Source organism: Sphaerotilus hippei (assembly GCF_003201595.1).
Taxonomy (GTDB): Bacteria; Pseudomonadota; Gammaproteobacteria; order Burkholderiales; family Burkholderiaceae_C; genus Sphaerotilus; species Sphaerotilus hippei.
Genome location: NZ_QJJS01000004.1, coordinates 204,505 through 300,208 on the forward strand (window position 1 = coordinate 204,505; position 95,704 = coordinate 300,208).

Here is a 95,704-nt window from a genome sequence, read left to right on the forward strand (position 1 = left end):
TCGACCACGTAGAGCTTCTTCTCGTCGGGAGAGAAGGCCAGGCCGTTGGGATTGACGATGTCGGTGATCACGGCGCTCAGCTGGCCGTCCGGCGCGATGCGGTAGACGTTGGTCGTGGCCTGTTCCGGTCGCGCCTTGAATCCCTCCCACTCGCCGTTGATGCCGAACAGCGGGTCGGTGAACCAGATGCTGTCGTCGGATTTCACGACGATGTCGTTGGGCGCATTGAGCTTCTTGCCCTGATAGCTGTCGGCCAGCACGGTGATGCGACCGTTCGCCTCGGTGCGGGTGACGCGGCGGGTGACCGAGTGCTCGCAGGTCAGCAGGCGACCCTGGCGGTCCCGGGTGTTGCCGTTGGCCCAGTTCGACGGCTGGCGGAAGACGGAGACGCTGCCATCCTTCTCGCTGTACTTCATGATCCGGTTGTTCGGGATGTCGCTGAACAGCAGGTGGCCGGGGCCGCCCGCCTCGCCGGGGAAATAGGCCGGCCCTTCCGCCCAGCGCATGCCGGTGGCGACCTGCTCGATGCTGCTGCTGTAGATGCGGTATTTCGCGAAGCTCGGGTCGAGGATCTGCACCGCCGGGTCGGGGTAGCGGGCGTTGGGCGTGAAGCCGATGGACTGTGCCAGGGCGCTGCCCCCCAGCGCGCTCAGGCCGGTGGCTGCGGCGGCCTTGAGGAAGTCGCGGCGGGCGGGGATCTTGTCGTCGTGCATGCGGGTTCTCCTGTCTCCATGAGCGGGAAGGTGCGGGTGCGTCACCGGCCGGGTCTGATGCGCCCGTTGCCGGCAGCTGCCCTGGCGGGGCTCAGTCGAGCTTGATGTCGGCCTTCTTGACCACGGCGGCCCACTTGAGGCGCTCGCGCTCGAAGAACTGCGCGAACTCGGGCGGGGGCATGGTGTAGACCTCGGCGCCCTGGGCGGTCAGGCGGGCACGCACCTCGGGCGAGCGGATGATGCGCGTCAGCTCGGCCGACAGGCGGGCCACCACCGCCGGCGGGGTGCCGTTGGGCACCAGCACGCCTTGCCAGGTGCCCGACTCGAACCCCTTGATGCCCTGCTCGGCGATCGTCGGCACGTGGGCCAGCAGTGGCACCCGGGTGGCTCGCGAGACGCCCAGCACCTTCAGCTTGCCCGACTGCACATGGGCCAGCGTGGCCAGCATGCCGTTCATCAGCACCTGGGTCTGGCCGCCGATGGTGTCCTGGATGGCCTGCGAGCCGCCCTTGTAGGGGATGTAGTTCCAGGTCGCGCCGCTGCCGGCCTCCACGGCCACGCCGGCCAGGTGCGGGGCGCTGCCGATGGCGGTGACGGCGAAGTTCAGCGGCGTGGTCTTCGACAGCGCTGCCAGTTCCTTGAGGTTGTTGGCGGGCACCGAGGGGTGCACCACCAGCAGGTGGGGCGAGTAGGCCAGCATGCCCACGCCCCGCAGGTCCTTGCCCGGGTCGAAGCTGAGCTTGGTGTAGACCGACGAGGTGATGGCCAGCGCGCCGACGTCGCACAGCAGCAGGGTGTAGCCGTCGGCCGGCGACTTGGCCACCAGCTCGGTGCCGGTGTTGCCGTTGGCCCCCGGCTTGTTCTCGACCACCACCGGCTGCTGCAGCGCCTCCGACAGCGGCTGGCTGATGACCCGGGCGATGATGTCCGACGAGCCGCCCGGCGTGTAGGGCACGACGATGCGGATCGGCTTGGCCGGCCAGGCCTGGGCGATCGCGCCCTGGGTGACGCCCAGCGCCCCGAGGGCCAGGGCACTGAGGAACAAGCGGCGGGCGGATCGGTTCATGGTCGAGGTCTCCTGGTGGTGAGGGTCTGGCGGGGGGCCGCCGTGGCCGTGGGCTTCAGCGGTCCAGCGCAGGCCGCTTGGGATCGAAGCGCCAGCCCGGGATCAGGTACTGCATGGCCATCGCGTCGTCGCGCGCGCCCAGGCCGTGCTGCAGGTAGAGCTGGTGCGCCTTCTCGACCTCGACCATGTCGAGCTCGACGCCCAGGCCTGGCTTGGCCGGCACCTGCACGTGGCCGCCGACGATCTGCAGCGGGTCTTTCGTCAGGCGCTGGCCGTCCTGCCAGATCCAGTGGGTGTCGATGGCGGTGACCTTGCCCGGGGCAGCCGCGCCCACGTGGGTGAACATGGCCAGGCTCACGTCGAAGTGGTTGTTCGAGTGGCTGCCCCAGGTCAGGCCCCAGTCGCGGCAGGTCTGGGCCACGCGCACGCTGCCGGCCATGGTCCAGAAGTGCGGGTCGGCCAGCGGGATGTCCACGCTCTGCAGGCTCAGCGCATGCACGAACTGGCGCCAGTCGGTGGCGACCATGTTGGTGGCCGTGGGCAGGCCGGTGGCGCGGCGGAACTCGGCCATCACCTCGCGGCCGCTGAAGCCGCCCTCGGCGCCGCAGGGGTCCTCGGCATAGGCGACGATGCCGCGCATGCGCTGGCCCAGGCGGATCGCGTCCTTCAGCAGCCAGCCGCCGTTGGGGTCGAGCGTGACGCGCGCGTCGGGAAAACGCTCGTGGATCGCGGTGACGGCATCCACCTCGGCGTCACCGGTGAGCACGCCGCCCTTGAGCTTGAAGTCGTTGAAGCCGTAGCGCGCGCGGGCGGCCTCGGCCAGGCGCACGACGGACTCGGGCGTCATCGCGGCTTCGTGGCGCAGGCGGCACCAGTCGTCGGCGTCGTCGGCTTCGTCGGCGGGGCTGGCATACGGCAGGTCGGTCTTCGTGCGGTCACCGACGAAGAACAGGTAGCCCAGCATCTCCACGCTGTCGCGCTGGCGGCCTTCGCCGAGCAGGTCGCAGACCGGCAGGCCCACGTGCTGGCCCAGCAGGTCCAGCAGGGCCGACTCGATCGCGGCCACCGCGTGGATGGTGATGCGCAGGTCGAAGGTCTGCAGGCCGCGGCCGCCGCTGTCGCGGTCGGCGAAGGCCTGTTGCACCTGCTGCAGCACGTTCAGGCGGTTGCCCACGAGCTGACCCACCACGTGCGGTGCGGCGTCTTCCAGCGTCTGGCGGATCTTCTCGCCGCCGGGCACCTCGCCCACGCCGGTGCGCCCGGCGCTGTCGGTCAGGATCAGCAGGTTGCGGGTGAAAAACGGCGCGTGCGCGCCCGAGAGGTTGAGCAGCATGCCGTCACGCCCGGCAACGGGGATGACGCGCAAGGCGGTGATGCGTGGGGTATCAGTCATGGCAATCGAAGAGTGGGAGGCAGTGGCAGAACCGAACCCGGCAGCCACCGCGGAACTGGCTCCGCCAGGCCGCTGGTGGCGCCCCCTGGAGGGGGAGCGCCGCAGGCGCTTCGGGGGTGGGCCCAATCAATCCGCGGTGATCCTGCGGGTCTCGATGAGCTGCTTCCAGCGCGCGTTCTCCCTGGCCTGGAAGGCGGCGAACTGCTCGGGCGTGTTGCCGACGATCTCCAGGCCCACCGAGGTGAACTGCTGCCTGACCTTGGGGTCGGCCAGCGCGGCCTGCAGGGCCTCGCTCATCTTGCTGCGGATGTCGGCGGGCAGGCCCTTGGGCGCGACGATGGCCTGCCACGAATACACGTCGGCGCCCTTCACGCCGGCCTCGGCCAGCGTGGGCACCTGGGGCAGCACCGGCGAGCGCTTGTCGCCGGTGACGGCCAGGGCCTTGAGCTTGCCGGCGTTGATGTGCTGCAGCACCGCGTTGACGTTCTGGAACGAGGCCTCCACCTGGCCGCCGAGCAGGTCGGAGATGGCCGGCGCGCCGCCCTTGTAGGGGATGTGCAGGCCGCTGGTGGCGGTCTGCAGCCAGAACAGCTCGACGGTGAGGTGGTCGGACGAGCCGTTGCCCGACGAGGCGAAGCTCATCTTGTCGGGCACGGCCTTCATCTGGGCGATCACGTCGGCCACGCTCCTGTGCGGCGAGGTGGCCGGCACCACCAACACGTTGGGCGCCTGCACCAGCACGCTCAGCGCATCGAAGTCCTTGCCTGCGTCATAGGGCACGTTCTTCATCAGGTGGGGCGCAACCACCAGCGGGCCCAGCGAGGTCACCAGGAAGGTGTGGCCGTCGGGCGGCGAGCGCTTGACCTGCGCGGCGCCGATCGTGCCGGTGGCCCCGGCCTTGTTCTCCACGACGAAGGTCTGCGCCAGACGCTCCTGCAGCCGGGTGGCCAGGGTGCGGGCGACGGTGTCGGTCGATCCACCGGGCGGAAAGGGCACGACCAGGGTGACCGGCCGGGCGGGCCAGGTCTGCGCCTGCGACGCACTGGCCAGCAGGGCCAGGACACAGGCGGACATCAGCATCTTGAACTTCACGGAACACTCCAGTGCTTCGGACTTCTGGGCGGGTGCGGCCCGCGCGCCGGCCGCACCCCTGACCTGCGGGGTGCAGGCCGGCTTACTGGGCGCCCAGCGGAGCCATCAGCGCACGCAGCTGCTCGACCTCGGCCGGCTTCAGGTCGCTCAGCGGCGGACGCACCGGGCCGGCGCCGTGGCCGATGACCGTGGCGCCGGCCTTCACGATCGACACCGCGTAGCCTTCACCCTGGTTGCGCAGCGCGATGTAGGGCAGGAAGAAGTCGCGGATCAGGCGGTCGCAGGTGGCGGTGTCACCGGCGGCATGGGCGTTGTAGAACTCCATCGCCGTCTTCGGGATGAAGTTGAACACCGCCGACGAGTACACCGGGCAGCCCATCGCCTTGTAGGCGCCGGCGAACAGCTCGGCCGTGGGCAGGCCGCCCAGGTAGGCAAAACGATCGCCCAGCGTCTGGCGGATGGCGACGAACTTCTCGATGTCGCCGAAGCCGTCCTTGAAGCCGATCAGGTTGGGGTTGCGCTCGGCCAGCACCAGCAGGCTCTGCGGCGTCAGGCGGCAGGCGCCGCGGTTGTAGACGATGACACCGATCTTCACGCTCTGGCAGACCGCCGTCACGTGGTTGATCAGGCCTTCCTGGCTGGCTTCGGTCAGGTAGTGCGGCAGCAGCAGCACGCCCTGGGCACCCAGGCGTTCGGCTTCCTGCGCGTACTGGATGGCCAGCGTGGTGCCGCCACCGGCGCCGGCGATGATGGGCGTGCGGCCGCGGCAGGTGTCGAGCGCGACCTGGATGACCTCGCTGTATTCCTTCGGCTCCAGCGAGAAGAACTCGCCCGTGCCACCGGCGGCGAACAGCGCCGAGGCGCCGTAGGGCTGCAGCCACTCCAGGCGATCGGCGAAGGGCTTGGGCGCGAACTTCAGCTGGTCGTCGAAGTCGGTCAGCGGGAAGGACAGCAGGCCCGATTGCAGGACGATCTTGAGGTCTTGGGGCGACATGGCGTGAATCTCCGGAGCAGCAGATGGACAAGGGGGCGTGAGGGAGGCGGGGAGCAGGCTTGGGCCCGATCCGTTGTATGTCATCGTACAACTAGAGCTGCCACTCGGCATCAGGGTTTGTGCGGAGACCCCAGATCGGGCGCCCTGCTGTTCCCGACGGCACTCTCCATACAGGAAGCAGGATGGATTCTGGTGCCGCGGTTTTTTGCGGCGATCTGGTGTTATCCCTAGGCGGTGGGTGGGGGTGAGGCATTAAAGTGAGGCATTGTTGTACGACGACTTATGACGTGCGACCCAATATTTCCGGGCGGGACCCTGTTCACCCGACCCCCATCGGAGACTTTCCATGCAACGTCGTTCCCTGATCGCCGGCCTGGCCCTGGCCGCCCTGCTGCCCTGTGTCCAGGCGCAGGACGCCTGGCCCGCCAAGCCCGTCAAGCTCATCGTCCCGTTCGCGCCGGGTGGCACCAGCGACATCCTGGGCCGGCTGATCGGCGAGAGGCTGCAGACCGCGCTCAAGCAGCCGGTGGTGGTCGAGAACCGGGCCGGCGCCGGCGGCGTGCTGGGCGCCGACGTGGTGGCCAAGTCGCCGGCCGACGGCTACACGCTGCTGCTGGGCACCATCGCCAGCCACGCCATCAATCCGGCAATGAAGGCCAGGATGCCCTACGACGCGCTGAAGGACTTCGCGCCCGTGGCCCTGCTGGGCAGCATCTCCAACGTGCTGCTGGTGGGCACCGACCAGCCCTTCAAGACGGTCAAGGAGCTGATCGCCGCGGCCAAGGCCCGACCCGACGGCATCCCGTTCGGCTCGGCCGGGCTGGGCAGCTCGCAGCACCTGTCGGGCGAGCTGTTCAAGCTGCTGGCCGGTGCTGACCTCGCCCACGTGCCCTACAAGGGCAGCGCCCCGGCCATCCAGGACGTGATCGGCCACCAGATTCCCAGCAGCTTCGAGACCGTGACCGTCGCGCTGCCCCACATCCAGGCGGGCAAGGTGCGCGCGCTGGCCGTCACGTCGGCCCAGCGCAGCGCCGCCCTGCCCGGGGTGCCGACGATGCAGGAAGCCGGCGTGGCCGGATTCGACGTGGCGAGCTGGCAGGCCCTGTATGCGCCGGCCGGCACGCCCGCGGCCATCGTCACCCGCCTGAACGCCGAGGTGGAGAAGATCCTGGCCCAGCCCGAGGTCAAGACCCGCCTCGATGCGCTGGGTCTGGTGCACACGCCGCAGACGCCGGCCCAGTTCGCCGACTACAACCGCAGCGAAGTGGCCAAATGGCAGCGTGTCGCTCGCGACGGCAAGGTCCAGCTGGACTGAGCGCCCGCCCGAGCTGCCGCCCTGCCCGCGACCCGATCCGACCCGCCGCCATGACCACCACACCATCCCCGATCACCGCCCGCCCGCCGCTGACGCTGCGCATGCACCCCGACGACAACGTCGCCATCGTCGCCAACGACGGCGGCCTGCCGGCGGGCACCGTGCTGCCCGAGGGCGTGCCCGGTGCCGGCCTGGTGCTGATCGACCGGGTGCCGCAAGGCCACAAGGTGGCGCTGGTCGACCTCGCCGAGGGCGAGGTGGTGCGGCGCTACGACGTGCCCATCGGCTACGCGCTCAAGGCCATCCCGGCCGGCAGCTGGGTGCACGAGCGCCTGCTGCAGATGCCGGCCGCCCGGGCGCTCGAGGGCCTGCCGATGGCCACCGTGAAGGCCGCCGAGCTGCCCCCGCTCACCGGCCGCACCTTCCAGGGCTACCGCAACGCCGATGGCTCGGTGGGAACACGCAACATCCTGGCCATCACCACCACCGTGCAATGCGTGGCCGGCGTGGTGGCCCAGGCGGTGGCGCGCATCAAGGCCGAGCTGCTGCCGCACTACCCGAACGTCGACGACGTGATCGGCCTGGAGCACAGCTACGGCTGCGGCGTGGCCATCGACGCGCCCGACGCGGTGATCCCGATCCGCACGCTCAAGCACATCTCGCTGAACCCCAACTTCGGCGGCGAGGTGATGGTGGTGAGCCTGGGCTGCGAGAAGCTGCAACCCGACCGCCTGCTGCCGCCGGGCTCCTTCCCGATCCAGGATGAGCGCGACGCCACGCTCGGCCCCGAGACCGTGTGCCTGCAGGACGACGAGCACGTGGGCTTCGCGTCGATGCTCGAGCACATCCTGGCCACCGCCCGGCCGCACCTGGCGCGCCTGGACGCCCGCCGCCGCGAGACCGTGCCGGCCAGCGAGCTGGTGGTGGGCGTGCAGTGCGGGGGCAGCGATGCCTTCAGCGGCGTCACGGCCAACCCGGCCGTGGGCTTCTGTGCCGACCTGCTGGTGCGCGCCGGTGCCACCGTGATGTTCAGCGAGAACACCGAGGTGCGTGACGGCGTGGACCAGCTCACCCGCCGCGCCGCCAGCCCCGAGGTGGCCGAGGCCATCGTGCATGAACTCGGCTGGTACGACCGTTATCTCGACCGCGGGCGGGTCGACCGCAGCGCCAACACCACGCCGGGCAACAAGGCCGGCGGGCTGAGCAACATCACCGAGAAGGCGATGGGCTCGATCATCAAGAGCGGCTCGTCGGCGATCAGCCATGTGCTGTCGCCAGGCGAGAAGCTGCGGCGTGACCAGCGCGGCCTGGTGTATGCGGCCACGCCGGCCAGCGACTTCATCTGCGGCACGCTGCAGCTGGCCGCGGGCATGAACCTGCACGTCTTCACCACCGGCCGCGGCACGCCCTACGGCCTGGCCGAATGCCCGGTGATCAAGGTGGCCACGCGCAGCGACCTGGCGCGCCGCTGGCATGACCTGATGGACGTGAACGCCGGACGCATCGCCGACGGCGAGCAGACCATCGAGGAGGCCGGCTGGGCGCTGTTCGAGCTGATGCTGGACGTGGCCAGCGGCCGCAAAACCTGGGCCGAGCGGCACCAGCTGCACAACGCCCTGGTGCTGTTCAACCCGGCGCCGGTGACCTGAGCGCGGGCACGGCGGCCATCGTGGCCGCCTGGGCGATGATCTTCTCGCGCAGCCACTGGCTGCCCGGGTCCAGGTCACGGTAGCGGTGCCATTGCAGCGTCTCGACCAGGCGCGGCACCTCGAAATCGAGCTGCACCATGCGCACCGGCCACTGGGCGCAGGCCTGCTGCGCCATGCGCGTGTGCAGCGTGGCCACGCGCCGCGTGCCCAGCACCAGCGGGGGCAGCAGCGCGAAGCTGTTGACCGTCACCTCGGTGCGCGGCAGGCCGCCGTGCTCGCTGAGGAACCAGGTCTCGAACTGCGGCCGGCCGTTGTTCTCCAGCGTGACGTGGCGGGCCGCCTGGTACTGCGCCAGCGTCAGCCGATCGCCGATGTCGCCGTGCGCCCGGTCGACCACCGCGTGGTAGCTGTCCTCGAACAGCACGGTCGAGGACTGGTTGGGCGAGATGAAACGGGCTGGGTTGATGACGAAGTCGACCTCGCCGTTCTCCAGGTCGATGCCGGCGGTGTTGCTGGGCTGGCGGAACTCGATGCTCACGCCGGGCGCCTCGTGGTGCACCTGGCGCAGCACGTCGAGCAGCAGCACATGGGTCACGTAGTCCGAGGCGACGATCGAGAACTGCCGCCGGGAGGTGGCGGGATCGAAGCCCGGGCGCGTCGCCAGCGTGGCGTCCAGCCTCAGCATCAGGTCGTTGACCCGCTCGGTCAGCGTCTCGGCCAGCGGCGTCAGCTCCATGCGCCGGCCCACGGGCACGATCAGCGCATCGTCGAAGTACTCGCGCAGCCGCGCCAGCATGCCGCTCATCGCCGACTGCGACACGTGCAGCGACTCGCCCGCCCGGGTCACGTTGCGTTCGGTCAGCAGGGCGCGCAGGGCGGTCAGCAAATTGAGATCGAGCCGCTGGTAGCGCATGGAGGGGGCGTGGACGTCGTGGGCGGGAAGCAGCGGCGATTCTAGGCAGGCCGCTGCCGCCTGCGTGGCGTTCCGAGGGTAATCCCATGTATGCGAGTTCGTGATGCCGGGCATCGCCACATTCGATTTCCCCTCGGCGCCGGGGCTGCCTAGGATCGCGCCACTTCCAACAGAACCGCCTGCGCCCCGCGGGGCAGGCCCAGCACATGAGCACGAACAATCCGCTGAAGGGATGGCAGGTCGACCGGTCGCAGATCCGCACGCTGGGGGTCGGCCTGCAGCGTCCCGAGTGCATCCTGGCCGAGGCCGACGGCACGATCTGGACGGCCGACGCCCGTGGCGTGATGCGCATCGCCGCCGACGGCACGCAGACGCTGATCCGCCAGCAGCAGGCAGGGGTCGAACGCCAGCTCGACGCGCAGTCGCTGATTCTGGGCGGCAGCCTGCCCAACGGCATCGCCTTCAACCGCGACGGCGACGTGCTGATCGCCAACTTCGGCACCGACGCGATCGAGCTGATGACCCGCGACGGCCGCTCCCGCACGCTGCACGACCACATCGACGGCCAGCCGCTGGGCAAGACCAACTTCGTGCTGACCGACTCGAGGGGCCGCATCTGGTTCACCGTCACCACGCGCCAGCAGCCCTGGACCCGCTCGATCAACGAGAAGACCGCCGACGGTTATGTCGGCCTGATCGACGAGCACGGCATCCGCATCGTCGCCGACGGCTTCGTCGGCACCAACGAGATCCGGCTCGACGCGAAGGAGGAGTGGCTCTACGTGGTCGAGTCCAACGCCCGGCGCATCTCGCGCCTGCGGGTGGCCGACGACGGCGCCTGCAGCGGGCGCGAGGTGTTCGGTCCGGCCGACCTCGGGGGCATCCCCGACGGTTTTGCCTTCGATGCCTTCGGCAACCTGTGGATCACGCTGATCATGGCCGAGCGCCTGGTCGCGCTGACGCCCGAGGGGGAGCTGCTGACGCTGCTCGACGACGGCCGGCCCGAGGCGATCCGGGTGTTCGACGAGCACTTCCACGCCGGCACGATGACCCCCGAGATCATGGCCACCTGCAAGGGCGAGCTGGCGCCCTGGATGGCCAGCCTGACCTTCGGCGGCCCGGACCTGCGCACCGTCTACCTCGGCAGCCTGATGGGCACGACCCTGCCCTGCTTCCGCTCGCCGGTGGCCGGCCTGCCGATGTCGCACTGGCGGCCCCGCTGATCCGCGGGGTGTCCGATGATCCTCGAAGTCGCCTCCCTGATGATCCGCCCCGGAGGCCAGGCGGCGTTCGAGGCGGCCTTCGAGAAGGCGCAGCGCCTGATCGTCGGCATCGACGGCTACCTGTCGCACGAGCTGCAGCACTCCATCGAGCATGAGCACCATTACACGCTGCTGATCGAGTGGCGCTCGCTGGAGGCCCCCACCCTGGGCTTTCGCAAGTCCCCCGGTTTCCTGCGCTGGCGCGAGCTGCTGCAGGAGCATCTCGAGGTGCCGCCGAGCATCGAGCATTTCCAGGCCGTGGCGGCGCCGGCGCGCGCCTTCCGGCCCGATTGACGGACCGGCGGCCCGCCGGCCGCCGGTCGCCACCACAAGATCCCGAGATCCCAAGAGGAGACAACGCATGTCCAGCACGTCCACCCTGCCCCCCCAGGCCTCGCAGCCACCGCTGCGCCTGACCGAGCCCCGCCTCATCCATGCCTTCATCCTGCTGGTGACCAGCGGCCTGACGGTGCTGGTCACCGCCATCCTGGGCCCGAGCCTGCCGGCCATGCAGGCGCACTTCAGGGACGTGCCCGGCGCTGACTACCTCGTGCCGCTGACGATGACCGCGCCGATGCTGATGATGGCCTGCCTGAGCGTGTTCGCCGGCGAGCTGTCGGACCGGCTGGGCCGCAAGCGCCTGCTGGTGGTCTCCACGGTGCTGTACGCCGCGGTCGGCACCGCGCCGCTCTACCTCGAGTCGCTGGGCGCCATCATCGCCAGCCGCTTCGCGCTCGGCATCCTGGAGGCGGTGCTGATGACCGTCAGCACGACGATGATCGGCGACTACTACAGCGGCACGCGGCGCGAGCGGTTCATGTCGCTGCAGACCACGGTGTCGGCCACCTCGGCCTTCCTGCTCAACACCGTGGGCGGGGTCATCGCCGAACACGGCTGGCGCGCGCCGTATGCGGTGTTTGCCTGCAGCCTGCTGCTGGCCCCGCTGATGGTGATCTACCTGTGGGAGCCCAAGGGCCGCTCGAGCATGACCCCGGAGCAGTACGCCCAGGACAGCCGCTCCTTCCGCGCCGGCATGCTGGCCTTCAACTGCGCGCTGACCGTGCCGCTGGGCATGATGTTCCTGACCGTGCCGGTGCATTTCGGCTACCTGCACGGCGCGATCGGCGTGCAGTCGCCCGCGCAGATCGGCATCGCCTACGGCATCAACAGCCTGGGCGTGATCACCGGCACGCTGCTGTTCGGCTGGGTGCTGGCCTCGCGCCTGAAAGTGCCTTTCCAGCTGACGATCGGCGCGCTGATCGCCGGGGTCGGCTTCGTGCTGATGCAGTCGGCCACCGACTACACGCTGCTGACCGTGGCCGGCCTGGTCAACGGCCTGGGCGCGGGCATCCTGCTGCCCACGATGGTGACCTGGAACATGCGTGACCTGCCGGTCTCGCGCCGTGGCCTGGGCACCGGGGCCTTCCAGTCCTGCTTCTGCCTGGGCATGTTCGTCAACCCGCTGCTGATCGTGGGCATGGAGAAGCACCTGGAGATCGCCCGGGCGCACGCCATCGGTCTGGTCGGTCAGGTGATGCTGGGCCTGGCGGTGGTGGCGCTGCTGGTGGGCCTGCTGCGGCGTGGCCGCTGAAGCGGGGCCGGCGGGCATGACCTCCGTCTTCAAGCCGGCCCTGCCGGGCCGCCGGGGCGACCGGCTGGCGGGCAAGGTGGCCGTGGTGACCGGCATCGCCGCGGGCATCGGGCGCACCCTGGCGCTGATGTTCGCCCAGCAGGGCGCACGGGTGGTCGGGGCCGACCTCGATGCGGCGGGGGCCCAGGCCACGCTCGACGAGGCCGCGGCCCAGGGCCTGCTGCTGCACAGCCTGCACCCGCTGGACCTGACCCGTCCCGACGCGGTGCAGCGCCTGGTCGAGCACGCCGTCGCGCTGCATGGCGGGCTGGACCTGCTGGTCAACGCCGCCGCCTTCGGCGCCTTCGCCTGGATCGAGTCGATGGACTACGAGCAGCAGTGGCGCCGCACGCTGACCGGCGAGGTCGACATCGTCTTCCTCGCCTGCCAGGCCGCGTGGCCGCACCTGAAGGCCCGTGGTGGTGGCGCGGTGATCAATTTCGCGTCGGCCAACGCGCACATGGCCCTGCCGCTGCTGCCCGCCGTCGCCCACTGCGCCGGCAAGGGGGCGGTGCTGGCCATGAGCCGCCAGCTGGCGATGGAAGGCGGGCCGCACGGCATCCGGGTCAACACGATCTCGCCCGCGCTCGTGGTGACGGCGGCGACCCGGCAACCGCTGGAGCAGCTGCCGGGTTTCGAGGCCCAGGTGCTGGGCAAGTTCATGGTCAGGCGCCTGGGCCAGCCCGAGGACATCGGCTGGGCGGCGATCTACCTGGCCTCGGACGAATCGAGCTGGGTGACCGGCGCCGACTTCCACATCGACGCCGGGGCCACCGCCTGGTGAGACCCGGTGCAGTGCCGCACGAAGGCGGCCAGCGGACCGGCCAGGCTGGTGTCGGTGGTGCCCAGGCTGAAGCCGCCCGAGAAGTGGTTGTGCTCGGCCAGCCGGCACAGCGCGGGCTGGTAGCCGTGGCGCGAGACCAGCCGGGCGAACAGCTCGCCGGCCTGCACCTGCATCTGCAGCAGGTCCCGCTCGGCCGTGCCGATCCACAGCGGGAACGGGGCGGCGTCGACGTGGTCGACGATGCTGGCCGCATCCCACGCGGCGGGATCGGTGCCGAAATAGGCCTCGTTGCGCGGGTCGGGCGTGGCCACGCCGAACTGCGCCCGCGCCAGGCCCTCGAGCCGCGCGTTGTAGGGACCCGACATCAGCGCAGCCCCGGCGATGTGCCAGTCGTGCGGCTGGAAGCGCCGCATCAGCGTGGCCGCGGCCACGTGGGCCGCCCCGGCGGATTCGCCCGCCAGCACGATCCGCGCCGGATCCCCGCCGAAGCGGGCCGCGTGCTCCTGCAGCCATCGCCAGACGGCCACGACGTCCTCGGGGCCGCTGGGCCAGCCGCTCTGCGGCGCGAGCCGGTAGTCGGGCAGCACGGTGACCCAGCCTTCGCGGGCGCCCCACCAGCCCACGTTGGCGCGCTGCACCCGGCTGCCGCGGATGAAGCCCCCGCCATGCAGCCAGACCAGCACCGGATGGGGGCCCGGGCGCTCGGGCGCGCAGACGTCCAGCCGGTGGCGCTCGTGCGGGCCGTAGTGCAGGTCGCCGTGCGTCACGGTGCCGTCGCGCGGCTGCTCGGCCAGCAGCGGCGCATACAGCGCCTGGACCTCGGGCAGGTTGAAGCCGCTGCCGAGCTGGCGCAGTGCCCGCGCCAGCGGGTCGGAGATCGGCGCGGGGCGGGTCGTCGCGGGGGTCGGGGCGTTCATGCGGGGCTCACCGGCTGCTTGTGGAAGCGGCCATTCTTCATGATGGCGCGCAGGACCTGCGGATCCTGCAGCATCGCGACGTCCCGGGTCGGGTCGCCGTCGACCAGCAGCAGGTCGGCGAGCCAGCCCTCCCGCACCAGGCCGAGCTCGTCGCCCTGCCCCATGATCTGGCCACCCAGCATCGTCGCCGCGCTCAGGGCCTCGGCGGCGGTGTAGCCGAAGTGGCGCACCCAGAGCTCCAGGTCCCGGGCGTTGCGGCCGTTGGGGTTGAAGGGGAAACCGTAGTCCCCGCCGGGCAGCAGCTTCACGCCGCGTCGCCTGAGTTCGGGCACCAGCCGCTGCTGCCGCTCCAGCACGAGGGCGGCGTCCTCCTTCATGTGGCGCATGTCGACGTGGGGCGGCGGGCTGGCGTCCAGCGTGGCCTGCACGATGCCGATGCTGGGCGCCACGAAGATCCGGTCCCGCGCGGCGGCCAGCATCTCGACGGCCTCGTCGTCGGCGTAGGTGCAGTGGTAGAGCACCCGGAATCCGGCCCGCACGCCCAGCTTGACCGCCTCGGCCGCATGCGCGTGGCCGGTCAGCCACAGATCGTGCTCGCGGGCCGCCTCGCCGGCGGCCATCAGCTCGGCCTCGCTGTAGAGCAGCTGCTGCGAGGCGCCCGGCTTCAGCGCGCTCTCGCCCGAGATCAGGAACTTGACCGCCTTGGCGCCGAGGTCCCGGCAGCCCTTGACGAAGGCCGCCACGCCGGCCGGGCCGCTGCCGTGCTCGTCGACATGGCCCGGGTCCAGCGTGCTGTCGTTGGGCGGTTCACGCTCGACGGACGAGGCGATCAGGCGCGGGCCGGGCAGGCCGCCGTCGTCGATGTGCGCCTTGAGCGTGACCTCCAGCGTCTTGCTGAGCGCGCCGGCCGAGTAGGCGCTGGTGAAGCCGTGGTCCAGCAGGATGCGGGCGTTGCGCGCGGCGGTCAGGGCCAGCGCCTCGGGGGGCAGGTACATGCCGGGCACGAAGCGCTCGACCGAGCTGGGCCAGGTCAGGTGGGCGTGGGCCTCGGTCATGCCCGGCATCAGCACGCCGCCGCCGCCGTCGATGACCCGGGCGCCGTCACGCGGCAGCCGGGCGCCGTCGCGGCCGATGGCGCTGATGCGCGAGCCCTCGACGCGGACCTCGCCGGCAAAGGGCGCGCTGCCCGTGCCGTCGAAGATCATCACGTCGGTGAACAGGGTGGCGGGCTTGTCGTTCTTCATGGTTTGTCTCCTCTTGATCTCGACCCGTTGCGCCGGCTTCAGCGCCGCTGCCAGGCGTCCAGCAGCCGGTCCAGGCCGGCACGATCGGCGGCGGTGCCGTAGGTGTAATGGTCCGGCCGGACCAGGGCCGCGTGCACGCCGTGCCGGTGCAGCCAGGTGGCGACCACGGCGTCGGCCTCGGGCTCGTGCACCAGGTCGATCAGCGCCAGGCCCGGCAGGGCATCGGCCGGCAGCCGGCCGTCGCTCACCAGGCGCCAGCCGCAGCCGTGGCGCCGGTCCATCAGCGTGCCGTCGGCCAGCCGCGGCTGCGGGAACAGCGTGCCGGCGCCGGGCGTCGGGTGGATCAGCCCGGTCTCCAGTGGCGGGAGCACGTCCTGGCGCGGCGTGTCCCTGACCACGCCGCCACATTCGGCCAGCAGCCGGGCGTCGCGCGCGCGGGCCCGGACCGGGTCGCGCTCGCAGATCACCGCGCCCACGGCCTTGATGCGGGTGGTCAGCTCGCGCACATGGGCCTGGCGCTCGGCGCCGTAGCTGTCGAGCAGGCGCTCGGCGGCCTTGCCCTGCACCTCGCCCCGGGCCACGCTGATGAGCTTCCAGCACAGGTTGGCCACGTCGCGCACGCCCTGGCACATGCCCTGGCCCAAAAAGGGCGGCTGCATGTGGGCCGCGTCGCCCGCGATGAAGGCCCGGCCCGCGCGCCAGCGCTCGGCCACCAGCGCATGGAAGCGGTAGCTGGACTGGCGCCACAGCGTGCCGTCCTCGGGCGTGAGCCAGCGCGACAGCAGCGCCCAGGTGCGCTCGGGCGTGGCGGCCTCCCTGGGGTCTTCACCGTCCTTGAGCGAGATCTCCCAGCGGCGGTGGTTGGCCGGGCCGATCACGTAGGTGCAGGGGCGCTCGGGCTCGCAGTACTGCACGCTGGTGGCGGGCAGCTTGGCCAGGCCTTGTTCGTTGGCCAGCACGTCGACCACCAGCCAGGGCTCGTCGAAGTCCAGGTCGACCAGGCCGATGCCCAGCTGGCCACGCAGGCCGCTGGCGCCACCGTCACAGGCCAGCGCCCAGCGGGCCCGCACCCGGGCGGGGCTGCCGTCGCTGCAGCTGATGTCCAGGGTCACGCCGTCGGCATCCTGCCGCAGCTGGCGCACCTCGGTGGACAGCGCCACGGTGACCGAGGGCAGCTCGGCCACGCGGGCCCGCAGCGCGCGCTCCACCGGCGGCTGGGTGAACACCAGCGACGGCGTGTAGCCCTGCGGATACGGCGGCGCCACCATGGTCATGCGGCGGATCAGCTGGCCGTCCACGCCGAAGTACTCGGAGTTGGTGAAGGGCTCGAAGTACGGGGCGATGGCGTCGATCACGCCGATCTGCTGGAACACCCGCATGATCTCGTGGTCCAGCGCAATCGCGCGCGGGATCTCGTGCACGTCGGGCAGGCGGTCGCCCACCCAGACCTTCAGCCCGGCCTGGCCCAGCAGGGCCGCGGCCACCGCACCCGCCGGGCCGAAGCCGGTGATCGCCACGTCGAACAGCTCAGCCCCTCGGCCGTCGGGTACGACGCCCGATCCCCCGAGGGGATGCGGGGCCGCTTGGGAGCGGCCCGGCGCCGGCCCCGCACTGGTTGGGTCCGTCGCCATCGCTCAGGCCTCCTGCACGATGGGGTTGACCAGGGTGCCGATGCGCTCGATCTCGATCTCGATGGTGTCGCCGGCTTTCATCCACACCGGCGGGGTGCGGGCCTGGCCCACGCCGGCCGGCGTGCCCATGACGATCACGTCGCCGGCCTCCAGCGTCATGCAGTCCGACAGCAGGGCGATGGTCTCGGCCACGCTCCAGATCATGTCGGTGGTGCTGGCGTCCTGCATCACCTGGCCGTTCAGGCGGCTCCGGATGCGCAGGCCGGTGGCGCCGGGGGCCAGCTCGTCGGCCGTCACCAGCACCGGGCCGAAGCCGCCGGTGGCGTCGAAGTTCTTGCCGATGGTCCACTGCGGCGTGCGCTTCTGGTAGTCGCGCACCGACATGTCGTTGAAGCAGGTGTAGCCGAACACATGGTCCAGCGCGTCGGCCTGGCGGACGTGGCGCGGCACGTCGCGGCCGATCACCAGGGCCAGCTCGGCCTCGTAGTCGAACTTCTCCGACACCCGGGGCAGCACGCCGGCCGCGCCGTGGCCGATCAGCGAGCTCTTGCCGCGGAAGAACAGCCAGGGGTAGTCGGGCTTGTCTCTGCCGCCTTCCCTGGCGTGGTCGAAGTAGTTCAGGCCCAGGCAGATGACCTTGCCGGGCTCGGGCACCAGCGGGGCCAGCGTCAGGCGGGCCAGGCTCAGGCGCGGGGCATCGCTGGTCAGCGCCGCCTGCGCGGCGGCGGCCAGGTCCGTGCCGGCGGCCAGCGCGGCGCGCAGGTCGGCCGGCACCTGGGGCTGGGCGTCGTTCAGGTCGATGACCTGGTCGCCATGGACCAGGCCCAGGCGGGTCTGGCCGGCGCGGAGGTAGGTGGTGAAGCGCATGGTGTCGGAAGGGTGGGTCGGGTGGGTGCGATGGACGCGGGAATGCGGAACGGGCTCGGGCAGGGTGGCTGCGGCGCTGCGGCCGCAGGTCCCGGGGGCTCAGGCCGGCGCGAAGAACGTGCAGCGCTGGGCGGCCTTGAGCTCGGGGCGTGGCGGGCCGATGCCCCACTGGTCGACCCGCCCGGGTGGCCAGGTCCAGTCGCCGGGGGCCCCGGCCACGTGACCGTCATCGATCTGCTCGACCTCGGTCGTGTACTCGATGACCTCGCCGAAGGGGCCGATGAAGTAGTTGAAGACGTTGTCGCCCGGGCCGTGGCGGCCGGGGCCCCATGCGATCGGATAGCCCGCGTCGCCCATGCGGCCGCCGCCGCGCATCACGTCGTCGATGGCCGGCATCAGGAAGGCGATGTGGTTCAGCGCGTCGTTGTCGGTGTCGCCCAGCGCGATCGTGTGGTGGTCGCGGTCGCAGTTCATGAATGCCATGATCCGCGTGCGGTCGGCCAGCCGGAAGCCCAGCGCCTGCTCCATGAAACGCTGCGTGGCGGCCACGTCGTGGCTGTTGAACACCGCGTGCGCCAGGCGCTGGGGCACGTCCGGCCGGTCGGTGGTGTCGGCGTGGCCGGCGTCGCCATGCACGATGTGGAAGACGCGGCCGTGCGGGTCGGCGATGCGCAGGGCCTGGCCGCCGGCCGGGTCCCTGGAGGCGCGGGTTTCGTGCAGCACCCGCCCGCCCGCCGCCCGCGTGGCCTGGGCGATGGCGGCGAGCGCCTCGGCATGGCGGGCGCGCAGCGTGGCGTGGCGGATGCCCAGCGCCGCTGCGGCGTGCAGCGACAGCAGGTGGTGGTCGGCGCCGCTGCCCCGCAGGTAGAGCGATTCGGCGTCGCGCGAGACCACGCGCAGCCGCCAGATGTCGGTGTAGAAGGCTTCGGCGCGGGCCAGGTCGGGCACGTTCAGCGCCACGCTGCGCAGCGCCTGGATCCAGGGTGAACTCATCGGAGGGTCCTTGTCGTCAAGAGGGGCCGCGGGGCGCGGCGACGGGGCCGTGCGGCTCAGCCGGGCTGCAGGCCGGCGGCCAGGACGCCGGCGATGCAGATGGCCTCGTCCTCGTCGCCGCTGCCGCCGGAGGCGCCCACCGCGCCCAGCACGTGGCCATCGCCATCGGCCGACCGGATCAGCACCGCGCCGGTCTGCGGCAGGAAGCGACCCTGGGCGGTGGCGGCCAGCGTGGTGAAGAAGTTCGGATTCACCCGGGCCCGTTCGGCCAGCACCCGGCTGCTGGCCCCCAGGCCCACCGCCGCCCAGGCCTTGCCGGTGGCGATATCGGTGCGGAACATGCTGGCGCCGTCCTCGCGCTGGGCGGCCTTGAGGTGGCCGGCTTCGTCGAGCACCACCACCGCCATCGGGCGGTGGCCCGCCTGGCGCGAAGCGTTCAGTGCGGCGGCCAGGATGGCATTGGCCTGGGCCAGGGTCAGCGGGGTCATGGGTCGGTCTCCGGTCGGTGTTCCCGTGCACCTGTCGGGGCCGGGACGCTTCATTTGCCGTCGAGTCTAGAGAGACCGATGGAATCCATCCATAGGATGAAGCGTATTCGCTGAATCCATCTGGTGGATGATCGGGGCCCCGTCATCCGAAGGACCCGATCCATGGACATCCGCACCGTCGACCTGAACCTGCTGCTGGCCTTCGACGCGATGCTGGAGCAGCGCAGCGTCACCCGGGCCGGCGAGGCCATCGGGCTGAGCCAGCCGGCCATGAGCGCCGCGGTGGCGCGGCTGCGCACCCTGTTCGACGACCCGCTGTTCGTCAAGACCGGCGCCCAGATGCAGCCCACCGCGCGGGCGCAGGCCCTGGCCGAGCCGGTGCGGCGGGTGGTGCAGACCATCCGCAGCGAGATCCTGCGCCCTGGCGGCTTCGACCCTGCCCGCAGCGAGCGCACCTTCACGCTGATCACGCCGGACATCGGCGAGATGCAGTTCGTGCCGCCGCTGCTGGCGCGCCTGGCCGCGCAGGCGCCCGGGGTGCGGCTGAACGTGGTCTCGCGCCCTCGCACCGCCGCGGCCGACGCGCTGGCCAGCGGCGCCGCCGATCTGGCGATCGGCTATTTCCCCGACCTGAAGGGCGCGGGCTTCTTCCAGCAGAAGCTGTTCGACAACCGCCATGTCTGCATCGTGCGGCGTGACCATCCCCGGGCCGGCGACGGCACGATCCACCTGGACGACTACCTGGCGCTGGGCCATGTGGTGGTGCGCCCCGACGGCCGCGAGCATGTCTACGAGCAGCACCTGGAACGCCGGGGCATCGACCGCAAGGTGGTGCTGCAGCTGTCCCACTTCATGAGCCTGCTGCCGGTGATCGAGGGCAGCGACCTGCTCGCCACCGTGCCGATGGACCTCGCGCAGATCTGCCAGCGTTATGCGCAGGTCTGCATCCTCGAGTCGCCCATCAGCGCGCCGGCCATCCCGGTGCACCAGTTCTGGCACCGCCGGGCGCACAAGGACGCGGCGGGGGTCTGGCTGCGCGCCCAGGTGGCGACGCTGTTCGGGCGAGCGTCGGCAGATTCTTAACTTGCATCTAATTGTTGATTAACTTTCCTGGTGAATATTGATTTCCTGTTCACCATAAAGTCGCCTGCGCTGCGGTGGTCACCGTGACCGCCGCGGCCCGATGAGACGCCGCCGCCATGCCAGGGCGGTGGTCGTCGCCCCGTTCATCGCGCGAACCCAGACACCATCCAGGAGTGTTGAGTGAACAGAGAAGCCGCCGTCGCCGACCTGACGCAGGTCATGTCGAAATTCACCTCGTACATCGGCAAGCGCCTGCCGACCGACGTGACCCAGAAGCTGGGCGAGTTGCGCGAGAAGGAGGTGAACTTCCTGGCCAAGGAAGTCTACGAGTCGATGCGCCAGAACCAGATCGCCGCGCATGAGCTCGACCGCCCGAGCTGTCAGGACACCGGCGTGATCCAGTACTTCCTGACCGCGGGCGCGAAGTTCCCGCTGCTGGGCGAACTGGAAGACATCCTGCGCAACGCCACCCTGGGCGCCACCCGGGACGGCCCGCTGCGCCATAACGCGGTCGAGACCTTCGTCGAGAAGAACACCGGCACCAACACCGGCAGCAAGATCCCGTGGCTGGACTGGGAGATCGTGCCCGACGACGACAGCGTGACCATCGACGTCTACATGGCCGGCGGCGGCTGCACGCTGCCGGGTGCCGCCAAGGTGCTGATGCCGGGCCAGGGCTACGAGGGCGTGGCCGAGTTCGTGTTTGACGTGATCACCTCGCGCGGGGTGAACGCCTGCCCCCCGCTGCTGGTGGGCGTGGGCGTGTCGACCTCGGCCGAGACGGCGGCGCGCCTGTCCAAGAAGGCCATCCTGCGCCCTGTCACCTCGCGCCACACGAACGACAGCGCCGCGCTGATGGAAGAGCTGCTGGCGGATGGCCTGAACGAGCTCGGCCTGGGCCCGCAGGGCCTGACCGGCAATGCCAGCGTGATGGGCGTGAACATCGAGTCGTCCGCCCGCCACCCCTCCACCATCGGCGTGGCCGTGTCCACCGGCTGTTGGGCCCACCGTCGCGGCAAGATCAAGATCAACGCCGATCTCTCCTACGAAGTCATCTCGCACGAAGGATTCACGCTGTGATCAAGATCCTCACCACCCCCATCAAGGACGAAGACCTGGAAGCGCTGAACATCGGCGACGTGGTCTACCTGACTGGCACGCTGGTGACCTGCCGCGACGTGGCGCATCGCCGCCTGATCGAGCTCGGCCGCGAGCTGCCGGTCGACCTCAAGGGCGGCGCGATCTTCCACGCCGGCCCGATCGTGCGCCAGAAGGCCGACGGCGAGTACGAGATGGTCTCGATCGGCCCGACCACCAGCATGCGCATGGAGAAGTTCGAGAAGGACTTCATCGCGCAGACCGGCGTGAAGCTGATCGTCGGCAAGGGCGGCATGGGCCCGGAGACGCAGGCCGGCTGCGTCGAGAACAAGGCCGTGCATGCGATCTTCCCTGGCGGCTGCGCGGTGCTGGCGGCCACCAAGGTCGAGAAGATCGAGGCCGCCGAGTGGACCGATCTGGGCATGCCCGAGACCCTGTGGGTCAACCGCGTCAAGGAGTTCGGCCCGCTGATCATCTCGATCGACACCAAGGGCAAGAACCTGATCGAGGAGAACAAGGCCGTGTTCAACGCGAAGAAGCAGCCCATCCTGGAGCGCATCAACGCGCAGGTGCGCTTCATCAAGTGAGCCGCTCGCTCATGCCTTGAGCGGACCCACGCCGAGCAGGCCACCCCAGCGGTGGCCTTTTTCATGGGCGCCGTCGTGGCGGCGCGCCGGCCTCAGCCCTGTGCAGAGGGCGCCCGGCTGGCCAGCGACAGCTCCACGAAGTCCACGAAAGCGCGCACGCGCGCGGCCAGCTGGTGGCGCTGCGGGTACACCGCATGGATGTCGGCGTCGGGCGTGAAGTAGCCGGGCAGCACCTGCACCAGCTTGCCGCTCTTGAGCAGGCGCTCGATGTCCCACTCGGCACGCATCAGGATGCCGTGGCCGTCGAGCGCCCAGTTCACCGCGATCTCGCCATCGTTGGTGGTGAGGTTGCCGCGTGTCTTGATGGCCTCCTGCGTGGCGTTGCGGCCCCGGCCATGGGTGAGGCGCCACAGGCCGTAAGCCTCTTCGCCTTGGCGGATGCCGATGCAGTTGTGCTGGGCCAGGTCGTTGGGCACCTTGGGCGTGCCATGGCGCGCCAGGTAGGCCGGTGAGGCACACAGCAGCCGCCGGTTGGGGGCGATGCGCCGGGCGATCACCCGCGCGTCGGGCGGCTCGCCAAAACGGATGCAGACGTCGAACGCGTCTTCGGTCAGCGGCGGCGGGTGGACCGAGAGCTGCAGCTGCACTTCCACCTTCGGATGGGTGCGCACGAAGCGCGAGATCAGCGGCGCGATGTGGCTGCGGCCGAAGCCGAGCGTCGCGTTGACGCGCAGCAGCCCGGTGGGCGTGGAGCGTGTGGTGCCCAGCAGCTGCTCCATGTCGTGGATCTCGCCGAGGATGCGCCGCGCGTGCTCGAGGTAGGTCTCGCCTTCGGGCGTGAGGCTCATGCGCCGGGTGGTCCGGTTCACCAGCGACACGCCCAGCCGCGACTCCATCAGCGCGAGGTGCTTGCTCACGGCGGGGGTGGTGATGCCCAGTTCACGCGCGGCGGCGCTGAGGCTGCCGGCGCTGGCCAGCGCCGAGAAGAAGCCCAGGTCGGCGGGTTGGATGCCAGGGGTCATGGCTGCTTGATTGTTGACTTCAGGTGAAGGATGGCTTCACTTTAGCGGTGCGCCAGCGGGCTGTCCACTTTCTACAGTGCGCTCATCGATTCACACCCTGAGGCGCCACCGTTCGCCTCGCCACGGAGACAGACCATGAAGACCTACTCGATCGCGACCATTCCCGGTGACGGCATTGGCAAGGAAGTGGTGCCGGCCGGCCGCCAGGTGCTGGAGGCCCTGGCCCGCGACAGCCGGACCTTCGCCTTCAGCTTCGAGGACTTCGACTGGGGCGGCGACTACCACCGCCAGCACGGCGTGATGATGCCCGCCGACGGCCTCGACCTGCTGCGCGGCAAGGACGCGATCCTGTTCGGCTCGGCCGGCGACCCGGACATCCCCGACCACATCACGCTGTGGGGCCTGCGCCTGAAGATCTGCCAGGGCTTCGACCAGTACGCCAACGTGCGCCCGACGCGCATCCTGCCCGGCATCGACGCGCCGCTCAAGCGCTGCAAGCCCGAGGACCTGGACTGGGTCATCGTGCGCGAGAACTCCGAAGGGGAATACTCCGGCGTCGGCGGCCGGGTGCACCAGGGCCACCCGATCGAGGCGGCCTGCGACGTCAGCATGATGACCCGCGCGGGCGTCGAGCGTGTCATCCGCTTCGCCTTCACGCTGGCCCGCTCGCGCCCCCGCAAGCAGCTGACCGTGGTCACCAAGAGCAACGCGCAGCGCCATGCGATGGTGATGTGGGACGAGATCGCGCTGCAGGTCAGCCGGGACTTCCCGGACGTGACGTGGGACAAGGAGATCGTCGACGCGGCCACCGCGCGCATGGTCAACCGGCCGGCCACGCTGGACACCATCGTCGCCACCAACCTGCATGCCGACATCCTGAGCGACCTGGCCGCCGCGCTGGCCGGCAGCCTGGGCATCGCGCCCACCGCCAACCTCGACCCGGAGCGCCGCTACCCGTCGATGTTCGAGCCCATCCACGGCTCGGCCTTCGACATCATGGGCAAGGGCCTGGCCAACCCGGTGGGCACCTTCTGGAGCTGCGTGATGCTGCTCGAGCACCTCGGTGAGCACGAGGCCGCCCGCCGGCTGATGGCCGCCATCGAGCAGGTCACGGCCGACCCGGCGCTGCACACCGGCGACCTCGGCGGCCAGGCCACCACGGCGGCCGTGACCCGGGCGGTCTGCGACCTGCTGGCCGGCTGAGCAGCCGTCTTCCGAGCGGCCGGCCGGATGCACCCGGCACCGGCCCCGCGCCCGGCCCACGCGGGGCGGCTGCCGCCGCCGCACCACGCCGGATCTGCGACGGGTGCGGCCACCACCGGCCGCGGCGTGCCTGCGCGTGTCCCACAACCACAACCAAAACGACAGACAGGAGATCTCCATGCGCCACTGGTTTGGCAAGCTCTACGTCCAGGTGCTGATCGGCGTGTTCGCCGGCGTGGCCCTGGGCTTCCTCAAGCCCGACCTGGGCAGTGAATTCAAGCCGCTGGGCGACGTCTTCATCAAGCTGATCAAGATGGTGTTCGCGCCCGTCATCTTCGCCACCGTGGTGCTGGGCATCGCGCGCATGGAGAACATGAAGGAGCTGGGCCGGGTCGGTGCCCGTGCGCTGATCTATTTCGAGGTGCTGTCGACCTTCGCGCTGGCCATCGGGCTGGTGGTGGTCAACCTGGTCGGACCCGGCGAGGGCATGAACGTCGATGCCACCCAGCTCGACACCCGCGCCATCGCCAGCTACACCGCGACGGCGGCCAAGCCCGCGACCTTCGTCGACTTCGCCCTGAACCTGGTCCCCAGCAGCGTCGTGGACGCGCTGGCGAAGAACGACATCCTGCAGATCCTGGTCTTCGCGACGCTCTTCGGGGTCGCGCTGGCCCGCATCGGCCCCCGCGCGAAGCCGGTGGTCGAGTTCCTGGAGTCCTTCACCGACGGCATCTTCGCCGTGGTGGGCATGATCATGCGGCTGGCACCGCTCGCGGCCTTCGGCGCGATGTCCTTCACCATCGGCAAGTACGGCCTGGGCTCGCTGCTGTCGCTGGGCAAGCTGATGGGCACGATGTACATCACCTGCTTCCTGTTCGTCACCATCGTGCTGGGCGGCATCGCGCGGCTGTGCGGCTTCAGCCTGTGGAAGTTCCTGAAGTACATCCGGGACGAGCTCTTCACGGTGCTGGGCACCAGCTCGTCGGAGTCGGTGGTGCCGCAGCTGATGCGCAAGCTCGAGCATGCGGGCGTGTCCCGGCCGGTGGTGGGCCTGGTCGTGCCTTCGGGCCTGACCTTCAACCCCGACGGCCAGTGCATCTACTACACGATGGCGGCCATCTTCATCGCCCAGGCCACCAACACGCCGCTGACGCTGACCGACCAGCTGGTGGTGCTCGGGGTGCTGGCCCTGACGTCCAAGGGCTCGGCGGGTGTCACCGGCTCGGGTTTCATCACGCTGGCGGCCACGCTGGCCTCGATGGGCAAGATCCCGGTGGCCGGCATGGTGCTGCTGTTGGGCGTGGACCGTTTCATGTCGGAGGCGCGTGCCATCACCAACACCATCGGCAACGCGGTGGCCACCGTGGCCATCGCCCGCTGGGTGGGCTCGGTGGACCGCGAGCGCCTGGCCCGCGTGCTCGACGGCCAGGTGGAGCCCCCGGTGGCGCCCCCGTCCCCGTCCCTCGCGTCGGAGGCCGGCGTCGCGGCCGGTGCCGCCCCGTCGCTGCGCTCCGTGCAGACGGCCTGATCATCCCGGAAGGATCACGTCATGAGCCAGTCTGCCGAGCACGCGGGCGTGCAGGACCTGCTGCGCAGGATGTTCGATGCGGCCGTCGCCGCCGCCCAGCCGGCGCTGTGCGTGCCGCGCCACCTGCCCGATCCCCCCAGGGGCCGGCTGGTGGTGATCGGTGCGGGCAAGGCCTCGGCGGCCATGGCCCGGGCGGTGGAGACCTGCTGGACCGGCCCGCTGTCGGGGCTGGTGGTGACACGCTACGGCCATGCCGTGCCCTGCGAGCGCATCGAGATCATCGAGGCGGCCCATCCGGTGCCCGATGCCGCCGGCGAGACCGCGGCCCGCCGGCTGCTGCAGCAGGTGCAGGGCCTGGGCCCCGACGACCTGGTGCTGTGCCTGATCTCCGGCGGGGGCTCCGCCCTGCTGCCGCTGGCCCTGGCCGGCCTGACGCTGGCCGACAAGCAGGCGCTGAACAAGGGCCTGCTGGCCAGCGGCGCGACCATCAGCGAGATGAACTGCGTGCGCCGCCACCTGTCGGCCATCAAGGGCGGTCGGCTGGCGGCGGCCTGTCACCCGGCGCGGGTGGTGAACCTGCTGCTCTCCGACGTGCCGGGGGACGACGCGATCGACATCGCCTCGGGCCCCACGGTGGCCGACCCCACCACCTGCGTCGATGCGCTGGCCATCCTGCGGCGCCACCGCATCGACGTGCCCGCGGCGGCCCTGGCCCTGCTGGAGAGCGGCGAGGGCGAGACCCTCAAGCCCGGCGACCCGCGCCTGCCCGACATCGAGACGCGCTTCATCGCCACGCCGCGCATGGCGCTGGAGGCGGCGGCCCGGGTGGCACGCCAGGCGGGTTACCCGGCCCACATCCTCGGTGACGCGATCGAGGGCGAGGCCCGCGACGTCGCCCGGACCCTGGCCGGCATCACGCTGCCGAGCGCCCGCCATGGCCAGCCCTTCCGGCCGCCCTGCGTGCTGCTCTCGGGGGGCGAGACCACGGTCACGCTGCGTGGCCAGGGCCGGGGCGGGCGCAACGTCGAGTTCCTGCTGGCCCTGGGCGTGGCGCTGGGCGGTGCCGCCGGCGTGCATGCGCTGGCCGGTGACACCGACGGGGTCGACGGCCAGGAGGAGATCGCCGGTGCGCTGCTGGCGCCCGACACGCTGGCGCGGGCCTGGGCGCTGGGCATGAACCCGCGCGAGCGGCTGGACGACAACGACGCGCACGGCTTCTTCGCGGCGCTGGGCGACTCGGTGATCACCGGGCCGACGCTGACCAATGTGAACGACTTCCGGGCCATCGTCATCGATGCGCCCGCTGCCCAACCCCACGGAACCTGCTGAATGCAACATCCCTGCAATGCCAAGATCGTCGCCACGCTCGGCCCGGCCAGCGCCGACCGCGCGACCATCGAGGCGCTCGTGCATGCTGGCGCGGACGTGTTCCGCCTGAACTTCAGCCACGGCACCCATGCCGACCACCGCCAGCGCCTGGACCTGATCCGGGCCATCGAGGCCGAGCTGGGCCGCCCGATCGGCGTGCTGCTCGACCTCCAGGGCCCGAAGCTGCGCGTGGGCACGTTCGCCGACGGGGCGGTGGATCTGGTCGAGGGCGCGGCTTTCCGCCTGGACCTCGACCGCGGGCGCGCCGGCGACGTGCACCGGGTCGTGATGCCGCACCCGGAGATCTTCGCCGCGCTGCAGCCGGGCGCCGACCTGCTGCTCGACGACGGCCGGCTGCGCCTGCGGGTGCTGGACTGCGGGGCCGACTTCGCCGACACGCAGGTCATCAACGGCGGCCGGCTGTCCGACCGCAAGGGCGTGAACGTGCCGGGGGTCATGCTGCCCATCTCCGCGCTGACGGCCAAGGACCACGCCGACCTCGATTTCGGCCTGACGCTGGGGGTCGACTGGATCGCGCTGTCCTTCGTGCAGCGCGCGGCCGACATCAGCGAGATCAAGGCCATCGTGCAGGGCCGTGCGGGCATCGTGGCCAAGCTGGAGAAGCCGGCGGCGATCGAGCGGCTCGACGAGATCCTGGCCGAGACCGATGCGGTCATGGTCGCGCGCGGCGACCTCGGCGTCGAGATGCCCGCCGAGCAGGTGCCGGCCATCCAGAAGCGCATCGTGCGGGCCTGTCGCCGGCTGGGCAAGCCGGTGATCGTGGCCACCCAGATGCTCGAGTCGATGGTCGGCGCGCCCGTGCCGACCCGGGCCGAAGCCTCCGACGTGGCCACCGCGATCTACGACGGCGCGGACGCGGTGATGCTGTCGGCCGAGTCGGCCTCGGGTCGTTTCCCGGTCGAGTCGGTGGCGATGATGGACCGCATCATCGCCCGCACCGAGGCCGATCCGCAGCATCGCCAGGCGCTCGACGCGTCCCACACCCCGCCGCAGGCCGACACGGCCGACGCGATCGGCTGGGCCGCCCGCTCGGTGGCCGGTCTGCTGGACGTGGCCGCGATGGTCGCCTACACCAGCTCCGGCGCATCGGCCCTGCGCATGGCGCGCGAGCGCCCCCGCGCCAGGATCCTGGGCATGACGCCGCAGGTGAGGACGGCCCGCCGCCTGGCGCTGGTCTGGGGCGTGCATCCGGTGCTCTGCGAGGACGTGGCCAGCGTGGACGAGATGACGGCGCTGGCCCTGCGCACCGCCGTGCAGCGCCGGTTCGCCCGGCCCGGCCAGACGCTGGTGATCGCCGCGGGCATGCCCTTCGGCAGCCCGGGCACGACCAACCTGCTGCGCATCGCCCAGGTCGAGGGCGAGGTCGAGCCGCCGCCCGCCCCCGAGTCGACGATGGACAGCCCCGCGAGCTGATCCCGCCACCCCGGCCGGCTCCTGGAGCCCGGCCATTACAGCGCCCCGAGCGCATCAGGAGACCCGCATGAACCCCGTCCACCCCCTCAGCCGCCGCCGTCTGGTGCGCACCCTGGCCCTGCTCGCCGCGCCGGCCCTGGCCCTGCCCTGCGGCGGCGCCCTGGCCCAGGCCTGGCCCGCCCGGCCCGTGTCGCTGATCGTGCCCTTCGCCGCCGGCGGCACGACCGACGTGCTCGCCCGGGCGCTGGGCGAGAAGCTCTCGCAGAGCCTGGGCCAGGCCGTGATCGTGGAGAACAAGCCGGGTGCCGGCGCCACGCTGGGTGCGGACTACGTCGCCAAGTCCCGGCCTGACGGCTACACCCTGCTGATGGGCGCGGTGCACCACACCATCGCCCCGGCGGTGTACCGCAAGCTGGCCTACGACCTGCAGAAGGATTTCGTGCCGCTGACCACGGTCGCGCTGGTGCCCAATGTGCTGGTGGTCAACGCCGCGGCCACGCCGGCGAAGTCGGTGACCGAGCTGGTCGCGCTGGCCAAGGCGCAAGGTGGCTACACCTACGGCTCCAACGGCAACGGCACAGCCCAGCACCTGATCGGCACCCAGTTCGAGAACATGACCGGCACCGAGCTGACCCACGTGCCCTACAAGGGCAGCGGCCCGCTGACCACCGACCTGCTGGGCGGCCAGATCAACCTGTCCTTCGACACCGTGACGCCGGTGCTGCAGCACATCCGCAGCGGCAAGTTGCGCGCCCTGGCGGTGAGCACCAGCAGGCGCTCCTCCGCGCTTCCCGACGTGCCGACGATGGAAGAGGCTGGCCTGAAGGGCTTCAACATCGGCACCTGGTTCGGCGTGCTGGCTCCGGCGGCCACGCCCCGCGACATCACCCAGCGCCTGAGCGCGGAGATGATCCGCATCATCCAGTCGCCGGACTTCCGCAAGCGCATGGCCGAGATCGGTGCCGAGCCGGTGGGCAACACGCCCGAGCAGATGGCCGCGCAGATCAAGGCCGAGACCGAGAAGTTCGCCCACCTGGTGAAGGCTGCCAAGGTCACGATCGAGTGAAGGGCCGGGCTTCAGACCCCGCAACCCGCCCGCACCGCCGCACCCGCCGACGGGTGCTCGAGTTGCTGCTTGCCCGCGGCGATCGGCGTCGGGGTGAGCGCCGCCACGCCGTTCTTCACCGCCACCACCTCGGCCATGATCGACAGCGCGATCTCGGCCGGGGTCTTGCTGCCGATGTAGAGGCCCGCGGGGCCGTGCAGCGTGTCCAGCGTGGCCTCGGACAGGTCGAAGTGCTCGTGCAGGCGCGCCCGGCGCAGCGCGCTGTTGCGGCGCGAGCCGATGGCCCCGACGTAGAAGGCGTCGGACTGCAGCGCGTCGATCAGGGCCAGGTCGTCGAGCTTGGGGTCGTGCGTCAGCGCGACCACAGCGGTGCGTGCATCGGGCTGCAGGCGCAGGATCAGGTCGTCGGGCATCTCGTGGCTGAGCGTGACGCCGTCGAGCTGCCAGCTGGCGCGCTGCTCGGCGCGCGGGTCGCAGACGATGACCTCGAAGCCCAGGCTCAGCGCCATCTGGCTCATGAAACGCGACAGGTCCCCCGCACCGATCAGGATCAGGCGGTTCTGCGGGCCCAGGTAGGTGCTCAGGGTGCGGTCGTCGAGCCGCGGCACCCCGTCGCCCCGGGCCCCGCGGGGCACCGGGCGCAGGTCGACCTCGCCGGTGCGCAGGTCCAGCACCCGCTCGGTGCTGTGCCGTTGCTGGCAGGCCTGCAGCAGCGGGGCGAGCCGGCTGCGGGCCTCGACCCGCTCGAGCACCAGCTCCACCGTGCCGCCGCAGGGCAGGCCGAAACGGTGCGCCTGGTCGGCCGAGATGCCGTAGCGCAGCACGGTGGGCGCGGCGCTGGCGCAGGCCGCCTGCACGCCACCGTCGCGGATGCGCTGGATCAGGTCGTCCTCGATGCAGCCGCCCGAGACCGAGCCCGTCGTCTCGCCGCGGCCGTTGATGGCCATCAGCGAGCCCGGCGGGCGCGGCGACGAGCCCCAGGTGCGAGCCACGGTGACCAGCACCACCGGCAGGCCGGTGTCGTGCCAGCCCAGCGCGGTGCGCAGCACCCGGGTGTCGAGGTCTTCCATGCGCGGCTCCGGGCTCAGGCCAGCTGGAAGGGCAGCTGGCGTTGCGGCTTGCCGGTCAGCCGGGCGATGGCGTTGGCGAAGGCCGGTGCCAGCGCAGGCAGGCCGGGTTCGCCCATGCCGGTGGGCGGGTCGGCGCTGGGCACGGTGTGCACGGCGATCTCGGGCATGTCGGTGATGCGCGGCACGACGAAGTCGCCGAAGTTGCTCTGCTGCACCTCGCCGTCCTTCAGCGTGATGGCCGCACCGGGCAGGCACATCGACAGGCCCATCAGCGCGGCGCCCTGCACCTGGGCCTCCACCGTGCGCGGGTTGACCACCAGGTTGCAGTGCACGCCCGCCGTCACGCGGTGCAGCACGGCCTGGCCCTTTTTCACCGAGGCCTCGACCACATAGGCCACCACCGATTCGAAGGACTCGTGCACGGCCACGCCCCAGGCGCGGCCCGCGGGCAGGCGCTTCTTGCCGTAGCCGCTCCGGTCGACCGCCAGCTGCAGGGCCTCGCGGTGGCGCGGGTGCTGGTCGCCGAACAGCTTCATGCGGTAGGCGACCGGGTCCTGCCTGGTCTGGCGAGCGATCTCGTCGATCAGCGTCTCCATCACGAAGGCCGTGTGCGTGGAGCCCACGCTGCGCCACCACAGCACCGGCACGTTCAGCTTGGGGTGGTGCACCGTCAGGCGCATGGGCAGATCGTAGGGATCGCGCATGCCTTCCACGGCGGTGTTGTCCACGCCGTTCTTGATCATCACGCCGGCGAAGGGCGAGCCCTCGGTGATCGACTGGCCGACCAGCACGTGGTCCCAGGCCAGCACCTGGCCCCGGTCGTCGAAGCCGATGCGGGCATGGTGCAGGTGCATGGGGCGGTAGTAGCCGCCCTGGATGTCGTCCTCGCGGCGCCACACCAGGCGCACCGGGGCGCTGAGGCCGGCCGTGCGGGCGGCCTTGGCCACCTCGCAGGCCTCGACCACGTAGTCGCTGCTGAACAGGCCGCGGCGGCCGAAGCCGCCACCGGCCATCTGCACGTTCACGCGCACCTGCTCGGGCTTGAGGCCCAGCACGCGGGCGGCGGCCAGGCCGTCCACGCCGGGGAACTGGCTGCCCACGTGGAGCTCGGCGCCGCTGTCGGTGAGCTGCACGGTGCAGTTCAGCGGCTCCATGGGCGCGTGCGCCAGGTAGGGGAAGACGAACTCGGCCTCGATGCGGCGCGGGGCCTTGGCCAGCGGGGCCATGTCGGCCTCGAAATGGCGCGGGCCTTCCTGCTTGACCAGCGCGCGGTACTGCGCCAGCTGGCGGGTGCTGTCGACCTTCTCGACCGCGGCCGTGTCCCACTCCAGCTTGAGCGCCTCGCGGCCCTGCTTGGCCGGCCAGTAGCCATCGGCCACCACGGCCACGCCCTCGGCACCGCGGTCCAGCGGCACGCGCAGCACGGCCTTCACGCCCTTGATGGCGCGCGCGGCGCCGTCATCGACCGACTTGAGCCTGGCGCCGAACACTGGCGGGTGGGCGACCACGGCGGTGAGCTGACCGGGCAGCCGCATGTCGATGCCGAAGGCCTGGCGGCCGCTGCTCTTGGCCTTGGCGTCGATGCGGGTGGTCGGCTGGCCGATGAGGCGGAAGTCCTTCGCTTCCTTGAGCTTGACCGTGGTCGGCACGGGCAGGGCCATCGCGGCCTCGGCCAGCTCGCCGTAGCCCAGCCGGCGGCCATCGGCGGCGATCACCTGGCCGGCCTGCGTGCGCAGCGTGGCCACGTCGACGCTCCAGCGCGTGGCCGCGGCCGACAGCAGCATGGCGCGGGCCCGGGCACCCAGCTCGCGGTACTGCGTGTAGCTGTGCTTGATGGTGTTGGAGCCACCGGTCAGGTGCATGCCGAAGCGCGGGTCGACGTAGGCGCCGTCGTTGCTGCCCATGCGGCTGCGCACCAGGGACCAGTCGGCGTCCAGCTCCTCGGCCAGGATCATGGGCAGGGCGGTCTGCACGCCCTGGCCGAACTCCAGCCGGTTGATGGTGACGGTGACCTCGCCATCGGGCGCGATCCGCACGAAGGACAGGGGCTGCTCGGTGGGCTTGAGCGCCGCCGGGGCGGTCGAAGCCGCGGCGCCCTGGGCCGCGGCCAGGCCCGGGAAGGTGCCCAGGACCAGGCCACCCAGGCCGGCCACCTTCAGGAAGTGGCGGCGCGGCAGGGGCGCGGGCGGGGCGTCGGCCGCCCGCTCACGCTCGATCAGGTGTTGCAGGGCGCGGGGCAGTTCGCCCTGGAAGGTGGATGGCAGCATGGGGGCTCCTTCAGGCGAGGGCGCGCGCGGCATCGGCCACGGCGGCGCGGATGCGGGCGTAGGTGCCGCAGCGGCAGATGTTGCCGGCCATGGCCGTGTCGATCTCGGCCGGCGTGGGCTGCCTGCCCTGGGGCAGCGACTTCAGGAAGGCCGTGGCGCTCATGATCTGGCCGCTCTGGCAGTAGCCGCACTGGGCCACGTCGTGCTTGACCCAGGCCGCGTGCACGGCCGCGCCCACGCGGTCGCTGCCGTCGGTGGTGGCCTCGATGGTGGTGAGGCGCTTGCCCTCTGCCACCGAGATGGGCGTGACGCAGGAGCGGATGGCCTGGCCGTCGAGGTGCACGGTGCAGGCGCCGCACAGGGCCGCGCCGCAGCCGAACTTGGTGCCGGTCAGGCCCAGGTGGTCGCGCAGGGCCCAGAGGATGGGGGTGGCGGGGTCGGCGTCGACCGTGTGCGCCTGGCCGTTGACGTTGAGCGTGCTCATGGTGGGGCGGTTCTCCTGAGGTGGATGAAGGGCGCGGACGCCAGGCCGAGGCGGCTTGCCGGGCTCATTCCCGAGGGGGCAGTGTGCCGCTCCGCCCGGCTGCGGATTTGTCGTTTTCGAGCCTTGTCTTGCCTTTTCCGACGAATGTTCATGGACGGGCGCGCTGGCGCAGGCGGTGACGCTACAGTCGGCGCACGGCGCGGACCCTGGATGTGCATCGATCAACTGCTGAATGCACAGGGTTTGTGCGGAGTTCGTGCCTTCCTGAAAGACCGCCATGCCCATTGACACCCTGGCACGTGAGATCGGCCGGATTGCCCAAAATGACGGCCCGCACCAGACCCCCATCGAAGCGCTGTCCTTCTACCGCAGCAGCGAGCGCACGCCGCCCATGCCCTGCGTCTACGGGCTGGGCCTGGCCGTCGCGGCGCAGGGCGGCAAGCAGGTCACTCTCGGCGACCAGGTGATCGACTACGGGCCGGGCCAGTCCCTGCTGACGACGGTGGACCTGCCGGTGGTGGCCCGTGTCACCCGGGCCGATCTGGCCACGCCGTTCCTCGGCCTGCTGCTCAGGCTCGACGCCCGCTCGCTCGTGCAGCGGGCCGCGGAGATGGACCTGCCGCCGCTGTCGCGCGAGTCGCCCCCGAGCGCGATCTCGCGCATCCCGCTGGATCCGCCGCTGCTGGACGCCGTGATCCGGCTGGTTCGGCTGCTGGACGAGCCGGGACTGACCGCCCACATGGCGCCGCTGATCCAGCAGGAGATCACCGTGCGGCTGCTGGCGGGGGCCCATGGCCCCTACCTGCGCTACCTGGTGTCGGCGGGCTCGCCCGGCCACCAGGTGGCGCGCGCGATGGCCTGGCTCAAGCAGAACTTCAGCCGCGACGTCCGCATGGACGAACTGGCGACCAGCGTGCACATGAGTCCCTCGACCTTCCGCCAGCACTTCCGTCACCTGGCCGGCATGAGCCCGCTGCAGTACCAGAAGCAGCTGCGCCTGCAGGAGGCGCGCCAGCTGATGCTGAACCAGTCCCTGGACGCCGGCAGCGCCGCCGCCCGGGTGGGCTACGAGAGTGCGCCCCAGTTCAGCCGCGAGTACAGCCGGCTGTTCGGCGCGCCACCCCAGCGTGACATCCGGCGCCTGCGCGAGCGGGTGGACGGCGGGGTGGCGGTGTCGGTGTCCTGAGTCCGTCGAGCGGCCCAGGGAAAACCCAGAGCGGCCTTTTCGGAGGCAACTGGTATGCTTGACCAACCAGTAAACCAGAACTGCACACACCGTGGACATCCTCCATCACCGCGTTCCAGGCGCCGGATCCCGTGAGATCACCAAGCGCACCGTCAAGGACCAGGTGGCCGACAAGATCGCCTCGATGATCCAGACCGGCCTGCTGCAGGCCGGTGACGAACTGCCGTCCGAGCGCGAGCTGGCGGCCACGCTGTCGGTGTCGCGCGAATCGGTGCGCGGCGCGATCTCGGTGCTGGCCGGGCGTCGCATGATCGGGGTCTCGCAGGGCTCGCGCACCAAGGTGCTGGGCACGGCCGGGCAGACCTTCCAGGACACGGTGTCCTCGTTCGGCCTGTTCAAGGGCAAGTCGATCGAGGAGGTCACCGAGGCGCGCGCGCTGGTGGAGGTGGAGGTGATGCGCCTGGCCGCGGCCCGCATGAAACCCGCCACGCTGGACCGGCTGGAGGCCCTGGTGGCCGAGCAGGCCTCGATGCTCAACGATCCGGTGCGCTTCCAGATCTCCGACCGCGAGTTCCACACCGTGATGTACGAGGCCTGCGGCAACGACCTGCTGGCCAGCTTCGTGGTCGATCTCTACGCGTTCGCGCTCGACGCCCGACGCAAGGCGCTCAAGCGCAAGGACGCCATCGCCCGCAGCGTGGAGGATCACCGCAGCATCGTCGCGGCGCTGCGCGCCCGGCATCCGGAGCATGCGGCCCAGGCCGTGCGCCATCACCTGGACAGCGTCTACACGACCACCCTGTCCGAACTCGGGAAGTAGGCCATGGCCATCGATGTCCTTGACGCCCGCTTCGAGCGGGTGATCCGCCCGGGTGCGCTACTCGAGCGCCTGTGCACTGGTGCCGCTTGGCGCGCGTCGGCGGCATTCATCGATCTTTTGTTCGTGACAACTGGTCTGGTTCAAATACCAGTTTGACTCCGGATGCATCCGTGGGCCTCCGCTGGAGGGGGCTGCATCACCTTCCTTCAAAGCCGTGAGACCAACGGCTGTTCGCGATCCCCGTCCTTCAACGAAACCATGGAGACAAACATGCCCCGACTCTTCTCCCGCCGTCACCTGCTGGCCCTGGCCGCTCTTGCCTCCACCCTGGGTGCCGCTCATGCCCAGACCTGGCCCAGCCAGCCCTTGCGCATGCTGGTCGGCTCCAGCCCTGGAGGCGGTACCGACGCGATGGCCCGTGCGGTGGCCGACAAGCTCGGCCCGGCCCTGAAGACGACGGTGGTGGTGGAGAACCGCCCCGGTGCGTCCAACACCCTGGCAGTGGATGTGGTGGTCAAGTCGACCGACGGTCACACGATGGTGATGGGCGTGTCGACCGCGCATGCGATCGCGCCTCACCTGATCAAGCTGGCCTACGACAACGACCATGACCTGGTACCCGTGGCCTACGTGGGTGCGGTGCCCAATGTGCTGGTGGTGAGCGCCACCTCGCCCTACAAGACCGTGGCCGATCTGGTGGCCGCGGCGCGCAAGCAGCCGGGCGTGATCAATTACGCCTCGTCGGGGAACGGCAGCACGCAGCACATCGCGGGCGAGCTGTTCGAGGACGCCACTGGCGTGGCCACCGTGCACATCCCCTACCGCGGCTCGGGCCCGGCGCTGGTGGACCTGATGGCGGGCCAGGTGCAGATGAGCTTCGACACGCTGGCCTCGGTGATGCCGCACATCAAGAACGGCAAGCTGCGTGCGCTGGCCGTCTGCGCCACCGCGCGCAACCCCGAGCTGCCCACGGTGCCGACGCTGGCCGAATCGGGTGTGAAGGGCGTGGAGATGAGCGCCTGGTACGGCATCTACATGCCATCGGCCACGCCCAAGGCGGTGCAGCAGCGCGTGGCCGAGGAGGTCAGCAAGCTCCTGACCCTGCCCGACACCAAGGCACGCCTGGCCAACATCGGCGCCGACCTGACGCCGATGAGCCCGCCCCAATTCCAGGCCTTCCATGTGGCCGAGAACAAGCGCTATGCCGAGCTGATCAAGAAGCGCGGCATCAAGGCCGATTGAGGGCCGTCGCGGCTCGCCTTTCAACCTTTCAGAGAGGACTGACATGAACGACATGCAAGCGCCCGTGGTGGCCTTGACCCTGGGCGACCCGGCCGGCATCGGCGCCGAGCTGATCGCCCGCCTGCTGGCACGCGCCGACCTGGTGGCGCAAGCCAATGTGGTGCTGGTGGGCGACCCCTGGCTGTGGGCCGAGGGCCAGCGCATTGCCGGCTTGAGCGTGACCACCATCCCGGTGGCCTCGCTGGCCGAGGTGCGTGGCCGCGCCAACGCGGGCACGCCTGCCTTCCTGGCGGTGGACACGGTGGCGCCCGAGCAGGTGCACCGTGGCCAGGCCGAAGCGGCCGGTGGCCGCTCGGTGCTGGCCGTGCTCGACCGCTGCATGGACGCGGCCAGCCGCCGCGAGATCGATGCCATCTGCTTCGCGCCGCTCAACAAGTTCGCGATGAAACAAGGCGGCCTGAAGCACGAAGACGAGCTGCACCACTTTGCCGAACACCTGGGTGTGACGAGCTACTTCTGCGAGTTCAACACCCTGGGTGATCTGTGGACCTCGCGCGTGTCGTCGCACGTGCCGCTCAAAGAGGCCGCGGGCCTGCTGAGCGTGGAGCGCATCGTGGCTGCGGCGCGCCTGATCTACCACTCGCTGCAGGCCAATGGCGTGACCGCACCGCGTGTGGCCGTGGCCGGCTTCAACCCGCACAACGGCGACGGCGGCACCTGCGGCCGCGAAGAGATCGACATCATCGCGCCCGCCGTGGCGCAGCTGGTGGCCGAAGGCCTGCCGGTGGTGGGCCCCTACCCCGCCGACACCATCTTCCTGAAGGCCCGCGATGGCGAGCTCGATGCGGTGGTGACCATGTACCACGACCAGGGCCAGATCGCGATCAAGCTGCTCGGCTTCTCCAAGGGCGTGACGGTGCAAGGCGGCCTGCCCATCCCCATCACCACGCCGGCGCACGGCACGGCCTACGACATCGCGGGCCAGGGCAAAGCCAACGTCGACGCCACCGCCAACGCCTTCCAGATCGCCTGCCGCATGGGCCGCACCTACCGCTCGGGCGACAGCCTGTTCGGCGCGCCCACATCCACCACCCCGACTTCGTCCCTGTCCTGAGGAGCCACCCACCATGAAAATCAAATCCGTCCGCGCCCGTGTCTTCGAATGGAAGGGCAAGACCGTGCCGCCGCAAGGCAACTTCTGCTCCAACGCGATGGACCTGGTGTACGACAACCGCGCCAACGCTCATGCTGCCGGCACCGACACCATGAACACCTTCCGCTTCCACGGCTGGACCGTGGTCGAGGTGGAGACCGATGACGGCATCGTCGGCCTGGGCAATGTGGCCCTGGCACCGAAGATCGCGAAGGCCATCATCGACGAGTACCTGGCGCCGCTGGTGATCGGCCAGGACCCCTGGGACTACGAGTACCTGAACCAGCGCATGTACCGCGCCACGCACGCCTGGGGCCGCAAGGGCGTGGGCATGGCCGCGATCTCGGCGATCGACATCGCCATCTGGGACATCCTGGGCAAGAGCGTCAACAAGCCGGTGTTCAAGCTGCTGGGCGGCCGCACCAAAGAGAAGATCCCCTGCTACTACAGCAAGCTCTACCGCACGGACCTCAAGGAGATGCAGGCCGAGGCACAGAAGTTCGTCGACCAGGGCTTCCGCGCCTTCAAGATGCGCTTCGGCTACGGTCCGCAGCACGGCCAGCAAGGCGTGGTGGAGAACCTGAAGTCGGTCGAGGCCGTGCGCGAGGTCATCGGCTACGACAACGACCTGATGCTCGAGTGCTACATGGGTTGGAACCTGGAGTACGCCAAGCGCATGCTGCCCAAGCTGGAGAAGTACCAGCCGCGTTGGCTGGAAGAACCGGTGATTGCCGACGACATCGACGGTTACGCCGAACTCAACCAGCTCACCAGCATCCCCATCTCGGGCGGCGAACACGAGTTCAGCCTCTACGGCTTCAAGCAGCTGCTCGACCGCAAGGCGGTGAGCGTGGTGCAGTACGACACCAACCGCGTCGGCGGCATCACCATGGCGCACAAGATCAACGCGCTGTGCGAGGCCTACAGCGTGCCGGTGATCCCGCACGCCGGCCAGATGCACAACTACCACCTCACCATGAGCAGCCTGAACTGCCCGATGAGCGAGTACTTCCCGATGTTCGACGTGGAAGTGGGCAACGAGCTGTTCTATTACATCTTCGACGGCGAGCCGGTGGCCGAGAACGGTTTCCTGCAACTGCGCGACGACGTGCCGGGCCTGGGCTTGACGATGAAGACCGAGTTCCTCGATCAGTTCCACATCACCGAGTGAGCCCGACCATGAAACGGCCCTACAAGGGGGTGTTCCCCGTCGTCCCCACGACGTTCACCGAGACCGGCGAGCTGGACCTGGACAGCCAGAAACGCTGCCTCGACTTCATGATCGATGCAGGCTCCACCGGCCTGTGCATCCTGGCCAACTTCTCCGAGCAGTTCGCGCTGTCCGACGATGAGCGCGAGGTGCTGACCCGCACCGCGCTGGAGCACGTGGCCGGTCGTGTGCCGGTGATCGTCACCACCACGCACTATGGCTCGCAGGTCTGCGCCGCCCGCAGCCGACGCGCGCAGGACATGGGGGCCGCCATGGTGATGGTGATGCCGCCCTACCACGGCGCCACCTTCCGGGTCGCCGAGCCGGGCATCGAGGGCTTCTACCGTCATGTCTCCGAGGCCATCGACATTCCGATCATGATCCAGGATGCGCCGGCCAGTGGCACGGTGCTGTCGGCGCCCTTCCTGGCCCGGCTGGCCCGAGAGATCGAGCAGGTCTCGTATTTCAAGATCGAGACCGCGGGTGCCGCCAGCAAGCTGCGTGAGCTGATCGCGCTGGGCGGTGATGCGATCGAGGGACCCTGGGATGGCGAGGAGGCCATCACCCTGCTGGCCGATCTGGACGCCGGGGCCACGGGCGCGATGACCGGAGGGGCCTTCCCCGACGGCATCCGCCGCATCGTCGATGCCCATCTGGCCGGTGACCGCGAAACCGCGGTCACCGAGTACGGCCGCTGGCTGCCGCTGATCAACTACGAGAACCGCCAGGGCGGCATCCTGACGGCCAAGGCGCTGATGAAAGAAGGTGGCGTGATCGCCTGCGATGCCCCGCGCCATCCTTTCCCCGCGATGCATCCGGCCATCCGGGCCGGCCTGCTGGATGCGGCCCGCCGCCTGGATCCCCTGGTCCTGCGCTGGGCGCGCTGACGCCAGGTGGGTTGAAGCCCCGGCCAGGCGGGCCGCGGCGCGCCCGATCGACCGGGGCCTGCCGCCGCGGCGGCCTCACGCCATGCGCCGGGCCGCGGTGGAGCCTCGCGCGATCACGCGCGAGGCCAGGGTCTCGTGGCCGGTGGGCAGGGGCGTGTCGGGGTCGGCCTGGATGCGTTCGATCAGCCGCTGCATCGCCACCTCGCCGGTGAGTTCGCTGGCCATGTCCACGGTGGTCAGGGCCGGGCTGGTGTAGCGACCGTAGAGGATGTTGTCGAAGCCGGCGATGGACACGTCTTCGGGCACGCGCAGGCCCAGGGCCTGGGCCTGTCCCAGCAGGCCCAGGGCCAGCAGGTCGTTGTAGGCGACCACCACGTCGGGTGGCTGCGCCGACAGCAGCAGGGACGACGCCACGCGCTCGCCCTCCTCGGCCACGGGCGCGGCGACGTCGTGCAGCGTCAGGGCGGCCTCGCTGCCTTCGAAGGCCTGCTGCAGGCCCTGCCAGCGGTCGGCGCTCCAGCGTGCGCCGCTGAAGCCGACGTAGTGCACGCGACGGTGTCCCTGGTCGCGCAGATAGCGCCCCAGCATCAGGGCGGCGGTCTTGCTGTCCGCGCCCACGCCGTAGCCACCGGCCAGCGACTGCTGGCCGCCGTAGTAGACCGTCGGCACCCCGCTGTGCTGCAGCCAGTCGGTGGCGATCTCCGACAGCCGGGCGCTCACGATCAGGCCGTCGACGCGCCGGCTGAGGTCCTGCAGCATGGCCAGCACCGGGGTCTGTCCTTCCGTGGCATCGGCGAACAGCAGGTTCAGCCCCGCTCGCATCGCCACCCGCGAGGCGCCCTTGACCAGGCTGGTGAAGTGCGGGTTGAGGATGTCGAGGATGACCAGGCCGACATTGCCCGTGCGGCCGGTGATCATGCCCCGGGCCAGCGGGTTGGAGCGGTAGCCGAGATCACGGATCGCCTGCGTGACACGCTCCTCGACCTCGCGGGTGAAGCGCTGTCCGCCGTTGATGAACTTGGAGACCGTGGCGGTGGACACGCTGGCGGCCTGGGCCACGTCGTGGATGGTGGCGGCCTTGCGTCTGCGGGGCGAAGTGTCTGGCATGGGATCGAGTTTAGCCGGCAGTAAACGTTTACCTCCAGACATCGACAAGAGGCGCACTGGTGCTTACCACTAGTTGTCGTACCTTGACCTTGTCTCAAGTTAAACGTTTAATTTGCGACAGCAGGACCAGCCCGCGTGGCGGCTTGTCGATCCCTGATCCAGAACCCGAGGAGACTTCCATGCCCGTTATCACCCCCGTCCGCCTGGCCCCGTTGCTCGCTCTCGCGCTGGGAAGCGCCCATGCGGTCGAGTTCCGCTCGGCGGACATCCACAACTCCGACGACTACCCGACGGTGGTGGCGGTCAAGCACATGAGCCAGCTGCTGGAACAGAAGAGCGGCGGCAAGCACCGCATCAAGGTGTTCAACAAGGGCGCCCTGGGCAACGAGAAGGAGACCATCGACCAGCTCAAGATCGGCGCCCTCGACATCGCCCGCGTCAACATCAGCCCGATGAACGGCATCTGCCAGAAGACGCAGGTGCCGACCATGCCCTTCCTGTTCCACTCGGTCGAGCACATGCGCCGTTCGCTGGACGGCCCGGCGGGCGAGGAGATCCTGAAATCCTGCGAGGAACAGGGCTTCATCGGCCTGGCCTTCTACGACTCGGGCGCGCGCTCGATGTACGCGAAGAAGCCCATCCGGTCGGTCGCCGACGTCAAGGGCATGAAGGTGCGTGTCCAGCAGTCGGACCTGTGGGTGGCGCTGGTCGGCGCGATGGGCGGCAACGCCACGCCGATGCCCTTCGGCGAGGTCTACACCGGCCTGAAGACGGGCCTGATCGACGCGGCCGAGAACAACATCCCGTCCTACGACAGCGTCAAGCACTACGAGTCGGCCAAGTACTACTCGAAGACCGAGCACTCGATGGCCCCCGAGATGCTGCTGATGTCCAAGCTCATCTGGGACAAGCTGCCCAAGGCCGAGCAGGACATGGTGCGGGCGGCGGCCAGGGAGTCGGTGGCCTTCCAGCGCCGCAAGTGGGACGAGCAGGAGTCCAAGTCGCTGGCCGCCGTCAAGGCCGGCGGCGCCGAGATCGCCGAGGTCGACAAGAAGTCCTTCCAGGCGGTGATGGGTCCGGTCTACGACAAGTTCATGACCACGCCCGACCTCAAGCGCCTGGTCAAGACCATCCAGGACACCAAGTAAGCCTGCAGCCGGGACCGCAACCATGTACACCAAGTTCTGCGCCGGGCTGTCCCGGCTCAGCCTGATGCTGGCGGTGGCCGGCCTGATCGCGGTGGTGCTGTGCGTGCAGTACCAGGTGATCGGCCGCTACATCTTCAACGACACGCCGACCTGGGCCGAGGCGCTGGCGATGCTGCTGGTGCTCTTCGTCACCTCGTTCGGGTTGGCCGTGGGCGTGCGGGACGCCGGCCACATCGGGCTGGAATCGATGGTCGCGCTGCTGCCACCGGCCTGGCAGCGCCGCATCGAGGTGCTCATCCACGCGCTGGTGGCGCTGTTCGGTGCGCTGATGGCACAGGGCGGATGGCGCTGGATGATCGCCAAGTGGGGCGAGAAGAAGCCGATGCTGCCGGTTCCCGACGGCATCGACTACCTGCCGGTGGTGATCGCCGGCGTGCTGATCGTGCTGTTCTCGATCGAACACATCGCTGCCAATTTGCGCGGCGAGGAAGTGGTGCCGGCATGGAACTGAGCATCCTGGCGGTGAGTTTCACCGTGCTGCTGCTGCTGGGCGTGCCCGTGGCGTTCGCGATCGGGCTGTCGTCGGTGGCCACGATCATCGCCGCGGGGCTGCCCGTGGCCATCGTCTTCCAGAAGATGGTCGGAGGCATGCAGGTCTTCAGCTTCCTGGCCATCCCGTTCTTCGTCTTCGCCGGCGAGCTGATGCTCTATGGCGGCATCGCCGAGCGCATCGTGCGCTTCGCCAACAGCCTGGTCGGCCACGTCAAGGGCGGCCTGGGCATGAGCAACGTGCTGGGCTGCACCATCTTCGGCGGCGTGGCCGGCTCGCCGCTGGCCGACGTCTCGGCGATCGGCTCGGTGATGATCCCGTTGATGAAGAAGGATGGCTACGACGCCGACTACGCGGTCAACGTCACCACCCACGCGGCCCTGGTCGGCGCCATCATGCCGACCTCGCACAACCTGATCATCTTCACGCTGGCGACCTCGGGCATCGCCTCGGTCAGCGTGCTCAGCCTGATGCTGGCCGGGCTGATCCCGGCGCTGATCCTGACGCTGTGCAACCTGGCCGCGGCCTACTGGGTGGCCGTCAAGCGCGGTTATCCGGTGCGCCCGGGCGGCTTCGGGGGCTGGAAGGCGGTACTGACGGCGTTCCTGGCCTCGCTGCCCGGTCTGCTGGTGGTGGTCATCATCCTCGGGGGCATCCTCTCCGGTGCGTTCACCGCCACCGAGTCGGCGTCCATCGCGGTCGCCTGGGCCTTGCTGATCACGGTGTTCGTCTACCGCACGCTGAGCTGGTCGAACTTCCTGAAGGCCTGTGCCAAGGCCTGCAAGACCACCGGCGTGGTGCTGCTGCTGATCGGCATCTCGGCGGCCTTCGGCTACTTCATGGCGCTCTACGAGGTGCCGCAGAAGACCGGCGAGCTGATGAAGTCCATCTCCAGCGAGCCCTGGGTGATCTTCCTGATGATCAACGTGCTGCTGTTCATCCTGGGCACCTTCCTGGACATGGCCGCCACGATCCTGATCTGCACGCCCATCTTCCTGCCCATCGCGATGCAGTTCGGCATGGACCCGGTGCAGTTCGGCATCATCATGCTGATCAACTGCGCGCTGGGGCTGAACACGCCCCCGGTCGGCTCGGTGCAGTTCGTCGGTTGCGCGATCGGCGGCATCTCGGTCGGCCAGGTGATGCGCACGATCGGGCCGTTCTACGGGGCCCTGGGTGCCTGCCTGCTGCTGGTGACCTACGTGCCCTCCTTCTCGCTGTGGCTGCCCAGCCTGTTCAAGTGACACCGTGCCCGGCCCGCGGTGCGGGCCGGGCTGTTTCCCGGAGACCCTTTCCCATGCTCGACCGCCCCGCCACTTCCATCCGATTCCGCCGCCTGCTGCTGACTGGCGCGGCCGGCAACCTGGGCAGCGAACTGCGCCCGCGCCTGAAGGCCTACTGCGACACGCTGCGTGTCTCGCACCGCAGCGACGACATCGCCCCGGCCGGTCCCGGCGAGGAGATCGCCGTGGCCGACCTGGCCGACAAGGCCGCGGTGATGGCGATGGTCGAGGGGGTCGATGCCATCGTCCACCTCGGCGGCGTGTCCACCGAGCAGAGCTGGGAGGCCATCCGCGACGCCAACATCAGCGGCATGGTCCACCTCTACGAGGCCGCCCGGCTGCACGGCGTGCGGCGCATCGTCTTCGCCAGTTCCAACCACGTGACCGGCTTCTACCGCCAGGATCAGGTCGTGAGCTCGCGCGACCCGGTGCGCCCGGACGGCTTCTACGGCCTGAGCAAGGCCTTTGGCGAGAACCTCGCGCAGCTGTACTGGGACCGCCATGGCCTCGAGACGGTCAGCGTGCGCATCGGCTCGTCGTTCGCCGCGCCCCGGGACCGCCGCATGCTGGCGACCTGGATGAGCTACGACGACACCGAACGCCTGGTGGCCGCCGCGCTGGGCGCGCCGGTGGTGGGCCACAGCATCATCTACGGCATGAGCGACAACGCCACCACCTGGTGGGACAACACGCCGGCACGCCACATCGGCTACCGGCCGCAGGACAGCTCGGAGGTGTTCCGGGCCGAGGTCGAGGCGCGCCAGCAGCACGTCGACCGCGGCGATCCGGCCACGCTGCACCAGGGCGGCATGTTCGTGCGCACCGGGCCCTTCTTCGACGAAGCGGTCTGAGCCCATGAACGAGCCCCTGTCGATGCGTTATCCGGATCCGGCGATCGAGGTGCTGCACCCCGATTTCCTGAAGCTGCGCCTGTTCAGCGCGTCGGTCGAGCGCCTGGCCACCGGCCTGCGCTGGGCCGAGGGGCCGGTGTGGTTCGGTGACGGGCGCTACCTGCTGCTGTCGGACATCCCCAACGACCGCATCCTGCGCTGGGACGACTGCTCCGGAGCGGTGAGCGTGTTCCGTCAGCCCTCGAACAACGCCAATGGCCACGCCCGTGATGCGCAGGGGCGGCTGCTCACCTGCGAGCACCTGACACGCCGGGTGACGCGCACCGAGCACGACGGGTGCGTCACCGTGCTGGCCGATCGGTACGAGGGGGCGCGGTTGAACTCGCCCAACGACATCACGCTGTGCCGACGCGACGGCGCGGTCTGGTTCACCGACCCGGATTTCGGGCTGCACGGCCACTGGGAAGGCGAGCCCGGCACGCCGGAGCGGCCGCACGGGGTCTACCGGATCGATGCGGCGACCGGGCGGCTCGACTGCGCGCTCGACGACCTCGACGGCCCCAACGGCCTGGCGTTCTCGCCCGACGAGCAGGTGCTCTACGTGATCGAGAGCCGCGCCCGGCCGCACCGGCGCATCTGGGCGTATGACCACGCCGCCGATGGCACGCTGTCCAACAGGCGCCTGCACGTCGATGCCGACGGCCCGGGGGCGCTGGACGGCATGGCCTGCGACGTGGCGGGCAATCTCTGGTGCGGCTTCGGCACCAACGGTGCGCCGGGGACCGACGCCGCCGCCCTGGACGGTGTGCGCGTCTACAACCCGGCGGGCCAGCCGATCGGCCACATCCACCTGCCCGAGCGCTGCGCCAACGTCTGCTTCGGCGGGGCCAAGGGCAACCGGCTGTTCATGGCGTCCAGCCATTCGCTGTACGCGCTGTACGTCAACACGACCGGCGCGGTGCGCTGAAGAGGCCGGCCGGCGAGTCAGGCCAGGCCGAGCCGGTCCAGCCAGGCCTCGACCGGCTCGCCGCTGCCCATGTCGGGGGCGACCAGCCCGTCGATCATGAAGGTCGGCGTGACGTGGATGCCGTTCTGGCGCGCGTACTTCGCCTGCCACTTCAGGTCGACCTGCAGCGCCGGGCGCGCGAAGGCCTCGGTCAGGGCCACCCCGCTGTGCTGCTCGATCAGCGCCAGGAGGGCGCGTGCGCTGCAGTCGAGCAGCGGACCGGCGCAGTGGTCGGTCGGCTCGAAACGGTCGCGCTGCGCGAACACCGCGGCCATCACCGCCCTGGCGGCGGTCTTGCCCCCCTCGGTGGTGGAGGCCGCCAGGATGGCGCGCGTGATCACCGGCGAGAACAGGTGCCAGGGCTGCGACAGCAGCCGCAGCTTCAGCGTCAGCCGGTCCTCGCCGGCCCGCGCCAGCAGGTCGTCGAACTTGGCGAAGGCCCGGGCCGAGAACGGGCAGGTCGGCTCGAGGAAGACCTCGAGCGTCTTCGGCCCCCGGCCCCAGACCAGCGGGTCGGCGGCTCGGGTGGCGGGTGCGGGGGAGGAGGTGGTGGTGCTCACGTGATGGGTCCGCGTCAAGGGGCTCACATTGTCCAGCTCAAACGCCAGCCTGTGCGGCGCGCTGGCGGGCCATGGTGAGGGCCGTGTCCTCGATCATGTCCTCCTGGCCGCCGACCATCCGGCGTCGGCCCAGCTCGACCAGCAGGTCGCGCGCCGGAATGCCGTACCGTGCGCCCGCCCGCTTGGCGAACAGCAGGAACGAGCCGTAGACGCCGGCGTAGCCCAGCGTGAGCGCGTCCCGGTCGATGCGGATCGGGAAGTCCATGATCGGCACCACCCGGTCCTCGGCGACGTCCTGGATCTTCCAGACGTCCACGCCGGTCTCGAGGCCCATGCGGTCGAGCACGGCGACGAGCACTTCCATCGGCGTGTTGCCCGCCCCGGCGCCGAGGCCCGCGGCGGCCGCGTCGATGCGGGTGGCGCCGGCCTCGATGGCGGCGACCGAGTTGGCCACGCCCATCGCCAGATTGTGGTGACCGTGGAAGCCCAGCTCGGTCTCGGGCTTGAGCGCGTCGCGCACCGCCGAGAGCCGTTCCCTGACGCCATCGGGCAGCAGGTAGCCGGCCGAGTCGGTCACGTAGACGCAGTGGGCGCCATAACCCTCCATCAGCCGGGCCTGGGTGACCAGCTGCTCCGCGCTGGCCATGTGGCTCATCATCAGGAAGCCCACCGTGTCCATGCCGAGCTTGCGGGCCTGCGTGATGTGCTGCTCCGACACGTCGGCCTCGGTGCAGTGGGTGGCCACGCGGATGGTGCCCACGCCCAGTTCATGGGCCATCTTCAGGTGGTCGACCGTGCCGATGCCCGGCAGCAGCAGCGCCGAGACCCTGGCCTGCTTCATCAGCGGCACCACGGTGCCCAGGTATTGCTCGTCGGTGTGGGCGGGGAAACCGTAGTTGACCGAGCTGCCGCCCAGGCCGTCGCCGTGCGTGACCTCGATCAGCGGCACCCCCGCCTGATCCAGCCCTTGAGCGATCGAGCTCATCTGCTCGAGCGTCATCAGGTGGCGCTTGGGGTGCATGCCATCACGCAGCGTCATGTCGTGGAGGGTGATCTTCTTGCCTTGCAGTGTCATGGCTTTGCTCCGTGCGGGTCAGGCGGTCACCGGCTCGGCGGCCGCGGCGCGGGCCTGCAGCGTCAGCCGGCCAGCCAGGATCTCTTCGGCGAACATCTCGGCCGTGCGCGCCGCCGCCGCGGTCATGATGTCGAGGTTGCCGGCGTACCTGGGCAGGTAGTCCCCCAGGCCTTCCACCTCCAGGAAGATCGATACCCGCTGGCCGTCGAACACCGGGCCGTTGACCAGGCGGTAGCCGGGAACGTACTTCTGCACCTCGGCCAGCATGGCGTGCACGCTGGCGGTGATGGCCGCCTGGTCGGGCTCGCCCTCGACCAGGCAGTGCACGGTGTCGCGCATCATCAGCGGCGGCTCGGCCGGGTTGACGATGATGATGGCCTTGCCGCGCCGGGCGCCGCCGACCTGCTCGACCGCGCCGGCCGTGGTGCGGGTGAACTCGTCGATGTTCTTGCGCGTGCCCGGGCCGACCGAGCGGCTGGACACCGTGGCGACGATCTCGCCGTAGGCCACCGGCTGCACGCGGCTGACCGCCGCCACCATCGGGATGGTGGCCTGGCCGCCGCAGGTCACCATGTTGACGTTCATCTCGCCCGAGCCGACGTGCTGCTTCAGGTTGACCGGTGGCACGCAGAACGGGCCGATGGCCGCCGGCGTCAGGTCGATCATCAGCGCCCCTTCGGCATTGACCTTGCGCGAGTTCTCGGCGTGCACGTAGGCGCTGGTGGCGTCGAAGACGATCTGCACGCCATCGGCCCGCAGGTGGGGAACCAGTCCGTCGACACCGTCGGCGGTGGTCTTCAGGCCCAGTTCGCGGGCGCGTTGAAGCCCGTCGGAGGCCGGGTCGATGCCCACCATCCAGACCGGCTCGAGCACCGGGCTGCGCTGCAGCTTGGCCAGCAGGTCGGTGCCGATGTTGCCGGGCCCGATCAGGGCGCACTTGATCCTGTTGTTCATGCTCGGCTCCCGGTCAGCGGCCCAGGTCCTTGGCGGTCTGGCCGGCGATGCCCCAGTTCGTCCGGGGCACCTCCTGGATCCAGACGCGGATGGCTTCCCTGGGCGCACCGGTGGCCTCGACCAGGGCGGTGCTGACCTTCTCGATGACGGCGCGCTTCTGGTCCTCGGTGCGGCCTTCGATCATGTAGATCTGTGCAAACGGCATGATGAACTCTCCTTGAATGCGGGATGGGGATTCAGACGAAACGCAGGCTGGTGCTGCCCATGCCCTGGACATGCAGGCAGACGTGGTCGCCGGCCCGGACCGGCACGGCCTCGGTGATGCCGCCTGACAGGATCAGCGTGCCGGCCGGGATCTCCTGACCCCGGCGGCCCAGGTGGTTGGCAAGTTCGGCGATCGCGGTGGCCGGGTGGCCCAGCACGGCCGCACCGGCGCCGAAGGCCACCGGCTCGCCGTTCTTCTCCAGCACGACGCCGACGGTGCGCAGGTCGACCGCGTCGACCCGGGCCGGCTGGCCGCCCACCACGAAGCGGGCCGCCGAGGTGTTGTCGGCGACGACGCTCTTGAGGTCGAACTTGAAGTCCTTGTAGCGGCTGTCGATCACCTCGATGCCGGGCAGCACGAAGTCGGTGGCCTCCAGCACCGCGGCGATGTGGCAGCCCGGACCGCGCAGGGGCTTCTTCAGCACGAAGGCGATTTCCGGCTCCACCCGGGGGTGGATCAGCTCGGCGGTCCGGACCTCGCCGCCGTGCGGCACGGTGTAGTCGTCGGTCATCCAGCCGAACACGGGGCTGGTCACGCCCATCTGCTTCATCTTGGCCATCGAGGTCAGGCCGGCCTTGAGACCGGCGAGCCGGCGGCCGCGCGCCAGCTTGCGCGCCAGGATGGCGGCCTGCACGGCGTAGGCGTCTTCCCAGTCCATGCCGGGAAAGTCGTCGGTGATCCGGTGCGTGTCGCGCACCTGCAGCTGGCAGCTTTCCAGCCGTTCGGCCAGGGTTTCGATGGTGAGGTCGTCGAGGGTCATCGGGTGGACTCGGTGAAGGTTGAACCAGGGGTGGATCGCGCAGCCGCGTGATCAGGCAAAGCGCACCGAGCATTCGCCCAGCCCGCCGATGGCGACGCGGAAGTGGTCACCGCGCTGGGCCGGCACCATCGCGCCCAGGGCGCCGGAGAGGATCACCTCGCCCGCCTTCAGGCCCATGCCCAGCCGGCCCAGCGTGTTGGCCAGCCAGGCCACCGCGTTCAGCGGCGAGCCCAGCGCGGCCGCACCGGCCCCCGTCACCACCACCTCGCCGTTCTTCTCCAGCACCATGCCGCAGGTGTGCAGGTCGATCGCCAGCGGGCTCACGGCCTGGCTGCCGAGCACGAACACGCCGCAGGAGGCGTTGTCCGCCACGGTGTCGGCGATCCTGATCTTCCAGTCGCGGATGCGCGAATCGACGATCTCGAAGCAGGGCATCACACATTCGGTGGCGGCCAGCACGTCGGCCACGCTCACGCCCGGGCCCGTCAGGTCGCGCTTGAGCAGGAAGGCGATCTCGCCCTCGGCCTTGGGCTGGATCAGCGTGGCCATGTCGATGCTGTCGCCCTGGTGCACGATCATCGTGTCGGTCAGCATGCCGAAGTCGGGCTGGTGCACGCCCAGCAGGTCCATCACGGCCCTGGAGGTGACGCCGATCTTCTTGCCGACGAGGCGCTCGCCGTCCGCCAGCCGGCGCTGGATCAGGCGCTGCTGGATGCGGTAGGCCTGCTCGATGCCCAGCTCGGGGTGGCGACGGGTCAGCGGGTCGATCGGGGTGGCGCTGCGCAGCGCGGCGTGCAGCTCGTCGCCGAGCGCCTCGAGGTGGAGGTCGGCGGGCGTGGCGTGGAAGGGATCGTGGGCGTTCATGGTGTGTGTCGGAAGGCGGATCGATGGAGGCTCGGGCGCTCGTTCAGGTCACGACGCTCAGGAAGCGTTCGTTGAGCTCGCGGGTGTGATAGAAGACGCCGCGCCCCATCTCCTCCCAGGTCCAGACGGTGGGCTGCATGTCCGGGTAGAAGTCGTAGCCGCCGCAGAAGGTCTCGAAGCGGTTGCCGGACGGGTCGAAGGCGTAGATCGTGGTGCCCTTGGTGATGCCGTGGCGCATCGGGCCCATGTCCATCGCCACGCGGTGGATGGTGATCACGTCGGCGGCCTTGAGCACCTGCTCCCAGGTGCCGAGCAGGAAGGAGGCGTGGTGCAGCGTGTCGTCACGGGCATCACGCACGAAGGCGATGTCGTGCGCCTTGTTCGAGCAGCTCATCCACACCGCCATGTCGGTCCGGCCATCGGCCATCAGCGCCCGTTCGGCCACGGTGAAGCCCAGCACCTTGCAGAACAGGTCGCGGCTGCCATCGAGGTCGTTGCCGTGGATCTGCCAGTGGTCCAGGCGGATCGGCGAGATGCCCTTGCGGCCGTCGATGATGGCCTCGGGGTTCAGGTAGCCCATCTCGTTGCCCACGTCCGTCTTGTGCGCGTACAGCTCGAAGACATGGCCGGTGGGCACCCGGAAGCGCACGCGCTCGCCGGTCTCCAGCAGCTCGCCGGCAGGGATGCGCTCGGTGGCCACGCCATAGGCCCTCAGGTCCTCTTCCAGGCGATCGAGCGCGGCGACGTCGCTGACCTTGAAGGCATAAAAATCCATGCCGGCCCGATCGGCCTGGCGCAGGATCAGGCTGTGGTGGTCACGCTCGTCCAGGCACTTGAAGTAGGCGCGTCCCGAGGCATCACGCCCCATCGGCTTGAGTCCCATCACGTGGGTGTAAAAATGGATCGATCGCTCCAGGTCCAGAACCCGCAGCTGGCAATGTCCGGGACGGATCACACCAGTGAGTGCCATGTCTTGTCTCCTTCGTCTCTTGTCTGATCAGGCGCTTCGTTCACATCCCCCGTCCGCTTCAGGACAGGTTCGATGCCGGGCCATGTCGGCATGATTCATCGGGCCGGGCCGGCCGTCCAATATCGTTGCCGTCCGGTGGCATACCTGCAGGGTATGCCGCACCGGATCCGGTGCCATCGTGGTCGATGCCGATCACGGCCGGTGATCGCGCCCGTCATTGCGTGATCACCCGGGTGCGCCGGGGGCGCAATAGACTGGGCACCCTTCACATTCCGGGGCGGCGACGCCCTCACCTCCATGCACACCGAATGGATCAGCGTGCCCACCTCCGGCGGCACCATGGATGCCTTTTTCGTCCGCCCTCCCGCCGGCCACGGCCCGGGCCTGCTGCTGCTGCAGGAGATCTTCGGCGTGAATGCCCACGTGCGGGCGGTGGCCGAGCAGTGCGCGCTGGCCGGCTTCAGCGTGCTCGTGCCGGACCTGTTCTGGCGCGAGGCACCTCGCATCGAGCTGGACTACGTGGGCGAGGACCGCGACCGGGCCCTGGCGCTGATGCGCACCCTGACCCGCGAGCAGGCGGTGGCCGACATGCAGGCCAGCCTCGCGGCCCTGAGGGCGCGCCCTGAATGCAGCGGCCGCGTCGGCGCGGTCGGCTACTGCATGGGCGGGCGGCTGGCCTTCCTGGCGGCGGCGCTGTGCGGGGTGGATGCGGCGGTCTGCTACTACGGCGGCGGCATCGCCGCGCAGCCGGATCTGGCCGCGCTGGCCGAGCGCATCACCGTGCCGGTGCAGTTCCACCACGCCGGCCACGACCCGAGCATCCCGCCCGAGGCGGTGGCCGCGGTGCGCACGGCGATGGCCACCGCGCCCGCCGCTGCGCAGGCCGAGTTCCACGACTACCCGCAGGCGCAGCACGGCTTCAACTGCTGGGCCCGCGCCGCGCACGACCCGGCCAGCGCGGTGCTGGCGCAGGGGCGCAGCCTGGTGTTCCTGTCTCAGCTGTTCTGAGCGCAGGGTGGCGACAGGGCGGTGGGTGCAGCGCTGCCCGCGCGCTCGGCGGCCGGGCCGCGTGCGGCGCTGGCCGACGGCGCCGAGACCACCAGCACCCGCTGCGTCGGGAACAGCGAGCTGCCGATCCAGCCCTGCACCACGCCCCACAGGCCCTGGCGGAAGAACAGCGTCACGGCGATGGCCAGCAGCCCCAGGCCCATCTGATACCAGGTGCCGTAGTCGGCGAGGAACTTGTTCATCAGCCAGAACAGCACGGCGCCGACCATCGGCCCCTCGATGCGGCCGATGCCGCCGATGACGACGATGAAGATCGCGAAGGCGGTCCAGTTCACGCCGAAGGCCGCGTCCGGGCTGATGCGCAGGTTGCCGACGAAGTAGAGCGCACCCGCCAGGCCGCAGCCGGCGGCCGCGACCATGTAGACCCTCAGCTTCATGCGGCCGACGGCGATGCCCTGGCTCTCGGCGGCGACCGGGTTGTCGCGGATCGCCTGCAGCGCCAGGCCCTGCTTGCTGCGCAGGAAGAGGTAGATGCCGACGATGCACGCCACCACGCAGGCCACCGCGATCCAGTAGGTGGTCTGCTGGCGCACCAGCCGCGACAGGCCGCGCAGCGCGGTCAGGCTCGTGCCCGAGCCGCCGCCGACCGCCGCGATGTTGGCCACCGTCAGCCGCAGGACCTCGGCGATCACCCAGGTGCCGATGGCGAAGTAGCCGCCCTGCAGCCGGAAGGCGATCCACGACAGCGGCACGGCCATCACGCCGGCGCCCAGTGCCGCCAGCGGGATCGCGACGAAGGGGTTGATGCCGCCCAGATCGCTCAGCGCGAGCATCAGGTAGCCGCCCAGCCCGAAGAAGGCCTGCTGGCCGACCGAGACCATGCCGCCGTAGCCGGCCAGCAGGTTCCACATCATCGCGAAGATGAAGTAGCAGGAGAACTCGACCATCTCCCGCATCCATGAGGCCTCGCCCCAGAATGGCAGCGTCGTGGCCATCACCAGCCAGGCCGCACCCAGCACCAGCGTGATCCGGCTGGCCGGGCTGCTGCGCTGCACGTTGAAATCCGTCGTCGTCATCTTGTGTGTCTCCATCCGCCAGTCGTCATCCGCCGCGGGTTTTCGGGAACAGGCCCTGCGGTCGCACCACCAGCACCGCCAGGAAGACCAGGTGTCCGAACCACAGCCCCCAGCCGGGGTCGACCTGGAAGCCGACCTGCTGAGCGACCCCGAGCACCAGCGCGCCGGTCAGCGTGCCCCAGAACGAGCCCAATCCGCCGATGATCACCGCCTCGAAGGCGAAGAGCAGCAGCGTCGGGCCGTCGGTCGGTGCCACCGTGGTGCGCATCGACTGCAGCAGCCCGGCCAGCACGATCAGGGCAAAGGCCAGGCCGGTGGCCATCGCGCAGACGCGCCGTGCGTCCAGCCCCATCAGCTCGGCGATGTCACGGTCGTCGGAGACGGCACGGAAAGCCCGGCCGATCGGCGTGTGGCTGAACAACGCCTGCAGCCCGGCGGTGCACAGCAGCGCCACACCCAGGATCAGCAGCGGCAGCACGCCGATGCTGATGTCGCCCAGCGCGAGACTGCTCGTGCCCAGCCCCTCGACGGTCAGCGAGCGAGGGTCGGCCGAGAAGAGCTCCTGCAGTCCGTTCTGGACCACCACCGACAGGCCGAAGGTCACCACCAGCGAGGGCAGCGGGTCACGGCCGAGCGTGCGGTTGAGCACGCCGGCCTGCAGCGCCCAGCCGGCACCGAAGCCCAGCGGCAGCAGCAGGAGCAGCACCCACAGCGGGTGACCACCCAGCAGCGGCGCCAGCGCGATGCCGCCGAAGGCGGCCAGCACGATGAAGTCGCCCTGCGCGATGTTGGTCAGGCGCATCACGCCGAACATCACCGACAGGCCCTGGGCGAACAGGGCGTAGAGGCCGCCGAGCAGCAGTCCCTGGATCAGCGTTTCCATGAGAGGGGGTCCTGAAAGAATGGGGCCGGTTCAGAGGCCGAAGTAGGCTTGGCTGATCTGCTCGCGGCTCAGCGCGCTGCTGTCGCCCTCGAGCGAGACGCGGCCTTCCTGGAAGCAGTAGACGCGGCGCGAGACCTGCTGCGCCAGCGTCACGTCCTGCTCGACGATGACCACGCTCATGCCGTCGGCGGTGATCGTGGGCATCGCCTCGTAGATCTCGCGGATGACGATCGGTGCCAGGCCCAGCGAGAGCTCGTCGCACAGCAGGATGTCGGGGTTGCTCATCAGGGCGCGGCCGATGGCCACCATCTGCTGCTGTCCGCCCGACAGTGCGCCGGACGGATGGCGGCGCTTCTCCTTCAGGATCGGGAACATCGTGTAGAGCCGCTCCAGCGTCCACCGGCCCGGCCGGCGCGCGAAGGCGCCCATGCGCAGGTTCTCCTCGACGCTGAGGCTGGGGAAGAGCCGCCGCCCCTCCGGCACCATCGCCAGGCCGCGGCGCACGATCTCGCCGGGTGCCCGCCCGCCGATGGCCTCGCCACGCAGCCGCACCGCCCCCGGATCGACCTGGACCAGGCCCGTCAGCGATTTCAGGAAGGTGCTCTTGCCCGCGCCGTTGGCGCCGATGATCGCCACCACCTCGCCGGCGTCGAGCCGGAAATCGATGCCGAACAGCGCCTGCGCGTCGCCGTAGCGCGCCTGCAGGCCACGGGTCTGCAGCAGCGGCGTCGCCGCTGCCCTCGTCGTCGTGTCCATCTCAGGCCTCCATGCCCATGTAGACCCGGCGCACCTCGGGGTCGTTCATCACCGCCTGCGGCTCGCCTTCGGCCAGCTTCGCGCCGAAGTTGATGACGAAGAGCCGGTCGGCGATCGACAGCAGCGCGTGCACCACATGCTCGATCCAGACCATGGTCACGCCCGCGGCCTTGATGCGGCGCAGTTCGTCGACCAGCTCGCGCGCCTCGTGCTCGGTCAGGCCGCCGGCGATCTCGTCGAGCAGCAGCAGGTCGGGCCGGGTCGCCAGCGCACGCGCCAGCTCCAGTCGCTTGCGGTCGAGCAGCGACAGGCTGCCGGCGGCCTGGTTGGCCCTGGCCTTCAGGCCGGTCTGATCGAGGATCTCGACCGCGGTCTGCCAGGCCCGCTGCTCGGACTGGCCGCCGCCGAAGCAGGCGGCGGTGACCAGGTTCTCGAAGACCGTCATGTGGCCGAAGGGCTGCGGCACCTGGTAGCTGCGGCCGATGCCGCGGCGGCAGCGCTGGTGCGGGGCCAGCGCGGTGACATCCCGGCCGTCGTACTCGATGCGGCCGCTGTCGGCCCGCACGTCGCCCGAGATCAGGTTGAACAGCGTGGTCTTGCCGGCGCCGTTGGGCCCGAGGATGCCGAGCGTCTCGCCACGCCTCACGTCCAGCGTGATGTCGCTGGTGACGACCAGCGCGCCGTAGCGTTTGCCGACCGCGTGCAGGCGCAGCAGGGGAGTGGGGGCGGCCACCATCAGGCGTACCGGATCGGCTCGAGCGCGGCCTGCTTCGGGATGTTTGACGCGAGCGTGTTGTCGACGATCATCAGCTCGAGCGCCTTCTTCGTGCTGCGCTTCCACTGCCCGACGACCAGCGGTGTCTTGCTGACATTGGGCACCGGGCCGGTGCGGAAGTTGACCGGCCCGACGGTGGTGGCGAGGTTCGTCTCCCGGATCGCGTCGCGGATGGCTTCGGGGCTGCGATCGGTCGAGCGCCTCAGCACGTCGAGGGCGACCTCGAACAGCGCCTGCTTGAAGCCCAGCGTGACGATCCACGGTCGGCCCGTGGCGCCCTGGTAGGCATCGGCCAGCTCGCGCGAGCTCTGGCTGGTCATCGATGACTTGAAGGGATGGCCCGGGCTCCACATCAGCTCGACCGTCAGTCCCTCGGCACGATCGCCGAAGGCGGCCACCGCCGCGGGGAACTCGGTCGCCTTGGCCACCGTCACGATCTTCGGCCGGAAGCCCTGCTGACCGGTCTGGTTCCAGAAGTTGGCGAAGTCGGGCGGCGGCAGCACGCCGGTGACGATCTCGACCTGCTGTTTCTTGAACTCGGAAATGAAGGACGAAAAATCGTTGATCGGCGACTGGAAACGGCCGCGGTCCACCACCTTGAAGCCCCTGGTCGCCAGCGTGGAGGGGAATCCGATCCTGCCGTCACCCCAGGCGTTGCCGTCCTCGTCGTTGGGCCACAGCGCGCCGACGGCCTTGCTGGTCGGCATCTGGCCCCACAGGCCGGCGAAGGCACCGATCACGTCCTCCAGGCCCCAGAAGAAGTGGTAGGTCCACTCGAAGCCCTTCTTCGGATCGCCCTTGCGGCCGAAGAAGTACGGCTGCCACGGCGCGTCGTTGGTGATGCAGGGCACGCCGTTGAGCTCGCACTGGTCGGCCACCGGGTTGCAGGTGCCGGGCGTGGCTGAAGCCAGCACCAGATCGACCTGGTCACGCAGGATGAGTTCGGCGGCGGCCGATCCGGCCTTGTTGGAACTGGATTGAGAATCCTTGTAGAAAATCTCCACGGCGTATTTCCGCCCACCGATGCTGATGCCGCCAGATACTGCCTTGCGGACCTGCTCCAGCGTGAATCGATCCGGTTCGGAAAATGCGGCCAGCGGCCCGGTCTGCGGGCTGACATAACCGATCCTGATGGTATTGGCGCTGCGGGCGCGGACCGGGCTTGAATTCAGCGCCGAGGCCAGCGTGCCGGCCGAAGCCACCTTCAGCAAGGTGCGCCGTGAAATTTCCTGATTCATCTGTCTGTCTCCTGTCATGATGGCCGGGGAACTCTTGTGGCGGGTTCACTTCCGACTGCGGCAGATCTTCCCATCGGGCATTTGCCGGTGTCCAATATCGATGGACTCTTCTGTCATACCTCGGGGGTATTGTTGGAACTCAGACATCTGCGTTATTTCGAGGCGCTGGCCAGTACGCTCAATTTCACCCGGGCGGCGGAACAGCTGCACATCGCCCAGCCACCGCTGTCGCGCCAGATCCAGCAGCTCGAGGAAGAGCTCGGCGTCATGCTGATCGACCGGTCGGTGCGGCCGCTGGCCCTGACCCGGGCCGGGGCGTTCTTCTACGAGCAGTCGACCCAGGTGCTGGGCCGCATCGAGGAGGTGATCCAGGCCACCCGGCGGCTGGGCGCGGGGCAGCGGCGCTGGCTCGGCATCGGGTTCGTGCCCTCGATGCTCTACGGCAGCCTGCCCAACACCATCCGCGGCTTCATGGACGAGCATCCGGACATCGATGTCGTGCTGTCCGAGCTGACCTCGGTGCAGCAGGCCCAGGCGCTGCAGGCCGGGCGCATCGACGTGGGGTTCGGGCGTGTCGCCATCGATGCGGAGGGGCTGCTCCACGCCCTGATCGAGGAGGAGCCGCTGATCGCCGTGCTGCCGGTCGACAGTGTGCTGGCGGACGCGCCGTCCGTGTCACTGCAGGCGCTGGCGCAGCAGCAGGTGATTCTCTATCCGTCCCAGCCCCGGCCCAGCTTCGCCGATCAGGTCGCGGCGCAGTTCCGCGTCCGGGGGTGTCCGATCGTGCGGACCTTCGAGACCAACGGCCTGCAGACCGCCATCGGCCTGGTGGCCGCAGGCATCGGGGTTTCGCTGGTGCCGCGCTCGGTGCAGCGGCTGCGGCGCGACGATGTCACCTACCGGCCGATCAGCGACCTGGGCGTCAGCTCGCCCATCCTGATGAGCACCCGCGCCTCGGACATCTCGCCGGACCTGAAGACGTTGTGCCAGACGGTGAGGGACAGCTTCTCGGGCGCAGCACGGGCGGTCTGAGGCCGCCGATCCCACCCGGGTCACCCCGTCCGCCCCGCGCTTCAGTCCTCCAGATGCGCGTGGTGCGCCGCGGCGCCGCGCTTCCAGTAGGCCGCGGCGCGGATCGCGTGACGGTTCACGCCCTGCTCTTCCACCAGCACGTGCCGCAGCGCCGCCATGGTCCGTGCCTCGCCGGCGCACCAGACATGACCCTCGCCGGCGGGCAGCGTCAGCTGGCGGGCGGCGGCCAGCGTGGCGGCCTCGCCGTCCACCCATTGCAGCTGCACCCGGGCCGCGCTGGCGAGCTCGCGGCGATCGCCCTCGGGCACGTCGGCGATGACCAGCACCCGGGCGGTGGCGGGCAGCTCCTCGAGTCGCCGGGCGATCGCGGGCAAGGCCGACAGGTCGCCCACCAGCAGGTGCCAGTCGAAGTCGGTGGGGATGATGAAGGAGCCGCGCGGGCCGCCGATCATCAGCGTCTGGCCCGGGGCGGCCTGCGCGGCCCAGGCGGCGGCCGGGCCGTGGCCGTGCAGCGCGAACTCGATGTCCAGTTCACCGGCGACGGGGTCGAAGCGGCGTGGCGTGTAGTCGCGCCGCACCGGCTCGACCCCTTCGGGCGCCGGCCACATCAGCTTGACGTGGTCGTCGAAGGACGCGCTGACGAAGTCGCCCAGCTCGTCGCCGGCAAAGGTGATGCGGCGCACCTGCGGGCTGAGGTCGGCGACACGACGGACCACCAGGTGGCGGCGCTTGAGTTCGTGGCGCACCCGCTCCACGCGGCGCAGGCTGGCGGGGGGGCTTGCAGGCAGGGGCTCGGGCTCGGTGCGGGTGTTCATGGTCTTGTGTCGCTTCGTTGATTGATTGACAATGTCACCAATCATGCGACACACAATTGACAATGTCAACAAAAAGGGCGGATGCGGCAGCGACGACGATCCGGATGCCGTGCTCGACCTGGTCCACACCCTGATGCACCAGGTGCGCGCCCAGCAGTACCAGGCGCTGCAAGGCGGTGACGCCCCCCTGACCCACATGGAGGCCAAGGTGCTGGGCTTCTTCGGCCGTCACCCGGGGGGCACGCAGAGCGATCTGGCGCTGCACAGCGGACGGGACAAGGCCCAGCTGGCCCGCCTGGTCAAGGGGCTGCGCGAACGGGGCCTGCTCGACGGCGAGGCCGATCCCGCCGACAAGCGCAACCTGCGCCTGCGCGTGAGCGAGGCGGGCCAGGCCCTGCTGCAGGCGCTCAACGCCGCCAGCCACGAGGTCAGCCAGCGGGCCATGGCCGGCTTCAGCGCGGCCGAGCTGGCGCAGCTTCAGGCCCTGCTGCGGCGGGTGCGGGCCAACCTCGACGGCGCCGCCTGAGCCCCGCTGCCCGCGCCCCTCAGCGCTGGCGGGCCGGATACGGCCGGTGCAGCCGTCTTTCCGGATCAGGCGGCCGGACCGGCCGGCTGCGCATTCCAGTCCAGCTTGCCCGCGTCCTTGCCGGCCACCGAATACAGCGCGCCCGGCGCGTTGCGCGTCTTCTGGAAATCTTCGAGCGTCTGGCCGCGCATCGCGGCGTAGATGTGCAGGTTCGACACGCCCACCACCGCGCCCAGCTTCTCGAGCATGAAGAAGATCACGCCGTAGTGGATCAGCCCGCGCCAGTCGCGCCGGCGCACCAGCTCACGTTCCTCGTCGGTCAGGTCGGCCTCGCGCATGCAGGCGGCCTCGTCCGTCAGGAAGTGCTCGCGCCGGGCCGGCTCGATCAGGTCGTGCAGGAAGCGGTTCAGGCGGAAGGCCTTGACGCTGCGCTCGAAGTTGAACGGGTAGGTGCCCTGCAGGCGCTCGGCGCCGGCCAGCTGCGTGGCCATGGCCTGGCGATGGCGCTCGACCTCGCCGGCGATCACCGGGCCGGCCTGGTTCTCGTAGACCGCCGCGGCGATGCCGGTCATCGATGGCAGGTAGTAGGCCTGGTGCACCTTCTTCACCTGCGAGGACAGCGCACCGCGCATCGTCAGCCACATCATCACCTCGGCGCCTTCGGCACCGCCCAGCTCGACCAGCTCGGCATGGGTCAGCGAGGCCAGGCGCTCCGGGTCCTTCTCGAACAGCTCGAGGAACTGCATGTCCCACGGCGTGTTGTTGAAGCCGGCGCGCTCGCCGTGCACCTGGTGCGACAGCCCGCCGGTGGCGACGATGACCACCCGCAGGTCCTCGGGATAGCTCTCGATGGCGCGGCGCAGCGCCTGGCCGAGCTTCCAGAAGCGCCGTGCCGAAGGCACCGGGAACTGCAGCACGCCCATCTGCAGCGGCACGATGCGCACCGGCCAGCCGGCCTCGTGCTCCCACAGCACCGACATCGGCGAGAACGCGCCGTGGTCGAGCGGCTTGCCCTGGAAGAAGGACATGTCGAACTCGTCGCACACCAGCGACTGGCCGATGTGCGCGGCCAGGCCCGGATGGCCCTGGACCGCGGGCAGGTCACGCGCACCACCCCCCTCGTCGGCCGACTCGTAGCGCTCGCCGATGCCCAGCGCGAAGGCCGAGTAGTGGTCGAAGAAGAAGGAGGTGACGTGGTCGTTGTAGGTGACGATGGCGACGTCGGGCTTGCGCTCGGCCAGCCACTGCTTGACCGGCTCGAAGGCCGCGAAGATCGGGGCCCAGACCGGGTCGTCGTGCTTCTTCTGGTCGAACGCGAAGCCGATGGTGGGCGTGTGGGAGACGGCGACGCCGCCGATGATGGTGGCCATGGAGGTTCTTTCTGCTGCGGAAGGAAGTGCGGTTCGGGGCGCGGCGGTTCAGCGCGGCGTGGCGTGCTGCGTGATCAGGCTGCGGGCGGCGCCCAGCATCTGCGCGCCGGGCTGGCCCTTGCCGTTCATGTCGCTGACCCAGCTGTCGGCCAGGTTCTGGCCCAGCTTCTTCCAGGACGCCAGCTCGGCCGCCGGGATGACGTTGGTGGTGTTGCGGGTCGTCAGCTTCTTGCCTTCGGCATCGGCCTGCAGGAAGGCCTTGCCGATCAGGCCCGACAGGGCCTGGCCCGAGTTGTTGTCGATCACCTTCTTCAGGTCGGCCGGCAGCGATTCGTACTTCGCCTTGTTCATCGCGAAGACGAAGGTCGAGGTGTAGAAGGCCGGCTCGGTCGGGTCGGTCTCGGAGTGGTACTTGACCAGTTCCTGGATCTTCACCGACGGCACGACCTCGTAGGGCACGACCGCCCCGTCGATCACGCCCTTGGACAGCGCGTCGCCCACCTGCGGCACCGGCATGCCCACCGGCGTGGCGCCCAGCATGGCCAGGAAGCGGTTGGTCATGCGCGTGGGGGCCCGCAGCTTCAGGCCCTTCAGGTCGGCCATCGTCTTGATCGGCTTGGCGCTCATGTGGAACACGCCGTCGCCGTGCACGTGGAAGGCCAGCGGCTTGACGTCCTTGAACTCGGCCTGGCTGTACTTCTGGGTGTAGTCCCACAGCGCCTTGCTGGTGGCCTCGGGGTTCTGCATCATGAAGGGCAGCTCGAACACCTCGATGCTGGGGAAACGCCCGGCGGTGTAGCCCGGCAGCGTCCAGACCACGTCGGCCACGCCGTCGCGGGCCTGCTCGAACAGCTGCGGCGGCGTGCCCCCCAGCTGCATCGACGGGAAGATCTGGCACTTCAGCCTTTGGGCGCTCTCCTTGGCGATGCGCTCGCACCAGGGCGTGATGAACAGGGTGTTGGCCAGGCTGGTGGCGGGCAGGAAGAAGTGCACCTTGAGCGTCACCTCCTCGGCCATCGCGGCGGGGCTGATCACGGCGGCCAGAGCGGCGGCGGCCAGGGTCTTGAGCATCTTGTTCATCTCGTGTCTCCTCTCGGGTGTGGGTGCCGCTCCGCCTGGAACATGCGGATGGCTGGAGCGGTCGGTTCAGGCGTGGGACGGGGGGCTCATCCAGTGAGCTGATGCACCAGCCACAGGCTGATGGGCGGGAAGGCGATCAGCAGCGACAGGCGCATGCCGTCGGTGATCAGGAAGGGCACGACACCCTTGTAGGTCTCGACCATCGGCACGTCGCGCGCCAGGCCGTTCATGATGTAGACGTTGAGCCCCACCGGCGGGAAGATCATGCCGATCTCGCAGACCGTCAGGATCAGGATGCCGAACCACATCGCCTTGTCCGACGGATCCAGGCCGAAGAAGTCCATGCCCATGATGACCGGGAACAGCGTGGGCACGGTCAGCAGGATCATGCTCATCTCGTCCATCACGCAGCCCAGCAGCACGTAGAACACCATGATGCCGGCCATCACGACGACCGGGGAGATCTGCAGGTGCGAGACCACCGCGGCCAGCTGCGCGGGCAGCTGCGACAGGGCCAGCGCGGCGTTGATCATGTCCGCGCCGATGAAGATCAGGAAGATCATGCCGCTGGTCTGCGCGGTGGTGCGCATGCACGACAGCAGGCGCTGGCCGGTCATCTCGCCGCGCACGACCGTGATCAGGAAGGTCAGCACGTTGCCGATCGCCGCGCCTTCGGTGGCGGTGAAGATGCCGCCGTAGATGCCGCCGAAGACCACGATGAAGATGATCATGATCGGCCAGACCTTGAGCCCGGCGGCCAGCACCTCGCCGGCCGAGGCGGCCTGGGCGGCCGGGGCCTCCTGCGGGCGCAGCCGCACGGTGACCGCGATCGCCGCGAGGTAGCCGGCGGCCGCGAGCAGCGCCGGCACGTAGGCGGCCAGGAACATCTTGGTGATGTTCTGCTCGGTCAGGATGGCGTAGACCATCAGCGTCACCGAAGGCGGCAGCAGCACGCCCATCGTGCCGCCGGTGGCCAGCGCCGCCGTGGCCAGGCGCCCGGAGAAGCCGATGCGCCGCATCTCGGGGTAGGCCACCTGGGCGATCGTGGCGGTGGTGGCCACGGTCGAGCCGGAGATCGAGCCGAAGGCGGCACAGGCCAGCACGCCGGCCATCGCCATGCCGCCGCGGAAGCGCCCGAGCAGCGAGTTGGCGAAGTCGAACAGCGCCTTGGACAGGCCGCCTTGCACCGCGAACGCGCCCATCAGCATGAACAGCGGGATCACCGACAGGTCGTACACCGACACCCGCCCGTACACCGCGCCCTTGAGGTGCGCCAGCAGCGGATCCCCGCCCGCCAGCGCGATGTAGCCCATTGCTCCGGGCACGAACATCGCCATCGCGATGGGCACCCGCACCGCCATCAGCACCAGCATGGCGGCGAACATCGTCAGACCGATCTGCATCGTGCTCATGACGCGGCTCCCGGCGACGTGCCGCGCAGCAGGCCCGCGGTCTGGTGCAGCCCGATGAGCACCGACAGGCTCAGGCCGGGCAGCATCAGCGCATAGGGCCACCACAGCGGCAGCTCCATCAGCATCGACGACTCCTGCGAGGCGTGCATCGCCTGCGCCCCGACCGCGACCCGCCACAGGATCAGGGCCATCGACAGCGTGTAGAGCAGCGTGCCGAAGGCGTCCATCATGCGTTGCGTGCCGGGTGCGGCATGGGCGGTGAAGAAGTCGACGATCAGGTTGGCGCGCCGGAACTGCGTGTAGGGCAGGAAGGAGGCCACCACCACGGCGCAGCCCAGCTGCACCAGCTCGACATCGCCGAGGATGGGATGCGAGAAGAACGCCCGCCCGACCACGCTGACCACGGTCATGCCGGCCATCGCGACCAGCACCAGCCCTCCGACGACCGCGCTCAGGTCACATGCGCGCTCCAGCCAGCGCTCTCTCTTCTGTTCGGCGGTCACGCCGCCGTCTACCCCAAGGGTCATACCGTCTCCGTTTTGTGCTCAGGCTTCAGGAACTCCGTTGACGTGGGTCAACCGGTCCGGGTCGCACTCTAGGGACGTGACCAGGGGTGGAAAAGATGCTGGATCGGCCTTCGCGATAACTGTTGGTTATCGCGGTTCGGCAGCCCTGCGGGCTCGAATACACTCGCCCGCATGAAACTCACGGCCCTGCAGGCGCTGATCGCCGCCGTCGAAGAAGGCAGCCTGCGGGCGGCCGCCCGCCGCGTCTCGGTGTCCCAGCCCGCGCTGACGAAGATCGTGCGCGAGCTCGAGCAGGACGTGGCCGCGCCGCTGCTGGTGCGCTCGACCACGGGGGTGGTCCCGACCGCCCAGGGCCAGGTGCTGTACGAGCGGGCCCGGGTGGCGCTGCGCGAGCTGTCCGGCGCGATGGAGGAGATCGCCCAGCTCGGGGGCCACATGGTGGGCGAGCTGCGCATCGGCGCGGTGCCGCTGGCCGTGATGCTGCTGATCCCCGAGACGCTGCGCACCTTCAGCCGCGAGTTCCGCCAGGTCCATCTGCACATCCGCGAGGAGCTCTACATCGAGCAGCTGATGAACCTGCGCCGCAGCGACGTCGACGTCGCGATCGGCCCGATCCCCGAGAACCTGCCCCAGGGCGAGTTCCACATCGAGGCGCTGATGCCGGTGTCGATGGTGGTCGTGGTGCGCCGCGGCAGCCCGCTGGCGGGCGCACGCTCGCTCGAGGAGCTGCGCTCGGCACGCTGGGTCTACACCGGCCTGGCCGGCGTGACCGGTTATGCCCGCCGCCTCTTCGAGCACCACGGCATGCAGCCGCCTGAGGTGGGGGCCACCGTCAACTCCACCCTGGGCCTGCTGTCGCTGATCGGCAGCGGCGACTTCGTCGGCCTGATGCCCCGCCCGCTGGCCCTGCATCCGGCGGCCGCGGCCTTCCTCGAGATGCCGCCGATCCGCGAGGGCACGCTCGAGCTGAGCGTGAGCGCCATCACCAAGGCCGATGCGGTGCTCAAGCCGGCGGTGCGCCATTTCCTGGCCCACCTGCACCGGGCGGCCCACCAGATGCAGCGCGCCGGCCGCGGCTGAGCTCAGGGCGCCGGCCGGGGCGAGGAGCGCAGCATCAGGTCGACCAGGTGCTCGGCCGCCGGGGTCAGCGGCAGGTCGGGGCGGCGGATCAGCACGATGTCGGGCGCGGGCAGCCGCTCGCGCACCGGGATGATCTGCAGGCCCTGGGCGGTGAGCGGGAAGTCGCCCCACTGGCGCGGCAGCATGGCCAGCAGGTCGCTGCGCGTCAGCGCCACCATCAGCGACAGCGCGCTGCTGGCCTGCAGCACGATGCGCGGCTCGCCGAGCTGGTGGCGGGCGAACACCAGGGCCAGGTCCTCGCTGGCGTTGTAGTCGATCGACGGCGTGGCCCAGTCGGCGTGCAGCAGCTGCTCGAGCGAGCGGGCCTGCGCCAGCGGATGGCCCTGGCGCGCCACCACCACCCGCTCGTTGCCGAACAGCGTCTGCACCGTCAGGCCGCTGGTGGGCGGCAGCCGGGGCGCTGCGCCCAGGTAGAAGTCGAGCGTGCCGTCGCGCAGGCGGCCCTCCAGCGCCGGGAACAGGCCCTCGATCAGCTGCAGCAGCACCTTCGGATAGCGCCGGCGGAAGGCCGGCAGCGCATCGGGCAGCAGGCCGGTGTGCGGCATGATCGACAGCCCCGCCGACACGGCGCCGCCCTCCTCCCCCAGCGCCTGGCCGAGCTCGTCCTGGGCGCGGCGCAGCTCGTTGATCACCACGCTGGCGCGCAGGTGGAACAGCCGTCCCGAGGCCGTCAGCGTCATGCCCTGGGCATCCCGCTCGAACAGCGTCACCCCCAGCTCCTTCTCCAGCGCCCGCACGCTGCGGGTCAGCAGCGGCTGGGCCACGTCCAGGTGGCGGGCGGCGGCCCGCAGGCTGCCGTGTTCGACGATCGCCACCACGTCACGCAGCTGGTTCAACTTCATCTCAGGGTTCCTGCCGGGGATATCAGACGCGCATCGGGATCACGATTCTGTCATCTTCTTGGTTATCCCTGCCGCGCCTACAGTCCGCATCAACCGCTCGCTGAAGCGGTGCCAACGGAGACAAGAACCATGAGTTTTCACCGCCGTCGTGTCCTCGCCGCCCTGGGTCTGGCCGGCCTGCTGTCGATGGGCGCGCTGCCCGCCGCCGCCCAGGGCTTTCCGTCCAAACCGGTGCGCCTGATCGTGCCGGCCGGCGCGGGGGCCGCCCCCGATGTCGTGGCGCGGCTGGTGGCCGACAAGCTCGGCAGCCTGTGGGGCCAGACGCTGATCGTCGACAACAAGCCCGGCGCGGGCGGCATCCCCGGCATGTCCGCGCTGGCCCGCTCGCCCAACGACGGCTACACCCTGGGCTTCGTTCCGGCGGCGATGGCCATCGTCACGCCGCTGGTCTACCGCAACCCGCAGTTCAGCACCGACGCCGACCTGGTGCCGGTGGCCACCGTGGCCACCAGCCCGCTGCTGCTGGTGACCGCGAGCAGCACCGGCATCAAGTCGCTGGCCGACCTGTCGCGCCATGCCCGGGCCCATCCCGGCCAGGTGAACTTCGCCGCGCCGCAGCCCAACTCGCTGCCCACGCTGGCCGGCCAGATGGTCAGCAAGCTCGGCCAGATGGACCTGTTCACCGTGCCCTATCCGGCCCCGCCGGCGGCCGTCACCGCCGCGCTGTCGGGGGATGCGGCGCTGACCGCCGACGGCCTGCCCGGCCTGCTGCCGCACATCCGCTCGGGCAAGCTGCGCGCGCTGGCGGTGACCTCCAGCCAGCGCCTGCCCGGCTTCGAGACCATCCCGACGGTGGCCGAGACCTATCCGGGCTTCGAGGCGATCGGCTGGTTCTCCCTCTTCGCGCCGGTCGGCACGCCCGCGGCCGTGATCGAGCAGGTCAACCGCGACGTGGCCAAGGTCATGCAGCTGCCCGATCTGGTGGCCCGGCTGGCCGACATGGGCATCTACCCGCGCACCGGCAACGTGGTCGCGGCCCGCGAGTTCTACCAGGGCCAGCGCGACACGATGAAGCGCTTCGTCACCGAACTCGGCCTGCAGCCGCAGTAGCCCCGCAGCCGCCGGCCGGCTGCCCCTCCCCTCGCCGAAACGAGAACCCGTGACCGCCGGGTGGAGCCGCCGCATGGGCGGCCCGACCCGGGCACTCCCCCATCCCGCTGTCCACACAGGAATCGACCCATGACCGAACGAAAGAAAGCCCTCGTCACCGGTGCCGCCACCGGCATCGGACGTGCCGCCGTGCTGGCCCTGGCCCGCGCCGGCTTCGACGTCGCCCTCAACTACGGCTCCAGCGCCCGGGCCGCCGAGGCCACCGCGGCCGAGGCGCAGGCGCTCGGCGCGAAGACGCTGCTGCTGCAGTGCGACGTCAGCGACGACGCGGCGGTGCGCCGCATGATGGCGGCCATCGACGAGGCCTGGGGCCACCTCGATGCACTGGTGAGCAACGCCGGCACCACCGCGACCTGGAAGGTCAAGGACCTCGAGAGCCTGGACATGGCCGAGTGGGACCGCACCTTCGCGGTCAATGTGCGCGGCACCTTCCAGGTCGCGCGTGCGGCCGTGCCGCTGCTGCGCAAGGGCACGGATCCGGCCATCGTCAACACCGCCAGCATCGTCGGCCTGCGCCCGGGGCCGCAGCCGCTGCCCTATGCGGCCAGCAAGGCCGCGGTGGTCAACCTGACCAAGACGCTGGCCTGGAACCTCGGCCCCGACATCCGCGTGAACGCGGTGGCGCCGGGCTGGATGGAGGGCGACTGGATGGAACGCATGCTGGGCGAGAAGTACGACCAGCTGATGGGCGCCCGCGCCAAGGCCACGCCGCTCAAGCGCTGCGTCACCGCCGACGACGTGGCCGAGGTGATGCTCAACCTGCTGACGGCCAACCGCTTCGTGACCGGCGAGATCGTCGTCATCGACGGCGGCTTCACCGCCAGCACCTGAGCCCCCGCGCCGTCCCCCTGATTGCTGCCCTTGCTTGAGTGGAGTTTCAACATGCTCGATGGCTTCGTGCCTTTCCCCGCCGACTTCGCCCAGCGTTATCGCGAGCGTGGCCACTGGCGTGACCAGTCGCTGGCGCAGGAGTTCGCCGCGGTGTTCGAGACCTTCGGTCCGCGCACGGCGCTGATCGATGGCGAACGCCGCTGGACCTATGCCCAGCTCGACGCTGCCAGCGACAACCTGGCGCTCAACCTGCTTGACCTGGGGCTGCAGCCGCAGGACCGCGTGGTGCCGGCGCTGCCCAATGTGGCGGAGTTCGTGGTGCTCTACTTCGCGCTGCAGAAGCTGGGCGCCATCCCCATCGCCGCGCTGGTGACGCACCGCTACGCCGAGCTCAGCCAGTTCACCCGGCTGGCCCAGGCGCGCTGCGTGGTCTACCCGGCCGCGGTGCGCGAGCAGGGTGGCGAGTTCCGCTTCGCGCCGGTCATCGAGCGGGTCCAGGCCGAGAACCCCTGCCTGCAGCTGCGCCTGGTGCTGGGCGAGGCCGGTGCGGGCGAGCACTCGCTCATCGAGCTCATCGAGCGGCCGGCCACACGACCGGTGGCCACGCTGCGCCAGATCGGGATCGATCCGACCGCCCCGTGCATCTTCCAGCTCTCGGGGGGCACGACCGGCATCCCCAAGCTGATCCCGCGCACCAACAACGACTACGCCTACAACTCGAAGATCGCCGCCGAGGTGGCTGGCGTCGAGAGCGACTCGGTGCTGCTGCTGGTGCTGCCGATCGCGCACAACCTGCCGCTGGCCTGCCCGGGCATCCAGGGTTTCCTGTTCAAGGGCGCGACCGTGGTGCTGCACGCCAACACCCGGCCGGCCGAGATGTTCGCGCTGATCGCGCGGCACCGGGTCACGCACCTGAAGGTGGTGCCGGCGCTGCTGATCCGCCTGATCAACGATCCGGCCATCACCGGCTTCGACCTGACCTCGGTGCAGCAGATCCAGAGCGGGGGCCAGCGCATGCAGCCCGAGGTGCGCATCCGCACGCGCCAGCTGTTCGCCAACGCCTTCGTGCAGGAGAACTTCGGCATGAGCGAAGGCCTGCTGATGTTCGTGCGCAAGGGCGACCCCGAGGAGGTGCTGCTGGAGACCTGCGGCCGCCCGGTCTGCGCCGACGACGAGGTCCGGCTGATCGACGACGACGGCGCCGAGGTGCCCGAGGGCGAGGTCGGCGAGCTGGCCTGCCGCGGCCCGTACACGCTGCGCGGCTACTACGGCGTGCCCGAGTACAACGCCCGCCAGTTCACGCCCGACGGTTTCTACCGCAGCGGCGACCTGATGCGCCGCCACCCCTCGGGCAACTACGTCGTCGAGGGCCGCAAGAAGGACCTGATCAACCGCGGCGGCGAGAAGATCAGCGCCGAGGAGGTCGAGAACCTGATCCTGATGCACCCGGCGGTGCAGAACGTGGCCTGCGTGCCGATGCCCGATGCGGCGATGGGCGAGAAGATGTGCGCCTTCGTGATCCTGAAGGCCGGCGCGGCGCTGACGCTGCCCGAGCTGGTGGCCTTCCTGCAGACCCACGAGATCGCGCGCTTCAAGCTGCCCGAGCGGCTGGAGGTGCTGGCCGACTTCCCGGTGTCGACCTTCGGCAAGGTCTCCAAGAAGGCGCTCGGCGAGCAGATCGCCGCGCAACTGGCGGTGGAAGGGCGCTGACTCCACCCTTCGGCGCGGTGCGAGGTCCGGCAAGGCCTGGCCGTCCCCGACGGTTGGACCGCGCCACCCGTGCCCCGCATTCATTCAACCGCATACCCGACAACCCAACCAGGAGCCATCCCCATGCGCATCATCGACCTGCACTGCTACCCCGGCACCCAGACCTGGATCGACGCCCAGGGCCCCTACCCCGAGGCGCTGGCCACCTACTGGAAACGCGACTGGTCGGCCAAGTCCGAGGCCGACGTGATCGCCGAGTTCACCACCGCGGGCGTCGAGGCCTGCCTGGTGGCCCTCGACCTCGAGACCACCGTCGCCACCGTGCCCTGCGACAACGACTACGTGCACGCCATGTGGAAGCGCCACCCGCAACGCGTGATCCAGTGCTGGGGCGCGGTGGAGCCGGCCAAGGGTGAGGTCGCGATCCGCCAGGTGAAGAAGGCGGTGAAGGAACTGGGCTTCATCGGCTTCCATTTCCACCCGATCATGCAGCACTTCGCCGTCAACGACCGGCGCCACTACGACCTGTTCGAGGAGATCAACGCGCTGGGCGCGGCCGTGATGATCGACGTGGGCACGACCGGCATGGGCGCGGGCATGGCCGGCGGCCACGGGGCGCGCATCCGCCATGCCCACCCGGGCCACATCGATGACCTGGCCGCTGATTTCCCGAACCTGAAGATCATCATGGCTCACCCCGGCTGGCCCTGGGTCGACGAGACCACGGCCGTGGCGCTGCACAAGGGCAATGTGTACTGGGAGATGTCGGGCTGGGCGCCCAAGCACTTCCCGGGCAACCTCAAGGTCGACATCCGCGGCCGGCTGCAGGACAAGATCATGTTCGGCAGCGACTACCCGAGCCTGCCCTACGAACGCATCCTGCGCGAGTGGGGCGAGCTGGGTTACAGCGATGCGGTGATGGAGAAGGTCATGCACGGCAACGCCGAGCGGGTGCTGGGCCTCTGACTGGAGCTCGACATGGCCATCAACCTCCGTGCCCTCCGGCCGCTCCTGGGTGCTGCTGCGGTCCTGTCCGCCTGTGGCGGCAGCGACGGCGACACCGCCACGGCAGCGACCTACAGCGCTGCGCGCGACACCGTCACCGTCGCCTCGGGCGCCATCGCCGCGGCGGCCGAGTCCCAGTTCGGCCTGCGCGTCTTCAAGGCGATTCCCTTCGCCGCGCCGCCGGTGGGTGCGCTGCGCTGGAAGGCGCCGCAGCCGGTCGCCACCTGGAGCGGTGTGCGCCGCAGCGATGCCTTCTCCGCCGCCTGCCACCAGGGCAATCGTCCTTTCGGACTGCCTGGCTCCATCCTCTACCAGCAGACCGAGGCGCAGAGCGAGGACTGCCTGTACCTGAACGTGTGGACCGGCGCGGCCGCTGCCACCGAGAAACGCCCGGTGATGCTGCTGCTGCATGGCGGCGCCTACCAGCTCGGCGCAGGATCGCAGCCCAACTACAGCGGCGCGGGACTGGCCGCCAAGGGCGCGGTCGTCGTCACGATGAACTACCGGCTCGGGCCGCTCGGCTTCCTGGCGCACCCCGAGCTCAGCGCCGAGTCGCAGGACGGCGTGTCGGGCAACTACGCGCTGCTCGATGCGATCGCGGCGCTGAAATGGGTGCAGGCCAACATCGCCGCCTTCGGGGGCGATCCGGCCAATGTCACGCTGTACAGCGAGTCGGCTGGCGCGGGCCTGTCCAGCGTGCTGCTGGGCTCGCCGCTGGCCGCCAACCTGTTCCACCGCCTCGTGATCGAGAGCCTGGGCAGCCTGCCGGCCGGCACCGCCAACCCCACGCTGGCGCAGGCCGAAGCAGCGGGCAGCACCTACGCCGCGAACGTCGGCGCTGCTGACCTGGCTGCGCTGCGGGCCAAGACGCCGCAGCAGCTCATGGCCGGCGCTGGCTCCACCATCGCGCCGATCGTGGACGGCGTGGTCTGGCCCGACCAGCTCGATGTGCTGCTGGCACAAGGCAAGGTCCACGACGTGCCGATGCTGCTGGGCTGGAACGCCGACGAAGGCACGCCGTACCCGGCCTTCGCCACCACCCTGGCGGCCTACGAGGCGACGGCCACCGCGCGCTACGGCGCCATGGCGCCGCAGTTCAAGGCCGTCTACCCGGCTGCCACCGATGCCGACGTGCTGACCATGGCCTACCAGCCCATGCGCGACAGCCTGTTCGCCTGGCAACCGTGGACCCTGGCGCGCGCCCACGCGGCGCAGCGCCGGGCCAGCACCTTCGTCTACTTCTTCCACCGGCGCCCGGCCTACTACGCCGACCAGCGGTTTGCCGAGCAGGACCCGCCCTCGAACTACGGGGCCTACCATTCGCTGGAGCAGGTCTACCTCTACAACAACCTCGACCGCAGCGCGCCGCCCCGGCCCTACGACGCCACCGATCGCCGCCTGGCCGACGCCGCCTCGTCCTACCTCGTCAACTTCGCGCGCCACGGCGATCCCAACGGCAGCGGCCTCACCCCCTGGCCGACCTTCACCGGCGCCGACAGCCCGGTGATGGGCCTGGGCGACAGCATCGGGCCCGTGGCGGTGCCGTTCCGCCCGGCGCTGGACTTCTTCGACGCGTTCTACGCGCAGAAGCTGGGCCGGGCATTGCCCTTCTGAGCAAGGAACCTCACATGCATCACGTCTTCATCTGCGACGGCATCCGCACGCCGATCGGCCGCTACGGCGGCGCGCTGTCGGGCATCCGCACCGACGACCTCGGCGCGCTGCCGATCCAGGCGCTGATGGCACGCCATCCGGCACTCGACTGGGCGCGGCTGGAAGAGGTCTATTACGGCTGCGTCAACCAGGCCGGCGAGGACAACCGCAACGTCGCCCGCATGAGCGCGCTGCTGGCCGGCCTGCCGGTGACGGTGGCCGCGGCGACGGTGAACCGGCTGTGCGGCTCGGGGCTGGAGGCGATCGCCAGCGCGGCGCGTGGCATCGCGGTCGGGCAGCTCGATCTGGCGATCGCCGGTGGCGTGGAGAGCATGAGCCGCGCGCCGCTGGTGATGCCCAAGCCGACCAGCGCGTTCTCGCGCCACGCCGAGATCCACGACAGCACCATCGGCTGGCGTTTCGTCAACCCGAGCATGGACGCCCTGCACGGCACCGACGCGATGGGCGAGACGGCCGAGAACGTCGCCGACGAGCACGGCATCTCGCGTGCCGACCAGGATGCGTTCGCGTGGCGCAGCCAGCAGCGCGCGGCCCGGGCGATGGCGCAGGGGCTGCTCGACGTGGAGATCACGCCGGTCACGGTGCCCGGCCGCAAGAAGGGCGAGACGCATCAGGTGCGCCACGACGAACACCCTCGCGCCGACACCACGCTCGACACGCTGGCCGGCCTGAAGCCCGCGTTCCGCCGCAACGGCACGGTGACGGCGGGCAACTCGTCGGGCGTCAACGACGGTGCCGCCGCGCTGCTGCTGGCCAGCGAGGCGGGCGCCGCGCGGGCCGGGCTCGTGCCGCTGGCACGCGTGATCGGCTTTGCCACCGCCGGCGTCGCGCCGCGCGTGATGGGCTTCGGCCCGGTGCCGGCGGTGCACAAGCTGCTGGCGCAGACCAGGCTGGCGATCACCGACTTCGACGTCATCGAGCTCAACGAGGCCTTTGCCGCTCAGGGCCTGGCGGTGCTGCGCGCGCTCGGCCTGCCCGACGACGGTGAACACGTCAATCCGAACGGCGGCGCGATCGCCTACGGCCACCCGCTGGGCATGTCGGGCGTGCGGCTGGCGCTCACCGCGCTGCGGCAACTGCAGCGCACCGGCGGCCGACGCGCGCTGTGCACGATGTGCATCGGCGTGGGCCAGGGCATCGCGCTGGCGATCGAGCTTGTCTGAGCGCCGGCACGAGAAGACCACCTGCAACCACCACCGGATCATCCCATGAGCCACCCAACCACCGGGCAAGCCCCCATCCTGCTGGAGCGCCACGGCCACGTCGCCCTGCTCACGCTCAACCGACCCGAGACCCGCAACGCGCTCAGTGGCGAGGCGATGTTCGCCGCCTTCGAGCAGATCTTCGAGCAGCTCGACGCCGACCTGGACATCCGCGCGGCCGTGCTGACCGGCGCCGGCAGCGCCTTCTGCTCCGGCGGCAACGTGGCCGAGATGCGGGACCGCACCGGCATGTTCGGCGGCTCGCCCGAGCAGATCGCGGCCCACTACCGGGCCGGCATCCAGCGCATCCCGCGGGCCTTCCAGCGCCTGCAGGTGCCGATCATCGCGGCGGTCAACGGCGCGGCGATCGGCGCCGGCAACGACCTGGCGTGCATGTGCGACATCCGCGTCGCCGCCAGCACCGCGCGTTTCGCCGAGAGCTTCGTCAAGGTCGGCATCATCCCGGGCGACGGCGGCTGCTGGCTGCTGCCGCGCATCGTCGGCGCCTCGCGTGCGGCCGAACTGGCGCTGACCGGCGACACGATCGACGCGGCCGAGGCGCTGCGCATCGGCCTGGTCTCGCGTGTGGTCGCACCCGAAGCGCTGATGGACGAGGCCCTGGCGCTGGCCGGGCGCATCGCCGCCAACCCGCCGCAGGTGCTGCGCTGGACCAAGCAGCTGCTGCAGCAGGCCCGCACCAGCTCGCTCGACGAGGCGCTGGACGCCGCCGGCCGGCTGCAGGGCCGGGCGCACCACAGCGCCGACCACGCCGAGGCCGTCACGGCCTTCTTCGAGAAACGCCCGCCGGTGTTCACCGGTCGTTGAACGCCCAGCCAGGTGCCGATGCCATGACGATGACCGATCCCGTGTTGCTGGAAGACCGCCCTTGTGACGGTGTGGTGGTCGTGCGCCTGCACCGCCCCGCGCTGCTGAACGCGCTGAACCTGGTGCTGCGCCAGGCGCTGGCCGATGCCTTCACGCGGCTGGAGGCCGACCCCGCCGTGCGCGTGATCGTGCTGGCCGGGGGCGAACGGGCCTTCTGCGCCGGCGCCGACCTGCATGAATACGTCGAGGCCACGCCCGTCGAGATCATCGATCGGCAGATGGACCGGCTCTGGGGCGCGATCAGCCGCTGCCGCAAGCCGGTGATCGCCGCGGTGCGTGGCCATGCGCTGGGCGGCGGCTGCGAGCTGGCGATGCACGCCGACCTGATCGTCGCCGGCGACACCGCACGCTTCGGCCAGCCCGAGGTGCTGATCGGCCTGATGCCGGGTGGCGGCGCGACCCAGCGCCTGACGCGCGCGGTGGGCAAGTTCCGTGCGATGCGGATCCTGCTGGCCGGGGCGCCCTTCCAGGCCGCCGAGGCGCTGGCGATGGGCCTGGCCAGCGAGGTGGTGGCCGATGCCGAGGTCGAGCCGCGCGCGCTGGCACTGGCCGCGCAGCTCGCCGCCGGGCCGCAGCAGGCGCTGCAGTTCATCAAGGAGGCGGTGATCGAAGGCATGAACCTGCCGCTCGAGCAGGGCCTGCAGTTCGAGCGCAAGTCCTTCCAGCTGCTGTTTGCCACCGCGGACAAGGTCGAGGGCATCCGGGCCCGCCTCGACAAGCGGGCCGCGCGCTTCGAGCGCGACGCTCCCTGATCCGGTCGCGCGGGCCGGCCAGATCGCGCCCCCACTTTCCCCCCCACAGGAGACAAGACGCATGAAACGATTCTTCTTCCTGAGCACGGCCTGCCTGGGCGTGGCCGGCGCCGCCGCCGCGCAGTCCTCGGTGACGATCTATGGCGTGATCGACCAGACCGTCTCGCGCGTCAGCGGCGGCAGCTCGTCGCTCTACATGCCCCCGGCCATCGAGGCCAAGCACGACATGTGGGTGCTCAAGGCCGGCGACCCGTCGCGGCTGGGGTTCCGGGGCGTCGAGGACCTCGGCGGCGGCTGGTCGGCCGGCTTCCAGCTCGAGCACCGCCTGATGCCCGACACCGGCACGACCGACTCGCCGGGCGGCAGCACGTTCTGGCAAGGCCGCTCGCTGGTCTGGCTGCGCAGCGACCGGTTCGGCGAGGTCTTCGCCGGCCGGGACAACTTCGCCGCCTTCTTCAACGGCGTGCAGGCCGACCCCTTCCTGTTCGACTACGGCGTCGCGGCCCTGGGGCCCGATTTCACGCTGGCGCGCTACACCGTGGCCGGCGAAGGCGGCTCGCGGGTCAGCAACCAGGCGGGCTGGCGCAGTCCGCGCCTGGGCGGTGTCGCGCTGACGCTGAGCATGGCCGCCGGCGAAGGCAGCAGCACCGGGCGCCGTCGCAACGAAGGGCTCAACCTCAACTACCAGCAGGGCCCGCTCTACCTGGGCCTGGGCTGGGACCGTGGCGCCACCCTCGCCGGCGAAGACCGCAGCCTGATCAACGTCACGGCCAGTTATGTGCTGGGCAGCGTCAAGCTGTTCGGCAACATTGCACGCAGCCGCAACGAGGCGGCCACCACGCCGGCCGGCCAGCGCATCCGGGCCTACAACGCCGGCCTGACGGTGGCCGCCGGTGGCGGCCTGGTCAAGCTGGCGATCGGCCGCCTGGCCCCGCAGGGCGGCGCCAGCGATTCCACCAAGCTCGGCCTGGGCTACGAATACCCGCTGAGCAAGCGCACGGCGATCCGTGCGGCGCTGGCGACCGGCAAGACCGAAGGCCAGTCGCGCACCAACGGCTGCGAGGCCGGCCTGCGCGTGACGTTCTGAGTCGACGGCTGCAGGGAGCGGCCCGGACGGGATCGCTCCCTGCACGTCCGCCAACAGACGTCAGTCATGGAAATGGACTAACTGAACTTGCAAAACACCATGACCGAGTCGTCAAGACGGGATGGGCACGGTGGGCATGGCAGCAGTTAGTCCATTTTCATCGTGCATGCTGGATGGACGGGCCTCGGCATCCGGTCGACGCACGGCGCGTGATGGCGGGCGCCGGATCGAGCCGGCGTGCCGGGTGCCCGACGCCGGGCCGCCTCACCGGCCCAGCACCCCGGCGCGGAAATCCTCCACCGCCTGGAACAGCTGCGCCTGCGTGTTCATCACGAACGGGCCGTACTGCACGATGGGCTCGCCGAGCGGGCGCCCGGCGATCAGCAGGGCGCGTGCCGGTGCGTGCGCATGCAGCCGCACCCCGTCGCTGGCGGGCTCGTTCTTCAGGATGGCCATGCGCCCGGCCGGCACGGCCTGGCCAGCGATCCGCAGCTCGCCGCGGTAGACATGGACGAAGGCGTTGTGCCCCGCCGGCAGGGCCTGGGCCAGGTCGGCCCCGGCAGGCAGGTGCAGGTCGAGGTAGAGCGGTTCGGTGAACTCGCGCTGCACCGCCCCGTCCACGCCGTGGCTGCGACCGGCGATCACGCGCACCGTCACGCCCTCGGCGGTGATGAACTCGGGCAGCTGATCACTCTGGATGTCGCGGTACCAGGGCGCGCACATCTTGTCCTCGCCCCGCAGGTTCAGCCACAGCTGGAAACCTTCCATCGCTCCGGACTCCTGCTCCGGCAGCTCGGAGTGGATCACGCCGCGGCCGGCGGTCATCCACTGCACGCCGCCGTTCTGCAGCAGCCCCTCGTGACCGGCGCTGTCGCGGTGGCGCATGCGCCCGGCGATCATGTAGGTCACCGTCTCGAAGCCGCGGTGGGGGTGGTCGGGAAAACCGCCGATGTAGTCGTCGGGGTTGTCGGTGCCGAAGGCATCGAGCATCAGGAAGGGGTCGAGCCGGCGCTGCAGCGGCTGCGTCAGCACCCGCGTCAGCTTGACGCCGGCCCCGTCGGACGTCGCCGTGCCGGTGACCAGGCGCTCGACCTCCCGCGGCCGGTGCACGGTCTCGGGCTGCAGGACACGGGGGGCGAGGGTCTCGGTGCGGGGGGCCATGGTGATCTCCGGTGGGGTCTCGGGCGGGTGGACAGGCCGGGGCGGCCCGGGTGCTCAGGCGGCGACGGCCTGCTCGATCTGCTCGTGGGCCGAGGCCAGCGCCTGCTGCTCGGCGTCCGGCCCCATCGCCAGGCCCTCGGCGTAGATGAACTGCACGTCGGTCATGCCCAGGAAGGCCAGCACGTTCTGCAGATACGGCACCTGGGTGTCGGCCGGCGTGTTGCGGTAGAGCCCGCCACGCGTCAGCGCCACATAGACCTTCTTGCCCTTGAGCAGGCCCTCGGCGCCCCGCTCGGTGTACTGGAACGTGACCCGGGCCCGGGCGATCGCGTCGATCCAGTTCTTCAGCTGCGCGGGCACGCCGAAGTTGTACATCGGCACGCCCAGCACGAGCACGTCGGCGGCCTGGATCTCGGCGATCAGCGCATCGTCGAGGGCCACGCGGGCGACCTGCTGCGGCGTGCGCTGCTCGGCCGGCGTGAACAGGGCACCCAGCGCCGCCTCGTCGAGCTCGGGGTGCGGCGTGCGGCCCAGGTCCCGCACGGTGAGCGTGGTCGCGGCCGGCCCGGCCTGCAGCCGCTCGACGATGCGACGGGCCAGGCCCGACGAATGGGAAGCGGCGGCACGGGCGCTGGAATGGATCTGCAGGATGTTCATGGTGGACTCCGTCGGGGACAGGCAGTGGGGATGAGTCACTGTATCTGTGCCGAAATCAGCCCGGAAGACCTCGGAATGGATAACATTGTTCCACCAGAGGAACGATGGAGCGACCGACGATGCAGGTGGAACCCAACGATCTGCTGCTGTTCGCCCGGGTGGCGGATGCGGGCAGCTTCAGCCGCGCGGCCGAACGGGTCGGACTGCCGAAGTCGACCGTCTCGCGGCGCATCGCCGCGCTGGAAGCCCAGCTGGGCGAGCGGCTGCTGCTGCGCACCACCCGCCAGCTCAGCGTCACCGACTTCGGCCTCGCGGTGCTGGAACACGGCCACCAGGTCATGGCCGAGGTGGACGCGGCGGCCGCGCTGGCCCAGCACCGGCAGGTCGAGCCCTCCGGCCGGCTGCGGGTGTCCATGCCGGGCGACTTCGCCCACATGGTGCTGGGCCCGACGCTCGCGGGGTTCATCGCGCGCTACCCGGCCATCACGCTGGAGCTGGACCTGACGCCCCGGCGGGTCGACCTGATCGGCGAGAACTTCGACCTCGCCGTGCGCATGGGCGATCTGCCCGATGACGCCTCGATCGCCGCACGGCGCCTGGCGGTGTTCTCGCACAGCCTCTACGCGGCGCCCGCCTACCTGCAGCGGCACGGCACGCCCAGCGAGCCCGAGGCGCTGATGGAGCACGACACCCTGCGCCTGCTGACGCGCAACGCAGAGCCGCAGCCCTGGCTGCTCAGCCGTGGCGAGCAGCGCTGGCAAGGCATCCCGCCCGGTCGGGCGATCGCCAACTCGCCCGAGCTGCTGGTGCGCCTGGCCGCGGCCGGTGCGGGCATCGTCATCGTCGCGGATCATTTCGCGCTGCCGTCGGTGCGCAGCGGCGAGCTGGTGCGCATCCTGCCGGACTGGAACCTGCCCGCCACCAGCGCCTGGGCGGTCTTTCCGGGCCGGCGGCTGATGCCCGCGCGCACGCGGGTCTTCATCGAGGCGATGGACCGGCTGTTCGCCGGGCCGGACTGCCAGGCCGTCGAGGCCGAGGTGCAGGCGCGCCGGCGCTGAACGGCCCGCGCGGCGGCGGCGCCTTCAGCCCTCGGCCGGGCCCGCCCCGCGCTGCAGCCGGGCCCGGTAGGCGCGGGGCGACAGCCCGCTGTGGCGCTTGAAGAAGCGGCAGAAATAGGCCGGATCCTCGAACCCCAGCTCGAAGGCCAGGCTCGACACCGGCGCGGCCACGTGCACCAGCCGCCGGCAGGCCTCGCGCATCAGCCGGGCATGCAGCAGGGCCTGGACGTTGCTGCCGGTCTCGGCGCGCACCATGCGGTTGAGGCGCTCGGTGCTCATGCCCAGGCGCTCGGCATAACGCGAGACCGGCCAGTGCTCCAGGTGGTGCGCCTCCATCAGCACCACCCAGCGGGTGTAGATCGAGCGGCGGCCGGCCACCCCCGGCTGCACGGCGGCCTGGGCCTGCCGCTCGCCCAGCCGGGCCAGCCGCCAGACCACCGAGCGGGCCAGCCAGCGCGGCACCGGGCCGTCGGCACTGTCGGGTGCCGCGGCTTCGGCCTGCAGGGCCTCGAACAGCACCTGCAGCCGGGCGACATCGGGTGCATCGGCCTCGAACGCCAGGGTGCGGGGAGCGGCGAACAGGGTCTGCAGCGCGTCCCCGGCATCGGTGGCATCCCCCTCGGCCAGCAGGCTGGCGTGCAGGGTCAGCACATGACCGTCGCTGGCGGGCGAGAACCGGAAGGCATGGGCCACGCCGGGCGGGATGACGATCAGTGCCGGGCCCTGGGTCTGCGTGCGGCATTCGTCCAAGATGGCTTCGACCGGACCGGCACGCAACCAGATCACCTGGTGCAAACCCTGGTGCACATGGGCGTCGATTTCCCAGTCGTGCAGGCGGCTGCGGGACTGGATCGGCTCGATGTGCAGCAGCTCGGCACCGGCCTGCACGGCTTCGCCATAAAGGGCAAAACGGGGCAAGGTGCGCGGCGGCATCGTCGGGCGCCGCCGCGGCGGGGGTTCAGGCGGGGCCGCCGGGGCCGGGGAGCGGGGCATCGGGAGCGCGCAGCAGCATCGGAAGCCGCAATGTACGTCAAGAGTGCAAGTCTTGCAGGCCTTCCGTCCACTCCCGGCCGGGCGCCCGGTCCGCAGAATCAAGCCCGGAATCGACCCCGACGACAACGACCTCCAGGAGACCCGGACATGTTCAGCTTCGACCCCTACTCACCGGCCATCGACGCCGACCCCTTCCCCTACTACAAGCGCCTGCGCGACCGGCACCCCTGCTTCTGGAGCCCCGAGGCGCAGATGTGGATCCTGTCGCGCTACGCCGACATCGTCAGCGCCGGCCAGGACTGGCCCACCTATTCCTCGGCCAGCGGCAACCTGATGACCGAGCTGCCCGGCCGCGCCGGCGCGACGCTGGGCAGCTCGGACCCCCCGAAGCACGACCGCCTGCGCGGCCTGATCCAGCACGCCTTCATGAAGCGCAACCTGATGGCGCTGGAGGAGCCGATCCGCGCCGTGGCGCAGCAGGTGTTCGGCCCGCTCCAGGGCGTCGATGTCTTCGACTTCAAGGACGTGTCCTCGCAGTTCACCGTCAAGGTGCTGATGGCCGCGCTGGGCCTGCCCATGGGCGACGAGGCCATCGTGCCCGAGCAGGACGTGCGCGACAACGCCGTGCTGATGGTGCAGAGCGACGCGCGCACCCGCGCCAAGGGCCCGGAGCACATCGCCGCCTACAACTGGATGCAGGACTACGCCGGCCAGGTCATCGCGATGCGCCGCGCCGAGCCGCGCAACGACCTGATCAGCAACTTCGCGCTGGCCGAGATCGACGGCGACCGCCTGGACGACCGCGAGGTGCTGCTGACCACCACCACGCTGATCATGGCCGGCGTCGAATCGCTGGGCGGCTTCATGATGATGTTCGCCTGCAACCTGGCCACCTTTGCCGACGCGCGCCGCGCGGTGGTGGCCAACCCGGCGCTGCTGCCCGACGCCATCGAGGAAAGCCTGCGCTTCAACACCTCGGCCCAGCGCTTCCGCCGCCGCCTGATGAAGGACGTGACCCTGCACGGCCAGACCATGAAGGAGGGCGACTTCGTCTGCCTGGCCTACGGCAGCGGCAACCGCGACGAGCGCCAGTACCCGAATCCGGACGTCTACGACATCAGCCGCAAGCCGCGTGGCCACCTGGGCTTCGGCGGCGGCGTGCACGCCTGCCTGGGCACGGCGATCGCCCGTCTGGCGGTGCGGATCGCCTTCGAGGAATTCCACCGGGTCGTGCCCGACTACGCGCGCGTGGCCGACCAGCTGGCCTGGATGCCCTCCTCGACCTTCCGCAGCCCGCTGGTGCTGGACCTCGCCGTGCAATGAAGGAGCCACTGAACATGACCCACATCACCTTCGTCGAAGCCTGCGGCACCTCGACCGCGCTGGACGTGCCCGAGGGCTGGAGCCTGATGCAGGCGGCCACCGCCCATGGCGTGGACGGCATCCTGGGCGAATGCGGCGGCTCCTGCGCCTGCGCCACCTGCCACTGCTACGTCGACGACCTGCTGATGGCGGCGCTGCCGCCGGCCAGCGGCAACGAGCGTGACATGCTGGAGAACGTCGCCGCCGAGCGCCGGCCCAACAGCCGCCTGGCCTGCCAGATCAAGGCCGGCCCGGCGCTGCAGGGCGGCACCGTGACGCTGCCGGAGCGGCAGGAATGAGCTCGCCCGACGCACCGGTGGTCATCATCGGCGCCGGCCAGGCCGGCGTGACCTGCGCCGAGTCGCTGCGCAGCGGCGGCTGGAGCGGCACGATCACGCTGCTCGGCGACGAGCCGCACGGGCCCTACCACCGCCCGCCGCTGTCCAAGGCCTGGCTGGCCGGCGAACTCGACGAGGCCCGGCTGGTGATGCGCGCCCCCGAGGCGCTGGCGCGCAAGCGCATCACGCTGCGCACCGGGGTGCGCGTGGTCTCGATCGACCGGGCCGCCCGCCAGGTGCAGCTCGCCGATGGCGAGCGCCTGCCCTACGGCGGCCTGGTGCTGGCCACCGGCGCCCGGCCGCGCCACCTGCCGCTGCCGGGCAGCGACGCGGCCCAGGTGCTGCCGCTGCGCTCGCTCGACGACGCCAGCCGCATCGCCGCCGGGCTGGCGCGCTGCGCCGAGCTGCAGCGCCCGGTGGTGGTGATCGGCGGCGGGTTCATCGGCCTGGAGGTGGCCGCCACGGCCCGCGACCGAGGCCTGGCCGTGACGGTGCTCGAGGCCGGGCCGCGCCTGCTCGGCCGGGTGCTCGCACCGATGCTGTCGCACTGGTACGCCCGGCTGCACCAGGACCACGGCGTGCAGCTGCGGCTGGAGGCGCGCCCCGAAGCGATCGAGTCCGACGCCGGGGGCGTCTCGGCCGTGCGGCTGGCCGACGGCAGCCGCCTGCCCTGCGCGCTGGTGGTGCTGGGCGTGGGGGTGCAGGCAGACGACGGGCTGGCGCGCCAGGCGGGGCTGGAGACCGAGCACGGCATCGTCGTCGACGACTGCGCCCGCACCGCCGACCCGCGGATCGCCGCCGCCGGCGACTGCACCGCCCGACGCCTGGCCGACGGCACGCTGCTGCGGCTCGAATCGGTGCAGAACGCCACCGAGCAGGCGAAGTCGGCCGCCGCGGCGCTGCTGGGGCAGGCACGGCCCTTCACCACCACGCCCTGGTTCTGGTCCGACCAGTACGACCGCAAGCTGCAGATGGCCGGCCTGTCCGGCGGCGCCGAGGCCTGGGCGCTGCGGGGCGAGCTGGGAGGCGCGTCGTTCTCGGTCTGGCACTACCGGGCCGGACGGCTGGTCGCCGTCGACGCGGTCAACGCCCCCAGGGACCACCTGCAGGCGCGCCGGCTGCTCGACGCCGGCCTCACGCCGACGCCGGCCCAGGTGGAGGATGCAGGCTTCGACCTGGGCAGCCTGCCGGGCTGAGCCGGCCGTCGCGGACGGCCCCTCGGCACGTCAGGGCCGGCCCGCGGCGCCGCACTTGTGCAGCAGCTCCATCAGCATCGCCCACTCGGCCGGGCTGAGGCGCGCACGCAGCGGCGCCTCGGCCTGCAGCGAGGCGGCATGGGCCTGCTCGGCCAGCGTCCGCCCCGACTCGGTCAGCTCGAGCACCTGGGCGCGGCGGTCGACGCTGCTGCGCTCGCGGGCCACCAGGCCCCGCTCGAGCAGGCGGGCGATGATCAGGGTCATGTGGGGCGCCGGGATGTTGAGCGCCTGGACCAGGTCCTTCTGCGTCACCTGGTCGTTGCGCGACAGCAGCATCAGCAGCGTGAAGTCGACGGGCTTGAGGCCCAGCGGCTCGCCGACGTGGGTGAAATACGCCTCGTTGGTGCCCACGCGGGCCCGGGCGATCGCGAACCCGAGCAAATGACTCATGCGCGAGTCGTCAAGTCTCTTCTCCGACATGGAACGCAGTGTAGCGGGGGGATGGCGCCGGCCGGCCACCCCCGGCCTCAGGCCGGCACCCAGGGCAGCGGCCGCGCCCACTGCCGCACCCGCTGCCAGCGGTGCGCCGACGCGTCCAGCAGGTGCTCGAGGCCGTGGCGGGCCACCAGGCGCTTGCGCTCGGCCAGCGCCGGCGCCACCCCGGGCTGGCCGGCGGCCAGGTCGATGCGGGCCCAGGCCCAGGCCAGCATCACGTGGCCGACACCGTCCATGACGTCGTCGGCCACCCGCAGCGGGGCTTCGGCATCGGCCTGGCGCGCCTCGCGCAGCGCCTGCACCCCGGCGCCCAGCAGGTCGATCTGCTGCTGCAGCACCCGGCCCGTGTCCAGCAGCGCCGCGTCGGCCCGGCACGCGGCCGCCGTGCGCTCCAGCTCCTCGAGCAGCAGCGTCAGGCCACGCGGGCGGCCCAGCAGCTTGCGCATCACCAGGTCGATCGCCTGGATCTCGTTGGTGCCCTCGTAGAGGCGCGCCACGCGGCTGTCGCGCACATGCTGCTCGATGCCGTAGTCGTGGATGTAGCCGTAGCCGCCCAGCACGCCCAGCGCATCGTCGGCGCCCCGGTGGCCCAGGTCGGTCAGGAAGGCCTTGACCACCGGCGTCAGCAGCCCGACCAGCTCGGCCGCATCGGCACGCCGCGTGGCGTCAGGGTGCTGCGCCTGCTCGTCGAGCAGCTGGGCGCACCAGTAGGCCAGCACCCGGGCCCCCTCGGTGCGCGCCTGGAGCGCCAGCAGCACCCGGCGCATGGCCGGGTGCCAGGCGATGACGTCGGCCGGGCCTTCCGGCGCGCCGGGTGGCCGGCACGGCGCACGCAGCTGCGTGCGCTCGAGCGCGTAGGCCCGCGCCCGGGCGCTAGCCGCCTCGAGGTGGCCAAGGCCCTGCAGGCCGACGTGCAGGCGGGCCGAGTTCATCATCAGGAACATGGCCGCCAGCCCGCCCCCCGGCTCGCCCAGCAGCCAGCCCTCGGCCTGCTCGAAGCGCATCTGGCAGGTGGCGCTGCCCTTGAGGCCCATCTTCTTCTCGATGCCGTCGCAGTGCACCGCGTTGCGGCGACCGTCCGGCAGGCACTTGGGCACGAGGAACAGCGACAGGCCGCGCGTGCCGGGCGCGGCCTCGGGCAGCCGCGCCAGCACCAGGTGCACGATGTTGTCCGTCAGGTCCTGATCCCCGCCGGAGATGAAGATCTTCTGCCCGCTGACCCGCACGGCCGCGCCACTGGCCATCGGCGCGGCCGGATCCACCGGCACCGCACGGCTGCGCAGCAGGCCCAGGTCGCTGCCCGCCTGCGGCTCGGTCAGGTTCATCGTCGCCAGCCAGCGGCCGCTGACCACCTCGGGCAGGTAGCGCTGCTGCAGCGCCGGGCTGGCGTGGTGGCGCAGCACCTCGTAGGCGCCGTGCAGCAGGCCGGCGTACATCGTCCAGGCGTGGTTGGCCGAGACCAGCATCTCCGACAGCGCCGCGTCCAGCAGCTGCGGCAGGCCCTGCCCGCCCACCGCCGGATCGCAGGCCAGCGCCGGCCAGCCCCCGTCCACGAACTGCCGCCAGGCCTGCGGAAAACCGGCCGGCGTGCGCACGGCCTCGGGCGACCAGTGGCAGCCCTCGAGGTCGGCCGGGCCGTTCAGCGGCGCCAGCACCTCGACGGCGAAGGCCGCGCCGGCCTCGAGGATCTCGCGGGCCGTGGCCGCGTCCAGGTCGGCGTGGGCGCCCTGATGAGACCAGGCCTGCGGCGCGCGCAGCACCTGCTCGATGACGAAGTGCATGTCCTCCAGCGGCGGGACGTAGCCGGTCGAAGCCTGGCTCATGGTGGTGATCTCCCGGCTCAGGCTTCAGGCACGAAACCGACGCGCTTGACGATCTGCTGCCACTGCACGGTCTCCTCGCGCACCGCGCGGGACATCTCGGCCGGCGTGTTGGCGCCGGCCTCGATGCCCAGGGCGGCAAAACCGTCGATCACGTCGGGCGACTGCACCGCGGCCCGGATGGCCTGCGCGGCGCGCTCCACCACGTCGGCCGGGGCCTTGGGCGGCAGGAAGAAGCCGTACCACTCCACCATCTCCAGCGCCTTGAAGCCCTGCTCGGTGTAGGTCGGCACGTCGGGCAGGAAACGCGAGCGCTTCGCCCCCGAGGTGGCCAGCACGCGCACCTTGCCGCTGCGCAGGTGCGGCAGGTAGTCGCCGATGGGCGAGGACATGGCCGGCAGCTGGCCGCCCAGCAGGTCCTGGACCCCGGGCGCCGAGCCGCGGTAGGGCACATGGTTGAGCTCGACGCCACTCTCCTTGGCCAGCAGCGCCCCGACGAAATGCGGCGTCGTGCCCGCCCCGGGCGAGCCGTAACTGGCGCGGTCCGGATGGGCCTTGGCCCAGGCGAGGTAGTCCCGCAGCGTGCGCACCGACTCGGGCACCATCGGGCCGACGGCGAAGGCGAAGCCGACCGTGCCGGCGGTGCACACCGGCGTGACGTCCTGGATGCCGTAGGTCAGGCGGGTGTAGATGTGCGGATAGAGCGTGATCATGCCCGCGGGGGTCATCAGCAGCGTGCTGCCGTCGGGCGCGCTGCGCTTGAGCTCCTCGACGGCCAGCCGGCCGCCCGCGCCGGGCTTGTTCTCGACCAGCGAGACCCGGGCAAAACCGCTGCGCAGCTTCTCGGAGACCCGGCGCGAGACCGCATCGGTCGTGCCGCCGGCCGGAAAGCCGCACAGCACCCGGTTGGTGTCGACCTGCTGGGCCAGTCCGGGAAGGTGCCAGCCGGCGGTGGCGGCGCCGGCCGCGGCGATCATGAAGTGTCGACGGTCGATCATGTCTGTCTCCTGTGGGGTCGGTATGGGTTCGATTCGGGGCACGGGGGCGGCCGCGCTCAGCGCGGGGCCATGCGCAGGGCGCCGTCGAGGCGGATCACCTCGCCGTTGAGGTGGCCGTTGCCGACCACCTGCATCGCCAGGGAGGCGAATTCCTCGGGCCGGCCCAGGCGCCGGGGAAAGGGGATGGAGGCGGCCAGCTTGTCCTGGACCTCCTGGGGCAGCTCATTGACCAGCGGCGTGGCGAACAGGCCCGGGGCCAGCGTGCAGACCCGGATGCCGAACTGCGCGAGGTCACGCGCCAGCGGCAGCGTCATGCCGACGATGCCGCCCTTGGACGCCGAATAGGCCTCCTGGCCCACCTGGCCGTCGAAGGCCGCGACCGAGGCGGTGCACACCATCACCCCGCGCTCGCCGTCCTCCAGCGGCTCGAGCCGGGCGATGCGGGCCGCGCTCAGGCGGATCATGTTGTAGGTGCCGACCAGGTTGATGCGCACGACCCGCTCGAAATCCTCGAGCGGCGCGGGCGAGCCGTCGCGGCCGAGCAGGCGCCGGGCGGTGCCGATGCCGGCGATGTTCATGACGATGCGGGCCGGGCCGTGGGCCTGCTCGGCCGCGTCCAGCGCGGCGGTGACGGCGGCGCTGTCGGTGATGTCGCACCGGCAGGCCAGGCCGCCGATGTCCGCGGCCACGCGCTCGGCACCCGCGGCGTTGACGTCGAGCACGGCCACCCGTGCGCCCAGGCGGGCCAGTTCACGCGCCACGGCCTCGCCCAGCCCGGAACCGCCGCCGGTGACCAGCGCGGCCTGTCCTTGAATCTGCATGTCTGTCTCCTCGAATCGTGTTCAGGCCCGCGGGCCGCCGTGGGGCCGGATCAGCCAGGGGTCGGCCTGGTCGTCGGCATGCATCGCCTCGACCAGCGCCGCACGGTGCGACAGCACCGCACGCTGGTTGATCGAGTTCTTGTCGGTGATCTCGCCGTGATCGATCGACGGTGGCTCCACCAGCACGTGCAGGCGCTCGATCCGGTTGGCGCTGCCCGTGCCCTGGGCGTGCAGCCGCGTGCACAGCGCCTGGAAGAAGTCGCGCACCGCCGGGTGGTGCAGCACCTCGACCGGCCCGGCCTCGGCGGGCAGGCCGGCGAGCTGGCGGCAGTCGGCCAGCCGCGGGAAGACCATCGCGCCCAGCTGGTCGCGGTTCAGGCCGGTGATCACCGCGTCCTGCACGCAGGGGTGGCCCTCGGCCACGATGCGGGCGCGCAGCGGGCCGACGCTGACGAAGGTGCCGGTCGACAGCTTGAAGTCCTCGGCGATGCGGCCGTCGAAGCGCAGGCCGGCGCCGTGGTCGGCCGGATCGATGAAGCGCACCGCGTCCCCGGTGCAGTAGAAACCTTCTTCGTCGAAGGCCTCGGCCGTCAGCGCCGGCTCGCGCCAGTAGCCGGGCATGACGTTGGGGCCGCGGAAGCGGATCTCGGTCTTGTCGCCGCAGGCCACCAGCTTGACCTCCACGCCCGGGCACGGCAGGCCGATGTCGCCCGAGCGTGCCGTCGTGCCGACGACGAAGGTGCACGACGGCGCGGTCTCGGTCATGCCCAGGCTGGTGAGCATGCGGATGCGTTCGCCCACCGTGCGCTCGCCCTGGGCGTCGAGCCGGTCCCACACCGCCTGCGACAGGCCGGCCGCGGCGAACATGAAGGCCTTGACGCGCCGGAACATCGACTGGCGCAGCGGCTCGTCGTGTTCCATGGCCGCGCTGATCTCCTCGAAGCCCTTGGGCACGTTGAAGTAGAGCGTGGGCGAGATCTCGCGCAGGTTGCGCAGCGTCTCGGCGATGCCCCGGGGCGTGGGCTTGCCGTCGTCGAGGTAGATCGTGCCGCCGTTGTAGAGCGCGATGCCCAGGTTGTGGTTGCCCCCGAAGGTGTGGCTCCAGGGCAGCCAGTCCACCAGCACCGGCGGCTCGTCGGCCAGGAAGGCCATGCACTGGCGCAGCATCTGCTGGTTGGCGCAGAGCATGCGGTGGGTGGTGATCACGCCCTTGGGCTGGCGGGTCGAGCCGGAGGTGAACAGGAACTTGACGATGGTGTCGGGGCCGGTGGCCGCGTGGGCCTGCTGCACCTCGGGGCCGGGCCGGGTGGCCAGCAGCCCGGCGAAGTCCAGGCTCGGGCGGCCCGCCAGCGTGCCTTCGCCCAGCACGACCGGCACCCCCGGCTCGACCACCGCCTCGATCGCCACGCCGAAGCGGGCATCGCTGGCGTAGACCATGCCCGGCGTCACCTTGCCGAGGATGTGGCGCAGCTTGCCGTGGTCGGTCGACAGCAGCGAATAGGCCGAGGACACCGACACGAAGGGCACGCCGACCCACATCGCCGCCATCATCAGCGTGGCGTGCTCGAGGTCGTTGTCCGACAGGATGGCCAGCGGCCGCTCCACCGACAGGCCGTGCGACAGCAGCGCCTGGCCGACCGAGCGGGCCCGCTCGAGCATGGCCGCGTAGCTGATGCGCACCCAGTCGCCCCCCTGGTGGCGCCGGGCCACGAAGGTGCGCTCGGGCGCGTCCTGCGCCCACTGCTCGAGCAGGTCGCTCAGGCGCTGCGGATGCCAGGCCAGCGCTTCGGTCGAGCGCAGCAGCGTGCTGCCGTCGGCCCGCCGCTCGAGCGTGGCCTCCAGGCAGCCGCCGACCCGGGCGGCGCGGTAACGGGGTTCGATCATGTCTGCTCCTGCTCGTCGGGCGGATGTCGGCTCATGCATGGCGGGCACCGGCTCAGCCGCCCCGCTCGACCTTGGCGGCCCGCTTGTCGAGGAAGGCCCGCAGGCGCTCCTGGGCGTCGGGCGTGCTTTCGGCCACCGCGGCCATCAGCGACTCGGTGAACAGGCCCTCGGACTGCGACTGGTCGGCGATGCGGGGCAGCGCGTGCATGACCGCGTAGTTCGACAGCGGCGCGTTGCGGGCGATGCGGGCGGCCAGCGCCAGGGCACGCTCGACCACGGTCCCGGGCTCGCACACGTACTGCACCAGCCCCATCTGCTCAGCCGCCGCGGCCTCGTGCACCCGGCCGGTCAGCATCATGTCGCTCATGCGGGCCACGCCGATCAGGCGCGGAATGCGGGCCGAGCCGCCTCCGCCGACGAACAGCCCGCGCTGGCCCTCGGGCAGCGCGAAGTAGGCGTCACGCCCGGCCACCCGCAGGTGGCAGGCCGAGGCCAGCTCCAGCCCGCCGCCCACCACCGCGCCGTGCAGCGCCGCCACCACCGGCACCCGGCCGAACTGGATCTGGTCGAAGGCCGCATGCCACATGCGCGAGTGCAGCACGCCCTCGCCCACGTCACGCTCGACCAGCTCCGCCAGGTCCAGGCCGGCGCAGAAGTGCTCGCCCGCACCGCTGATCACCGCCGCCCGCACCCCGTCGGGGATGTGGATGAACGCCGTCTGCAGCTGGCGGATCAGCGTGTCGGAGATCGCGTTGCGCTTCTCCGGGCGGTTCAGGCAGACATGCAGCACCTCGCCCGAGCGGCTGATGCGCAGCAGGTCCAGGCTGGCGAGCAGACCGGTCACAGGCTGTCCGGCGCTGGAGATCGAATCGTTGGCTTGGTCCATGACTTGTTTACTTTGTATAACTGTTTTGTTGATCGAATGATGCACCGACCGGATCTCGACCACAAGCGTCCACGCCCTGAAAACAGCACATTTAGGGGTTTTCACCGGGGGCAGCCCTCGTCCCTCCCGATCCGGCGACTCCAGCCCTACAATGATTACTTGTTATAAGTAAATGATCGAGCAATCGGCTCGCCCATCCACTCCGGAGTCCGCGCATGAACACGTTCATCCCCTACGGGAGCTACTGGTCCAGCCCCTTCGCCAAATGGCAGGGTTCGCTGGCCAACCTCAACGCGCTGCAGCTCGCGGCCGCGTGCGGACGCGACGCGCTGGCCCGCCGCCAGTTTCCGCTGGAGCGCATCGACCTGGGCATCCTGGGCCTGACCAACCCCCAGAAAGGCAGCTTCTACGGCCTGCCCTGGGTCACCGGCATGATGGGCATCGAACGGGTGGCCGGCCCCACGGTGCAGCAGGCCTGCGCGACCAGCGTGCGGGCGCTGCAGATGGCCAGCCAGGAAATCAGCGACGGCACCGCGAGCTGCGCGCTGCTGGTGATGGCGGACCGCCAGTCCAACGGCCCGGTGCTCTACTACCCGGACCCGAGCGGCAGCGGCGGCTACGGCATCACCGAACACTGGGTGCCCGACAACATGGCGCACGACCCGCATGCCCGCAACCCCATGCTGCAGACCGGCGAGAACGTGGCCGCGCGCTTCGGCATCTCGACGGCCGAGCAGCACGAGGTCAAGCTGCACCGCCACGCCCAGTACCAGCAGGCGCTGGCCGAGGACCGGGCCTTCCAGAAGCGCTACATGGTCGACGTCCCGCTGTCGGACAGCCGTTTCCGCAAGGTCACCGGCCAGCTTTCGGCCGACGAGGGCATCTTCCCGACCACGGCCGCCGGACTGGCGCGCCTGCAGCCCGTGCGCGAGGGCGGCACGATCACCTTCGGCGGCCAGACCCACCCGGCCGACGGCAACGCCGGGGCGATCGTGACCACCCGGGAGATCGCCCGCGAGGTGTCGCTGGAGCCGGCCATCCAGATCGAGCTGCTGAGCTTCGGCATGCACCGCGAGGCCCCCGGCCACATGCCGGCCGCCCCGGGGCCGGCGATGCTGCAGGCGCTGCGCCGGGCCGGCCTGACGGTCGCGCAGGTCGACGCCGTCAAGACCCACAACCCGTTCGCGGTCAACGACATCGCGCTGGCCCGGGAGACCGGCTTCCCCTGGGAGCGCATGAACCAGTACGGCAGCTCGCTCATCTGGGGCCATCCGCAGGCGCCCACCGGGCTGCGCGGGGTCATCGAGCTGATCGAGGAGCTGGTGCTGCGCGGCGGCGGGGTGGGCGTGTTCACCGGCTGCGCGGCCGGCGACTCGGCGCTGGCCACGGTGCTGCGGGTCAGCGACGGCCGGCGGCACTGAACGGCGGCACCGAACGGCGGGCGTCCCCGCCCCCACCACCCGATCCCTGCATCCTCCTGGAGTCCACCCCATGAAAGTCATCCGCCCCGAAGACGTCGGCGCCCTCATCCCCGACCAGGCCACCGTGTTCCTGGGCGGCCTGGCCGTCACCAGCCTGCCCGAGGAGGTGCTCCTGGCGCTGGAGCGGCACTACCTCGACCACGGCCATCCGCGCCAGCTCACCACCTGGGCCTGCGGCGCCATCGGCAACTCCGGCCAGGCCGGCATGAAGCACTTCGCCCACGCCGGCATGATCAAGCGGGTGGTGGCCGGGCACTTCGGCCAGACCGGCAAGGAGATGATGAAGATGGTCTTCGACGGCGAGGTCGAGGCCTACAACTTTCCGCAGGGCTCGCTGTCGCACCTGACGCGCCAGATCGCCTGCCGCTCGCCGGGGCTGCTGACGAAGGTCGGTCTGGGCACCTTCGTCGACCCGGCGCTGGAGGGCGGCAAGATGAACGCCCGCTCCACCGAGGACCTGGTGCGCCGCGTGCGTTTCGAGGGCGACGACTGGCTGTACTACCCGGCCCCGAAGATCGACGTGGCCATCATCCGCGGCACGCTGGCCGACGAGCGCGGCAACATCACGCTCGACAAGGAAGGCGTGCTGCTGGAGCAGCTGTCCATCGCCCAGGCCGCGCGCGCCTGCGGCGGCATCGTGATCTGCCAGGTCGAGCGCATCGTGCAGGCCGGCACGCTGCACCCCAAGGCGGTGAAGATCCCCGGCGTGGTGGTCGACTACGTGGTGGTGGGCCGGCCCGAGCACCACATGCAGACCATCGCCACGCAGTTCGACCCGGCGCTGTGCGGCGACATCCGCGTGCCGGCGGACACGCTGCAGCCGATGGCCCTGGACGAGCGCAAGGTCATCGCCCGCCGCGCGGCGCTGGAGCTGACGCCCGGGGCGATCACCAACCTGGGCATCGGCATCCCGGCAGGCATTCCGTCGGTGGCGGCCGAAGAAGGCGTGTCGGACCAGCTGACGCTGAGCATCGAGAGCGGCGTGACCGGCGGCATCCCCGCGCAGCTGGGCGACTTCGGCCTGGCCTACAACGCCGAGGCCATCATCGAGCAGAGCTTCCAGTTCGACTTCTACGACGGCGGCGGCCTGGACGCCAGCTTCCTCGGCCTGGCCCAGGTGGACCTGCAGGGCAACGTCAACGTCAGCAAGTTCAACGGCCGGCCGGTGGGCTGCGGCGGCTTCATCAACATCACCCGCTCGACGAAGAAGCTGGTGTTCTGCGGCACCTTCACCGCCGGCGGGCTGCAGCTGGCCATCGGCGACGGGCAGCTGCGCATCGTCCAGGAAGGCCGCTCGCGCAAGTTCATCGGCCAGGTCGAGCAGATCACCTTCAACGGCCACGACGCGGCGCGGCGCGGCCAGGAGGTGGTGTTCGTGACCGAGCGGGCGGTCTTCCACCTGCGCGCCGACGGCCTGGAGCTGACCGAGATCGCCCCGGGCATCGACCTGGAGCGCGACGTGCTGGCGCACATGGACTTCCGCCCGATCGTGCGCCAGCCCGTGACCATGGACGCCGGCCTGTTCCGCGACGTCTGGGGCGGCCTGCGCACGGCCCTGGGCGGCTGAGTCGAGCCGGCCCCTTCCCGTGATTTTTCCCTGGGGGCGGAGCGATCCGCTCCCCCTGCCTCGCGCCCGACCGGCGGGCGCGGCGGGCCTGCCCTTGCCGGTGATTCCATCCACAACAACGGAGACCTTCCATGAAACCACGCCACTGGAGCGCGCTCGGCGCCACCACCCTGCTCTGCACGGCCGCCGCGGCCCAGCAGGTCACGCTGTACGGCCTGATCGACGTCGGGGTCGAACGCATCTCGAACGTGGGCGCCGCCGCCGGCTCGCTCACGCGCATGCCGAGCACCGGGGCCAGCATGGCCTCGCGCTGGGGCGTGCGGGGCAGCGAGGACCTGGGCGGCGGCACGAAGGCCGGCTTCACGCTCGAGAGCGGCTTCGGCCCGGACACCGGCACCCTCGGCCAGGGCGGGCGGGCCTTCGGCCGCCAGGCCTTCCTGTCGCTGTCGGGTGACTGGGGCCAGATCTCGGCCGGCCGGCAGTACACCATGCTGTTCTGGGGCACGATGGGCGCGGACCTGATCGGCCCGAACGCCCATGGCCTGGGCTCGCTGGACAGCTACATCCCGAACGCCCGGGTCGACAACAGCCTGGCCTACCGCGGCTCGTTCCGGGGCGTGAGCGTGGGCGCGACCTACAGCCTCGGGCGGGACGTGGCCACCGCGGGCAATCCGGCGGCCACCAACTGCCCGGGCGAGAGCGCCAGCGACCCCTCGGCCTGCCGCGCGTGGTCCTGGATGCTCAAGTACGACCAGCCGGCCTGGGGCGCGGCCATCGGCCAGGACCAGTTCCACGGCGCAGAAGGCTCCTGGGCGGGCGCCGGCCTGCTCGGCAGCGGTCTGACCGACCGGCGCACCTTCGTCAACGGCTACGGCAAGCTCGGGGACCTGACGCTGGGCGCCGGCCTGATGCGGCGCAGCAACGACGGCAGCAGCACGCCGCGCAGCGACCTGGCCTACGTCGCCGCCGCGTTCAAGCTCACGCCGACGTTCACCGTCGACGGCATGGCCTCGCAGCTCGAGTTCCGCGATGCCGCCAACGGCGCCCGCCTCTACGTGCTGCGCGGCACGCAGGCGCTGTCCAGGCGCACGGCGGCCTACGTCTCGATCGGCCACGTCAACAACCGGGGCGCCTCGACCTACTCGGTCAGCGGCGGCGCGGCGGGCAGCAACGCCGCGGCCGGCGGCCACCAGAACGGCGTGCTGGTCGGCGTGCGCCACAGCTTCTGAAGCCACCGCACCGACCGCAACGCCCCCGGCACAGGAGACCCCGCATGCCCGCTCATCTTTCCCCCCGCACCCTCCCGCCCCTGGCGCTGCTGCTGCTCGTCAGCGCCTGCGGCGGCGAGGGCGACGACGCCACGGCCGCGCCGCTGCCGCGGCTGTCGGCCGCCACCGGCGCGACGCTGCAGTCGTGTGCCACGCTGGCCGGCAGCTTCACGCACGCCGACACGACGATCGCCTCGGCCGCCGAGGTGAGCGCAGGCACGCTGACGATCGGCGGCCGCGCGATCGGCGCCCATTGCCTGGTCAAGGGCGAGATGCACCGCCGCACCAGCGCGATCGACGGCCAGAGCTACGCGATCGGCTTCGAGCTGCGCCTGCCGCAGGCCTGGAACGGTCGCTTCTTCCACCAGGCCAACGGCGGGCTCGACGGCAGCGTGCTGACCGCGACGGGTCCGTCCGGCGGGGGCGGCCCGGTCGGCAACGCGCTGGACATGGGCTTCGCGGTGATCAGCTCCGATGCGGGACACGCCAGCGCCCAGAACGGCACGCCCAACCCCTTCGGCCTCGACTTCCAGGCCCGGCTCGACTACGGCTACCAGGCCGTGGGCAAGCTCACCCCGATGGCCAAGCAGCTGATCGCCAGCGCCTACGGCAAGGGCCCGGACCGCTCCTACATCGGCGGCTGCTCCAACGGCGGGCGCCACGCGATGGTGGCGGCCTCGCGCTACGCGGACCAGTACGACGGCTTCCTGATCGGCAACCCGGGCTACCGCCTGCCGCGGGCGGCCATCGCCAACATCGCCGGCGCCCAGAAGTACGACACGCTGGCGACGACCGCGGGCGACCTGGGCAGCGGCTTCACGCTGGCCGAGCGCCAGCTGGTCAGCGCCGCCGTGCTGAGCCGGTGCGATGCGCTGGACGGCGCCGCGGACGGGCTGGTGCAGGACACGCAGGCCTGCCAGTCGGCCTTCAGCCTGGCGCGGGACGTGCCCACCTGCACCACCGGCCGGGACGGCAGCTGCCTGAGCGCGCAGCAGAAGAGCACGCTGGCCGAGCTGTTCTCGGGGGTGAAGACCGCCGCCGGCACGCTCGTGTACTCGAGCTTCCCGTACGACGCGGGTCTGGCGACGACGGGCTGGTCGAGCTGGAAGTTCACCGCGCCGATGCAGCGGGACGCGGGGGCGGTGGCCTTCGTGTGGCAGGTGCCACCCGCCAGCGCGACCGGCTTCGACGGCAGCAGCTTCGCGCTGACGGGCGACGTGGCCGACATGCTCGCCCGGGTGGCCGCCACCAGCAGCGTCTACACCGAGTCGGCGCTGTCGTTCATGCTGCCGCCCGACGCCACCGATCTGTCGGCGCTGCGCCGCCGGGGCGCCAAGGTCATGGCCTACCACGGCACCAGCGACCCGATCTTCTCCAGCGACGACACCGGCGCCTGGTACGACGGCCTGAAGGCCCGGCATGGCGGTGACGCCAGCGACTTCGCCCGGCTGTTCATGGTGCCCGGCATGAACCACTGCTCGGGCGGCCCCGCCACGGACCAGTTCGACATGATCACCCCGCTGGTGAACTGGGTCGAGCAGGGCACCGCCCCCGACAGCGTGACCGGCACGGCCCGCGGCAGCGGCAACGCGGGCGGCGTCAACGCGGACCTGCCCTCGACCTGGTCGGCGGGCCGCACCCGCCCGCTGTGCCCCTACCCGAAGGTCGCCCGGCTGAAGTCCGGGGCCACCGACCTCGAGAGCGCCGCCAGCTTCAGCTGCCAATGAGCGGTGGCACGCCGCCACCGACCGCGACAGCACACCAAGGAGAAATTCGCATGAAAGCACTGGTCCCCGTGAAGAGGGTGGTCGACTACAACGTCAAGGTTCGGGTGAAGACGGACGGGACGGGGGTGGAGACGGCCAACGTGA

General features: G+C 70.6%; 91 protein-coding genes and 2 pseudogenes (1 of these 93 cut by a window edge). 49 read left to right on the plus strand and 44 right to left on the minus strand.

Annotated elements, in window-relative coordinates; translation table 11 throughout:
* The 5 genes from C7444_RS06180 to kdgD form a co-directional block, all read right to left on the minus strand.
* Nucleotides 1–713 carry the 5' portion of an SMP-30/gluconolactonase/LRE family protein gene (locus C7444_RS06180; protein WP_110399956.1) on the minus strand. 400 nt of this gene lie to the left of the window's left edge, so 713 of the gene's 1,113 nt are visible here — the first part of the coding sequence; it begins with the start codon at nt 711–713; the stop codon falls past the left edge of the window.
* Between the two features lie 91 nt (nt 714–804).
* Entirely contained in the window at nt 805–1,779 is a 975-nt protein-coding gene (locus C7444_RS06185; RefSeq protein WP_110399957.1) for a Bug family tripartite tricarboxylate transporter substrate binding protein, read from the minus strand.
* A gap of 55 nt (nt 1,780–1,834) precedes the next feature.
* The gene (locus tag C7444_RS06190) at nt 1,835–3,172 is read right to left on the minus strand and encodes an enolase C-terminal domain-like protein (protein ID WP_110399958.1); all 1,338 of its coding nucleotides are present in this window, start codon (nt 3,170–3,172) and stop codon (nt 1,835–1,837) included.
* Nucleotides 3,173–3,298: 126 nt separating this feature from the next.
* Nucleotides 3,299–4,252, minus strand: a complete 954-nt coding sequence (locus C7444_RS06195) for a Bug family tripartite tricarboxylate transporter substrate binding protein (protein ID WP_375136911.1) — start codon at nt 4,250–4,252, stop codon at nt 3,299–3,301.
* Nucleotides 4,253–4,346: 94 nt separating this feature from the next.
* Complete coding sequence (gene kdgD, locus C7444_RS06200; RefSeq protein ID WP_110399959.1) at nt 4,347–5,258, minus strand: 5-dehydro-4-deoxyglucarate dehydratase; 912 nt, start codon at nt 5,256–5,258, stop codon at nt 4,347–4,349.
* Between the two features lie 346 nt (nt 5,259–5,604).
* On the opposite strand from kdgD, the gene C7444_RS06205 reads away from it, so the two are divergent.
* On the plus strand, nt 5,605–6,573 hold the full coding sequence (locus C7444_RS06205) for a tripartite tricarboxylate transporter substrate binding protein (protein ID WP_110399960.1): 969 nt from the start codon (nt 5,605–5,607) through the stop codon (nt 6,571–6,573).
* A gap of 50 nt (nt 6,574–6,623) precedes the next feature.
* Entirely contained in the window at nt 6,624–8,222 is a 1,599-nt protein-coding gene (garD, locus tag C7444_RS06210) for a galactarate dehydratase (RefSeq protein ID WP_110399961.1), read from the plus strand.
* Here the strand turns inward: garD and C7444_RS06215 are convergent.
* The gene (locus tag C7444_RS06215; RefSeq protein WP_170130651.1) at nt 8,200–9,135 is read right to left on the minus strand and encodes a LysR family transcriptional regulator; all 936 of its coding nucleotides are present in this window, start codon (nt 9,133–9,135) and stop codon (nt 8,200–8,202) included. The genes garD and C7444_RS06215 overlap by 23 nt on opposite strands.
* Nucleotides 9,136–9,341: 206 nt before the next feature.
* Here C7444_RS06215 and C7444_RS06220 point away from each other — a divergent pair, with 206 nt between their 5' ends.
* The 4 genes from C7444_RS06220 to C7444_RS06235 all read left to right on the plus strand — a co-directional run bounded on the left by C7444_RS06220 (nt 9,342) and on the right by C7444_RS06235 (nt 12,811).
* Complete coding sequence (locus C7444_RS06220) at nt 9,342–10,358, plus strand: SMP-30/gluconolactonase/LRE family protein (protein WP_110399963.1); 1,017 nt, start codon at nt 9,342–9,344, stop codon at nt 10,356–10,358.
* Between the two features lie 15 nt (nt 10,359–10,373).
* Complete coding sequence (locus tag C7444_RS06225; RefSeq protein ID WP_110399964.1) at nt 10,374–10,691, plus strand: antibiotic biosynthesis monooxygenase family protein; 318 nt, start codon at nt 10,374–10,376, stop codon at nt 10,689–10,691.
* 67 nt (nt 10,692–10,758) lie between these two features.
* Nucleotides 10,759–11,988, plus strand: coding sequence for an MFS transporter (locus C7444_RS06230; RefSeq protein WP_110399965.1), 1,230 nt, complete (start codon nt 10,759–10,761; stop codon nt 11,986–11,988).
* Between the two features lie 16 nt (nt 11,989–12,004).
* Entirely contained in the window at nt 12,005–12,811 is an 807-nt protein-coding gene (locus tag C7444_RS06235) for an SDR family NAD(P)-dependent oxidoreductase (protein WP_110399966.1), read from the plus strand.
* Here C7444_RS06235 and C7444_RS06240 read toward each other — a convergent pair.
* From C7444_RS06240 to C7444_RS06265, 6 genes are all read right to left on the minus strand, one after another.
* Nucleotides 12,736–13,728 (minus strand): alpha/beta hydrolase, encoded by a 993-nt coding sequence (locus tag C7444_RS06240; protein ID WP_110399967.1) that lies wholly within the window; start codon nt 13,726–13,728, stop codon nt 12,736–12,738. The genes C7444_RS06235 and C7444_RS06240 overlap by 76 nt on opposite strands.
* Nucleotides 13,725–14,972: an amidohydrolase family protein gene (locus C7444_RS06245; protein ID WP_110399968.1), complete on the minus strand. Its 1,248-nt coding sequence runs from the start codon at nt 14,970–14,972 to the stop codon at nt 13,725–13,727. Before C7444_RS06245 ends, C7444_RS06240 begins: the two co-directional genes overlap by 4 nt.
* 38 nt (nt 14,973–15,010) lie before the next feature.
* Nucleotides 15,011–16,489: a bifunctional 3-(3-hydroxy-phenyl)propionate/3-hydroxycinnamic acid hydroxylase gene (locus C7444_RS06250; protein WP_310732621.1), complete on the minus strand. Its 1,479-nt coding sequence runs from the start codon at nt 16,487–16,489 to the stop codon at nt 15,011–15,013.
* A gap of 117 nt (nt 16,490–16,606) precedes the next feature.
* A complete protein-coding gene (locus tag C7444_RS06255) occupies nt 16,607–17,470 on the minus strand; it encodes a fumarylacetoacetate hydrolase family protein (RefSeq protein ID WP_110399970.1) in 864 nt (287 codons plus the stop codon).
* Between the two features lie 99 nt (nt 17,471–17,569).
* The gene (locus C7444_RS06260) at nt 17,570–18,463 is read right to left on the minus strand and encodes a VOC family protein (protein ID WP_110399971.1); all 894 of its coding nucleotides are present in this window, start codon (nt 18,461–18,463) and stop codon (nt 17,570–17,572) included.
* A gap of 56 nt (nt 18,464–18,519) precedes the next feature.
* Nucleotides 18,520–18,951 carry a GlcG/HbpS family heme-binding protein gene (locus C7444_RS06265; RefSeq protein ID WP_110399972.1) on the minus strand — a complete coding sequence of 144 codons (432 nt, stop codon included), beginning with the start codon at nt 18,949–18,951 and terminating at the stop codon, nt 18,520–18,522.
* A 162-nt stretch (nt 18,952–19,113) separates the two neighbouring features.
* Between C7444_RS06265 and C7444_RS06270 the strand changes: the two genes are divergently transcribed.
* From C7444_RS06270 to ttdB, 3 genes are all read left to right on the plus strand, one after another.
* Nucleotides 19,114–20,034 carry a LysR family transcriptional regulator gene (locus C7444_RS06270; protein ID WP_110399973.1) on the plus strand — a complete coding sequence of 307 codons (921 nt, stop codon included), beginning with the start codon at nt 19,114–19,116 and terminating at the stop codon, nt 20,032–20,034.
* 219 nt (nt 20,035–20,253) lie between these two features.
* Complete coding sequence (ttdA, locus tag C7444_RS06275) at nt 20,254–21,114, plus strand: L(+)-tartrate dehydratase subunit alpha (RefSeq protein WP_375136912.1); 861 nt, start codon at nt 20,254–20,256, stop codon at nt 21,112–21,114.
* A complete protein-coding gene (ttdB, locus tag C7444_RS06280; RefSeq protein ID WP_110399975.1) occupies nt 21,111–21,719 on the plus strand; it encodes a L(+)-tartrate dehydratase subunit beta in 609 nt (202 codons plus the stop codon). Before ttdA ends, ttdB begins: the two co-directional genes overlap by 4 nt.
* A gap of 92 nt (nt 21,720–21,811) precedes the next feature.
* Here ttdB and C7444_RS06285 read toward each other — a convergent pair whose 3' ends face one another.
* Nucleotides 21,812–22,741: a LysR substrate-binding domain-containing protein gene (locus tag C7444_RS06285; RefSeq protein ID WP_110399976.1), complete on the minus strand. Its 930-nt coding sequence runs from the start codon at nt 22,739–22,741 to the stop codon at nt 21,812–21,814.
* 135 nt (nt 22,742–22,876) lie between these two features.
* Here C7444_RS06285 and C7444_RS06290 point away from each other — a divergent pair, with 135 nt between their 5' ends.
* From C7444_RS06290 to C7444_RS06310, 5 genes are all read left to right on the plus strand, one after another.
* Nucleotides 22,877–23,944: a tartrate dehydrogenase gene (locus C7444_RS06290; RefSeq protein ID WP_110399977.1), complete on the plus strand. Its 1,068-nt coding sequence runs from the start codon at nt 22,877–22,879 to the stop codon at nt 23,942–23,944.
* Between the two features lie 178 nt (nt 23,945–24,122).
* Nucleotides 24,123–25,472: a dicarboxylate/amino acid:cation symporter gene (locus C7444_RS06295; protein WP_110399978.1), complete on the plus strand. Its 1,350-nt coding sequence runs from the start codon at nt 24,123–24,125 to the stop codon at nt 25,470–25,472.
* Between the two features lie 21 nt (nt 25,473–25,493).
* The gene (locus C7444_RS06300; protein ID WP_110399979.1) at nt 25,494–26,801 is read left to right on the plus strand and encodes a glycerate kinase type-2 family protein; all 1,308 of its coding nucleotides are present in this window, start codon (nt 25,494–25,496) and stop codon (nt 26,799–26,801) included.
* Nucleotides 26,802–28,274, plus strand: coding sequence for a pyruvate kinase (gene pyk, locus C7444_RS06305; protein WP_110399980.1), 1,473 nt, complete (start codon nt 26,802–26,804; stop codon nt 28,272–28,274). It begins immediately after the preceding gene.
* A gap of 67 nt (nt 28,275–28,341) precedes the next feature.
* Nucleotides 28,342–29,340: a Bug family tripartite tricarboxylate transporter substrate binding protein gene (locus C7444_RS06310; RefSeq protein WP_110399981.1), complete on the plus strand. Its 999-nt coding sequence runs from the start codon at nt 28,342–28,344 to the stop codon at nt 29,338–29,340.
* A gap of 11 nt (nt 29,341–29,351) precedes the next feature.
* On the opposite strand, the gene C7444_RS06315 is transcribed toward C7444_RS06310, so the two are convergent.
* Genes C7444_RS06315 through C7444_RS06325 form a run of 3 tightly spaced genes read right to left on the minus strand, consistent with a single transcriptional unit; the run spans nt 29,352 to nt 33,161 of the window.
* Entirely contained in the window at nt 29,352–30,410 is a 1,059-nt protein-coding gene (locus tag C7444_RS06315) for an XdhC family protein (RefSeq protein WP_110399982.1), read from the minus strand.
* A gap of 14 nt (nt 30,411–30,424) precedes the next feature.
* A complete protein-coding gene (locus C7444_RS06320; RefSeq protein WP_110399983.1) occupies nt 30,425–32,677 on the minus strand; it encodes a xanthine dehydrogenase family protein molybdopterin-binding subunit in 2,253 nt (750 codons plus the stop codon).
* A 10-nt stretch (nt 32,678–32,687) separates the two neighbouring features.
* On the minus strand, nt 32,688–33,161 hold the full coding sequence (locus tag C7444_RS06325; RefSeq protein ID WP_110399984.1) for a (2Fe-2S)-binding protein: 474 nt from the start codon (nt 33,159–33,161) through the stop codon (nt 32,688–32,690).
* Nucleotides 33,162–33,438: 277 nt separating this feature from the next.
* On the opposite strand from C7444_RS06325, the gene C7444_RS06330 reads away from it, so the two are divergent.
* The 7 genes from C7444_RS06330 to C7444_RS06355 all read left to right on the plus strand — a co-directional run bounded on the left by C7444_RS06330 (nt 33,439) and on the right by C7444_RS06355 (nt 39,659).
* Nucleotides 33,439–34,347 carry an AraC family transcriptional regulator gene (locus C7444_RS06330; protein ID WP_110399985.1) on the plus strand — a complete coding sequence of 303 codons (909 nt, stop codon included), beginning with the start codon at nt 33,439–33,441 and terminating at the stop codon, nt 34,345–34,347.
* Between the two features lie 91 nt (nt 34,348–34,438).
* The gene (locus tag C7444_RS06335; protein WP_110399986.1) at nt 34,439–35,167 is read left to right on the plus strand and encodes a FadR/GntR family transcriptional regulator; all 729 of its coding nucleotides are present in this window, start codon (nt 34,439–34,441) and stop codon (nt 35,165–35,167) included.
* Between the two features lie 3 nt (nt 35,168–35,170).
* Nucleotides 35,171–35,323: a hypothetical protein gene (locus tag C7444_RS20200; protein ID WP_170130652.1), complete on the plus strand. Its 153-nt coding sequence runs from the start codon at nt 35,171–35,173 to the stop codon at nt 35,321–35,323.
* Nucleotides 35,324–35,437: 114 nt separating this feature from the next.
* Nucleotides 35,438–36,409, plus strand: a complete 972-nt coding sequence (locus C7444_RS06340) for a Bug family tripartite tricarboxylate transporter substrate binding protein (protein WP_110399987.1) — start codon at nt 35,438–35,440, stop codon at nt 36,407–36,409.
* A gap of 43 nt (nt 36,410–36,452) precedes the next feature.
* Nucleotides 36,453–37,523, plus strand: a complete 1,071-nt coding sequence (locus C7444_RS06345; RefSeq protein ID WP_110399988.1) for a 4-hydroxythreonine-4-phosphate dehydrogenase PdxA — start codon at nt 36,453–36,455, stop codon at nt 37,521–37,523.
* Between the two features lie 13 nt (nt 37,524–37,536).
* Nucleotides 37,537–38,733 (plus strand): L-rhamnonate dehydratase, encoded by a 1,197-nt coding sequence (locus C7444_RS06350; protein ID WP_110399989.1) that lies wholly within the window; start codon nt 37,537–37,539, stop codon nt 38,731–38,733.
* 8 nt (nt 38,734–38,741) lie between these two features.
* On the plus strand, nt 38,742–39,659 hold the full coding sequence (locus C7444_RS06355; RefSeq protein ID WP_110400061.1) for a dihydrodipicolinate synthase family protein: 918 nt from the start codon (nt 38,742–38,744) through the stop codon (nt 39,657–39,659).
* 75 nt (nt 39,660–39,734) lie between these two features.
* Here C7444_RS06355 and C7444_RS06360 read toward each other — a convergent pair whose 3' ends face one another.
* The gene (locus C7444_RS06360; protein WP_170130653.1) at nt 39,735–40,766 is read right to left on the minus strand and encodes a LacI family DNA-binding transcriptional regulator; all 1,032 of its coding nucleotides are present in this window, start codon (nt 40,764–40,766) and stop codon (nt 39,735–39,737) included.
* 179 nt (nt 40,767–40,945) lie between these two features.
* On the opposite strand from C7444_RS06360, the gene C7444_RS06365 reads away from it, so the two are divergent.
* Genes C7444_RS06365 through C7444_RS06385 form a run of 5 tightly spaced genes read left to right on the plus strand, consistent with a single transcriptional unit; the run spans nt 40,946 to nt 45,565 of the window.
* Nucleotides 40,946–41,914, plus strand: coding sequence for a TRAP transporter substrate-binding protein (locus tag C7444_RS06365; protein ID WP_110399991.1), 969 nt, complete (start codon nt 40,946–40,948; stop codon nt 41,912–41,914).
* Nucleotides 41,915–41,936: 22 nt separating this feature from the next.
* On the plus strand, nt 41,937–42,425 hold the full coding sequence (locus tag C7444_RS06370) for a TRAP transporter small permease (protein WP_110399992.1): 489 nt from the start codon (nt 41,937–41,939) through the stop codon (nt 42,423–42,425).
* Nucleotides 42,416–43,708, plus strand: coding sequence for a TRAP transporter large permease (locus tag C7444_RS06375; protein ID WP_110399993.1), 1,293 nt, complete (start codon nt 42,416–42,418; stop codon nt 43,706–43,708). Before C7444_RS06370 ends, C7444_RS06375 begins: the two co-directional genes overlap by 10 nt.
* A 53-nt stretch (nt 43,709–43,761) precedes the next feature.
* Entirely contained in the window at nt 43,762–44,598 is an 837-nt protein-coding gene (locus tag C7444_RS06380) for an NAD-dependent epimerase/dehydratase family protein (protein ID WP_110399994.1), read from the plus strand.
* Nucleotides 44,599–44,602: 4 nt separating this feature from the next.
* Nucleotides 44,603–45,565 (plus strand): SMP-30/gluconolactonase/LRE family protein, encoded by a 963-nt coding sequence (locus C7444_RS06385; protein WP_110399995.1) that lies wholly within the window; start codon nt 44,603–44,605, stop codon nt 45,563–45,565.
* Between the two features lie 17 nt (nt 45,566–45,582).
* On the opposite strand, the gene C7444_RS06390 is transcribed toward C7444_RS06385, so the two are convergent.
* The 7 genes from C7444_RS06390 to C7444_RS06420 are packed head-to-tail and all read right to left on the minus strand — an operon-like array spanning nt 45,583 to nt 51,052.
* Nucleotides 45,583–46,164, minus strand: coding sequence for a DsbA family protein (locus tag C7444_RS06390; RefSeq protein WP_110399996.1), 582 nt, complete (start codon nt 46,162–46,164; stop codon nt 45,583–45,585).
* Nucleotides 46,165–46,201: 37 nt separating this feature from the next.
* Complete coding sequence (dmpG, locus tag C7444_RS06395; protein ID WP_110399997.1) at nt 46,202–47,239, minus strand: 4-hydroxy-2-oxovalerate aldolase; 1,038 nt, start codon at nt 47,237–47,239, stop codon at nt 46,202–46,204.
* An 18-nt stretch (nt 47,240–47,257) separates the two neighbouring features.
* Nucleotides 47,258–48,193 (minus strand): acetaldehyde dehydrogenase (acetylating), encoded by a 936-nt coding sequence (locus tag C7444_RS06400; protein WP_110399998.1) that lies wholly within the window; start codon nt 48,191–48,193, stop codon nt 47,258–47,260.
* A 13-nt stretch (nt 48,194–48,206) separates the two neighbouring features.
* Complete coding sequence (locus tag C7444_RS06405; protein ID WP_110399999.1) at nt 48,207–48,398, minus strand: 2-hydroxymuconate tautomerase; 192 nt, start codon at nt 48,396–48,398, stop codon at nt 48,207–48,209.
* Nucleotides 48,399–48,429: 31 nt separating this feature from the next.
* Nucleotides 48,430–49,218, minus strand: a complete 789-nt coding sequence (gene dmpH / locus C7444_RS06410; RefSeq protein ID WP_110400000.1) for a 2-oxo-3-hexenedioate decarboxylase — start codon at nt 49,216–49,218, stop codon at nt 48,430–48,432.
* A gap of 51 nt (nt 49,219–49,269) precedes the next feature.
* Nucleotides 49,270–50,082 (minus strand): 2-oxopent-4-enoate hydratase, encoded by an 813-nt coding sequence (gene dmpE, locus C7444_RS06415; protein ID WP_110400001.1) that lies wholly within the window; start codon nt 50,080–50,082, stop codon nt 49,270–49,272.
* A gap of 43 nt (nt 50,083–50,125) precedes the next feature.
* Nucleotides 50,126–51,052: a catechol 2,3-dioxygenase gene (locus tag C7444_RS06420; protein ID WP_110400002.1), complete on the minus strand. Its 927-nt coding sequence runs from the start codon at nt 51,050–51,052 to the stop codon at nt 50,126–50,128.
* 297 nt (nt 51,053–51,349) lie between these two features.
* On the opposite strand from C7444_RS06420, the gene C7444_RS06425 reads away from it, so the two are divergent.
* A complete protein-coding gene (locus C7444_RS06425; RefSeq protein WP_110400003.1) occupies nt 51,350–52,060 on the plus strand; it encodes a dienelactone hydrolase family protein in 711 nt (236 codons plus the stop codon).
* Here C7444_RS06425 and C7444_RS06430 read toward each other — a convergent pair.
* From C7444_RS06430 to C7444_RS06450, 5 genes are read right to left on the minus strand one after another with little or no spacing between them, the layout of a single operon-like run.
* Nucleotides 52,048–53,136 (minus strand): branched-chain amino acid ABC transporter permease, encoded by a 1,089-nt coding sequence (locus C7444_RS06430; protein WP_110400062.1) that lies wholly within the window; start codon nt 53,134–53,136, stop codon nt 52,048–52,050. The two genes, C7444_RS06425 and C7444_RS06430, sit on opposite strands and share 13 nt — an antisense overlap.
* A gap of 25 nt (nt 53,137–53,161) precedes the next feature.
* On the minus strand, nt 53,162–54,019 hold the full coding sequence (locus C7444_RS06435) for a branched-chain amino acid ABC transporter permease (RefSeq protein WP_110400004.1): 858 nt from the start codon (nt 54,017–54,019) through the stop codon (nt 53,162–53,164).
* Between the two features lie 30 nt (nt 54,020–54,049).
* Entirely contained in the window at nt 54,050–54,775 is a 726-nt protein-coding gene (locus C7444_RS06440) for an ABC transporter ATP-binding protein (RefSeq protein WP_110400005.1), read from the minus strand.
* A 1-nt stretch (nt 54,776) separates the two neighbouring features.
* Nucleotides 54,777–55,511: an ABC transporter ATP-binding protein gene (locus tag C7444_RS06445; RefSeq protein WP_110400006.1), complete on the minus strand. Its 735-nt coding sequence runs from the start codon at nt 55,509–55,511 to the stop codon at nt 54,777–54,779.
* A complete protein-coding gene (locus C7444_RS06450) occupies nt 55,511–56,788 on the minus strand; it encodes an ABC transporter substrate-binding protein (protein ID WP_110400007.1) in 1,278 nt (425 codons plus the stop codon). The genes C7444_RS06445 and C7444_RS06450 overlap by 1 nt, the downstream gene beginning before the upstream one ends.
* 132 nt (nt 56,789–56,920) lie before the next feature.
* Here C7444_RS06450 and C7444_RS06455 point away from each other — a divergent pair, with 132 nt between their 5' ends.
* Nucleotides 56,921–57,820, plus strand: a complete 900-nt coding sequence (locus tag C7444_RS06455; RefSeq protein WP_110400008.1) for a LysR family transcriptional regulator — start codon at nt 56,921–56,923, stop codon at nt 57,818–57,820.
* Between the two features lie 41 nt (nt 57,821–57,861).
* Here the strand turns inward: C7444_RS06455 and C7444_RS06460 are convergent, their stop codons facing one another.
* The gene (locus C7444_RS06460; protein WP_110400009.1) at nt 57,862–58,635 is read right to left on the minus strand and encodes a siderophore-interacting protein; all 774 of its coding nucleotides are present in this window, start codon (nt 58,633–58,635) and stop codon (nt 57,862–57,864) included.
* Between the two features lie 43 nt (nt 58,636–58,678).
* Here C7444_RS06460 and C7444_RS06465 point away from each other — a divergent pair, with 43 nt between their 5' ends.
* Nucleotides 58,679–59,161, plus strand: a complete 483-nt coding sequence (locus C7444_RS06465; RefSeq protein ID WP_110400010.1) for a MarR family winged helix-turn-helix transcriptional regulator — start codon at nt 58,679–58,681, stop codon at nt 59,159–59,161.
* Between the two features lie 65 nt (nt 59,162–59,226).
* On the opposite strand, the gene C7444_RS06470 is transcribed toward C7444_RS06465, so the two are convergent.
* The 4 genes from C7444_RS06470 to C7444_RS06485 form a co-directional block, all read right to left on the minus strand.
* The gene (locus tag C7444_RS06470; RefSeq protein ID WP_110400011.1) at nt 59,227–60,531 is read right to left on the minus strand and encodes a gallate dioxygenase; all 1,305 of its coding nucleotides are present in this window, start codon (nt 60,529–60,531) and stop codon (nt 59,227–59,229) included.
* A 48-nt stretch (nt 60,532–60,579) separates the two neighbouring features.
* Nucleotides 60,580–61,611: a TRAP transporter substrate-binding protein gene (locus C7444_RS06475; RefSeq protein WP_110400012.1), complete on the minus strand. Its 1,032-nt coding sequence runs from the start codon at nt 61,609–61,611 to the stop codon at nt 60,580–60,582.
* 86 nt (nt 61,612–61,697) lie between these two features.
* Nucleotides 61,698–63,023, minus strand: coding sequence for a TRAP transporter large permease (locus C7444_RS06480; RefSeq protein ID WP_110400013.1), 1,326 nt, complete (start codon nt 63,021–63,023; stop codon nt 61,698–61,700).
* Nucleotides 63,020–63,550 carry a TRAP transporter small permease gene (locus tag C7444_RS06485; RefSeq protein ID WP_110400014.1) on the minus strand — a complete coding sequence of 177 codons (531 nt, stop codon included), beginning with the start codon at nt 63,548–63,550 and terminating at the stop codon, nt 63,020–63,022. The genes C7444_RS06480 and C7444_RS06485 overlap by 4 nt, the downstream gene beginning before the upstream one ends.
* A gap of 171 nt (nt 63,551–63,721) precedes the next feature.
* Here C7444_RS06485 and C7444_RS06490 point away from each other — a divergent pair, with 171 nt between their 5' ends.
* Nucleotides 63,722–64,630, plus strand: coding sequence for a LysR family transcriptional regulator (locus C7444_RS06490; protein ID WP_110400015.1), 909 nt, complete (start codon nt 63,722–63,724; stop codon nt 64,628–64,630).
* A 2-nt stretch (nt 64,631–64,632) separates the two neighbouring features.
* Here the strand turns inward: C7444_RS06490 and C7444_RS06495 are convergent, their stop codons facing one another.
* Entirely contained in the window at nt 64,633–65,532 is a 900-nt protein-coding gene (locus C7444_RS06495; RefSeq protein WP_110400016.1) for a LysR substrate-binding domain-containing protein, read from the minus strand.
* A gap of 129 nt (nt 65,533–65,661) precedes the next feature.
* Between C7444_RS06495 and C7444_RS06500 the strand changes: the two genes are divergently transcribed.
* The 9 genes from C7444_RS06500 to C7444_RS06540 all read left to right on the plus strand — a co-directional run bounded on the left by C7444_RS06500 (nt 65,662) and on the right by C7444_RS06540 (nt 75,848).
* Nucleotides 65,662–66,642 (plus strand): Bug family tripartite tricarboxylate transporter substrate binding protein, encoded by a 981-nt coding sequence (locus tag C7444_RS06500; RefSeq protein ID WP_110400017.1) that lies wholly within the window; start codon nt 65,662–65,664, stop codon nt 66,640–66,642.
* 129 nt (nt 66,643–66,771) lie between these two features.
* A complete protein-coding gene (locus tag C7444_RS06505; RefSeq protein WP_110400018.1) occupies nt 66,772–67,533 on the plus strand; it encodes an SDR family NAD(P)-dependent oxidoreductase in 762 nt (253 codons plus the stop codon).
* Between the two features lie 51 nt (nt 67,534–67,584).
* Nucleotides 67,585–69,243, plus strand: coding sequence for a (2,3-dihydroxybenzoyl)adenylate synthase (locus C7444_RS06510; RefSeq protein ID WP_110400019.1), 1,659 nt, complete (start codon nt 67,585–67,587; stop codon nt 69,241–69,243).
* Nucleotides 69,244–69,366: 123 nt separating this feature from the next.
* Nucleotides 69,367–70,209: an amidohydrolase family protein gene (locus C7444_RS06515; protein ID WP_110400020.1), complete on the plus strand. Its 843-nt coding sequence runs from the start codon at nt 69,367–69,369 to the stop codon at nt 70,207–70,209.
* Between the two features lie 12 nt (nt 70,210–70,221).
* Nucleotides 70,222–71,862, plus strand: coding sequence for a carboxylesterase/lipase family protein (locus C7444_RS06520; protein WP_110400021.1), 1,641 nt, complete (start codon nt 70,222–70,224; stop codon nt 71,860–71,862).
* Nucleotides 71,863–71,876: 14 nt separating this feature from the next.
* Nucleotides 71,877–73,085, plus strand: coding sequence for a 3-oxoadipyl-CoA thiolase (gene pcaF, locus C7444_RS06525; protein WP_110400022.1), 1,209 nt, complete (start codon nt 71,877–71,879; stop codon nt 73,083–73,085).
* 45 nt (nt 73,086–73,130) lie between these two features.
* Nucleotides 73,131–73,949, plus strand: a complete 819-nt coding sequence (locus C7444_RS06530; RefSeq protein ID WP_110400023.1) for a crotonase/enoyl-CoA hydratase family protein — start codon at nt 73,131–73,133, stop codon at nt 73,947–73,949.
* 23 nt (nt 73,950–73,972) lie between these two features.
* Nucleotides 73,973–74,761, plus strand: a complete 789-nt coding sequence (locus tag C7444_RS06535; RefSeq protein ID WP_245909427.1) for an enoyl-CoA hydratase-related protein — start codon at nt 73,973–73,975, stop codon at nt 74,759–74,761.
* A gap of 61 nt (nt 74,762–74,822) precedes the next feature.
* Nucleotides 74,823–75,848 (plus strand): porin, encoded by a 1,026-nt coding sequence (locus tag C7444_RS06540; RefSeq protein ID WP_110400024.1) that lies wholly within the window; start codon nt 74,823–74,825, stop codon nt 75,846–75,848.
* Between the two features lie 264 nt (nt 75,849–76,112).
* Here the strand turns inward: C7444_RS06540 and C7444_RS06545 are convergent, their stop codons facing one another.
* Both C7444_RS06545 and C7444_RS06550 read right to left on the minus strand, forming a co-directional pair.
* Nucleotides 76,113–77,009, minus strand: coding sequence for a pirin family protein (locus tag C7444_RS06545; protein WP_110400025.1), 897 nt, complete (start codon nt 77,007–77,009; stop codon nt 76,113–76,115).
* Nucleotides 77,010–77,063: 54 nt separating this feature from the next.
* Complete coding sequence (locus C7444_RS06550) at nt 77,064–77,666, minus strand: FMN-dependent NADH-azoreductase (RefSeq protein ID WP_110400026.1); 603 nt, start codon at nt 77,664–77,666, stop codon at nt 77,064–77,066.
* A 119-nt stretch (nt 77,667–77,785) separates the two neighbouring features.
* Between C7444_RS06550 and C7444_RS06555 the strand changes: the two genes are divergently transcribed.
* Nucleotides 77,786–78,724: a LysR family transcriptional regulator gene (locus tag C7444_RS06555; protein ID WP_110400027.1), complete on the plus strand. Its 939-nt coding sequence runs from the start codon at nt 77,786–77,788 to the stop codon at nt 78,722–78,724.
* Between the two features lie 24 nt (nt 78,725–78,748).
* On the opposite strand, the gene C7444_RS06560 is transcribed toward C7444_RS06555, so the two are convergent.
* Nucleotides 78,749–79,642 carry a helix-turn-helix domain-containing protein gene (locus C7444_RS06560; RefSeq protein ID WP_245909428.1) on the minus strand — a complete coding sequence of 298 codons (894 nt, stop codon included), beginning with the start codon at nt 79,640–79,642 and terminating at the stop codon, nt 78,749–78,751.
* Nucleotides 79,643–79,864: 222 nt separating this feature from the next.
* On the opposite strand from C7444_RS06560, the gene C7444_RS06565 reads away from it, so the two are divergent.
* The 3 genes from C7444_RS06565 to C7444_RS06575 are packed head-to-tail and all read left to right on the plus strand — an operon-like array spanning nt 79,865 to nt 82,613.
* Nucleotides 79,865–81,040, plus strand: a complete 1,176-nt coding sequence (locus C7444_RS06565) for a cytochrome P450 (RefSeq protein WP_110400029.1) — start codon at nt 79,865–79,867, stop codon at nt 81,038–81,040.
* A gap of 14 nt (nt 81,041–81,054) precedes the next feature.
* Nucleotides 81,055–81,378 carry a 2Fe-2S iron-sulfur cluster-binding protein gene (locus C7444_RS06570; RefSeq protein WP_110400064.1) on the plus strand — a complete coding sequence of 108 codons (324 nt, stop codon included), beginning with the start codon at nt 81,055–81,057 and terminating at the stop codon, nt 81,376–81,378.
* On the plus strand, nt 81,375–82,613 hold the full coding sequence (locus C7444_RS06575; protein WP_110400030.1) for an NAD(P)/FAD-dependent oxidoreductase: 1,239 nt from the start codon (nt 81,375–81,377) through the stop codon (nt 82,611–82,613). The genes C7444_RS06570 and C7444_RS06575 overlap by 4 nt, the downstream gene beginning before the upstream one ends.
* Nucleotides 82,614–82,643: 30 nt before the next feature.
* On the opposite strand, the gene C7444_RS06580 is transcribed toward C7444_RS06575, so the two are convergent.
* The 6 genes from C7444_RS06580 to C7444_RS06605 form a co-directional block, all read right to left on the minus strand.
* Nucleotides 82,644–83,063 (minus strand): MarR family winged helix-turn-helix transcriptional regulator, encoded by a 420-nt coding sequence (locus C7444_RS06580; protein WP_170130654.1) that lies wholly within the window; start codon nt 83,061–83,063, stop codon nt 82,644–82,646.
* 77 nt (nt 83,064–83,140) lie between these two features.
* Nucleotides 83,141–84,931, minus strand: a complete 1,791-nt coding sequence (locus tag C7444_RS06585; protein WP_110400032.1) for an acyl-CoA dehydrogenase family protein — start codon at nt 84,929–84,931, stop codon at nt 83,141–83,143.
* A 17-nt stretch (nt 84,932–84,948) separates the two neighbouring features.
* Nucleotides 84,949–85,926 (minus strand): Bug family tripartite tricarboxylate transporter substrate binding protein, encoded by a 978-nt coding sequence (locus tag C7444_RS06590; protein ID WP_110400033.1) that lies wholly within the window; start codon nt 85,924–85,926, stop codon nt 84,949–84,951.
* A 56-nt stretch (nt 85,927–85,982) separates the two neighbouring features.
* Complete coding sequence (locus C7444_RS06595; RefSeq protein ID WP_110400034.1) at nt 85,983–86,747, minus strand: SDR family NAD(P)-dependent oxidoreductase; 765 nt, start codon at nt 86,745–86,747, stop codon at nt 85,983–85,985.
* Between the two features lie 21 nt (nt 86,748–86,768).
* Nucleotides 86,769–88,631: a feruloyl-CoA synthase gene (locus C7444_RS06600; protein ID WP_110400035.1), complete on the minus strand. Its 1,863-nt coding sequence runs from the start codon at nt 88,629–88,631 to the stop codon at nt 86,769–86,771.
* A 52-nt stretch (nt 88,632–88,683) separates the two neighbouring features.
* A complete protein-coding gene (locus C7444_RS06605) occupies nt 88,684–89,517 on the minus strand; it encodes a crotonase/enoyl-CoA hydratase family protein (protein ID WP_110400036.1) in 834 nt (277 codons plus the stop codon).
* Nucleotides 89,518–89,732: 215 nt separating this feature from the next.
* On the opposite strand from C7444_RS06605, the pseudogene C7444_RS20970 reads away from it, so the two are divergent.
* The 6 genes and pseudogenes from C7444_RS20970 to C7444_RS06630 all read left to right on the plus strand — a co-directional run.
* Nucleotides 89,733–90,461: pseudogene (locus C7444_RS20970) on the plus strand (thiolase family protein); the annotation flags it as partial.
* 120 nt (nt 90,462–90,581) lie between these two features.
* Nucleotides 90,582–90,938, plus strand: coding sequence for a hypothetical protein (locus tag C7444_RS20975; protein WP_375136913.1), 357 nt, complete (start codon nt 90,582–90,584; stop codon nt 90,936–90,938).
* A gap of 70 nt (nt 90,939–91,008) precedes the next feature.
* A complete protein-coding gene (locus C7444_RS06615) occupies nt 91,009–92,565 on the plus strand; it encodes an acyl CoA:acetate/3-ketoacid CoA transferase (protein WP_110400038.1) in 1,557 nt (518 codons plus the stop codon).
* Between the two features lie 131 nt (nt 92,566–92,696).
* A complete protein-coding gene (locus C7444_RS06620) occupies nt 92,697–93,794 on the plus strand; it encodes a porin (RefSeq protein ID WP_110400039.1) in 1,098 nt (365 codons plus the stop codon).
* 44 nt (nt 93,795–93,838) lie between these two features.
* Nucleotides 93,839–95,560, plus strand: a complete 1,722-nt coding sequence (locus C7444_RS06625; RefSeq protein ID WP_110400040.1) for a tannase/feruloyl esterase family alpha/beta hydrolase — start codon at nt 93,839–93,841, stop codon at nt 95,558–95,560.
* Nucleotides 95,561–95,610: 50 nt separating this feature from the next.
* Nucleotides 95,611–95,704: pseudogene (locus tag C7444_RS06630) on the plus strand (electron transfer flavoprotein subunit beta/FixA family protein); the annotation flags it as partial.

Excerpts from the sequence above, each read along its gene's own strand:
- C7444_RS06185 (WP_110399957.1), bottom strand. The coding sequence starts at position 1,779 with ATGAACCGATCCGCCCGCCGCTTGTTCCTCAGTGCCCTGGCCCTCGGG.
- C7444_RS06190 (WP_110399958.1), bottom strand. The coding sequence starts at position 3,172 with ATGACTGATACCCCACGCATCACCGCCTTGCGCGTCATCCCCGTTGCC.
- C7444_RS06195 (WP_375136911.1), bottom strand. The coding sequence starts at position 4,252 with ATGCTGATGTCCGCCTGTGTCCTGGCCCTGCTGGCCAGTGCGTCGCAG.
- kdgD (WP_110399959.1), bottom strand. The coding sequence starts at position 5,258 with ATGTCGCCCCAAGACCTCAAGATCGTCCTGCAATCGGGCCTGCTGTCC.
- C7444_RS06205 (WP_110399960.1), top strand. The coding sequence starts at position 5,605 with ATGCAACGTCGTTCCCTGATCGCCGGCCTGGCCCTGGCCGCCCTGCTG.
- garD (WP_110399961.1), top strand. The coding sequence starts at position 6,624 with ATGACCACCACACCATCCCCGATCACCGCCCGCCCGCCGCTGACGCTG.
- C7444_RS06215 (WP_170130651.1), bottom strand. The coding sequence starts at position 9,135 with ATGCGCTACCAGCGGCTCGATCTCAATTTGCTGACCGCCCTGCGCGCC.
- C7444_RS06220 (WP_110399963.1), top strand. The coding sequence starts at position 9,342 with ATGAGCACGAACAATCCGCTGAAGGGATGGCAGGTCGACCGGTCGCAG.
- C7444_RS06225 (WP_110399964.1), top strand. The coding sequence starts at position 10,374 with ATGATCCTCGAAGTCGCCTCCCTGATGATCCGCCCCGGAGGCCAGGCG.
- C7444_RS06230 (WP_110399965.1), top strand. The coding sequence starts at position 10,759 with ATGTCCAGCACGTCCACCCTGCCCCCCCAGGCCTCGCAGCCACCGCTG.
- C7444_RS06235 (WP_110399966.1), top strand. The coding sequence starts at position 12,005 with ATGACCTCCGTCTTCAAGCCGGCCCTGCCGGGCCGCCGGGGCGACCGG.
- C7444_RS06240 (WP_110399967.1), bottom strand. The coding sequence starts at position 13,728 with ATGAACGCCCCGACCCCCGCGACGACCCGCCCCGCGCCGATCTCCGAC.
- C7444_RS06245 (WP_110399968.1), bottom strand. The coding sequence starts at position 14,972 with ATGAAGAACGACAAGCCCGCCACCCTGTTCACCGACGTGATGATCTTC.
- C7444_RS06255 (WP_110399970.1), bottom strand. The coding sequence starts at position 17,470 with ATGCGCTTCACCACCTACCTCCGCGCCGGCCAGACCCGCCTGGGCCTG.
- C7444_RS06260 (WP_110399971.1), bottom strand. The coding sequence starts at position 18,463 with ATGAGTTCACCCTGGATCCAGGCGCTGCGCAGCGTGGCGCTGAACGTG.
- C7444_RS06265 (WP_110399972.1), bottom strand. The coding sequence starts at position 18,951 with ATGACCCCGCTGACCCTGGCCCAGGCCAATGCCATCCTGGCCGCCGCA.
- C7444_RS06270 (WP_110399973.1), top strand. The coding sequence starts at position 19,114 with ATGGACATCCGCACCGTCGACCTGAACCTGCTGCTGGCCTTCGACGCG.
- ttdA (WP_375136912.1), top strand. The coding sequence starts at position 20,254 with ATGTCGAAATTCACCTCGTACATCGGCAAGCGCCTGCCGACCGACGTG.
- C7444_RS06285 (WP_110399976.1), bottom strand. The coding sequence starts at position 22,741 with ATGACCCCTGGCATCCAACCCGCCGACCTGGGCTTCTTCTCGGCGCTG.
- C7444_RS06290 (WP_110399977.1), top strand. The coding sequence starts at position 22,877 with ATGAAGACCTACTCGATCGCGACCATTCCCGGTGACGGCATTGGCAAG.
- C7444_RS06295 (WP_110399978.1), top strand. The coding sequence starts at position 24,123 with ATGCGCCACTGGTTTGGCAAGCTCTACGTCCAGGTGCTGATCGGCGTG.
- C7444_RS06300 (WP_110399979.1), top strand. The coding sequence starts at position 25,494 with ATGAGCCAGTCTGCCGAGCACGCGGGCGTGCAGGACCTGCTGCGCAGG.
- pyk (WP_110399980.1), top strand. The coding sequence starts at position 26,802 with ATGCAACATCCCTGCAATGCCAAGATCGTCGCCACGCTCGGCCCGGCC.
- C7444_RS06310 (WP_110399981.1), top strand. The coding sequence starts at position 28,342 with ATGAACCCCGTCCACCCCCTCAGCCGCCGCCGTCTGGTGCGCACCCTG.
- C7444_RS06315 (WP_110399982.1), bottom strand. The coding sequence starts at position 30,410 with ATGGAAGACCTCGACACCCGGGTGCTGCGCACCGCGCTGGGCTGGCAC.
- C7444_RS06320 (WP_110399983.1), bottom strand. The coding sequence starts at position 32,677 with ATGCTGCCATCCACCTTCCAGGGCGAACTGCCCCGCGCCCTGCAACAC.
- C7444_RS06325 (WP_110399984.1), bottom strand. The coding sequence starts at position 33,161 with ATGAGCACGCTCAACGTCAACGGCCAGGCGCACACGGTCGACGCCGAC.
- C7444_RS06330 (WP_110399985.1), top strand. The coding sequence starts at position 33,439 with ATGCCCATTGACACCCTGGCACGTGAGATCGGCCGGATTGCCCAAAAT.
- C7444_RS20200 (WP_170130652.1), top strand. The coding sequence starts at position 35,171 with ATGGCCATCGATGTCCTTGACGCCCGCTTCGAGCGGGTGATCCGCCCG.
- C7444_RS06340 (WP_110399987.1), top strand. The coding sequence starts at position 35,438 with ATGCCCCGACTCTTCTCCCGCCGTCACCTGCTGGCCCTGGCCGCTCTT.
- C7444_RS06345 (WP_110399988.1), top strand. The coding sequence starts at position 36,453 with ATGAACGACATGCAAGCGCCCGTGGTGGCCTTGACCCTGGGCGACCCG.
- C7444_RS06350 (WP_110399989.1), top strand. The coding sequence starts at position 37,537 with ATGAAAATCAAATCCGTCCGCGCCCGTGTCTTCGAATGGAAGGGCAAG.
- C7444_RS06355 (WP_110400061.1), top strand. The coding sequence starts at position 38,742 with ATGAAACGGCCCTACAAGGGGGTGTTCCCCGTCGTCCCCACGACGTTC.
- C7444_RS06360 (WP_170130653.1), bottom strand. The coding sequence starts at position 40,766 with ATGCCAGACACTTCGCCCCGCAGACGCAAGGCCGCCACCATCCACGAC.
- C7444_RS06365 (WP_110399991.1), top strand. The coding sequence starts at position 40,946 with ATGCCCGTTATCACCCCCGTCCGCCTGGCCCCGTTGCTCGCTCTCGCG.
- C7444_RS06370 (WP_110399992.1), top strand. The coding sequence starts at position 41,937 with ATGTACACCAAGTTCTGCGCCGGGCTGTCCCGGCTCAGCCTGATGCTG.
- C7444_RS06375 (WP_110399993.1), top strand. The coding sequence starts at position 42,416 with ATGGAACTGAGCATCCTGGCGGTGAGTTTCACCGTGCTGCTGCTGCTG.
- C7444_RS06380 (WP_110399994.1), top strand. The coding sequence starts at position 43,762 with ATGCTCGACCGCCCCGCCACTTCCATCCGATTCCGCCGCCTGCTGCTG.
- C7444_RS06385 (WP_110399995.1), top strand. The coding sequence starts at position 44,603 with ATGAACGAGCCCCTGTCGATGCGTTATCCGGATCCGGCGATCGAGGTG.
- dmpG (WP_110399997.1), bottom strand. The coding sequence starts at position 47,239 with ATGACACTGCAAGGCAAGAAGATCACCCTCCACGACATGACGCTGCGT.
- C7444_RS06400 (WP_110399998.1), bottom strand. The coding sequence starts at position 48,193 with ATGAACAACAGGATCAAGTGCGCCCTGATCGGGCCCGGCAACATCGGC.
- C7444_RS06405 (WP_110399999.1), bottom strand. The coding sequence starts at position 48,398 with ATGCCGTTTGCACAGATCTACATGATCGAAGGCCGCACCGAGGACCAG.
- dmpH (WP_110400000.1), bottom strand. The coding sequence starts at position 49,218 with ATGACCCTCGACGACCTCACCATCGAAACCCTGGCCGAACGGCTGGAA.
- dmpE (WP_110400001.1), bottom strand. The coding sequence starts at position 50,082 with ATGAACGCCCACGATCCCTTCCACGCCACGCCCGCCGACCTCCACCTC.
- C7444_RS06420 (WP_110400002.1), bottom strand. The coding sequence starts at position 51,052 with ATGGCACTCACTGGTGTGATCCGTCCCGGACATTGCCAGCTGCGGGTT.
- C7444_RS06425 (WP_110400003.1), top strand. The coding sequence starts at position 51,350 with ATGCACACCGAATGGATCAGCGTGCCCACCTCCGGCGGCACCATGGAT.
- C7444_RS06430 (WP_110400062.1), bottom strand. The coding sequence starts at position 53,136 with ATGACGACGACGGATTTCAACGTGCAGCGCAGCAGCCCGGCCAGCCGG.
- C7444_RS06435 (WP_110400004.1), bottom strand. The coding sequence starts at position 54,019 with ATGGAAACGCTGATCCAGGGACTGCTGCTCGGCGGCCTCTACGCCCTG.
- C7444_RS06440 (WP_110400005.1), bottom strand. The coding sequence starts at position 54,775 with ATGGACACGACGACGAGGGCAGCGGCGACGCCGCTGCTGCAGACCCGT.
- C7444_RS06445 (WP_110400006.1), bottom strand. The coding sequence starts at position 55,511 with ATGGTGGCCGCCCCCACTCCCCTGCTGCGCCTGCACGCGGTCGGCAAA.
- C7444_RS06450 (WP_110400007.1), bottom strand. The coding sequence starts at position 56,788 with ATGAATCAGGAAATTTCACGGCGCACCTTGCTGAAGGTGGCTTCGGCC.
- C7444_RS06460 (WP_110400009.1), bottom strand. The coding sequence starts at position 58,635 with ATGAACACCCGCACCGAGCCCGAGCCCCTGCCTGCAAGCCCCCCCGCC.
- C7444_RS06465 (WP_110400010.1), top strand. The coding sequence starts at position 58,679 with ATGCGACACACAATTGACAATGTCAACAAAAAGGGCGGATGCGGCAGC.
- C7444_RS06470 (WP_110400011.1), bottom strand. The coding sequence starts at position 60,531 with ATGGCCACCATCATCGGCGGCGTCGCCGTCTCCCACACGCCCACCATC.
- C7444_RS06475 (WP_110400012.1), bottom strand. The coding sequence starts at position 61,611 with ATGAACAAGATGCTCAAGACCCTGGCCGCCGCCGCTCTGGCCGCCGTG.
- C7444_RS06480 (WP_110400013.1), bottom strand. The coding sequence starts at position 63,023 with ATGAGCACGATGCAGATCGGTCTGACGATGTTCGCCGCCATGCTGGTG.
- C7444_RS06485 (WP_110400014.1), bottom strand. The coding sequence starts at position 63,550 with ATGACCCTTGGGGTAGACGGCGGCGTGACCGCCGAACAGAAGAGAGAG.
- C7444_RS06490 (WP_110400015.1), top strand. The coding sequence starts at position 63,722 with ATGAAACTCACGGCCCTGCAGGCGCTGATCGCCGCCGTCGAAGAAGGC.
- C7444_RS06495 (WP_110400016.1), bottom strand. The coding sequence starts at position 65,532 with ATGAAGTTGAACCAGCTGCGTGACGTGGTGGCGATCGTCGAACACGGC.
- C7444_RS06500 (WP_110400017.1), top strand. The coding sequence starts at position 65,662 with ATGAGTTTTCACCGCCGTCGTGTCCTCGCCGCCCTGGGTCTGGCCGGC.
- C7444_RS06505 (WP_110400018.1), top strand. The coding sequence starts at position 66,772 with ATGACCGAACGAAAGAAAGCCCTCGTCACCGGTGCCGCCACCGGCATC.
- C7444_RS06510 (WP_110400019.1), top strand. The coding sequence starts at position 67,585 with ATGCTCGATGGCTTCGTGCCTTTCCCCGCCGACTTCGCCCAGCGTTAT.
- C7444_RS06515 (WP_110400020.1), top strand. The coding sequence starts at position 69,367 with ATGCGCATCATCGACCTGCACTGCTACCCCGGCACCCAGACCTGGATC.
- C7444_RS06520 (WP_110400021.1), top strand. The coding sequence starts at position 70,222 with ATGGCCATCAACCTCCGTGCCCTCCGGCCGCTCCTGGGTGCTGCTGCG.
- pcaF (WP_110400022.1), top strand. The coding sequence starts at position 71,877 with ATGCATCACGTCTTCATCTGCGACGGCATCCGCACGCCGATCGGCCGC.
- C7444_RS06530 (WP_110400023.1), top strand. The coding sequence starts at position 73,131 with ATGAGCCACCCAACCACCGGGCAAGCCCCCATCCTGCTGGAGCGCCAC.
- C7444_RS06535 (WP_245909427.1), top strand. The coding sequence starts at position 73,973 with ATGACGATGACCGATCCCGTGTTGCTGGAAGACCGCCCTTGTGACGGT.
- C7444_RS06540 (WP_110400024.1), top strand. The coding sequence starts at position 74,823 with ATGAAACGATTCTTCTTCCTGAGCACGGCCTGCCTGGGCGTGGCCGGC.
- C7444_RS06545 (WP_110400025.1), bottom strand. The coding sequence starts at position 77,009 with ATGGCCCCCCGCACCGAGACCCTCGCCCCCCGTGTCCTGCAGCCCGAG.
- C7444_RS06550 (WP_110400026.1), bottom strand. The coding sequence starts at position 77,666 with ATGAACATCCTGCAGATCCATTCCAGCGCCCGTGCCGCCGCTTCCCAT.
- C7444_RS06555 (WP_110400027.1), top strand. The coding sequence starts at position 77,786 with ATGCAGGTGGAACCCAACGATCTGCTGCTGTTCGCCCGGGTGGCGGAT.
- C7444_RS06565 (WP_110400029.1), top strand. The coding sequence starts at position 79,865 with ATGTTCAGCTTCGACCCCTACTCACCGGCCATCGACGCCGACCCCTTC.
- C7444_RS06570 (WP_110400064.1), top strand. The coding sequence starts at position 81,055 with ATGACCCACATCACCTTCGTCGAAGCCTGCGGCACCTCGACCGCGCTG.
- C7444_RS06575 (WP_110400030.1), top strand. The coding sequence starts at position 81,375 with ATGAGCTCGCCCGACGCACCGGTGGTCATCATCGGCGCCGGCCAGGCC.
- C7444_RS06580 (WP_170130654.1), bottom strand. The coding sequence starts at position 83,063 with ATGAGTCATTTGCTCGGGTTCGCGATCGCCCGGGCCCGCGTGGGCACC.
- C7444_RS06585 (WP_110400032.1), bottom strand. The coding sequence starts at position 84,931 with ATGAGCCAGGCTTCGACCGGCTACGTCCCGCCGCTGGAGGACATGCAC.
- C7444_RS06590 (WP_110400033.1), bottom strand. The coding sequence starts at position 85,926 with ATGATCGACCGTCGACACTTCATGATCGCCGCGGCCGGCGCCGCCACC.
- C7444_RS06595 (WP_110400034.1), bottom strand. The coding sequence starts at position 86,747 with ATGCAGATTCAAGGACAGGCCGCGCTGGTCACCGGCGGCGGTTCCGGG.
- C7444_RS06600 (WP_110400035.1), bottom strand. The coding sequence starts at position 88,631 with ATGATCGAACCCCGTTACCGCGCCGCCCGGGTCGGCGGCTGCCTGGAG.
- C7444_RS06605 (WP_110400036.1), bottom strand. The coding sequence starts at position 89,517 with ATGGACCAAGCCAACGATTCGATCTCCAGCGCCGGACAGCCTGTGACC.
- C7444_RS20975 (WP_375136913.1), top strand. The coding sequence starts at position 90,582 with ATGCACCGCGAGGCCCCCGGCCACATGCCGGCCGCCCCGGGGCCGGCG.
- C7444_RS06615 (WP_110400038.1), top strand. The coding sequence starts at position 91,009 with ATGAAAGTCATCCGCCCCGAAGACGTCGGCGCCCTCATCCCCGACCAG.
- C7444_RS06620 (WP_110400039.1), top strand. The coding sequence starts at position 92,697 with ATGAAACCACGCCACTGGAGCGCGCTCGGCGCCACCACCCTGCTCTGC.
- C7444_RS06625 (WP_110400040.1), top strand. The coding sequence starts at position 93,839 with ATGCCCGCTCATCTTTCCCCCCGCACCCTCCCGCCCCTGGCGCTGCTG.